This is a genomic window from Modicisalibacter coralii, assembly GCF_004117855.1.
Taxonomy (GTDB): Bacteria; Pseudomonadota; Gammaproteobacteria; order Pseudomonadales; family Halomonadaceae; genus Modicisalibacter; species Modicisalibacter coralii.
The window spans coordinates 1-81,751 of record NZ_QWBW01000022.1; the positions used below are offsets into that span (position 1 = coordinate 1).

An 81,751-nucleotide genomic window follows, 5' to 3' on the forward strand; every position below is an offset into this window, starting at 1 on the left:
TGGTCACCGCGGCCTCGACGAGCAGGTCCTTGACGTGGGCCGGGTCGGTCTGGCCGATGGGGTGGCCGGCGTCGATCTGGATCTCCAGGTGCAGGCCGTGATGGGCGAGCAGCACCGCCTCGGGGGCGGCGGCGTCGCCGCGGTAGCCGACCAGCTGGTCGGGGCGCGCCAGGCCGGTCTCGCGGCCGGTGCCGCGGCTGATGACCAGCTTGCCGTCGCGGATCGCGTAGCCGGTGGCCTCGCGATGGTAGCCCTCGGCGAGCGGGGCGGCCTCGTCGAGCACCTCGCGGGCGTAGGCGATGACCTTCTCGCCGCGCTTGGGGTTGTAGGCGGTGCCCTTCTCGGCGCCGTCGGTCTCGGGGATCACGTCGCTGCCGTAGAGGGCGTCGTAGAGGCTGCCCCAGCGGGCGTTGGCGGCGTTGAGCGCGTAGCGGGCGTTGTTGACCGGCACCACCAGCTGCGGACCGGCCTGCACGGCGATCTCGGCGTCGACGTCGGTGGTGGTGACGCGCACCTCGCCCGGGTCGGCGGCGAGATAACCCTGCTCGCGCAGGAACGCCTGGTAGGCGGCCGGGTCGCGCACCGCGCCGGGATGGGCCTTGTGCCAGGCGTCGAGTTCGCCCTGCAGGCGCTCGCGCTCGGCGAGCAGGTCGCGGTTGGTCGGCGCGAGGTCATGGACCAGGGCGTCGACGCCGGCCCAGAAGGCCTCGGGGTCGACGCCGGTGCCGGGCAGGGCCTCGTCGGTGATGAAGCGGTCGAGGTCGGCGGCCACCTTGAGGCGGTGGCGGGTGATGCGGTCGGTCATGATCGGTCTCCTCGTCGGAACGCGATGAGTGCCTTCACTATAGAGGGCTTGATGGGGGGGCTTGGGCTGGCGCTTGTCGTCAGCCGATGGCGCCGACACCGGCCTTGGCGACCTGTACGTCCTGGTCGGGCTTGACGCCGGAGACGCCGACGCTGGCGATCACCTGGCCGTCCTTGATGACCGGCACGCCGCCGGACAGCAGCGCCTGCATCGGCGCGGTAGTGAAGGCGATGCGGCCGTTGTTGATCATTTCCTCGAAGACCTGGGTCTCCTTGCGGCCGATGGCGGCGTTACGCGCCTTCTCGCTGGCTATGCCGGCGGAGAACGGCGGCGCGCCATCCAGGCGGCGCAGGCCCAGCAGATGACCGCCATCGTCGGCCACGGCGATGGTCACCGCCCACTGGTTGGCCTCGGCTTCCTGCTGGGCAGCGTCGAGGATGGTGTTGACGTCCTGGAGTTCGAGTACGGCTTTGCTCTGCATGGTGGTTCTCCTTTAGTTTTCACTTAACTGGCGTCCAAATGACTGACTACTTGAAGGAAAAGCGCTGTAAAGCGTCGCGCGCGAGATGCGGCGCGCAGCAGCTTTTCAGTGTTTTTCCAGGGCCTCGTCGACGATCTCGATCCAATGCCTCACCGGCGTCCTGCCGGCACCGCCAAGGTGCGTCTGGCAGCCGATGTTGGCGGTAACGATCAATTCCGGGTTGCCGGCTTCCAGGTTGTCGAGCTTGTTGTCGCGCAACTGGGTGGCGAGTTCCGGCTGGGTCACCGAGTAGGTGCCGGCGGAACCGCAGCACAGGTGCGCGTCCTGTACCGGGGTCAGCTCGAAGCCTAGGCGCGCGAGAACGCCCTCGACGCTACCCCCGAGCCGCTGAGCGTGCTGCAGGGTGCAGGGGCAGTGGAAGGCCAGGCGCCGGCTTTTGCTGACGTCGAGGGCGTCGAGGTCCTCGTCGCGCAGGATCTCGGACAGGTCCCTGGCCAGAGCGCTGACCCGTTCGGCCTTCTCGGCGTAGGCCGGATCGTCGGCGAGCATGTCGCGGTACTCCTTGACGAAGGCGCCGCAGCCGCTGGCGGTCTGGACGATCGCTTCGACGCCGTTCTCGATCGCCGGCCACCAGGCGTCGATGTTGGCGCGCATGCGTGCGCGACCGGCCTCCTGGGCGTTGAGATGATAGTCGATGGCGCCGCAGCAGCCGGCCTGGGGGGCCGGCGTCAGGCCGATGCCCAGGCGGTCGAGTACCCGCGCGGTGGCGGCGTTGGTGTTGGGCGACAGCCCCGGCTGCACGCAGCCCTCGAGGATCAGCATCTGCCGGGCGTGTTGCCGGCCGTCCGGGCGCGCGCCCGGATCGACCGGACGCGCCGGCAGCTTGTCGCGCAGGGTGCCGGGGACCAGCGGGCGGAAGGTCTGGCCCAGCGCCAGCAGGGCCTTGAAGCGACGCGGGTCGACCAGTGCCTTGCGCAGCCCCAGGTGGAGTACACGTTCCTTGGGCGTGCGCCCGACGCGGCGGTCGACCTCGGCACGGCCGATGTCGAGCAGCTTGTGGTACTCCACGCCGGAGGGGCAAGTGGTCTCGCAGTTGCGACAGGTCAGACAGCGATCCAGATGAAGCTGGGTCTCTCTGGTGACCTGATCGTCGTCGTCGCGGCTCTCCAGCAGCTCCTTCATCAGGTAGATGCGCCCCCGCGGCCCGTCCCGCTCGTCGCCGAGCAGTTGATAGGTGGGGCAGGTGGCGTTGCAGAAGCCGCAGTGCACGCAGTTGCGCAGGACACGGTCGGCCTCGCGGATGTGCGGCTTCTGGAGATCGGCGTCGGTGAACTGGGTCTGCATGTCAAAGGGCCTCGTAGAGCCGGCCGGGGTTGAAGATGCCGTTGGGATCCAGCTTGGCCTTGAGCTGACGGTGGTACTTGGCGAGTACCGGCGAGAGCGGTGTGAAGGGCGATTCGGCGCCCCCCTCGGCGTGCGGTGTGAAACAGGTGGCGTGCCCGCCGGCGCGGGCCGCCGCCTCGCGGATGGTCTCGGCGTCGGCATCGCTCTTCAGCCAGCGCTGGGCGCCGCCCCAGTCGTAGAGCACCTGGCCATCGAGGGCGAGCGCCGGCATGTCGTTGGGCAGCGAAAGTCGCCACAGCGGGCGAGCGTCATCGGTGAAGAACGCCAGGCGCTGCTCGCGCAGCGTGCGCCAGAAATCGGTATCCAGCGCGTCGCCACCGAGGCGTTCGGCGGTGGCGGCCACCGAGCTGTTGCCGCCTTCCAGACGCAGGAGCAGGGCGCCGTCGTACCAGGCGGCGGCGCTCAGCGGTAGCGGCTGGCGGCCCCACTCGGCGAGACGCTCGAGGGCGCTCTCCAGGTTCATCGTCAGGCGCAGGCTGCGCGTCGCCGCGGGCTTGGGCAGGACCTTGAACGAGATCTCGGTCAGCACGCCGAGGGTGCCCTGGGCGCCGGTCATCAGCCGCGACAGGTCGTAGCCGGCGACGTTCTTCATGACTTCGCCACCGAAGCGCAGTGGCTTGCCGTCATGGCTGATCACCCGCGCACCGAGCACGAAATCGCGTACCGCCCCGGCCCAGGGGCGACGCGGCCCGGAGAGGCCGCAGGCGACCGTGCCGCCGACGGTGGCACTCGCACCGAAGTGGGGCGGCTCGAAGGCCAGGCGCTGGTCCTCGGCGTCGAGGGCGGTCTCGAGCTCGGCGAGCGGTGTGCCGGCGCGTACCGTGACCACCAGCTCGACCGGGTCGTAGTGGGTGATGCCGCGGTGGTCGGCCAGCGACAGTGTCTCGCCCTCCACCGGACGGCCGTAGAAGGCCTTGGTGTCGCCGCCGACGATCTTCAGCGGCGTGCCCTCGGCGTCGGCGCGACGGACCCGATCGCACAACCGATCGGCGATGTCCTGGCCGCGCTCGCCATGAACGGGATGGGCGTCCTGTTCGTGATGTGGCTGGGTCATGATCGTTCCTCAGAAGCGCGGAAGGTCCGGGTGCGGCAGTTCGCCGTTGTGCACGTGCATGGCACCGAACTCGGCGCAGCGGGCCAGTGTGGGGATGTTCTTGCCGGGGTTGAGCAGGCGGCGGGCGTCGAAGGCCGACTTGACCGCGTGAAAGACGCTCAACTCGTCGGGCTGGAACTGGCTGCACATCTGGTTGATCTTCTCGCGACCCACGCCGTGCTCGCCGGTGATGCTGCCGCCGGCCGCGACGCACAGTTCGAGGATCCTGCCGCCGACGTCCTCGGCCAGTTCCAGCTCGCCGGGCTTGTTGGCATCGAACAGGATCAACGGGTGCATGTTGCCGTCGCCGGCGTGGAAGACGTTGGCCACCGCCAGGCCTGACTCCTCGGAGAGCCGGGCGATGCCCATCAGCACCCGGGGCAGCTCGCGGCGCGGGATGGTGCCGTCCATGCAGTAGTAGTCCGGTGACATGCGGCCCACCGCGGGGAAGGCATTCTTGCGCCCGGCCCAGAAGCGGGCGCGCTCGGCGTCGTCGCGGGCCTGTTCGATGGCGGTGGCGCCGGCGGCCTCGAGCACGTCGCGCACGGTGGCGCAGTCGTCGTCGACGTCGGCCTCGACGCCGTCGAGTTCGCAGAGCAGGATCGCCTCGGCCTCGGTGGGGTAGCCGGCCTTGACGAAGTCCTCGGCGGCGCGGATGGCGAGCTTGTCCATCATTTCCAGCCCGCCGGGCACGATGCCGGCGGCGATGATGTCGCCGACCGCCTTGCCGGCCTTCTCGACGTCGTCGAAGCTGGCCATCAGCACCTTGGCGCTTTCCGGCTTGGGCAGCAGCTTGACGGTGATCTCGGTGATCACGCCGAGCATGCCCTCGGAGCCGGTGAACAGCGCCAGCAGGTCGAAACCAGGGGCGTCGAAGGCCTCCGAGCCCAGTGTCATGCGCTCGCCCTCGATGGTGATCACCTCGACGCGCAGCACGTTGTGCACGGTCAGGCCGTACTTGAGGCAGTGCACGCCGCCGGCGTTCTCGGCGACGTTGCCGCCGATCGAGCAGGCGATCTGCGACGAGGGATCGGGGGCGTAGTAGAGCCCATGGGGGGCGGCCGCCTGGGAGATCGCCAGGTTGCGCACGCCGGGCTGGACGCGGGCGATACGGGCGTTGGGATCGACCTCGAGGATCCGCGCGAAGCGCGACATCACCAGCAGCACGCCCTGTTTCAGCGGCAGGGCGCCGCCCGACAGCCCGGTGCCGGCACCGCGGGTCACCACGGGCACGCCCAGTTCGAAGCAGCGTCGCATCAGGGTCTCGACCTGGGCCAGGGTGTGGGGCATGGCGACCAGCATGGGCAGCACGCGGTAGGCCGACAGCCCGTCGCATTCGAAGGGGCGCAGGTCCTCCTCGCGGTGCAGCAGGGTCATGTCGGGCAGCGCCTGCTGCAGGTCGTTCAGGACGGCGGTCTTGTCGACGCGTTCCAGGGCGCCGTCGAGCCGCTCGTCATAGAGAATGTTCATGGTCACTCTCCGCTCAGCGGGCCGGCGCAATGGTTGGCCGGCAGTCACGGGCCCACGCCGGGCCTCCCGACGTGAGTATGGCATTCAATCTGAGCGTTCTCGTTGCCCCTGTCCAGTTTTTGGTATGCTGGTCTGACCAGTAATTGGTCTAATTTATGGAAGTGGATTCCAGTATTTCAATGAGTGCTTTTGGGGCTTCTGGTGGCGGCAGTTAAGGGCATGACGGGGACGCTGGTATTCGGGGGAGTAAAGCGATGGTCGACTATTCCACACAGCCGGACAATCGGCGCATGGCGGACGTGGTCGCCGCCAGACTGGAGGAACTGATCCTCGACGGCGTGGTGCGTCCCGGTGAGCTGCTGCCTTCCGAGCGGCGGCTCTGCGACCGACTCGGCGTGTCGCGCGCCTCGCTGCGAGAGGGGCTGCGCGTGTTGCGCGGCAAGGGCATCATCGAGACCCGCCAGGGCCGGGGGTCGCGGGTGACGCAACTGCTGCCACGCCACGACGACAGCCCCCTGATGCACCTGTTTCGCGATCACCCGCGAACCCTCTACGACCTGCTCGAGGTGCGCACCCTGCTCGAGGGCGAGTCGGCCAGGCTCGCCGCCCTGCGCGGCACGCCGGCGGATCGGGTGATGATCACCCGGCACTTCGAGGCGATGGTCGACTACACGGCGAGCACGGCGGCGATCGATGCCGAGCGCCTGGCACGCTTCGATCACGCCTTCCATCGGGCAATCTGCGAGGCCTCGCACAACCCGGTGCTGGTCTACACCCTGCAGGGGCTCACCGACCTGCTGTTGAGTTCGGTGTTCGCCTCGGTCAAGAACCTCTATCACCGGCCGGGGCCGCGCGAGCAGATCAATCGCCAGCACGAGCGGCTGTTCCACGCCGTCATCGATCAAGACCCCGAGGCCGCTAGGCAGGCGGCCCTCGATCATCTGGCGAGCATCGGCGACAACCTGCGCGAGATCGAGGCCGAGGACGAACGGCTGGAGCGCTCGGCGATGCGTCTCGAGGCCTGGGAGTGAGTCGAGGCCGGCAGCGCCTCGGCTCCGGCCGACCAGCGCTCAGCCGACGGCCTGGCGCTCCTCCTCGACGAGGCCGGTCAGCGACTTGGCCTCCAGCTTGTGGCACAGGTGCTCGCGGAGGATCTGGCCCAGCCATTTGCCGTCACGCTTGATCAGCGCCTTGATCATCTCCTCGTGCTCGCTGACCGCCTGGCGCCAGTATTCGTCGCTCATCTCGGCGGTGTAGCGCACCCGCTTCACACGCTGACTGAGGTTGTTGTACATCTCGATCAGCACCTCGTTGCCGGAGGCTTCGAGGATGCGTTCGTGAATCTGCTGGTTGACCTTGAAGTAGTCCTGCAGCTCGTTGTTGCGGTAATGCTCGAGCATCCGGTCGTGGAGCCGGCGGACCGCTTCGACCTGGGCATCGCTGATGTTCTGGCAGGCCAGCTCGCCGGACAGCCCCTCGAGCGCCGCCATCACCCCGTAGGTGTCCTTGACCTTCTGCAGCGTCAGGCGGGTCACGCGTGCGCCGCGATTGGGCAGAATCTCGACCAGTCCCTCCGAGGTGAGCACCTTCAGTGCCTCGCGGAGCGGTGTCCGTGACACGCCGAACTTCTCGCAAAGCTGTTTTTCGGAGATCCGCTCACCGGGAGTCAGGGCGCCCTGTTCGATGAGTTCCCTGATGCGATCGGCGACTTCCCGATAGAGATTTCTGTGCTGGATCTTTTCCATGGGCGGCTCTCTCGTCGGCATTGCCGCCTGCGTGACGACTCGGATAACGGGGAAAGCGAGACGGTGGCCGTCATTGGCAGGAGGCGTTTCGCGTTGACAGTGTTCAAAAAGTATTATGAATTCAAAAAAAGGGCAAGCTATCCACTCATCGTCGCACATCAGGAGGAATCATGGCAGGCAAGGTGTATCGCACGCGGGTCGTCGTCACCCGCCAGCAGGCCCGGAACATGCTCGACGGCGCCTTCGCCGAGGCGCGGCGCCGCGAGATGGAACCGCTGACCGCGGTGGTGCTGGACGGCGGCGGCCACGTGATCGCCGCCGAGCGTGAGGATGGCTGCGCCCCGCTACGCTTCGACGTGGCCCGCGGCAAGGCCCATGCCGCGCTGGGCAACGGCGTGGCGAGCCGGGTGGTGGGCGAGCGCAACGTCGAACGTCCGGCCTTTCTGGCCGCCGTCGCGGCGGCGGCCGACGGGCGGTTCGTGCCCGTGGCCGGTGGGGTGTTGATCCTCGATGCCGACAGCGAGGTGATCGGTGCCGTGGGGGTCAGCGGAGCCTCCTCCGATGAGGACGAAAGCGCCGCCATGGCCGGCATTCGCCAGGCCGGCCTGACGCCGGGTATTGCGCCGGCCTGAGGGGGGGCGAGCCGGTCGTGGCCGGCTTGCTCTAGCGTGGTTTCTTCTCTGTCCTTGCCAGCCGGGCATCGCATGGTGCCGCACTTTGGTATGTTTCCAAGGTTTTGATTTTTAAGATTTAAAAATTCCACTTCGGGTTTCTTGCTGCGACCAAAGCATAATTTCTAATTTTGAATTATGTATCCATCTTTGATGAGTCTCGACGCCTTCCGCTTCGGGAGCACGCCAACCGGGAGCATCGACCGGTGTCCCGGCGCAACGACAACGCCAAACGACAATGAACGAATCCGGGTAGGCAGCCGGACCGCCACTGACTGATGCGATCGATTCGAAGGGCGGTTCTCCATGCCTATAAAAACAACGAAGCAGCGGAGTTCAATATGAAAGCCTTGAAAACAGCCTTGCTCGCCTCGGTGCTCGCCTTCGGAGTGCAGAACGCCCAGGCCGACGAGATCACCATCAAGTTCGGTCACGTCGGTGCGCCGGGGTCACTGTTCGAGAAGAGCGTCAACCGGTTCGCGGAAATCGCCAATGCCAAGCTCGAGGGCGAGGCACAAGTCGTCCCCTATGGCTCGAGCCAACTGGGCAACGACTCGCAATTGCTCAGGAAGCTCAAGCTGGGCACGGTCGATCTGGCCCTGCCATCGTCGATCATGAGCAGCGTTGCACCGGAATTCTCGCTGTTCGAAATGCCCTACCTGATCCAGGATCGCGAGCACATGAAGAAGGTGCGCGACGCGGTGGTGCGGCCCAAGCTCTACCCGGCGGCCGAGCGCAAGGGCTATCGAGTGATCGGCGTCTGGGAGAACGGCTTCCGCCAGATCACCAACAACGAGCGACCGATCGACACGCCCGAGGATCTCCAGGGCATCAAGCTGCGCACGCCAAACGGCGAATGGCGCGTGGCGATGTTCAAGAGTTACGGCGCCAATCCGGCGCCCATGCCGCTCTCCGAGGTGTTCGTCGCCCTGCAGACCGGTGCGATGGATGGCCAGGAAAACCCGCTGGTGCAGATCTATTCGCAACGCTTCCAGGAAGTGCAGAAGTACCTGTCGATCTCCAACCACGTCTATACGCCGGCCTATGTGCTGGCCGGGGCGAGCTGGAACCGCTTGCCCGAGCACGTTCGCGAGGTGCTCACGGCCTCGGCCGAGGAGGTCGAGGACTATGCGCTCGAGCAGGGCGCTCAACTGGACGATGAGCTGCTCGCCAAGATGAAAGAGGCGGGAATGCAGGTCAACGAGGTCGATACCCAGTCGTTCATCGACAATTCCGGCTACATCTACGAGAAGTTCGCCAACGAGGTGGATGGCGGACAGGAGATGCTCGATCGCGTCGAGCAGCTGCGTAGCGATGGCTGATCGGGGATGGATGGCCCCCGTGATCACGGTCGCGGGGGCCAATGATGCGATGCGACTGCCCGAACGCTTCTGGAGCCGGCAATGACTTCCCTATCCCGAATCAAGACGGTCTATTCCAAGTTTCTCGAACTGGTGGTGGTGATCAACGTGGTGGCACTGGCGCTGGTGGTCAGCGTCGGCTTTCTGTCCCGCGTGCTGGGCTCGCCGTTCAGCTGGTACGGCGAGGTGGCCTCGGTGGGATTGGCCTGGCTGACCTACTATGGCGCCGCGCTGGCCGCCGCCAAGGGCGCGCACATCGCCTGCCCCAGCGTCATCAACGCCTTCCCGCCGGCCGTTCGCCTGCCCATCGCGCTGGTCGCCGAGGTCTTCACGATCGGCTTCTTCGTGCTGCTGGGCTACACCGGCTATCAGGTGGTGTTGATTCTCGACGGCGAAAACCTCGTCAGCCTCCCTGACGTCTCGCTGCAGTTGACCCAGTCGGCGATTCCCATCGGGGCGGCGCTGTTCGTCGTCTCCGAACTGCTGCGCCTGCCCGAGGTGATCGCCAGTGCCCGGGGTGAAGGGTTCATCGATCACGAGCTGGAAGAAGCCGGCCTGGACGCCGATAACGCCCGCGAATCGGCCGATGCCGAAGCGGTGCCACCGGGCGACGAGCACGGCGATCGCCGAATGGCGCGCAACTAGGAGAACAACGATGACCATTCTGGCCATGTTTGCAGGCCTGATCCTGCTGATTCTGATCAACGTGCCGGTGGCGATCGCGCTGGGCATCATCGGCACCTTCGCCACGGTGATGAATTACGGCACCCTGGCGCTGCCCAACGTCGGGCTGGTGATGTTCGACGGGGCGACCAAGTTCCCGCTGATCGCGATTCCACTGTTCATCCTTGCCGGGGCGATCATGAACGCCTCGAGCATCTCGCGCCGCCTGATCGATCTCGCCTCGGCGATGGTCGGCTTCATCAAGGGTGGGCTGTCGATGGTCACCATCGGCGCCTCGATCTTCTTCGCCGAGATCTCCGGGTCGGCGGTGGCCGGCGTCTCGGCGATCGGCAGTCTGCTGATTCCGGCAATGAAGAAGAAGGGCTATACCAAGGAGTTCTCGGCGGCGATCTCCTCGTCCGCCGCCAGCCTGGCGATCATCCTGCCGCCGTCGATTCCGATGATCCTCTACGCGGTGATGTCCGGCGAGTCGGTGGTCAAGATGTTCGTCGCCGGCATCTTCCCGGGCCTGCTCGGCGCCCTGGGCCTGGCCGCGATGTGCTACTACCTGGCCAAGCGCAACAATTTTCCCTCGGAAGGTCGCTTCCAGGCCAAGCGGCTGTGGGAGGCGTTCAAGGGGGCCATCTGGGCGTTGCTGATCCCGGTGATCATCCTCGGCGGCATCTTCGGCGGTATCGTCACCGCCACCGAGGGCGCGGCGCTGGCGGTGATCGTGGCGATCTTCATCAGCTCGGTGGTGTATCGCGAGTTCAGCCTCAAGATCTTCTACAAGGCGTGCCTCGACGCCGGCGTGCAGACGGCGGTGGTGATGCTGCTGGTGGCGAGCTCCGCGGTGGTGGGGATGTTCCTGACCGAAAGCCAGATCCCGCAGCATCTCGCTCAGTCGATCAGTCAGCTCACCGACAACAAGTATCTGATCCTGGCGTTGCTCAACATCGTGCTGCTGATCATCGGCGTCTTCCTGCACTCCGCGGCGGCGATCATCCTGGTAGTGCCGATCGTGTTGCCGCTGGTCACCGCGGTGGGCATCGATCCGCTGCATTTCGGCTTGATCGTTACCCTCAATCTGGCGATCGGCCAGCAGACCCCGCCGGTGGCGAGCGTGCTGATCGCCTCATGCTCGATCGCCCGCTCGGACATCTGGGCGACCACCCGGACCAACCTGTGCTTCCTGGGCGTGCTGCTGGCGGTGCTGCTGATCAACACCTATATCCCGGCCTTTGCCCTGGCACTGGTGCATCTGATCTACGGCTGAATACCGTTGACCGACGAGACCGCGGGGGCATGGCGCCCGCGCATGACCGACAACCGAGAGGTAACCCCATGACGGACGACAAGCGCGGCCGGGTCGAGTACCAGGAGCGCGACGGCGTGGCCTGGGTGGGCTTCGACCGCCCGGCGAGCCGCAACGCCATGACCTGGGAAATGTACGACGCCCTGGCAGCGATCTGCGCCGAGGTCGATGTCGACGACACGGTGCATGCCGTGGTTTTCCACGGCTGTGGCGGCGAGGCCTTCGTCGCCGGTACCGACATCAAGCAGTTCGCCGATTTCGACGCCCCCGAGGACGGCGTGCAATACGAGCGGCGCATCGACGCCATCCTCGGCGCCCTGGAGGGAATCGCCAAGCCGACCATCGCACTGATCGAGGGCTTCTGCGTGGGTGGCGGGGCGGCCATCGCGCTGGCTTGCGATTTCCGCTATGCCACCCCCGATCTCAAGTTCGGCGTGCCGATCGCCCAAACCCTCGGCAACTGCCTGTCGGTGACTAACGTCTCGCGCTTCATGGACATCGTCGGCATCCCGCTGACCAAGGAGATCCTGATGACCGCCAGGCTGGTCGAGGCGCCGCAGGCCGAGGCGATCGGTCTGGTCAACGGCGTCTTCGAGGCCGAGGCCATCGAGGCCGAAGTGGCCGACAGGGCGGCGGCGTTCAGGCGCCGCGCGCCGCTCACCGTGCAGGCCGCCAAGCAGCTCATCAAGCGCGTTCAGGAACATCGACGGATGCCGGCGGATGCCGGCGACGACTGGGTGCGCACCTGCTACACCAGCCGGGACTTCAGGGCGGCGGTCGACAAGTTCGTCAACAAGACCCCGTTCGAGTGGACCGGTGAATGATTCCCCTGACGATTCGCGGAGGAGACGCCGCATGCTTCCCCTGGATGGACTGAAGATACTCGACATCTCGCAGATCATGGCCGGCCCCTACTGCACCATGGTACTGGGCGACATGGGTGCCGAGGTGATCAAGATCGAGAAGGCCAACGGCGGCGACGACAGTCGCCAGATGGGCCCCTACGTCAACGACGAGTCGACCTGCTTCTCGCAGATCAATCGCAACAAGCAGAGCATTTCCCTGAACCTCAAGGACGACCGCGCGCGGGAAATCTTCCATCGCCTGGCCCGGGAGGCCGACGTCATCGTCGAGAACTACCGCCCCGGGGTGACGAAATCCCTGGGCATCGACTACGACACTGTCAGCGTGATCAACCCCGGCATCATCTACTGCTCGATCTCCGGCTACGGCCAGAGCGGCCCCTACAGCCATCGCGGCGGTTTCGACCTGGTCGCCCAGGGCATGACCGGGCTGATGTCGATGACCGGCGAGAAGGGGCGACGGCCGCTGAAGACCGGCATCGCCGTCTACGACATCGGCGCCGGGATCACCGCCGTGTATTCGATCCTGGCAGCCTACGTGCACAAGATGAAGAGTGGCGAAGGACAGCACATCGACATCGCCATCACCGAATGCGGCCTGCCGTGGTTTACCTGGGAGGCGGCGGCCTATTTCGCCGAGGGGCGGGTACCCGAGCCCACCGGCTGGCGGCATCGCGTCTCGGCACCCTACCAGGCGGTCAAGACCCGTGACGGCTACATCATGCTGGGTTGCGCCAACCAGCGAACCTGGGAGCGCTTCTGCGAGAACGTGATCGAACGCCCCGCACTGATCGACGATACCCGCTTTCTCACCAACAGCGACCGGGGGGCCAACGTCGAGGAACTCGAGACGCTGCTCGAGGACATCCTCGCCGGCCACGACATGGCCCACTGGCTAGAACGCTGCGACAGCGCCGGGGTGCCGGCCGGGCCGATCAACGACTTCGCCCAGGCGATGCAGGACGAGCACTATCTGGCGCGGGGCATGGTCCAGGAGATGGAACACCCGGTGATCGGTCCCATGAAGACGATCGGCTTTCCCAGCAAGTTCTCGCGCACGCCATCGCAGATCCGCCGCCCGGCGCCGCTGTTCGCCCAGCATACCGATGAGATCCTCGCCGGGCTGGGCATGGGACGCGACGAGGTCGAGGCGCTGCGCCGCGAGGGCTGCATTCGCTGAGCCGGCGCCCGTGAGGTCAACGGGTGCCGATTATTGAATTCAAAATTCATTATCAAGAATCACAAGATCGCTGACGGAGATTTCCGATGCTCAATCTCGACTTCCATCCCTCCGGCCGTCACTTCCTGCAGATCCCCGGCCCGTCGCCGGTGCCGGATCGCATCCTGCGCGCCATGAGCCTGCCCACCATCGACCATCGCGGCCCGGAGTTCGGTGCCCTGGGCCTGGAATTGCTGGGCAAGGTCAAGCGGGTCTTCAAGACCGACAACCCGGTGGTGATCTATCCCGCCTCCGGCACGGGTGCCTGGGAGGCGGCGCTGGTCAACACCCTGTCGCCGGGCGACCGGGTGTTGATGTACGAGACCGGGCACTTCGCCACGCTATGGCAGAAGATGGCGCTCCGCCTGGGGTTGGAGCCCGAGTTCATCGGCCTGCCGGGCTACGAAGGCTGGCGGTGCGGCGTCCAGGCCGAGATGATCCAGGCGCGCCTCGCGGAGGATGGTGAGCACGCCATCAAGGCGGTCTGCGTAGTCCACAACGAGACCTCCACCGGGGTTACCAGCGACATCGCCGCGGTACGCCGGGCGATCGATGCCGCCGGGCACCCGGCGCTGCTGCTGGTCGATACCATCTCGGGGCTCGCCAGCGCCGACTATCGGCACGACGAGTGGGGCGTCGACGTGACCATCTCCGGGTCGCAGAAGGGGCTGATGCTGCCGCCCGGGATCAGCTTCAATGCCGTGTCCGACAAGGCGATCGCCGCCAGCCGCGAGGCACGCCTGCCCAAGAGCTTCTGGGCCTGGGACGAGGTCCTCGAGGCCAACACGACCGGCTACTGGCCCTATACCCCGAGCACCAATCTGCTCTACGGGCTCAACGAGGCGCTGGACATGCTGCTCGACGAGGGGCTCGACAATGTCTTCGCCCGGCACCGGCGCTGGGCCGCCGGGGTGCGTAGCGCGGTCGAGGCCTGGGGGCTGGAGGTGCAGTGCCGGGACCCGGCGGTGTATTCACCGGTGCTGACCGGGGTCGTGGTGCCCGAAGGCGTGGACGCCGACGCGGTGCGCCGCACGATCTACGAGCGCTTCGACCTGTCGCTGGGGACCGGCCTGGGCAAGGCCAAGGGGCGGATGTTCCGCATCGGCCACCTCGGCGACTGCAACGATCTGACGCTGATCGCCACCCTGGGCGGCTGCGAGGCCGGGCTCAAGCTGGCCGGCGTCGAGCTCTCGGGCAGCGGCGTCCAGGCGGCGCTCGAGTATTTCGCCGCCCATCCGCGCAACGCCGCGCAATGATCTCGGCCCGACGAACCGTCGAACCGTCGAACCGTCGAGAAGGAGGGGAAGCGATGACGTCGTTATCCAGCACCACCGTCCAGGCCCGGGGCTCGCGTGACGCCCGGATCAAGCCCGTTTCCGAGCTGGCCGAGCGCCTCGGGCGCGAGATCGCCGGCGACGTGCTCTTCGACGAGGCGTCGCGCGGGCGCTATTCGACCGATGCCTCGATCTATCAGATCACCCCGGTGGGCGTGGTCGTGCCGCGTCATCAGCAGGACCTGGCGACGGCGCTGGACATCGCCCGCGACGCCGGCGTGCCGATCCTGCCGCGTGGCGCCGGGACCAGTCAGTGTGGCCAGACGGTGGGCGAGGCGCTGGTGCTGGACACCAGCCGCTGGCTCAACGGCGTCGTCGAGTTCGACGAGGTGCGGCGCAGCGTGGTGGTCGAGCCGGGGATCGTCCTCGATCACCTCAATGCCTGGCTCAAGCCCTACGGCCTGTGGTTTCCGGTCGACGTCTCGACCAGCGCCCAGTGCACCCTCGGCGGCATGGCCGGCAACAACTCCTGCGGCTCGCGCTCGATCAAGTACGGCAACATGGTGCACAACGTGCTGGGCATCGACGCGCTGCTCGCCGACGGTACGGCGGCCTCGTTCGGCTATCTCGACGAACTTCCCGGCGGCGACCCGCTGCAATCCATCGCCCAGCGGGTATGGACGATCGCCGAGCGCGAGAAGGCCAATATTCGCGAACACTTCCCCAAGGTGCTGCGCCGGGTCGCGGGTTATAACCTGGATCTGTTCGACTGCCAGAACGAGCGGCCCTACGACCCGCGGGGTCGGGCCAACCTTGCTCATCTGCTGATCGGCTCGGAGGGCACGCTGGCACTGACGCGGCGGATCACGCTCAGGCTCGAGCCGCTGCCCGAGCACAAGGTGCTGGGCGTGGTCAATTTCCCGACCTTCTATCAGGCGATGGACCTGACCCAGCACATCGTCACGCTGGCGCCATCGGCGGTGGAGCTGGTCGATCGCACCATGATCGATTTGTCGCTGGAGAATCCGGCGTTCCGGCCGGTGATCGAGAAGGCGCTGATCGGCAAGCCGGAAGCGGTGCTGCTGGTCGAGTTCTCGGGGCAGGAGCGCGAGCCGCTGCTCGATGCCCTGCGTCGGCTCAACGAGTTGATGGCCGATCTGGGCCTGCCCGACTGCGTGGTCGACATGCCCGGGGCCGCCGAGCAGAAGGCGCTGTGGAACGTGCGCAAGGCGGGGCTCAACATCATGATGAGCATGAAGGGCGACGGCAAGCCGGTGTCGTTCATCGAGGATTGCGCGGTCCCGCTCGAGCATCTCGCCGAATACACCGACAAGCTGACCCAGGTGTTCCACAAGCACGGCACCGAGGGCACCTGGTACGCCCATGCCAGCGTCGGCACCTTGCACGTGCGGCCGATTCTCGACATGCGTCGCGACGGCGCCGGGAAGATGCGCGCCATCGCCGAGGAGGCCTCGGCCCTGGTACGCGAGTACAAGGGCGCCTACTCCGGCGAGCACGGCGACGGCATCTGCCGGGGCGAGTGGATCGCCTGGCAGTTCGGGTCCGCGCTCAATGCCGCCTTCAAGGAGGTCAAGCAGCTCTTCGATCCCGACAACCTGTTCAACCCCAACAAGATCGTCGATACCCCGCGGATGGACGACGATCGTCATTTCCGCTTTCCCCGGGACTACCGGACGATCCCGCTCACGCCGGTGCTCGACTGGTCGCCCTGGGACGTCGAGCGCGACCCGCTGAGTGGCGAGCAGAGCGCGCCCGGCAGCGGTGGCGACCCGACCGGCGGCCTCGCCAAGGCCGTGGAGATGTGCAACAACAACGGCCACTGCCGCAAGTTCGATGCCGGCACCATGTGTCCGAGCTATCGCATCACCCGTGACGAACAGCACCTTACCCGTGGCCGCGCCAATACCCTGCGTCTGACCCTCTCCGGTCAGCTCGGCGAGGCGGGGCTGGCCAGCGACGCCGTCAAGGAAGCGCTCGATCTGTGTGTGTCCTGCAAGGGCTGCAAGCGCGACTGCCCGACCGGGGTCGACATGGCCCGATTCAAGATCGAGGCGCGCGCCGCGCGCGCCGAGACCCACCCGCTGGCATGGCGGGAGCGGATAGTCGCCGAGATGCCGCGCTATGCCCCCTATGCCAGCCGACTGGCGCCGTTGCTCAATGGCGTCGAGCGTTTCACGCCGCTCTCCCGCTGGGTCAAGCGCTCGCTGGGGCTGGCCGAGGCACGCTCGTTACCGGCCTTCGGTGATGACTACCTGCGTCGTGCCCTGGCGGCGCCCGGCGCGTCGACGACGGTGGGCGAGGTCGTACTGTTCGTCGACACCTTCAACAATTATATGGAAGCGGCCAATGCCGCGGCGGCGCACCGCGTGCTCACCGCCGCCGGCTACCGCGTGCATCTCAACAACCCGCCCGGCCAGCGGCCGCTGTGCTGCGGTCGCACCTATCTGGCCGCCGGCCAGGTCGCCAAGGCCAAGGCCGAGGCGCGACGCACGCTCGATCATCTGATGCCCCACGTCGAACGCGGTGCCGCCATCGTCGGGCTCGAGCCGTCGTGCCTGCTCACCCTGCGCGATGAGTTCCTCGGCTACGGCTACGGGGAAGAGGCCAGGGCGCTCGCCGAAGCGGCGCTGCTGTTCGAGGAGTTTCTGGTTCGTGAGCACGACGCCGGTCGCCTGACGCTGGACCTCAAGCCACTCGGGACGCAACGCGCCTGGCTGCACGGCCATTGTCACCAGAAGGCCTTCGACGCGCTGCGCCCGGTGGAGACCGTGCTGGGCTGGATCCCCGACCTGGAGGTCACGACCATCGAGTCGTCGTGCTGTGGCATGGCCGGCAGCTTCGGCTACGAGCGCGAGCATTACGCGGCCTCGATGCAGATGGCCGAGCTGGCGTTGCTGCCGGCGATTCGCGACGCCGGGGAGGACGAGCTGGTGGTGGCCGACGGCACCAGTTGTCGCCACCAGATCCGGGATGGTGCGCAACGCGAGGCATTGCACGTTGCCCGGGTACTGGAGCAGGCGCTGGCCTGACGGGCCATCGCGTGACGATGGCAGGGAGGGGCAGGAGGAGGCTCGGTCCGCGCAGTGGCTCGACGGCGTGGCTCGGTCGGTCGTCACTTCCGTTTGCCTGCTATGGTTAAGGGCCTATCAATCGAGACGGAGTGACATCATGGACTATCGTCGCCTGGGAACGACCGGACTCAAGGTATCGCCGCTGTGCCTGGGCACCATGACCTACGGGACCCCGCAGTGGCGGGACTGGGTGCTCGACGACGCCCGGAGCCGGCCGTTCATCGAGCGGGCGCTGGAGGCGGGGATCAACTTCTTCGACACCGCCGACATGTACTCCGACGGCGAGTCGGAGCGGGTGGTGGGCCGCGCGCTGCGGGACTTCGCCCGGCGCGAGGCGGTCGTCGTCGCCACCAAGGTCTACAACCCCACCGGCGACAAGGGCCCCAACGAGCGCGGGCTGTCGAAGAAGCACATTCGCCACGCCATCGACGCCTCGCTCGAGCGGCTGGGCATGGATTACGTCGACCTCTACCAGACCCACCGCTGGGATTACGACACGCCGATCGAGGAGACCATGGAAGCGCTCCACGAGGTGGTGTGCTCCGGCAAGGCGCTCTACCTCGGGGCGTCGAGCATGCACGCCTGGCAGTTCGCCAAGGCGCAGCGCGTCGCCCGCGAGAACGGCTGGACGCCGTTCTCGACCATGCAGCCGATGGTCAACCTGATCTATCGCGAGGAGGAGCGGGAGATGATCCCGCAGTGCATCGACCAGGGCGTGGGCGTGATTCCCTGGAGTCCTCTGGCGCGCGGCATTCTCGCCGGCAGCAAGCCGGTCGGCGGCGAGGGCGAGACCACCCGGGCCAGGAGCGACGAGCAGATGCGCAACTGGAAGCTGGGGCTGGAGCGCGATCGGCCGGTGATCGAGGCGCTGCAGGCACTCGCGACGGAAAAGGGCGTCTCGCCGGCCCAGGTGGCGCTGGCCTGGCTGCTGCACAAGCCGGGAATCACGGCACCGATCGTCGGCGCCAGCAAGTCGCATCATCTCGATCAGGCGCTGGGCGCGCTCGACGTGTCTCTCGCGGCCGACGAGATCGAGCGGCTCGAGGCGCCCTATGTCCCGCACGAGGTCGTGGGCTTCGTGTGACGCCGGCTTGCGTTGAAGGGCCGACCCTTCGGGCTGTCGACAAGCTCGGGGGGCGGGCTTATGGTCGGATGTGTCTCCGTCACGCCCGGGTCTTCTCCCATGAGCGATTTCGCCGAGCGCTACGCGCGGCTGCACGCCGTGCAGGACGAGATGGCCGCCAGGCTGGCTCGGTTGCGCGATATCCGACCCTGCTTCATCGACTTGTCGCTTCGCGAGAATGCCGTCGGCGCCAGCCGCGGGCAGACCCTCGATGCCAAGTTGGCCACCCTGGCGCGGCTGCGCCAGTTCGGCTTCGACGACATCCTGCTGGGCACCCTGGACTATGCGATGCCCGACGAGCCGACGGTCGACGACGACTTCATGATCCACCTGCGCGACCAGGGGATCGATCGCCGTGGCTGCTTCGCCTTCACCCAGGTCGGCACGTTCGACGCGGCCGGTGTCTTCGTGCCGGACCATTCCCAGTGCAAGCTGCGTGACTATGCGGTCCCCAATACGCTGCACCAGCTCTCGCTGGGCTGGCGCGCTCGCCAGAGCGCGGACCAACTGGCGGCGCTCGAGGCCCGGCTGACGGCATCGATCGCCTGGTTGCAGGCCAACGTCGCCGGTGAGGCCGGCGCCGCGCCGCGTATCATCATCAACCTCATCGATGGTTGCGACGGTTTCGCCGTCGATCCCGAGGCGATGTGCCGGTTGTTCGCGCTGCTCGCCGAGCAGCCCATCGAGGGTGTCAGCTTCGAGGATTGTCGCGGCACCTACCTGCCGTTCCAGATCGCTGCCTTCGTGACCATGGCCCGGGCGTTCACGCCGCCGCCGCTCAAGCTGCTGGTGCACTTGCATGCCGGCGCCGGCGTGGAAAATGCCGCAGCCATCGAGGCCCTGCTCCACGGCGCCGACGGGGTGTGGGGCGCGTTGTCCAAGCAGGCCGCCGTCATCGGTCATGCCTCGTCCAGCGAGCTGATCGCCAATCTGGTGCGCCTGGGCAACCGCCACCTCGAGACGCGCTTCCGGCTCGAGCGCCTGCTGCCGCTCACCCGTTCGCTGCGCAAGGGGCTCGATGGCGACCCGCCGGTCGACTGGCCGATCATCGGTGACAATGCCTACCGACTGCCGCTGAGCGACTTCCGTCAACGCAGCGGGCGTTTCATGGACCTGCCGCCGGAACGGATCGGCGGGCGCTATCGTTACCGGCTCTGCCCGCTGGTCAGCGACAGCGGGGTGCTCGCCGGGCGTCTGGCCGAGGTCACCGGCTATCCGGCGGAGACCTTCCCGGCAGACGTTTTGTCGACCATGCGGCGTCTGATGCGTCGCGATCTGCGGCGGGGTCTGCGGATTCGCTACGACGAGCCGACGGCCCTGCTGACGCTGTATCGGCGGGCGCGTGGCGAGGTCGCGGCCAGCGCGCCGGTGTCCGGCGCAGCCGGGCCGTCCGAGCGGTCGGCCAGCGTCGATCCGCAAGCCCCTCTGCGCGGCGACACGGACATCTACCGGGCGCTGCTCGAGTCGACCCGGGCGATTCCCTGGCGCATTGACTGGGAAAGCCTGCGTTTCACCTATATCGGCCCCCAGATCGCCGAGTTGCTGGGCTGGCCCGTTGACAGCTGGGAAACCATCGAGGACTGGGCCGAGCGCATGCATCCCGAAGATCGCGACTGGGTGATCGACTACTGTGTGGCGCAATCGCGGGCCGGCAATGACCACGAAGCCGACTATCGAGCGTTGACCGCCGGCGGTGAGTATCGCTGGGTGCGCGACGTGGTGCACGTGGTACGGGATGCCCAGGGCGAGGTGGAGGCGCTGGTCGGTTTCATGTTCGACATCCACGAGCGCAAGCTCGGCGAGCAGGAACGGCTCGACCTGCAGCGTCGCCTGGAGACGCTCTCCTACCAGGATGGACTCACCGAGATCGCCAATCGGCGGATGTACGACAGCACCCTGGCGCGGGAGTGGGCGGTGGCGCGACGCAAGGCGCGCCCGCTGTCGCTGGTGCTCATGGATATCGATCATTTCAAGCAGTACAACGACCACTACGGCCACCTGGCCGGCGACGACTGTCTGCGTCGGGTCGCGACACTCTTGAGCGAGGCCTGTCCGGGGGAGTTGCTGGCGCGTTACGGCGGTGAGGAGTTCGTGCTGTTACTGCCGGATACCACAGTCGCGGCGGCACGGGTCATCGCCGAGCGCTGCCGACGCCGCGTGGCGGAGGCGGCGATGGTGCACGCCGGGTCACCGGTTTTCGGGCGCGTCACGATCAGTGTGGGCGTGGGGGAGGTGGTCCCGGATGGGGCGTCGGAGGTGGACGCCTTCGTCACCGGTGTCGACCGGGCCCTCTATCGGGCCAAGCGCGAAGGTCGCAATCGGGTGGAGGTCGTCCCGGCAGGCCGCGCCGAAAGCGGCGCGGCCTCGGGATGAGGGGGCGGGTCAGCCCCCCAGCAGGCCATCGGTGACGTGAAGCCCGTAGAAGGCGATCAGACCGATGATACCGGCGAACAGCACGTAGTAGAGGGTCGGCAGCAGGGTCTTGCGCAGGGTGACCCCCTCGCGGCCCAGCAGGCCCACCGTCGCGGAGGCCGCCACCACGTTGTGGATGGCGATCATGTTGCCGGCCGCGGCACCCACCGCCTGCAGGGCCACCATCATCGCCGTCGACAGCCCCAGTACCTCGGCGACGTTGAACTGGAAGTCCGAGAGCATCAGGTTGGAGACGGTGTTGGAGCCGGCGATGAACGCCCCGAGCGCACCCACGGTCGGCGCGAACAGCGGGTAGATGTCGCCTACGCTGTTGGCGACGAAGCGCGCCATGGCCACCGGCATCGACACCAGATCCGCGCCGTTGACGCCGGAGTTGATCAGGATGCGCACCATGGGAATGGTGAACAGCAGCACGAAGCCGGCGCCCAGCAGGGTGCGGGTCGACTCGTTGAAGGCGGCCTTGACCTCGCTGCCACGCATGCGATGCATGCCGATGGTCAGCAGTACCACGAACACCAGGATCCCGCCGGGCAGGTAGAGCGGTTGCACGCTGCCCGAGATGCCGGTTTCACCGAGGATGTCGCTCCAGCCGAGACTCAGCGAGGTCAGGGCGTCCTTGAGCGGCGCGATGGTCCGCGACAGCACCAGGAACACCGCCAGCAGCACATAGGGGACCCAGCCCATGAACACCGAGATCGGCGTGCGGCCGGCGACCTGGTCGGTCTTGATCTCGAGATTGCCGCGCCATTCGTCGGGCCACTGCTCGGCGTCGGGGAAGTCCCAGGTCTCGCGGGGCAGCAGAAAGCCCTTGCGCGCCGCCGGGACGACGATCGCCAGACCCACCATGGCGCCGATCATCGACGGGAATTCCGGCCCCAGCAGGACCCCGGCCAGCATGTAGGGCACCACGAAGCAGACCCCGGCGAAGAGCGCGAACGGGGCGATGGCCAGGCCTTCGCGCCAGGAGCGATTGGCGCCGAAGAAACGCACCATGATGGTTACCAGGATCAGCGGCATGAACAGGCCGATGATGCCGTGGGTGATGGCCACCTCGGAGGTGATCAGGCGGAAGTAGTGCTCCCAGCTGGAGCCGTCGGCGACCAGTTGCTCGGTGATGCCGGACTTGTGCAGGCCGCCGCTGACACCGACCACGATCGGCGTGCCCACCGCTCCGAACGACACCGGTGTGGACTGGATCATCATGCCCACCACCACGGCGCCGAGTGCCGGGAAGCCCAGGGCCACCATCAGCGGCGCGGCCACGGCGGCCGGGGTGCCGAAGCCGGAGGCCCCCTCGATGAAGCAGCCGAACAGCCAGGCGACGATGATCGCCTGGACTCGACGGTCCGGACTCAATCCCGAGAAGCCGTTGCGGATCGCGGCGATCCCCCCGGAATGCTTGAGCGTGTTGAGCAGCAGGATGGCACCGAAGATGATCCACAGGATCGCCACGGTGAGAATCAGCCCCTGGAAGGTCGAGGCCAGCACCCGGGAGAAGGACATGTCCCAGGCCAGCAGGGCGATCAGCGCGGTCACCACGAAGACGATCGGCATCGCGGTACGTGCGGCCATTCGAAAGCCGATCAGCAGGATTCCCGCCAGCAATAGCGGCAGGAAGGCCAGTAGGGCGAGAAGCGATTCACTCATGAGGCACTTTCCCTCTTGTTCTTGTCCAGCCTGGCGGCCGGGCGTGACAGGTCGTTTGCAGCGCATGTCGGCGCGAACACCGAAGCGGCTTGGCAGCCGAGTCGGAACGATAATCGGGAATCGGGACGTTGGCCATCCTTGGAAAATTGGTTTGACCAATGCTGCGCTGCGCTTAAATAGGCTGTTTTAATTTTTAAAAACAAAAAGTTGAGATGGTTTTTCCGGGGTTTTTGAAAGGCCCAAGTCTGAGAGATTGGTCAAATCATTAGACTAATAGATAATGGGGCGGGAGATCGATCGACGACGATGGCAGGGGCCCGGACATGATGATAGCGTTCCGGATACCCATTCATCGAGGATGCGAGGTGGCCATGACACGCCTGCTCTACGACCTGTGCGGCATCGACGAGGATCTGCGCTTTTCCCCCTATTGCTGGCGCGTCAAGTACGCTCTGGCCCACAAGGGGCTGGACTATCAGACTCAGCCCTGGCACTTCACCGACAAGGACGCCATTGCCTTCTCCGGCCAGGGCAAGGTGCCGGTGCTCGTCGATGGCGACGAGACCGTCACCGACAGTTACGAGATCTTTCGCTATCTGGATCGGGTCTATCCCGACAGACCCCTGCTGGGGGGCCAGCCGGCCGAAGCCCGGGCGCGTTTCTTCAAGTTCTACGCCGAGCGCAACCTGGCGCCGGCGGTCATCAAGACGGTCATGATGGATCTCTACAACGCCGTGGCGCCGCAGGATCGCGCGTATTTTCGCGAGACGCGCGAGAAGGCCTTCGGCCGCACGCTAGAGGAGGTCCATGCGCCGAGCCGGGGGTTGAGTCAGCTCGATCTGGCGCTGGAGCCGTTGCGAGCCCGCTTCGGCGAGGCCGACTTCGTCGACGGCGATGAACCCGCGGGGGCCGACTACCTGCTGTTCGGCACCTTCATGTGGGCGCGCTGCGTGTCGGCCGCGGACCTGGTCTCGAACGCCGACCCGGTCCATGGCTGGGTGGAACGCATGCTCGACCTCTACGACGGGCTGGGCCGCAAGGCGCAGCGCAGCATCGATAGCGTGGGTGCCGCTGAACCGGAAAGCCCGTGAGCCGGCCATGAAAAAGCCCCGCTCGAAATCGGGCGGGGCAAGGCAGCTATCGCGGTAAGGTCACGGGCGCCTCAGAACGTCAGCCCGAAATGCGTCTGTACGCTGGTATGCCAGTTGTCGTCCACCGGTGAACCGAAGTAGTTCAGGCCGTTCTTGTTGGTGACGATGTCGAACCAGGCATAGTAGGGGCCGGCCGTTACCTTCATCCCCAGGTCGTTGAGCATCGGGTCGTCCATGTCGCCGAAGCCACCGTTGATCGGCGAGTAGTCGTCGGCGGCATCCATCATGCTGAAGTCGTTGTAGAAGTAGAGGTTCTCCACGGGCCCCCAGTTGACGTCCATGCTGTAGGCCAGGCTTGCCGAATAGGTCTCGCCCTCGGCCGGAATCAGGTAGTTGAAACCGAAGGCACCGATCTGCAGGACGTTGTCGGAAATGCCCGAGGCCGATTCCGCCGGGTTCTCGGGATTGTATTCGTAGGTAGTGGCCTGCAACTGGGTCCGCCAGTTGCCGTAGCTGCCGTTCAGCCCGACCGCGGCCTGCCAGTTGTCGCCGCTGTCGCCGGTACGCGTGTTGTAGAGCTGACCCCCCTTGGCCGAGAGGTTGACCTCGGTGGTGTAGTCGCTGCCCTGGCCGAAGGTGTAGGCGATGCGGCCGGCGAGCTGGTTCTCCTCGCTGTTGCCCTGGGCGCTGTCGCCCACGGCATTGGCGCCGTAGTGCTCGTTGCCGTCGCCGAGCTGATCGCTCTTGAAGAAGGCCAGCGAGGTATCCCAGGCGCCGGCGCTGTGATCCCACTTGATACCGGCGTTCTGGTTGTCGTTGAAGCCTGCCAGATAGGGCAGGTTGCCGTACCAGCCGAGATACCCGTAATCCATGTTGCCGAACGGCGTCTGTACCAGGCCCAGCTTGACGCTGTCGTGACGGGTGACCTCGTAGCCCAGCCAGCCATGCTGCAGAAAACGATAGCCGTTGTAGAAGCGGTACTGCAGCGAGTAGTTGAACTGATCGTAGCCGCCGCTGATGCCGAGGTTGAACTTGCCGAAGTCGAGATCCCCGCCGGTATCCTTGTCGCGCTCGCTCCAGTCGTTGAAGGTCGAGCCGAACTCGAGCTGACCGTTGATCTCGGTGCGCTTCATGGCCTCGAGAATCTGGCTGTTCTCTTCGGCCAGTTGACGGGTCTGATCCGACTCGGTGGTGGCAGTCTGGCTCTTTTGTTCGTCGAGCTGGGTCTGGAGCTGCTGGATCCGGTTGCGTAGTTCCTGCAACTGGCGCTGGACGTCGGCGTCGCTGGTCTGTTGTGCCAGCGCCGGTGTCGCCAGCGTGAAGAGTGTTGTGGTCAGACCAATAGCCTTGAATGATCTCTGCTTCACGGTGTTCTCCTTGCGTGAATCAAGCGAAAACGGGCCATGTCGGCCCTGTGTGAATGCCGATTGTCGTTGTCTGGCGACAAAAGCCTACCAGATGTTTACAAGATTATGAATATTCTGCTACTTGTTTGTTTGGATATTATTAGTTAATTATCAAACTATGTGATGCCCGTGTCTCTTTCCGCCGTCTTCAAGAACCTCGTCGGCTGCGCGAGCGAACGATCAGCGGGGGCGTCTTGCCAGGCGGCGGTCTCATCGGCTCGGGGCGAGGCGCACGGCAGGCCGGGTACGCTTCCGGGGGCCGTGGTGGGGATCGAGAAAATGCATGCCGACGCGGCCCTCGTGGAGCTCCGGTGAGGGACGGGGGGCGATGCGGAGCCGTCAGGCCCAGCCGGGCTTGGCCTGAGAGGTCGAATTGATCGTTGGTGCCGGACGCCCCGCCAGGTGCAGGCTGACGTTTCACGCACGAAACCCAGCCACGAGACGGTGACGGCATGAAACGACCCAACATTCTGGTGCTGATGGCCGATCAGGTGAACGGCACCCTGTTCGAGGACGGTCCGGCGGACTTCCTGCACCTACCCCACTTGAAGAAACTGGCCGAGCGTGCCGCCCGGTTCAACCGGGCCTACACGCCGAGCTATCTCTGCGCGCCCGGCCGGGCGGCCTTCATGTCGGGACAGCTGCCCAGCCGCAACGGCGTCTACGACAACGCCGCGGAGTTTCGCTCGGCGATCCCCACCTGGGCCCATCATCTGCGTCGGGCCGGCTACGAGACCTGTCTGTCGGGCAAGATGCACTTCGTCGGTCCCGACCAGTTGCACGGCTTCGAGACGCGGCTGACCACCGACGTCTATCCGGCCGACTTCGGCTGGACGCCGGATTACCGCAAGCCGGGCGAGCGCATCGACTGGTGGTATCACAACCTGGGCTCGGTGACCGGCGCCGGGGTGGCCGAGATCTCCAACCAGATGGAGTACGACGACGAGGTCGCCTTCAACGCCGAGCAGAAGTTGTTCGATCTGTCGCGGGGGCACGACAAGCGGCCCTGGGCGTTGTGTGTGAGCTTCACGCACCCCCATGACCCCTACGTGGCGCGTCGCCGGTTCTGGGACCTGTACGCGGACTGCGAGCATCTCGAGCCACGGCAGGGCGCCATGGCGTTCGACGAGCTCGACCCCCACAGTCAGCGCCTCTTCGAGGCCAACGACTACACCCGCTTCGACATTCAGCCCGAGGACGTGCGCCGGGCGCGTCGCGGCTATTTCGCCAACCTCTCCTACATCGACGACAAGATCGGCTCGATCCTCGACGTGCTGGAACGCACGCGCATGCGCGACGACACGATCATCGTGTTGACCTCCGACCACGGCGACATGCTCGGCGAGAAGGGCCTGTGGTTCAAGATGAGCCCGTACGAAGGCTCGTCGCGGGTGCCGTTGATGATCGCGGGCCCGGGGATCGAACCCCGCTCGATCGACGAGCCGGTGTCCAATATCGATGTCAACGCCACCCTGGCCGACCTGGTGGGCATCGATCTGTCCGAGATCGCCCCCTGGACCGACGGCCAGTCGCTGCTGCCGCAGATGCGTGGCGAAAAGCGTGACGCGCCGGTCTACATGGAGTACGCGGCCGAGGGCTCCTACGCGCCCCTGGTGACCATCCGTGCCGGCAAGTGGAAGTTCAACCACTGCGAGATCGATCCGCCGCAGTTGTTCGATCTCGAGGCCGACCCCCAGGAGACGACCAACCTGGCCGCGGATCCGGCCCATGCGCGGGAACTGGCCGCCTTCCAGGCCAAGATGCGCGAACGCTGGGACATGGCGCGATTCGACGCCGAGATCCGCGAATCCCAGGCCCAGCGTCTGATCGTCTACGAAGCGCTGCGCAACGGCCATTACTACCCCTGGGACCACCAGCCGTTGAAAGTGGCCTCCGAGCGCTACATGCGCAATCACATGGATCTCAACGAGGTCGAGGAAGCCCAGCGGTTTCCGCGCGGCGAGTGATCGCCCGGGCAGGCCGGTCATGCGTCAGACGAGCCGGCTGGACGGCCCGTGCCGAGGCTGCGTGGGCCGTTGCTTTGCGTGAGCCGCGCGGTGTTGTCGCCGGCCTGGTGTCGCACCGCGATCCGGACTATGGCTGAATGGAGCGAAGGCCCGGTCGGTCAGGGCCTTGCCCGGCGACTGTCAGCGGCGGTAACAGGAGGTTCCATGATCGATCTGTACTACTGGACGACACCCAACGGCCACAAGATCACGCTGTTCCTCGAGGAGGCGGGGCTCGACTATCGGCTGCATCCCGTGAACATCGGCCGCGGCGAGCAGTTTGCCGCCGAATTCCTGGAGATCGCCCCCAACAACCGGATCCCGGCGATCGTCGATCGCAATCCCGCCGACGGCGGTCAGCCGCTGGCACTGTTCGAGTCGGGGGCAATCCTCGAATACCTGGCCGACAAGAGCGGCCAGTTCCTGCCGGCGAGCGGCCGCGAGCGCTACGTGGTGCTGCAGTGGCTCTACTGGCAGATGGGCGGCCTGGGGCCGATGGCCGGCCAGAACCATCATTTCCGCAACTATGCCCCGGCGCGTATCGACTATGCGATCGAGCGCTACGCCAAGGAGACCGCGCGGCTCTACGGCGTGCTCGACCGGCGTCTCGAGGATCACGAGTTCGTCGGCGGCGACGCCTACAGCATCGCCGACATGGCGATCTGGCCGTGGATCAAGCCGCACGCCAGGCAAGGGCAGGATCTCGAGGACTTCCCCCATGTCCAGCGCTGGTTCACGGCGATCGGCGAGCGTAACGGCGTCCGGCGCGCCTATGCCCGGGCCGAGACGGTCAATCCCCGCGATGGCGTGGAGATGGACGACGAGGCGCGCCGGCATCTGTTCGGCCGATGATCCGCTGCATGTGACGCGACGCCCGGCCAATGGCCGGGCGTCGCGTGTCGAGGCTCGCTAATCGTCGGCGATCAGCCGCTTGCCCAGCGTCACGAACTCGCCGGTGTCGTAGCCCAGCCCTCGGTAGTAGTCGACCAGTTGCGGGTGCTCGTGGCGTACCATCAGCATCAGCTTGGGGCAGCCGCGGGCGAGCAGGGCGTTCTCCACGGCGGCGAGCATCCGCCTGCCGAGCCCGCGCCCCTGGTGTTCGGGCGCCACCGCCAGGTAGTGCAACCAGCCGCGATGGCCATCGTAGCCGGCCATGGCGCTGGCCATTACCCGGCCCTCGATCTCGCCGACCAGGAACAGGCTGGGGTCCTCGGCCAGCTTGCGGGCGATATCGCGCTGAGGGTGGTTCCAGGGGCGGGTCAGCGCGCAGCGCTCCCAGAGCGCGACGACCGCGGCTTCATCCTCGTGGCGGAAAGGGCGGATCTGCATGATGTCCGGGGCTCCGGTGGTGGGTTCGAGCCCCTATCGTAACGAAGGAAACGCTGCATAAATGCCTGCGCGGACTCGGCGCCCCCAACGAATCGCTTCGTTGCGTGGTACTGGGGCGCCAGCCCGGTCGAAAACTCGCCTAACTTCATGTTATGTCTCGTTTTCTGTGTTCCATGCGCCTCGCGCTTCATCCCGCTCGTCGATTTATTCAGCATTTCCCGAATACGCCGGCCCCCGAAGAGGCCGACGGATCCGCGTCGCTGCGGGGGCGGGCTCAGAACCGATAGGAGAGGGTGCCCGTCACGCTGCGTTCGGCGCCGTAGTAGCAGCGACCCGCGTTGTTGCACTGGGCGATGTACGTCTCGTCGAACAGGTTCCTGACGTTGACCCGGGCGCTCCAGTCGTCGGTGAGGGCATACCCCAGGGCCGCGTCGACGAGGGTCTCGCCGCCGGTGTCGAGCGTGCCATAGTCCAGGGACTGCGGCGGGTAGGCGTAGGAGCTTCCCAGATAACGGACGCCCAGGCCGGTCTGCAGACCGCGCAGGGCACCCTGCGTGAAGGCGTAGTTGGCCCACAGCGAGGCCTGGTGCCGGGGAACGCCGGTAACCTGCCTGTCCTCGTAACGCGATCCGGCGTCGTCGGTGATCCGGGCGTCGGTATAGGTATAGGCCGCCGTCAGGTTGAGGTTGTCGGTGATGTCGCTCTTGAGCTCGACTTCCACGCCCTTCGAACGTGTCTCGCCCACTTGCCGGTAATCGCCCGCCAGGTTGTCGTAGGTCACGTCGTCTTCCTTGGTCAGGTCGAAGTAGGCGACGGTCAGCGAGGTGTTCGAGCCGGCGGGTTCGTACTTCACGCCCAGCTCGATCTGATCGCCGGTGATCGGCTCGAAGGTGTCACCGCCGTTGGTGGAGAACTGCTGGACGGGCACGAAGGTCGTGGCATAGCTGATATAGGGCGACAGACCGACATCGAACTGATACATCAGGCCCGTCTGCCAGGTGAGTTCGTTGTCCGTGCGCGTGCTGCCGTCGTTCCCGGGCGTACGGTCGTCGTACTCGCTCCTGGCCCAGTCGTAGCGCGTGCCGACCAGGGCGATCAGCCCTCCCGTCCTGGCTTGCCATTGCGTGTAGGCGCCCGCCAGTTCCTGGGTGATCTCGTCGTCCGAGGACAGGGTCGAGGTCCGCGGCTCGCCGGTGTACCGCGGGTCGAAGACATCGATCAACTGGAATTCGCCACCCGCGATGTTGCCGATGTACTGGACCTGATCGAACGAGGTCCTGTCGTAACTGGCGCCGAACAGCAGGGTATTGTCGAGCGCACCGGCCGTGAAATGGCCGACGAGCTGGTTGTCGATCGAATCGACCCGGGTGTCGTTGTCCCGGTCGCGACCATAGGCGCCCACGAAGGGCCCGTAGCCCCGGTCGACGAAGGACCACCAGGTTTCCCGGCGCTCGACCCGGGAGCGCACATGGCGGGCGTTCTGACGGAACGTCCAGGCGTCGTCGAACCGGTGCTCGTATTCGTAGCCCAGCGTCCAGAATTCGCGATCGAAGGTATCCCAGTCGGGATGCCCCAGGTTGGTGTCGGTATCCAGTCGGCCACCGGCACGTGACAGCAGGGTGCCGGCCGCCGGCAGCCCCAACTGGATCTCGGTGTCGTCCTTCTGATACTGGGCGAGCAGGGTCAGGGTGTCGCGGTCACTGAGGTCGATGGCCAGGGAGGGCGCAATGTAGAGACGATCGTCCGGCACGCTGTCGGTCTGGGTATCGGCGCGACGCCCCAGGAAGACCAGCCGACCTCGGACGCGGTCGTCCCCGGTCAAGGCCCCCGATACGTCGGCGGAGACCTGGCGGCGGTCGTGGGTGCCGTAGCTCAGGTTCACTTCGCCGCGCCGCGCCGCCGTGGGTCGCTTGCTGACCAGATTGACCAGGCCGCCGGGGACGTTCTCGCCATACAGCACCGATGTCGGGCCCTTGAACACTTCCACCCGCTCGAGCCCGTAGGGTTCCGCCGAGGTGGCATAGGCATTGGACTGCATGCGCAGGCCGTCCCGATAGGTGCCATAGCCGTAATCGCGCTGGTTCATGCCGCGGATGTAGAAGATGTCGCCGGCCAGCGCGTCGCCCGCCGGGTAGTTGGCCGCGGAAACGCCCGGTACGTATTCGAGGATATCGCCGAGCGTCTGAGCGCCCTGGTCCTCGATCTGCTGGCGGGTCACCACGGACACCGATCGCGGCGTCTCGGCCAGTGGCGTGTCCGTCTTGGTGGCCGTCAGGCTGCGTTCGGCCTTGTAGCCCTTGTCGGGGCCGCGTGGCTTCTGCTTGTCGGCGGTGACGGTGATGGCGTCCAGCGACATGGCCTCGCTGCTGTCCTGCGCGGCGACCGGAAAGGAGGCCATTGCCACCATCGTGGCCAGCAGGCTGGTGTGGAAAGGCGAAAGACGTCTGTGCGTTGGCTTCATGGCCGGCTTCCGTTGTTTTTCGTGGATCGGGCGTTCCCCGATGGCGGACATTATCGGAAGCCAATACTAATGTAAATAATAGTTATTATCAGTAATGGGCTGGGGCAGCGATTACCGCCGGGCCGCCCGGCGAGCGGCCCGGGCGCGCCTAGCGGGAAGGTGCCTTCGCCGAGCGCGCGGCGATGCGTTCGGCCTGTTCCCGCAGCGTCAGGCCCAGGCGCTCGAGCATGCCCTGCAGCAGTTCGATCCGGGCCTCGGGCAGCGCACGGTGTTCCCGGACCGTCTCGAGCAGGGTGTGGCCGGCGTCGTCCAGTGTCGGCGAGGTGCAACCATCGGCACAGCGTTGGTAGGCCGCGGCCAGGGCCTGCTGATAGTCGCGTCGGGCGCGGCGCACCGGCGCGGCGCGGGTGTCGTCGAGCCACTGGCGCAGGCGCAGGCTGCTGGCACCCAGGTCCAGCCCGGAGAGGCCCAGCGCGAACAGGTGGCGCTGGTCCTCGGGCAGCATGTCGTCGTGGCGGGCCAGGGCCAGCAGTCGGTCGGCGATATGCCCGCTGAAGCGCGTCTCGGCCTCGCCCAGCGAGCCCTGGTCGAGGCGCCGCAGATCCCGGGCGATGGCACCCACCAGCCGCCGTCGGCGCAGCGTGGCGCCGAGGCCGGGCAGCAGCCGGAAGCTCATCACCACGGCGCTCAGGCCGATGATCACCGCGATCGCGCGATTGGCGAAGCTGTCGAAGGAGAAGTCCATGCCGTTGCCGGGCATGGTCAGCAGGATGTTGAAGATGGTGAAGGCCAGGCAGTAGCCCATGGTCCGCGGGTTGCCGGCGCCCAGCAGGCCGAGGAACAGTGGCGTGCCGAAGAGCATGGCGAGCATCGGGTAGCCGTTGGCCTGCGACAGCAGCACATGGCCGAACAGGAAGGCGCTGGGGATCGCCGCCAGCATGCCCTTGTAGAACATCAGGGTGATCGCCACCGGGTTGTCGCGGCTGGCGAAGAACGCGGAGAACAGGGTGCCGAGCAACATCGCCACCTGGCCGTTCGACCAGTGGGTGAGAATCCAGAAGGTGGCCAGGCAGCCGAACACGATGCCGGCGCGCAGCGCGTTGACCCCGGCCGCGAGATGGTCGCGATGCCAGGAAAGCCGCCCGCCGCGCACATGCTTGCTGCCGGGGGTGACGATCGCCTCGCGGGCATCGAGCATGACGATGGCGTGACCGAGGATGTCGCGCAGCCCCAGCACGAGGCGCCGCTGCAGGGGCGCGCGGCGGGTCTCGTCGAGCTCCAGGGCGCGGTGGCGCAGTGCCTGCAGGCGGCGTCTCGCGGCCGGAACGCCTTCGACATCCTCGGCCTCGCGGAAACCCCGGGCGCACTCGCCGGCCAGTTCGCGGATGTCGGTGTCGAGCGTCTCGCGGGTGTCGCGCAGCAGGTGATGCATGGCGTGCAGGGTGGCGAAGAAGCGCAGCGTGCGCCGGGTCAGCACGTGAGTGGCGCGGACGCGGCCGTTGCCCTCCGGGCCCTCGTAGCGGGCTGCCTGGCTGTCGGTCTCGAGCTGGGTCAGCGGTGCCAGGCTGCCGGTCAGCGAGGCCTGCAGTTCGGCGTCGTCGCGACTCGCCTCGAGGCGCTGAGCGGCCTGCAGAAAGGCCTGGTTGATCACCGTGTTGGCCTGATCGGCCAGATGCTCGCGTACTCGGGTGGGCCACAGCAGCGAGCTGACCAGCGTCGCGCAGATCGCCCCCAGCCCCAGTTCCGAAAGACGCGCCACCGCCACGTCGAAGACGCTGGCCGGGTTGCTGCCGGCGATCACCACGATCAGCATCGCCGTCACCGCGGCCATGATGCAGCCGTAGGAGAAGTTGTTGCGCAGCAGCGAACTACCGTAGGTACACAGCATGATCCAGGCGGTGAGGGTGATCAGTGCCGGTACCCGTGCCTGGACGAACAGCGACATGATCACGGTCCCGGCCACGGCGCCGATGAAGGTGCCGCCGATCTGGCACAGCCCCTTCTCGATCACCATGCCGCTCATCGGTCGGATCTGCAGGAAGGCCGCCGAGATCAGCGCCCAGTAGGGGCGGTCGAGATCGAACCAGAGCGCCAGATAGAGCGCCAGGAACATCGCCAGGGTCGCCTTGATGGCGAACTTGACCGCGCTCGCCGACGGGGTGAGATAGGCCTCGAGAAGAGCGGGCATGGCCACGGCTCAGCGCTTGGCGTCGTCGAGGATGCGGACCGTGGCGGTCATCCCGGCGCTGAGCAGCGTCTCGTCGGGAATGGCGTCGAGCTCGATGCGTACCGGAATGCGCTGGGCCAGGCGCACCCAGTTGAAGGTCGGCTGGACCTGCGGCAGCAGTTCGCTGTTGGCCGTGGTGTTGGCGTTGGCGATGCCGCGGCCGATGCCGGCGACGTGGCCCTGCAACCGGGTGTCGCCGCTCATCAGGGTGATCTCCGCGGGGTCGCCGAGGTCGATGAAGGGCATCTTGGTCTCTTCGAAATAGCCGGTGACGTAGAAGGAGTGCGACTCGACCAGCGCCATCACCGGGTTGCCGGCGGTGACGTAGTTGCCGGCGTTGAGGTGCAGGTTGAGGATGTGGCCGTCGACCGGGGCGGTGACGGTGGTACGCTCGAGATCCAGTTCGGCGCTCGCCAGATCGGCCTTGGCCTGGTTCAGTTCGGCCTCGGCGACCCGCGTATTGATGCGCGCGATCTCCTGGTTCTCGTCGCTGATCGCCTGGTTGCTCAGGCGCTGGCGGCGCGTCTGCTCGTGGCGCTTGAGCTCCAGGGTCGCCTGGCGTTGGTCGACCACCGCCCGGGCCTTGTCGACGGCCGTCCGATAGCGGGCGTCGTTGATCGTGAACAGCGTCTCCCCCTTGCGCACCGCGGCGTTGTCCTGCACCGGCAGGCTGGCGACCCAGCCCGAGACATCGGGGGCGATGGTGATCACGTTGGCGCGAACCCGGCCGTCGCGGGTCCAGGGCGTGTACAGGTAGTAATACCACAGCCACAGGCCGGCGGCGATGGCGGCGGCGACGATCAGCAGGGTGATGAGAATGCGAAGCGACTTGCGCATCAGGCGGCCGTCCCGTTGGCGAAGGAGAACATGAAAGCGATGGCGGCGGTCAGGATGACGAACAGCGCGGCGTCGAACCAGGCCTCGTACCAGAGTACCTGCTGGCTCATGAAGCGATGCAGCAGGGTGCGCACGGCGACGGCGCAGAGAAAGCCCAGCAGGGCATAGAGCAGCAGCGGGCTCAGATAGATACCCCCCACGGCGATTTCACGAAGTCCCATGGTGTGTCCTCTCGTTTCCCTACGTGGCAGGGCTGCTCGCGCGAGGCGTCATGGTAGCAGGACGGCCGGCGCGACTCACCGTCCCGATGACACGGGCCGGGCCCGCTCGGGTATAGCGTTGACCAGTGGACCAACGGACGCTTTGTCTATCCCCGGTCGCCCGCTTATGCTGGATGTCAGGGCTGGTGTCACGAAGGGTCACGCCCGCCGATCGACGATCAACAATCAAGGTCAGCAATGGAGATCTCTGCAATGACCGTCAAGAAACCGCTAATCGGTGCCATTTCCGCCATCGCCTTGGCGACCAGCATGTCCGCCCTGGCGGCTCCGCTCAAGGTCGGGGTCCTGGTTCCGCTCACCGGCGACCTGCAAAGCTACGGCGAACCCGCGCTCAAGGCCACGCAACTGGCCGCCGAGGAGATCAACGCCGCCGGTGGCGTGATGGGCGAGGACGTCGAGATCGCCAGCGGCGATACCCAGACTTCGCCCCAGCCCGGCGTGGCCGCGGCGCAGAAGCTGGTCAACGTCGAGGGCGTCAGCGCGATCATGGGCGCGCTGTCCAGCGGCGTGACCATCCCGGTCGCCCAGAGCGTGGCCAAGCCGGGCAAGATTCCGCAGATCAGCAGTGCCTCGACCTCGCCGGTGGTCACCTCCCTCGACGACGACGACTTCCTGTTCCGCACCGTGCCGTCCGACGCCTTCCAGGGCGTGGCGCTGTCCCAGATCACCGCCGACAAGGGCTACGAGACGGTCAGCGTCATCTACATCAACAACGACTACGGCAAGGGCCTGGCCGATGCCTTCACCAAGGCCTTCGAGGGCCAGGGCGGCAAGGTGGCGGCGACCGTGGCCTACGAGCAGGGTCAGCCGGCCTATCGCGGTGAGCTGCAGCAGGCCGACAGCGGCGACCCCGAGGCGCTGGTGCTGATCGGTTATCCGGAAAACGGCCAGACCATTCTGCGTCAGGCGCTGGAAGGCGGCTACTTCCGCAACTTCGTCTTCACCGACGGCATGAAGGCGCCCGAACTGGTCGCCAACCTGGGGGCGGAATACCTCAACGGCTCGGTGGGTACCGTTCCTCAGGCCCGCGCCGACTCGCCGGGAGCCAAGCACTTCAGCAGCGCCTACGAAAAGACCTACGGCGCGGTACCGCCCAAGCCCTATCTGGACACCGCCTACGATGCCTTCTACCTGATCGCGCTGGCCGCCGAGGCCGCCGACTCCACCGACAGCGTGGCGATTCGCGACCACCTGCGCGACGTCGCCAACCCGCCGGGCGAGAAGGTCGGGCCGGGCGAGTTCGACAAGGCGGTCAAGCTCCTCGAGGCTGGCAAGGACATCGACTACGAGGGCGCCTCCGGTTCGGTGAACTTCGACGACAACGGCGACGTTCCCGGCACCTTCGGCGAGTGGACCTTCGAGGACGGCAAGATCGTCACCAAGCGGATCTTCGAGCCCAAGATGGACGAGAAGTGAGCAGCGCCGCGGGCCGAAGGCCCGCGGCAATCCCACCGCTTGCAACGCAAACGCCCCGGCCAGTTGGCCGGGGCGTTCGTCGTTGCGGGCAGGGGCTCAGCGCTTGCGCCGGCGGTCGGCGATCAGCCGCGGCGGCTTCTCGGGGAGGATGCCCTCCGGCCGGGTCACCAGGATGACCTGCAGCAGCACGCCGATCAGCAGCACGCGCAGCGCCGCGCCCTGGGTGGCGTGCTCGGCGGGCAGCAGGTCGGTGAGCAGCTCGGTCACCGACCACACGCCCCACACCACCACGGCGCCGAGGATCGCGCCGCGATTGTTGCCGCTGCCACCGGCGATCAGCATCACCCAGACGATGAAGGTGCCGTAGAGCGGCATGAACGCCTCGGGGCTGAGAAAGCCGAAGAAGTGCGCATAGAGTCCGCCGCCCAGGCCCATGATCGCCGAGCCGAGCACGAAGGCCTGCAGGCGGAAGTTGGCGATGTCCTTGCCGGCCGCCGCGGTGGCTGGCTCGTTCTCGCGGATCGCGCGCAGCACGCGCCCCCAGGGCGAGGCGTAGGCGCGCTCGACCAGGAAGTACACGGCCACCACGAAGACCGCCACCACCAGCAGATAGCCCAGCGGCGTGTCCAGCGGGGTCCCTTCCAGGGGCCGCGGGATGCCGGCGATGCCGCGCACGCCGTTGGACAGCCAGTCCTCGTTCTTGATGAACAGCCGGATCATCTCGGCGATGCCGATCGAGGCGATCGCCAGATAGTCGGTACGCAGCCGGGCGGTGATCAGGCCGATGATCACCCCGATGATCGTCGCGGCGATCACGGCACCGGCCAGCCCCACCAGGAAGGGCATGCCGAAGCCACCCAGGTAGGCGGGGCTCGAGGGCGTGGTGAGGATGGCGCTGGTGTAGGCGCCCACCGCGAAGAACCCGGCGATACCGATGTTGAACTGGCCCGTGAAGCCCCACTGCATGTTGAGGCCCAGGGCGAGCACGGCATAGACGCCGGCGAAGGTCAGAAACGAGACGAGATAGGACGCGATGCCGCTGAGTTCCATCACAGTGTCCCCTTGAAGATGCCCTGCGGGCGCAGGATGAGCATGCCGACCATGATCGCGAAGGCCACGGCGGGCTTGTAGGCGGCGGGGATCAGCAGCGTCGACATCTCCATCGACACGCCGATGATCATGCCGCCGGCGATCGCCCCGTAGGGCCGGCCGATGCCGCCGAGGATGGTGGCGGCGAACACCGGCAGCAGGGCGGTCCAGCCCATCACCGGGTGCAGGCGGGTGTCGATGCCCAGGAAGACGCCGGCCGCGGCGGCCAGCGCGCCGCCGATCACCCAGGTGACCATGATCACCCGCTCGGCGGGGATCCCCGAGACCAGCGCCAGATCCATGTTGTCGGACATCGCGCGCATCGCCTTGCCCAGCCGCGAGCGGGTCAGGAACAGGTGCACCGCGATCACCAGGCCCAGCGAGATCAGCATGATCCACAGGTGGTCGGGCTTGAGGCGAATGCCGCCCAGCCAGTCGAGCCGCCAGGGAAACTGGATACCGGTGGCGTAGGTCTGGTTGTCGGAGCCCCAGATCAGCTGCACCAGGCTGCGCAGGATCAGCGCCATGCCGAACGAGGCGATCAGCAGGATCACCGGCTGGGTGCGCCGCAACCGGCGGTAGAGCACCTGGTCGATGAAGACCGCGATCACCGCCATGCCGACCATAGCCGCCGGCAGCGCCCACCAGGCGCTGAGATGGAAGGCGGAGATGAAGGCCAGGCCGAGGTAGGCGCCGAGCGTCATGAAATCGCCGTGGGCGAAGTGGGCGAAACGCAGGATGCCGAAGATCATCGACACGCCGATCGCGCCCATGGTCAGCACGCTGCCCAGCACCAGGCCGTAGACGAGCAGTTGCAGGATATCGGTCATCTCAACCCCCCAGGAACATTTCGGCGACTTCCGGATCGGCCAGGAGGTTGGGACCGGTGTCTTCGTGACGGTTGCGGCCGGTGGCCAGTACGTAGCCGCGATCGGCGATCGCCAGTGCCTGCTTGGCGTTCTGCTCGACCATCAGCACGCCGATGCCCTGGGCGTTGATCTCCTTGATCCGCTCGAAGGTTTCGTCGATCAGCAGCGGCGAGAGCCCGGCGGTGGGTTCGTCGAGCATCAGCAGCTCGGGGTCGATCATCAGCGCGCGGCCCATGGCGACCATCTGCCGCTCGCCGCCGGACATCAGCCCGGCCTGCTGGCGGCGCCGCTCGGCGAGCTTGGGGAACAGGGTGTAGACCTTGTCGAGGCGCTTCGAGAGATCGCCCTTCATCAGGTAGGCGCCCATCTCGAGGTTCTCGCGCACGGTCAGTGAGGGAAAGACGTTCTTCTCCTGGGGCACGTAGGCGATGCCGCGCCGGACCATCTGTTCCGGCTTGGCGTTGGTGATCGCCTCGCCCTTGTAGCGCACCTCGCCGGCGCGGATGCGCAGCAGGCCGAACACCGCCTTCATGGCCGTGGACTTGCCGGCGCCGTTGGGGCCGATGATCACCACGATCTCGTCGGGGGCGACGCGCAGATTGGTGCCCTGGAGGATATCCACGCCGCCGTAGCCACCGTAGATCTCCCGGGCGTCGAGCAGGTTGGTCATGAGGCGTCCCCCTGGTTGGCCGAAGTGCCGCCGGGCGTGACGTTCTCGCCCATCCGGCCGCTCGCGCCACCGCCGAGGTAGGCCTCGCGGACCTGCTCGTTGCGGCGCAGGTCCTCCATGGCGCCGGAGGCGATCAACTCGCCGTTGGCCATCACGTGGACCGGGTCGCAGAGCGCCGAGATCAGATCCATGTCGTGCTCGATCACGCAGAAGGTGTAGCCGCGCTCGCGGTTCAGGCGCAGGATCGCCTCGCGGATCTTGCCCAGCAGGGTGCGGTTGACGCCGGCGCCGGGTTCGTCGAGCAGCACCATCTTGGCGTCGGTCATCATGGTGCGCCCCAGATCGAGCAGCTTCTTCTGGCCACCGGAAAGGTTGCCGGCCAGTTCGTCGGCGACGTGGGTGATCTCCAGGAAGTCGAGCACTTCGTCGACCCTGGCCAGCACCTCGCTGTCCTCGTCCTTGACCCGTCCCCAGCGCAGCCAGGCCTTGAACAGGTTCTCGCCGCTCTGCGACGGGGGCACGACCATCAGGTTCTCGCGCACGGTCATGCGCGAGAATTCGTGGGGGATCTGGAAGGTGCGCACCAGGCCGCGATGGAAGAGTTTGTGCGGCGGCAGGCCGGTGATGTCCTCGTCGTCGAGCAGTACGCGGCCGCTGGAGGGCGGGAAGAGTCCGGCGACCATGTTGAACAGTGTGCTCTTGCCGGCCCCGTTGGGGCCGATCAGCCCGGTGATGCTGCCCTGCGCGACGTCGAAGGAGACGCCTCGTACTGCCTGGAGGCCGCCGAACGTCTTGGAGACGTTGTCGATTCGAATCAAGGAGGAGCTCCTCGCAAGCGTCTTGTTGTTGGCGGGCTGGGCGCGTCAGGACGCAGGGGCATCCGCCGCGACAGCCACGGCCTGAGTCAGATTGTCGTTTGAAGGCAGGTTCGCGATGCCCGTGGCGCCAATGGCCGGGGCTGGCCGGGAAGCTACCGTTGAATGACCATACAGGGGCGTGGCGTTGCGCGACAAGCGCCGCCGACGATGAGATTTAAACGTTCGTCCGCTCGGCTCGTGGCGGTGCTCGGTCCATCGCTCGGGGCATGTGCCGCGGCCCGGCCCGCACCGTGTTCGCCGTGGGTGACACGGGAGGCGTGGCCGTCGATCGGTAATGTGCCCAGGGAAGAGGGAAGAGGGAAAATCGTGAATCTCATGTTGCGACGCAGCAATGGCTTTGCTATGTTGCAGTGCAACGAAGGCCGACATCCTTCGGGTCAGCAACCATTACGGAGGTGCAACCATGGCTACCAACACCAATACCGGCTTCGATCAGGCCACCAAGCAGTTCGAATCGCTGTTCTTCGGTCCGGCTCGCGCCTATGCGGCAATGAGCATCGACTACACCGAAAAGCTGCTGAGCACCCAGTTCGACTTCGCCAAGACCTACAGCGACGCTGCCCTGAGCCAGGCGCGTGCCCTGCTCGACGTGCGTGATGCGGAAGGCATGCGCACTTACGTCGAAGGCCAGCAGAAGGTCGTCAAGGACCTGAGCGAGCGCTTCAAGGACGACGCCGAGAAGGTCGTCTCCCTGAACCAGGACTTCGCCAAGCAGAGCCAGAAACTGGTCGAAGACAACGTCAAGACTGCCAGCAAGGCAACCAGCCAGGCCAAGTAAGCCTGACGGTTCCTGCAGTCTCCCGACAGCCGACGGCAAGCGCCGTCGGCTGTTTTCGTTCGTCCCCCGGGTGGCGCCGGGAGACGGGTCAGGCGCCCTCGTCGCGGGATGCGGGGGCGGGCGAGCCCCGGGGGCGACGCGCCGGCAGGCGCACGTTGATCACCGCCAGGCCGGCGACCACCAGCAGGCCGCCGACGAGCTTGTTGATGCCCAGCGGGTCATCGAGCAGCCACATTCCCAGCAGCACGGCGAAGACCGGCATCAGCAGCGAGAGCGGCACCACCCGGCTGACCGGATGTTTCTGCAGCAACCGATACCACACGCTGTAGGCGACGATCGACGACATCACCGCCGTATAGAAGACCGCACCCCAGCCCGTCCAGCCGGCGCGCCCCAGCGCCGCCCATTGGTCGCCCTCGAACAGCCAGCTGCCGAGGGCGACCTGGGGGATCGCGAGCAGGGCGATCCAGCCCGCCAGCGTCAGCGGCGGGATGCCCGGCGAGGCCTTGATGATCAGGTTGGAGACCGCCCAGAAGAAGGCGCTGGCCAACAGCAGCGCGGTGGGCAGCGGGGCGGGCAACGACGGCCCGCCGGCGAGCACCACCACGCCGGCGAAGGACATCGCCAGGCCCAGCCAGCGACGCAGGTCGAGCCGTTCCTTGAGAAAGACCGCCGCGAGCAGGGTGGCGAAGGGCGTGCCCATCTGCACCAGCAGCGCGCCGGTGCCGGCTTCCGCCTGGCCCAGTCCCAGGAACAGCAGCGGGAAATGCAGGCCGCCGAAGGTCACCGAGAGGACCAGCAGCCAGGGCAGCTGGCGGCGGGTGATCCGCGTGAAGGGCACCACCAGCACGGCGACCAGCATGAAGCGCAGGGTCATCAGCAGCAGCGGCGGCATGTCGGCCACGCCGACCTTGATGACGATGATGTTGAGCGCCCAGATGGCGATCACGGTCAAGCCGAGCAGAAGGTCGCGAAGCGGCACGAAGCATCCTCGATGAGCGGGCGAAGAACCTGACGAGAGGGCGATGAGCCAGTATAAAGAAGGCGGCACGGGGCCGCGAGGCGTGGCCGAGTCGACAGACGACGATCAGCGGAGGCGAACATGCGGCGCAACGCCCAGGCAAATCGATTGGCGCGGTGGCTCTGGGCGTCCGGTCTCGGGCTGAGCGCCTCGCTGCGGCGCAACGCCCAGGCAAATCGATTGGCGCGGTGGCTCTGGGCGTCCGGTCTCGGGCTGAGCGCCTCGCTGGCGGGGGTCGACGTCCGGGCCGAGTCGCTGCCGCTGACCCTCGAGGGTGACGCGCAGCGCACCGAGCTGAGCGTGGAGATCGCCGACGACCCCGCCGAGCGCAATCGCGGCCTGATGGCGCGCGACCACCTGGCGGCGGATGCCGGCATGCTGTTCGTCTACCCGCGCAGCCAGACGCCGCAGGGCGCCTTCTGGATGTATCGCACGCGGATTCCGCTGGACATCGCCTTTCTCGACGCGAGTGGCGTGATCCGTGCCATCCGCCACATGGTCCCCTGCCTCAGCGAGCGGTCCGCCGACTGTCCCTCCTATGCGGCCGGGGTCGCCTTCCGCGCCGCGCTGGAGGTCAACGCCGGTTTCTTCGCCGACCACGGCATCGATGTCGGCGACCGAATCGTCTCGCCGCCGTGGTGAGTGATCGGCGCTGTCACTGCAGGCGCTGGCGAATCTCGCGCCACAGGCCGGCATAGGCCCGCCCACCGGCGCTGGCGCGGGCGAAGTGTGACACCGGGGCGCGCTCCAGACCCATGCGCTCCACGGCGCTGGCGTTGGGGATCACCGTGGACAGACGGGTCGGCCAGCGCTCGCCGAGGGTATCCATGACCTGGCGGTGCAGGGTCTTGCGCCGATCGGCGAGGGTGAAGAAGGGCCACACCGGGCAGGCGTGATTCGTCTCGTCGAGGTGGCCGCGCAACTGCTCCAGGGTGCGCAGCGACAGGGTGGTGGGCACGATCGGCACGAGCAGGGCATCGACGCTGGAGAAGACCTGCTCGGCAAGCGTCGACAGACTCGGCGGGCAGTCGAGCAGTACCAGGTCATAGTCGTCGACGACCGGCCTGAGGAGCTTGCGCAGGCGGCTGAGCTTGCGGCCCTCGAGGAGCTGTTCCATGTCGCGCGAGCCGATCGCCGCCGGCAGCAGATCGAGGCCCTCGACGCCGGTGTCGCGGATCACCTTGTCGAGAGCCGCCTTGCCCTTGACCAGCTTGTCGACGCCGCCTCGGACCTTGGGTTTGGCACGCAGGTAGAAGGTGGTCGCCGCCTGGGGGTCGAGGTCCCAGAGCAGCACCCGGTGGCCATCGCGACACGCCTCGGCGGCGAGATTGACGGCGGAGGCGGTCTTGCCCACGCCGCCCTTGATGCTGTAGAGCGCCAGCATCTGCATGAGCGCCTCCCGGGCCGTTTCGGCGTTTGCTGGGGTTGTCTTGCGGGTGACACAGTGTAACAAGCGTGCGGCGCGGTTCCGTGACGATTCGATGACAGGCGGCGGGCGGCACGCCGAAAGGCGAGGCTTTCATTCATTCGCCGGCGCTTTACAATGGACACCGGATCGAACCCCGGCGCCCCTATCCTGCCCCGGGGCGCCTCGGCGACCGGCCACGAGCCGGACGTCGCGGGTCCTCACCCCCGGACCTGCATGCGCGACGAAGCCACCGGACTTCGCACAACCATAACGTAGCCAGCCCCGGCCCGCCGGCTGGCGCATGCAAGGACTCACGACATGTCGACACGCCGCTTCAACGGACTCGCCGCCGCCCTCGCGGGGGCCGCCCTGCTGTGCTCCGCGCTCACCGCGCAGGCCCGCGAATACTCCGTCTCCACCGTGCTCTCGAACGCCTTCCCCTGGGGCCAGGGCGCCGACAAGTGGGCCGAGCTGGTCAAGGAGCGCTCCGACGGGCGCATCACGCTGCGCGTCTATCCCAATTCACAACTGGTCAACGGCGACCAGACCCGCGAGTTCTCGGCGATGCGCCAGGGGCTGATCGACATGGCGGTGGGCTCGACCATCAACTGGTCGCCGCAGGTGCCCCAGCTCAATCTCTTCTCGCTGCCGTTCCTGATGCCCGACTACGACGCCGTCGATGCGGTCACCGGCGGCGAGGCCGGCGAGCAGGTCTTCGCGGCCATCGAGTCGCGTGGCGTGATCCCGCTGGCCTGGGGCGAGAACGGCTTCCGCGAGCTGTCCAACTCCAAGTTGCCGATCGATTCCCCCGAGGACCTCGAGGGCCTGAAGATCCGCGTGGTCGGTTCACCGCTGTTCCACGACACCTTCACCGCACTGGGCGCCAACCCCACCCAGATGAGCTGGGCCGACGCCAAGCCGGCGCTGACCACCGGCGCGGTGGACGGTCAGGAGAACCCGCTGTCGGTGTTCGACGTGGCGCGCATCGACCAGGTTGGGCAGAAGTATCTGACGCGGTGGCACTACATGAACGATCCGCTGATCTTCGCCGTCAACCGCAACGTCTGGCAGCAGTTCCCCGAAGCCGATCGCGAACTGCTGCGTCAGGCCGCCGTGGACGCCGGCGCCTGGGAGATCGAGAAGTCGCGTGGCGAGCGTGACGAGCGCCTGGCGGCGATCAAGGAGCGCGGGGTCGAGGTCATCGAGCTCGACGACGCCCAGCGTCAGGCCTTCGCCGATGCGACCCAGAGCGTCTACGACGAGTGGGCGCCGCAGATCGGCGAAGACCTGGTCGAGACCGCCCGCCAGGCCGTCGAGAACCGCTGAGCCTCCAGGTTCTCAAATCCGTAAGCCCGTTGGTCGGCCGGTGTGCCGACCGATGCATGACGAGGTCCACATGAAACCGCAACCGGATGCGCGACTCGAGCGCGTTCTGGCCACGCTCGCCCTGGTGGTGATCGCCCTGATCAGCTTCGCCAACGTGGTGGTGCGTTATGTCACCGATGCCTCCTTCGCCTTCACCGAGGAGATATCGGTCTTCCTGCTGGTGGTCGTGACCTTCGCCGGCGCGGCGGTGGCGCTGCGCCGCAACGGTCACATCCGTATCGGTCTGGTCGAGCGGGCCCTGCCGCCCGGCCCGCGGCGGGCGCTGATCGCGCTGCAGGGACTCGCCGGCCTGGTGGTGCTGGGGCTGATCACCGGTTACGGCGCGCAGATGGCCTGGCAGGAGTATCACTGGCAATCGCTGTCGCCGGGGCTCGGCGTGCCGCAATGGTGGTACCTGGTGTGGCTGCCGGTGTTGTCTCTGTTGATGCTCGTGCGGCTGGTTCAGCAGACCCTCGATCGCTTGCGCGGAGGGCTCGCCGATGAGTCCTGATCTGCTGATGATCGCCAGCTTCGGGCTGCTGTTGCTGGCCGGCGTACCGGTGGCCTTCTCGCTGGGCCTGGCCGGGGCGGTGGGGATCGTCACCGGACTCTCGCCGGAGATGCTGGCGACGCTGGGCACCAACACCTACAACAGCATCGCCAAGTACCCGCTGATCGCCATTCCGCTGTTCATCCTCACCGGCTTGATCTTCGAACGCGCCGGTGTCGCCGCGCGGCTGGTGCGCTTCGCCCAGGCGTTGATCGGCCCCCGTCACGGCGGGCTGGCGCTGGTCGCGGTACTGGTCTGTCTGATCATGGGCGGCATGAGCGGCTCGGGCCCGGCGGATGCCGCGGCGGTGGCGATGGTGATGCTGCCCAGCATGACCCGCGCCGGCTACCCCAAGCCGTTCTCGGCGACACTGATCGCCGCCTCGGCCTCCACGGCGATCCTGATTCCGCCGTCGGTGGCGCTGATCCTCTATTCGATCGTGGTGCCGGGCGTCGACCTGCGCGCGCTGTTCGCCGCGGGACTGTTTCCCGGCATTCTGGCCGGCGTGGCGCTGCTGCTGCCGGCGTTCTGGCTGTCGCGGCGTTACGGCTGGGAAGCCCCCGACGCCGTCGAGCGACCGGCGCTGGGGGCGAGCTTCCGTCAGGCGATTCCCGCACTGTTCGCCCCGGTATTGATCCTCGGCGGGTTGCGTAGCGGCCTGTTCACACCCACCGAGGCCGCCGTCGCGGCGGTGGCCTACGGCGTGGTGGTGGGGGTGTTCCTCACCCGTGAGCTCGACTGGCGCGAACTCTGGCGGTTGATCGGCGAGGCGGCGACGATCTCCGGGGTGGTGATGCTGATCATCGCCCTGGCGGGGATCTTCGCCTGGGCAGGCACCATGCTGGGGACGTTCCGTCATCTCGCCGAATGGCTGATCACCCTGTCCGACAACGGTGCGGTGCTGCTCGCCCTGATCATGATCGCGGTGCTGCTCGCCGGGATGCTGCTGGATGCCATCTCGATCTATCTGATCCTGATGCCGATCCTGATCCCGGTGATGCAGCATTTCGGCTGGAATCCGGTGTGGTTCGGCATCCTGCTGGCGATGAACATCGCCATCGGTCAGTACACGCCGCCGGTGGCGGTCAACCTGATGGTCACCACCGAGGTGGCGGGCATCCGCCTCGAGCAGACCCTGGGCTGGGCGCTGGTGTTCGTCGCCGCCATGGCGGTGGCGCTGCTGCTGGTGGCGCTGTTTCCGCCGATCGCCCTGTGGTTGCCGGGCGTGCTGGGCTACAACGTCTGAGAGGGTGTTTACAAATTAGGCGAGCGAAGGCAAGACAAGGCAAAATCGGCCGAAAAAGCGGAGTTTACACAGAGTAAATGAGCATTTTGAGGCCGATTTTAACGCCGTATTGTCGAGCGCAGGCATTTTGTAAACACCCTCTGAGAGCCTCTAGGTGGATAAACTCGCTAGGTATCCATGACCAACACCGGCTTGATCACCCGGCCGGCCTCGGCGTCCTCGGCCGCCGCCTCGATGGCCTCGAAGGGGTAGCGCGTGATCAGACGCTCGAGGGGAAAGTCGCCACGGCGATGTGCATCGAGCAGCCAGGGGATGAAGCGCTGCGGGTCGGCGTCGCCCTGGATCACCGAGTGGCCCTGCTGACCCGGCTCCAGGCCGCCGCCCGCGGCGCCGGTGAGCCAGGCCACGCGGCCATCGGCGGCCAGCCACCCGGGGATGGCGGCGAAGATGGCGGCATCCCCGGCCGTGTCGATCAGCGCCGGCGCGCCGGCGGGAAAGGCGTCACGCATCCCGCCCGCCAGTGCCGCCTCGGGCGCCAGGGTGCGGGTCGCGCCCAGTGAGGCGGCCAGCTCGCGGCGCTCGGCGAGCGGCTCGATCACCACGCGCGGCTCGGCGCCGACGATGTTCGCCGCCAGTAGTGCCCCCAGCCCCACCGCGCCGGCGCCGACGATCGCCAGCCCCTCGCCGGCGGCCAGCGCCAGGGAGTTGACCACCGTGCCGGCGCCGGTCTGCAGCCCGCAGCCCAGCGGGGCGACCAGCGCCAGGTCGAGTTCGCGATCGACGCGCACGGCATTGCGTCGCGCGGCCAGCGCATGGGTGGCGAACGCCGACTGGCCGAAGAAGTGCCCTCGCACGCCGTCGCTCAGGGCGTTGCTGCCATCCAGCCGGGTGCCGGCGAAATTGAGGGTCATGAAATGGGCGCAGTCGGCGGGATGCCCGGCGCGGCAGGCCGCGCACGCCCCGCAGGCGGCGAAGCTCAGCACCACGGCGTCGCCGGGGGCGAGATCGTCGACATCGCGCCCCACCACCTCGACGATACCCGCGCCCTCGTGCCCCAGCACGCTGGGCGTCGGGCAGCTCGCGGCCATGTCGAGGTCGGTATGGCAGATCCCGCAGGCATGAATCCTGACGAGGATTTCATCGTCGCGGGGCGCGTCGAGTTCGAGCGTTTCCAACCGCCAGCGCGCGCCTGAGCGACCGGCCACGGCCGCGCGGATTGTCTGTCGGTGCATGGGGATGTCCTTAGCCAGCTAGGATTTCGCCAATGCCTTCCTTATAGTCGTTGATTCTCACTTCGCAAAGGAGCCGTCGGCATGTCATCGACCGTCGATCAGCAGGCGCTGGAGCAGGCCTTTCTCTCGGCACGGACCCATCACGCCTTTCAGCCGCAGCGCCCGGTGGACGAAGCGACCCTGAGGCAGCTCTACGAGCTGCTCAAGTGGGCACCGACCTCGATGAACTCGCAGCCCGGGCGCTTCGTGTTCGTCACCAGCCCCGCGGCCAAGGCACGCTTGCTGCCGAGGGTCGCCGAGGGCAACCGGGCGCAGACCGAGCAGGCGCCGGTCACCGTGATCGTCGCCTACGACACACAGTTCTACGAGCACCTGCCCGAACAGTTTCCGGTCAAGGCCGATGCTCGCGAGATGTTCGCCGGTGCCCCGGCGAGCGCCGAGGAGAACGCCTTTCGCAACGGTTCGTTGCAGGGCGGTTACCTGATTCTGGCGGCGCGGCTGCTGGGACTGGATTGCGGACCGATGAGCGGTTTCGATCGCGCCGGCGTGGACGCCGAGTTCTTCCCGGAGGGTCGCTGGCGCAGCAACTTCCTGGTTAACCTGGGTTACGGCGACGCCGACGAGCTCTACCCGCGCGGGCCGCGCCTGGATTTCGAGACGGCGGCGCGCGTTCTCTGAGTCGGCCCGGCGGCGGGTGCGTTCGCCCCGGGGCATCGAGCACGGCCGGGGCAGGGGAGTGAGCGGCGGGGCCGTCTCTGGCGTGCGTCTCGGGGCGCCGACCACTCGTCGGGCCGATCGCCGACGAACCTGGCAATCAGGTAGCGGGAAGTTCTGTCAGGTGGCTTCAAGGCGGGAAAAAATATTGTATGATCACAACCGCTTAACTGACCCTTCCCGAAAAATCGGATCGGTTGAGGCAAACGCCCTGTAAACGCTGGGCTGAACTACGCTTGACGGAAGGCGACGCCATCGTATCGCAGCGGGCAGGCGGTGAGCATGGCGTCGTATCGGGGGCACACCGCCCGAGCGCTTTCCGAGCCCGTCTGGAAAGCCGGCACGCGCCTCGGGACGTGAACCCGTGACAACAAACTCAAGAAGAGGTGTCTTGCATGAAACGCCACTTGCTATCCGCACTGTTCTCCGGCGCCCTGCTGGGAGCCGCGACCCTGGGCGCCGCACCCGCCGCCCAGGCACAGCAGAACTTCATCACCATCGGTACCGGCGGCCAGACCGGCGTCTACTATGTGGTCGGTCAGTCGATCTGCCGCATGGTCAACCGGGTCGACGACGCCAACATCAAGTGTAACGCGCCGTCCACCGGCGGTTCGGTGGCCAACATCAACGGCATCATGTCCGGCGAACTGGACATGGGCGTCGCCCAGTCCGACGTCGCCTACCGTGCCTACAACGGCGAGGGCACCTTCGAGGAGCCGTTCAAGGAACTGCGTTCGGTGTTCTCGATGCATGGCGAGCCGCTGACCCTGCTGGCCCGCGCCGACTCGGGCATCGAGACACTCGATGATCTCAAGGGCAAGCGTGTCAACATCGGCAACCCGGGCTCCGGCCAGCGCGCCACCATGGAAGTGCTGATGGACGCCAAGGGCTGGGATACCGGCGTCTACTCGCTGGCCTCCGAGCTGACCGCCGCCGAGCAGGCCTCCGCGCTGGCGGACAACAACATCGACGCCATGGTCTATGTGGTCGGCCATCCCAACGGCTCGATCCAGGAAGCGACCACCACGGTCGATGCCAAGCTGATCCCGCTGACCGGCGACGCCGTCGATTCGCTGGTCGAGAAGTATCCCTACTACTCCAAGGTCACCATCCCCGGCGGTCTGTACAAGGGGAATCCTGACGACGTCGAGACCTTCGGCGTGAAGGCGACCGTGGTCACCGATGCCGACACCGATGCCGATACGGTCTACCAGACCGTCAAGGCGGTGTTCGAGAACTTCGACCGCTTCAAGAAGCTGCATCCGGCATTCGCCAACCTCGAGCCCGAACAGATGATCAGCGACGGTCTGACCGCACCGCTGCACGAAGGCGCGGCCCGCTACTACAAGGAGCGTGGCTGGATCGACTGAGCCCGGGAAGCATCCCGCCTTGCTCATGATGCGCGGCTGCCCTGGGGCAGTCGCGCATCTTTGGTTATCGGGCGTCGCCGCGACGCCTACACTTAGACGCAGTCGACACCCTTCCCCACGGCGGTGATCAGCGGCGGGGTGTTGGTCTCACAGGGCATTGTCATGGCTGAAAACAACACGTCGGCATCCGCCAGCTCCCAGGATCTGGAGGATCTGGTCGCTTCCAGCGATACCGGATCGCGCAAGCTGGGCGGTGCGCCACAGAAGATTCTCCTGGGTGGCGCGGCCGCCTGGTCGCTGTTCCAGTTGTGGATTGCCTCGCCGCTTCCCTTCATTCTGCGCTTCGGGGTCTTCAGTGCCACCGAGGCGCGCTCCATTCACCTGGCCTTCGCCATGTTCCTGGCCTATCTCGCCTATCCGGCGCTCAAGCGTTCGCCGCGCGACCGGGTTCCGGTGAGCGACTGGATCATGGCGATACTGGCGGCCGGGGCCGCCGCCTATCTCTATCTGTTCTACGATCAGCTCGCCCAGCGTCCCGGCAACCCCATCACTCAGGACGTGGTGGTCGCCGTGGTGGGCGTGCTGCTGCTGCTCGAGGCGACCCGCCGCGCGCTGGGCCCGCCGCTGATGATCGTGGCCATCGTGTTCCTCGTCTACTCGCTGGCCGGCCCCTACATGCCGGGCATGCTGGCGCACCGCGGGGTGAGCTTCGAGGGGCTGGCCAACCACCAGTGGCTGACCACCCAGGGGGTGTTCGGCATCGCGCTGGGCGTGTCGACCAGCTTCGTGTTCCTGTTCGTGCTGTTCGGCGCGCTGCTCGACAAGGCCGGTGCCGGCAACTACTTCATCAAGGTGGCCTTCTCGCTGCTCGGCCACTACAAGGGCGGTCCGGCCAAGGCGGCGGTGGTCGCCTCGGGCATGACCGGGCTGATCTCCGGCTCGTCGATCGCCAACGTGGTGACCACCGGCACCTTCACCATCCCGATGATGAAACGGGTGGGATTCTCCGCCGAGAAGGCCGGGGCGGTCGAGGTGGCCTCGTCGGTCAACGGCCAGATCATGCCGCCGGTGATGGGCGCTGCGGCCTTCCTGATGGTCGAATACGTGGGCATCTCCTACGTCGAGGTGATCAAGCACGCCTTTCTCCCGGCGTTGATCTCTTACATCGCCCTGGTCTACATCGTTCACCTCGAAGCCATGAAGGCGGGCATGAAGGGGCTCGAGAGCAGCAATCCGGTCAAGCCGCTGCTCAACAAGGTGATCGGTTTCCTGACCGGCCTGCTGGCGCTGATGGCGCTGTCGTTCGTCGTCTATTACGGGCTGGGCTGGCTCAAGCCGGTGCTCGGCGAGGCCACGCCCTGGGTGGTTTCCGTCGTCCTGGCGTTGGTCTACGTGGGGCTGCTCAAGGTCGGCTCGAACTATCCCGAACTCGAGGAGGACGATCCCAACGAGGAAGTGGTCAGGCTGCCCCGGACCCGCCCCACGGTGATGGTCGGCCTGCACTACATCCTGCCGGTGATCGTGCTGGTGTGGTGTCTGATGGTCGAACGCCTCTCGCCGGGCCTTTCGGCCTTCTGGGCCACGGTGTTCATGATCTTCATCATCGTCACCCAGCGGCCGATCATGGCGGTCTTCCGGGGGCACAGTGACATGGCCAGCGACATCCGTGCCGGCTTCGTCGACCTGTGGAGCGGCCTGGTCGACGGGGCGCGCAACATGATCGGCATCGGCATCGCCACGGCGACGGCGGGGATCATCGTCGGGGCGGTGGCGCAGACCGGCGTCGGCCTGGTGCTGGCCGATCTGGTCGAGACGCTGTCGATGGGCAATCTGATGCTGATGCTGCTGCTCACCGCGCTGCTCAGCCTGATCCTGGGCATGGGGCTGCCGACCACCGCCAACTACATCGTGGTCTCGGCGCTGCTGGCGCCGGTGATCGTCTCGCTGGGGCAGCAGAACGGCCTGCTGGTGCCGCTGATCGCCGTGCACCTGTTCGTGTTCTACTTCGGCATCATGGCCGATGTCACGCCGCCGGTGGGGCTGGCCTCGTTCGCCGCGGCGGCGGTCTCGGGGGGCGACCCGATCCGCACCGGCTTTCAGGCGTTCTACTACAGCCTGCGCACCGCGGCCTTGCCGTTTCTGTTCATCTTCAACACCGACCTGCTGCTGATCGACGTCGACCTCTGGCACGGGCTGCTGATCTTCGTCGTCGCCACGCTGGCGATGCTGATCTTCGCCGCGGCGACCCAGGGCTTCATGCTGGTCAAGAGTCGCTGGTACGAGAGCGTGCTGCTGCTGCTGGTGGCCTTCACGCTGTTCCGCCCCGGGTTCTGGATGGACATGATCCACGACCCGTATCGCGACGTGCCGCCGGCGCAGTTCGAACAAGCGCTCGGCAATCTGGGCAAGGGCGACAACCTGCGTGTCCAGGTCGACGGCGTGGATGCCTATGGCAACCCGACCAGCTTCTTCGTGCTGATCCCCGCGCCGGAGGGCGCCACCGGCACCGAGCGCATGGATAACCTGGGCCTGCAACTGATGCAGGAGGACGGCAAGACGCTGGTCGACATGACCACCTTCGGCAGCCAGGCGGAGGAACTGGGTTTCGAGTTCGACCAGCAGATCGTCTCGGTCAAGGCGCCGGTCGAGCGTTGGGCCAAGGAGTGGATGTGGATTCCGGGGCTGGCGGTATTCGTCCTGGTGGTGCTGTTGCAGCAGCGTCGTCGGCGGGGCTCGTCCACGCCGGCACCGGCCGTATAGGGGGATCGCATGTACCAGAAGATCGTCTTGCCCATCGACATGAACGAACCGGCCTCCTGGGAGCGGGCGTTGCCCACGGCGCTCGCCCTGTGCCGGACCTTCGGGGCCAGCCTGCACGTGGTCACCGTGCTGCCGGACTACCACATGCCGCTGGTGGGCAGTTTCTTCCCGAAAGACTTCAGCGAGAAGGCCCGTCGAGCGCTCTCCGAGGCGCAGCATCGCTTCGTCGCCGAGCACGTGCCCGAGGACGTCTCCACGCAGTGCATCGTCGCCGAGGGCTCGCCCTACGAGGGAATCGTCGAAAGCGCCCGCTCGATCGGTGCCGATCTGATCGTCATGGCGTCCCACAACAAGCGCAAGCTGGCCGATCTGCTGATCGGCCCCAATGCCGAGCATGTGGTGCATCACGCCGGCATCTCGGTGATGGTCGTGCGCTGAACGGGCCGGCGGGTGCGCCGTGATCGGCGGATCGAGATGACAACGCGTCGCCAGACGCTATGATGGGGCAGCGACGCTGCCCCATGCTTTTTTACCAGGAACGCTCATGAGCGATACCCAGACGCTAGCGCGTCTTTCCGAGATATACCGTTATCCCGTGAAATCCACCGCCGCCCGGTCGTTGACGCGAGCCCTGGTGAGCGAGGAGGGGCTCGATGGTGACCGCCGCTACATGCTGGCCCGGCCGGACGGTCGCTTCGTCACCGCGCGTACCCATCCGGCGTTGCAGCGTGTCATTGTCGAGCCGGTCAACGGCGGGCTGGACCTCCATCACCCCGAGGCCGGGTCGATCGAAGCCCGCGAGACCCGCTTCGCCCGGGAGTCGTTCACCACCGCGGTATGGGGCGATACGTTCGCCGCCGTGACGACCGAGTCGGCACTCGATGCCTGGTTCAGCGAGATCCTCGGCGAGCCGGTCAGGCTGTTGTGGCTGGGTGCGACGTCGCCGCGCTATCGCGAGTCGCTGCAGCGCCGGGTGAGTTTCGCCGACGGCTATCCGCTGATGCTGATCTCGCAGGCCTCGCTGGAGGCACTCAACGCGCGGATGGACGCGCCGCAGCGGATGATCCAGTTCCGACCCAACCTGGTGGTGGCGGGAACCGCCGCCCACGCCGAGGACGCCTGGGCGCGGATTCGCATCGGCGAGGTCGAGTTTCGCGTCGATACGCCCTGCGCGCGCTGCAAGATGATCACCGTCGACCCGACGACCGGGACCTTCCAGGCTCGGGGCGAACCGTTGCGCACCCTGGCCGGCTATCGGCGCGGGGCCGACGGCAAGGTCCTTTTCGGCCAGAATCTGATCGCGCTCAACACGGGGGAACTGATCGTCGGGGCGCCGGTCGAGGTGCTGGAGACCCGCGCGACCTCCATTTAGGCGCTGCCTGGCAGCCGCGAGACACGCGGTGTCATAGCGGACCGGCGGCCAGGCCGAGACGGCCCGACGGACGGAGCCGGGCTCCACAAGACTGCATAACGAGGCTCGCCATGCGCCATTTTCCGCGCTTGCTGTTGGCACTGCTGTTGCTCATGGGGATGGGGGCGCCGGCCTGGTCGGCGACGCCACTGCCGAAGCCCACGGGTCGGGTGATCCTGACCGTCTCGGGCAACATCACCCGGACCAATGTCGGCGACGAGGCTCGCTTCGATGCGGCGATGCTGAACGACCTGGGATTGCACACGGTCGCGACTCACACGCCCTGGACCGACGGCGTCTCGCACTTTGCCGGCCCGTTGGGCCGCGACCTGCTGGATCGGGTGGGCGCCAAGGGCAAGGTGCTGCGCGTCAAGGCGCTCAACGATTACGTCTCCGAACTGCCGGCCAGCGACTTCTACGACTACGACGTGCTGCTGGCCCTGGAGCGCGACGGCAAGCCGATGTCGGTGCGCAGTTTCGGGCCGCTCTTCGTGCTCTATCCGTTCGACGCCAAGCCCGAACTGCAGACCGAGAAGATCCGCTTTCGCAGCGTCTGGCAGGTCGTCAGCATCGAGGTGGAGTAGGCCCGCGGGCCTGATACCGGGAGATTAGCGTGCATTACCCCCTGCGACTCAAACTGGGCGCGGTCGCCGCGGTGTTCTGCTTCGTCACCGCGCTCGGCGTGGTCAGCCTGATCTTCTGGCGCCAGGGCAGCCTGGTGCCGATGATCGGCAGCGACGCCGGCTGGGTCGCCTACAAGCTCGACCGCGAGACCGTGGAACTCAGGAGCCAACTGTTGCGCAGCCGACCGGGCTCGACCGAGGATCTCGACGAGCTGCGCCTGAGCTTCGACCTGCTCTACAGTCGTACCCAGTTGCTGCGGGATGGACAGATCGGCGACCTGATTCACGCGATACCCACGGTCGACGGGCTGATCGCGCCGATTCTCGACCGGGTCGCGCGGCTCGACGACGACATCCGCTCCCTGGAGACCCTGACGCCGGCCGTCATCGATCGGCTGCAGGAACGCTTTCATGCGCTCGGCGGGGACACCCAGCGCCTGGTGATGGCGATCAACGAGCACTTCGCCCAGACCAAGACCACTGCCCGCGAGACGATGTTCAAGCTCTACACGCTGTTGCTGGCGCTGATCGTGCTGATGAGCCTGGCGACGCTGGTGGTGGTGCGCTTCCTGTTCCAGGAGGCGCGCGACAACGACGCCTCGCGACGTACCCTGGAAACGCTCAGTCGAGAACTCGAGGTCACCGCGCGGCGTGCCGAGTCGGCGAGCCGCGCCAAGTCGGACTTCCTGGCGATCGTCAGCCACGAGATCCGGACTCCCCTCAACGGGGTGATCGGCATGAGTGCACTGCTGCTGGATCGTCAGCGCGATCCGCGCTCGCGGCACTACGCGCGCACCATTCACGAAAGCGCCGAGATCCTGCTCAGTCTGATCAACGACATCCTCGACTTCTCCAAGATCGAGGCCGGCCGACTCGAGCTGGAGGTCGAGGCCTTCGATCTGACCCGCTGCATCGACAGCGTGATACAGCTCTTCACGCCGCGCCTGGAGGACTCGCCGGTCCGCCTCGAACGCGACATCGATCCCGCGCTGCCCCCGTGTCTCAGCGGCGATGCCGGGCGGCTGCGCCAGATCCTGCTCAACCTGCTCTCCAATGCGCTGAAGTTCACGGCCGTCGGCGAGGTGAGGCTCAGCGTCGGGGCTTGCGGGGAGGGCCGGGTGCGTTTTGAGGTCAGCGACACCGGTTGCGGCATTCCCGCCGAGCGTCGCGATGTGCTGTTCGAGCCGTTCCGTCAGGGGGACGCCTCGACGGCGCGCCGCTACGGTGGTTCGGGCCTGGGACTGGCGATCTGCAAGCGGCTGGTCACGGCGATGGGCGGCGACATCGGTTTCGAGAGTCGCGAGCACCAGGGCAGTCGCTTCTGGTTCGAACTACCGCTCGAAGCCGCCGACGCCTCGGCGGTGTCGGCGCCCGCGCCCGCGCTGTTTCCCGAACGCCACGAGGCGGGGCTGGCGGGGCGCCTGCTGGTCGCCGAGGACAACCCCGTCAACCGCCAGGTAGCGGTCGCCATGCTCGAGCGTTTCGGTCTCGAGGCCGAGGTGGCCGAGGATGGCCGGAGCGCGGTCGAGATGGCCGCCCGGGGCGGCTACGACCTGATCTTCATGGACATGCAGATGCCCGGCATGGACGGTATCGCCGCCACCCGGCGCATCCGGCAGCTCGCGGGGGCAGCGGGTCAGGTACCCATCGTCGCCATGACCGCCGGCGCGCTGGAGGGCGAGAAGTCGCGGGCCCTGGCGGCGGGCATGGACGGTTACCTGACCAAGCCGATCCTGCCCGACCAGCTCGAGCGTCTGTTGCGTCGCTATCTCGGCGACGCCGCCTCGGCGCCCACCGAGTCGGCGGGCGCCGAGGCGGCGAACGACGTGCTGGTCGATCGTCATCTGCTCGCCGAGTTCGAGCGCTCGCTGGGTCGCGAGGGGCTGGAGGAGTTGGTCCAGCTGTTTCGCGCTCAGGTGCCCGAACGCCTGGCACGCCTGGATGCGGCCCTGATGGCCGGCGACGATGACGCCCTGCGCCGCCAGGCGCATCTGCTCAAGGGGGAGTCGTCGGGGCTGGGGTTGCGGCGTGTGGCGGCACTCGCAGGCGCGCTGGAAAGGCAGGTGGCCCAACTGGGCGAGGCGGCGCGTCGACAGCGCATCGACACCCTGCGACGCACCCTCGACGAGACGCTCGGGACCCTGCGGCGGAGCGGCCCTGCCGGTGCCCGGCGCTGAGCGCCGCGGAATTCAGTGGAACCCGGTGTCGCGGCCGTCGCTGCCCAGTTGCACCACGTCGCGGGGGCGCCCGCGGTCGTCGAGGCGTACGTAGCCGATACCCGAGGCGTTCCACAACCGCTCGCCGGCCTTGGCGCGATCCGGGACCAGCGGGCGGACGTGCATCCGGCGACGCTTGGTGAAGAGGTTGAGCGGCGACCAGGGAGCGTACAGCCAGCGGTTGAGGCGATCGAACCAGTCGAGCAGGGTGTCGGGAAAGGTGTTCTTCAGCCCGCTGCTGGTGACCTGCCAGATGTGCGGACCATGCTCGCGCTGGCGCAGGCGCACCTCGTAGACGAAGGAGTAGTGCACGTCGCCGGAGAGGATCACGTAGTTGCCCGGCGTCCGGCGGTGGCGAAAGATGTTGAGCATCACGCTCGCCGCCCCGCGATGCGCCATCCAGTTCTCCGCGTCGACCAGCAGCGGCTTGCCGAACCAGGTGAAGACGCGCTGGATGCCCTCGATCAGCTTGACGCCGAAGATCGGCGCCGCCGAGACCACGATCACCGAGGCTTCGTCGAGCAGCTCCTGCTGGAATTCGCTGAGCGCTTCCCAGTCCATCAGCCCCGAGGGGCGGTGACGCGCGCGCTCGCTGCGCCAGCGCCGCGTGCGGGTGTCCAGCACCACCAGCCTGGGCGAGCTCGCCAGCGTGTAGCCCCAGCCCTCGAAACGCAGCAACTCGCCCGCCACGCGATCGTGCTCGGCCGCTGGCAGGCCGGCGTCGTCGACGTTGGCGAGCAGGGCCTCGAGCGCTGTCATGGGCCCGGCCAACTGCTCAGGCGCGTTGCCCCAGCCCTGGCAGAGCAGGTAGGCGAGCAGCGCATTGCCGATGATCCGCCGCGAGAAGGGATGGCCGTAGGCGGTTTCTTCCCAGGCCGCGGTCAGGTTCCAGTCGTCGGTGACGTCGTGATCGTCGAAGATCATCAGCGTCGGCAGTTGCGCGAGAAGGCGTGCGGTGGCGGGCAGGTCGGCGACGAACGCCTCGATCACCGCTTGTTCGTCGGCGTAGCGCGCCGCCTCGGTCGCGTCGAGGTGAGGCCGCTCAGGGGCGATCAGCCGCCAGGGCACCGGCGACCAGACCAGCAGGTACATGGCGAGGACTTCGGCGAAGGTGATCAGGTGATTGGAGGCGTTGGCGGTGGTGAAGATGGGCTTGTTGACGCCACCGAAGAAGCGCTCGCGCAACGCCTCGTTGGACTCGAACTCGGGCAGCAGGCGCTCGCGATGGTAGTAGGTGTCGGGGTGCGCGAAGAGGGCGTCGCTGTCGCCGACTACCGCGCCCTCGAGGGTTTCGCCGTAGAGGCCCAGGCGCCGGATCAGGGCGTGAATGGCGACCAGCATGGGGCCGGCGACGTCGTCGGCGTAGATCTGGTCGCCGGTGAGCATCAGCAGGGCCGGGCGCTCGTGCGGTTCGTCGCGATGCTCGGCGAACCAGCGGTCGGCACGCGCCATGCCATCGCCGGCGGGGTGGTGGGGGCGCCGGCAGGAGCCGTGCAGCAGCGCGTCGATACGCCCACGGATCACGAAGTCGGGGTGGGCCTGTCCGGGGTAGAGCAGGTGCGGCGCCCAGTCGGCGATACCCCGGCGGTTGCCGTCGGCGTCGACGATGTGCAGGTCGTAGCCGATGCGCTCGTCGCAGGGCAGGGGCGTGTCCGGCACGACGTGAATCAAATGGACCCAGGCCCGGGTGCCCAGGCGCAGGCGCCGACAGGCGGCCGCGTCGAGTGTGTGGCACTCGGCGGGGGCGTCGCCGGGATACAGCGTCAACGTGAGGTCGAGAGCCCGGCTGGCGACCAGCCAGAGCGTCACGCCGCCGGGCTCGGTGCGGCGCAACAACGGGCCGGCCAGTACGTCCGGCAATGAATCTGTCGTGGAATCCAAGGGTATGCGTCCCTGCGCGAGCCGGGCAGGCATTGTCTGAAAACTGCCTGCGCTCGGCCATACTGCGTTAAAAATCAGCTCAAAATGCTCATTTACACCCCATAAACTCCGCTTTTTCACTGATTTTTGCCTTGTCTGACCTTCGCTCGCCGACTTTTTCAGGCAATGCCTGAGGCACGAGAAAGGCCGCGGCGGGTCGTGGCCGAAAGCGTCCAGCTTAGCGCCCCGCCTGGCGCCTGGCCATCGTCGGGCCGTTCATGCCTGCGGCGGCTGAGTGTCCCCCTGCTCGCGCAGGCAGGCGCGCACCTCGTCGTCGCCGGTCTGATCGAAGTGCCGGTACCACTGACCCACCGCACTGAAGTCCGCCGGTGCGGCCAGGCATTCGACGCGATCGACCTCGGGACGCAACGCCTCGAGGCTGTCGGGCGCGGCCACCGGCACCGCCAGGATGCAGTACTCGGCGCCCAGCCGGCGTACGGCGCGAATCGCCGCGCGCATGGTCGCCCCGGTGGCGATGCCGTCGTCGACCAGGATCACTTGCCGGCCGGCCAGCGAGGGATAGGGCCGCTCGCCGCGAAATGCGCGCTCGCGTCGCTCGAGTTCCCGCTGCTCGCGGGCGACGACCGTTTGCAGGGCCCGATCGTCGAGCCCCAGCCGGTGGATCAACGGCTCGTCGAGGACCTGCACGCCGCCGCTGGCGATGGCGCCCATGGCGAACTCCTCGTGGCCCGGCACGCCCAGCTTGCGCACCACCATCACGTCGAGCGCGGCACCCAGGGCATGGGCGATCTCGGCGGCGACCGGCACGCCGCCGCGCGGCAGGCCGAGTACCAGGGCCGAGGCGTCGACGTTGCCCCGTAGCCGCTTGGCGAGACGTTCGCCGGCATCGCGGCGGTCCCGCAGTGGCAGGTCGTTCATGGCTGGCTCCTTCGCGGGTCGGAACACCTGAAGCAAGCGTGGTCACCGACTCGTGGCGGGGTCAATGTCGCCGGTCACGAAACCGTCGGGTGAGTCGCCTTCCTGGCCCGGCGGTCGTGGAGCGAGCGCTCGACCATGTCGACCCCGGGGTGGTAGTCGCCGCGTGCCGCCGCCAGGGCCCGAGCCAGGGTGAGTTCGGCGATGCGCGCATGGTCCTGGGGCAGGGCGTTGACCGGTTGCGGCAGGAAATCGAGCAATCGGGCGTCGCCGAAGGTCGCCAGGCGCAGGTCTTCCGGCAGGCCGCCACGATCGAGCAGTACGTCGAGGGCGCCGTCGAGCAGCGTGTAGGACGCGGTCACCAGGGCGTCCGGACGGCCCCGCTCGTCGAGCAGCCGGCGCATCAGGGCCGCGCCGTCGACCCGGTCGTAGCGTGCGGCGGTGTACACCCACGGTTCGCTGTCGTGGCCGACCAGGGCGCGCTGGAAACCGCGGCGGCGCTCCTGGGTCATCGACAGCTCGCCCACCGCATCGAACCAGGCGATGCGGCGGATCGAATCGTCGATCACCGAGCCGGTCAGGGCCTCGGCGGCGGCGACGTTGTTGCTGAGGATGCACACGAAGCGCGACGGGTCGAGGGCACGGTCCACCGCGATGATCGGCAGCCCGCCGGCCATCATTTCGACGTAGAAGGGATCGTCGGCGGCGAGACTGGTGGCGACGATCAGCGCCTGGCAGCGCTGGGCGCGCAGGGCCCGGGCCAGTTCGCGCTCGGTGTCGGGCTCGTCGTCGGAGCCGGCGATCAACAACTGGAAGCCCTGCTCGCGGGCGCCGCGCTCGAGACACTTGGCCAGCCGCGCGTAGCTGGCGTTCTCCAGGTCGGGGATGATCAGTCCCAGGGTGCGACTCTGGCCGCGGCGCAGCGCGGCGGCCTGGGCGTCGACGCGGTACTGGTGGCGGTCGACGATGTCCATCACCCGCTCGACTGTCTCGCGGCTGATGCGCCGCTCCTCGGCCTTGCCATTGATCACGTAGCTCGCGGTGGTGCGCGAGACGCCGGCGAGGCGGGCGATTTCGGCGAGAGTCATGGCCATGGTCTGCGTTCGGCTCCGTCGTTGGGGAGGCCGTGCACCTCCCGGGGGTGTCGGGGAACATTCTACGAGAGAGGCGCGGCCCCCGCCCCCTGCTAAGGTCGTAGGTCGAGCCGCTTGCCAAATCGAGTGGATCGTTTCAGCATGGCGCCATGAACAAGGTGACACGATTCAGCTTCGTTGCACAAGGCATCGCAACTAGACTCGAACAGTCACCCCCGATGTGCAGCGAGGAGACTTGAGATGCTGACGCTCCAACCCGATGACGTGCTGCTCGGCTGTCGGGCCGACGACTGGCGCGACGCCCTCGATCAGGCCGCCCAGTCGCTGGTCGACGCCGGTCGTGCGACCCCCGAGTACCGTAACGGCCTGCACGAGCGCGAGGCGCAGTCGTCGACCTACCTGGGCAATGCCATCGCCATTCCCCACGGCACGCCGGCCAGCCGCGAACAAGTGCTGGAGACCGGGGTGCGCGTGCTGCAGTTTCCCGCCGGGGTCGAGTGGCACGACGGCAACCGGGTCCACGTGCTGGTGACCATCGCCGCCCAGAGCGACGAGCATCTGGACATCCTGCGCGCGCTGACCCACGTGCTCGACCGCGAGGGCGTCGCCCAGCGCCTCGCCCGGGCCGACACGGCCGCCGAGGTGATCGCCCAGCTTTCCAAGGCGCCGGTGGTGGCGCGGGTCGACAATGACACCCTGTGTCTCAACGTGCCCGCCCGCGACCGCTTCGAGCTGGCCCTGGCTGGCGCCGCCAGGCTGCGTCAGGCGGGTTGCGTGGACGGCGAATACATCGCGGCGATCGTCGAGCAGGAGCCGGTCGCCCTCGGTCAGGGGCTGTGGCTGGCTAGCAGTAGCCGTGGCGTGCAGGTACCGGCACTGTCGCTGGCGACCCCCGAGCGCGCCTTCAGCGGCCCGCTGGGGCCGGTCAATGGCGTGTTCTGCCTGGCCGGGCAGGGCGACGCGCACCTGGGGCTGCTCGACCGCCTGGCCGGGCTGCTCGACAGCGGCGAGGGCGAATCGCTCGCCGATGCCGACGCCGCCACCGTGCTGGCGCGGCTTTCCGGTGAGTCCGCGGCGGCCGAGACGCGGCGGGCCCGGGTCCTCAATGCCCATGGCCTGCACGCCCGGCCGGCCAAGCAACTGGTGCAGGTCGCTCGCGAGCAGGGGCTGCCGGTCAAGGTGCGGCTGCTCGAGGGCAGCGCCGAGGCGGTCTCGGCGGCGAGCCTGACCAAGGTCATCGGCCTCGGCGCGCGGCGTGGCCAGACGCTGGTGTTCTCCGCCGAGGGCGAAGGCGCCGCGGCGGCCGTCCAGGCGCTGGCCGAGGCGGTTCGCGACGGGCTCGGCGAGAAGGTGGCGCCGTTCGAGGAGCGTCGCGACGTCGACGATATCCAGCAGCCCACCGCGGTGGTGGAGCCGCTGCCGGCGGATACCCCGCATCCGGCGGTGGCCGCCTCGCCGGGCATGGCCATCGCCCCGGCCTTCGTGATGCGCCTGCCGCGCTTCGAGTATCCCGAACGCGCCCGTGAGCTGACCGGCGAGCGCGCCGGCGATGCCGCGGCCCAGAAGGCCCGGCTGGAAGCGGCGCTGGCCGGGGCGGCCGATCAGCTCGGGGTACTGATCCGTCAGGCCAAGGGCGGCGAGGTCGCCGAGATCCTGTCGATGCACGAAGAGATGCTCGACGACCCCGAGCTTCACGAGGCCGCCTTCGAGGGGATCCGCGACGGGCTCTCCGCCGAGGCGGCCTGGTGGCAGGCGGTGGATACCGCGGCGCGGGCCCAGGAAGTCCTCGCCGACCGGTTGCTCGCCGAGCGTGCCGCCGACCTGCGCGACGTCGGCCGCCGCGTGCTGAGCCTGCTGTGCGGGGTGGAGATGCCGACCCCGCCGGAGACGCCCTACATCCTGGTGATGGAGGATGTCGGCCCCTCCGATGTCGCCCAGCTCGATACCAGCAAGGTGCGCGGCCTGCTCACCGCCCGTGGCGGGGCCACCTCGCACAGCGCGATCCTCGCCCGGGCACTGGGGATCGCCGCGGTGGTGGGCGCCGGCGAGCGGGTGATGACCCTCGACAACGGCACCGAACTGATCCTCGACGGTGAGCGCGGCCGGGTGATTCCGGCGCCCTCGCGGGAACGCCGCGACCGTGCCGAACTGCGCCTCAAGGAGCGCGAGGCCCGCGAACGCGACGCCTACGACCATCGCTTCGACACCGCCCACACCCAGGACGGTCACCGTGTCGAGGTGGCCGCCAACCTGGGCAATACCGCGCATGCCGGGGACGCCGTCGAGCACGGTGCCGAGGGCGTCGGCCTGCTGCGTACCGAGTTCGTGTTCATGGCGCATGCCGAGGAACCCGATCTGGACACCCAGATTGCCGAGTACCGTCAGGCGATCGAGGCCCTCGACGGCCGCCCGCTGGTCGCTCGCACCCTCGACGTGGGTGGCGACAAGCCGCTGCCCTACTGGCCGATCCCCCAGGAGGACAATCCCTTCCTCGGGCTGCGCGGCCTGCGCCTGGCGCTGACCCGGCCGACGGTACTCGAGACCCAGTTGCGGGCGCTGCTCACCGCCGCCGGCGACAAGCCGCTGCGGATCATGTTCCCGATGGTCAAGGACATCGCCGAGTTCCGTGCCGCCCGCGAGATCTTCGATCGCGTCCAGGCGGAGGTCGGCGCATCCGACGTGCAGCTCGGGGTGATGATCGAGATTCCCTCCTGCGCGCTGCTCGCGCCGAGTCTGGCCGAGGAGGTCGATTTCTTCTCCATCGGCACCAACGACCTGACCCAGTACACCCTGGCCATCGATCGCGGCCACACCGAGCTTTCCGCGCAGTCCGACGGCCTGCATCCCGGCGTGCTGCGGCTGATCCAGATGACCGTCGACGCGGCCCACGCCAAGGGCAAGTGGGTCGGCGTGTGCGGCGAGCTGGGCAGCGACGCCCAGGCGGTGCCGGTGCTGGTGGGGCTGGGCGTCGACGAGCTGTCGGTGTCGATCCGCCAGGTGCCGATGGTCAAGGCGCGGCTGCGCGAGCTGACCCTCGACCAGGCGCGCCGGCATGCCGAGACCGCGCTTGCCCAGCCCACCGCCGAGGCGGTGCGCGAAGCGCTGGAGGCGCTGTAATGGCGCGCGTTCTCACCGTCAGTCTCAATCCGGCGCTGGATCTGTCGGTCCGCCTGCCGCAGTTGACGCTGGGCGAGGTCAACCGCACCGAGTCGACCCGGCTGGAAGCCGCCGGCAAGGGCGTCAACGTGGCGCGGGTGCTGGTGGCGCTGGGCCACGAGGTCGCGGTCTCCGGATTTCTGGGCGCGGCCAACGACGGCGCCTTCGTGCGTGCCTTCGCCGATATCGGCGTGGAGGACGCCTTCCATCGCGTGCCCGGCGAGACGCGCATCAACGCCAAGGTCGCCGAGCACGATGGGCGGGTCACCGATATCAACGGCCCGGGGCTGATGATCGCTCCCGAGGATCTGGCGCAGCTCGGCGAGGCCCTGGCGCTGCGTCTCGACGACGCCCGGCGGCGTCCCGATGCGGTGCTGATCGGTGGCAGCCTGCCCCCGGGCGTGGCTCCGGCCGATCTCGCCGCGCTGGTGCGCCGCCTCGGCGAGAGCGGCGTTCCGGTGTGGGTCGATACCAGCGGCGCGGCGCTCGAGGCGGCGATCGACGCCGCACCGACGGCGGTCAAGCCCAACGAGCACGAGCTCGCCGCCTGGGCGGGCGAAGCGCTGGAGGACATCGCCGCTCGCCGTCGCGCGGCGCAGCGACTGCATGCCGCGGGTATCGACGAGGCGGTGATCTCGGCCGGTGACGCCGGGGTGCTGTGGGTCAGCCGGCGCGGTGTCTGGCAGGCCACACCGCCGCGTGTCGGTGTCGTGAGTACCGTGGGCGCCGGCGACACCCTGGTCGCCGGGCTGCTGCACGGCGTCCTCGGCGACCTGCCGGCCGACGAGGCGCTACGCCTGGCCACCGCGCTGTCCGCGGAATCGGTGCGTCACGTCGGGGTGGGCGACCCGCAGGCCACCGATTTCGCCGATCTCCAACAACAGACTCGCGTGCAGCGCCTCGACGGCGACGACCACGCAGGGGGAGCCTTCGCATGAACGTGATCCTGATAACCGCCTGCCCCAGCGGCATGGCTACCACCTTCCTCGCCGCGCGCCGCCTCGAGCAGGCGGCCGGGCGGCTCGACTGGCGATTCTCGCTGGAGATGCACGGCGAGCTGGAGCCGGTGACGCCGGTCGATCCGGCCGACATCGACGCCGCCGACCTGATCGTCGTCGCCGCCGAGCACGTGCCCGACCCGCAGCGTTTCGCCGGCAAGCGGCTGTTCCGGGCGCCGATCAATCAGGCGCTGCCCGATCCGGTCGGTTTCCTGGAGCGCGCCGAGCGCGAGGCCGAGGTCTTCGAACCCGGCAACGAATCGGGCGCCGCGACCGCTCCTCTAGCCACGGCCGGCGAGGGCGGCCGCCGCATCGTCGCCGTCACCGCCTGTCCGACCGGGGTGGCGCACACCTTCATGGCCGCCGAATCGCTGGCCGAGGCGGGGCGTGCCATGGGGCATGCGATCCGCGTCGAGACCCAGGGCTCGGTGGGCGCCCAGGATGCCCTGACCGACGACGAGATCCGCGACGCCGATGTGGTGATCCTGGCCTGCGACATCGAGGTCGACCCGACCCGCTTCGCCGGCAAGCGCATCTGGCGCACCTCCACCGGCAACGCGCTGAAGAAGCCCAAGCAGACCATCGACGAGGCCCTGACGGGCGCCGAGGTGGAAAGTGCCGGCGGTGGTGCCGCGGGCGGCGAGCGCAAGAAGAGCGTCAAGGAGAAGGGCGTCTACAAGCACCTGCTCACCGGGGTGTCGTTCATGTTGCCGATGGTGGTCGCCGGTGGTCTGTGCATCGCGCTGTCGTTCGTCTTCGGCATCAAGGCCTACGAGAACGAAGGGTCGCTGGCCGCCGCGCTGATGCAGATCGGCGGCGGCAGCGCCTTCAAGCTGATGATTCCGGTGCTGGCCGGTTACATCGCCTATTCGATCGCCGACCGGCCGGGCATCGCCCCGGGGATGATCGGCGGCTGGCTGGCCGCGGACATCGGCTCGGGCTTCATCGGCGGCATCCTCGCCGGCTTCCTGGCCGGGTATACCGCCAAGCTGGTGACCCAGAAACTCAAGCTGCCGGCGAGCGTCGAGTCGCTCAAGCCGATCCTGATCATACCGCTGATCGCCAGCCTGGTGACCGGTCTGGTGATGATCTACATCGTCGGCCAGCCGGTGGCGGGCATCCTCGCCGGGTTGACCCACTTCCTCGAGACCATGGGCTCCACCAACGCCGTGCTGCTGGGTATCCTGCTCGGCGCGATGATGTGCTTCGACATGGGCGGGCCGGTCAACAAGGCCGCCTACACCTTCGGCGTGGGCCTGTTGGCCTCCGAGACCTATGCGCCGATGGCGGCGATCATGGCCGCTGGCATGGTCCCCGCGCTGGGCATGGGGATCGCCAGCTTCATCGCGAAGAGCAAGTTCTCCGAGCCGGAGCGCGAGGCGGGCAAGGCGTCGTTCGTGCTGGGGCTGTGCTTCATCACCGAGGGGGCGATCCCCTTCGCCGCCAAGGACCCGCTGCGGGTGATTCCTGCCTGTATGGTCGGCGGCGCGGTAACCGGGGCGCTGTCGATGTTCTTCGGCGCCAAGCTGATGGCGCCCCACGGCGGGATCTTCGTGCTGCTGATCCCCAATGCCATCACCCCGGTGCTGCCGTATCTGCTGGCGATCGTCGCGGGGGCGCTGGTCACCGGCCTGGGCTATGCGGCCATCAAGCGACACGGCGAAGAGGTCGCGGTGGGAGCCGCCTCACAGGCCTGACGGCCCGCGCTGCTTCACCGGCAACGCCTCGGGCGGTCTCCGCCTCCGCAACGCCACCGGGTTCCCGGTGGCGTTTTTGTGTATTGCGATGCATGGCGAACAAAAAATTACGCGGTTCCATAACATGGGTTGCCTGCGCAAGACTCGCGACCTAACTATATTTCGAAGGGATCAGGGCTTCAGGGATGAGGCGCCAACCGGTGGGAGGGTCGCGGTGCGATCGAGCAGGAAGGGCTCCCGCCGCCTGATCCGCTTCGTGATTCGGGTAGCAAGACGTCATTAATCGGGACGGGCGTCCAGGCAATGGACGGCCGCGCTCAGGGAGACAGGGCGATGACAGCAATGACAAGAGCCGATGACGCAACTCGCAACGATCTTCTCTCGCTGGACGACGTACTCGCTGCGGCGATGACGCATGAGCACCTGGCCATCAACCGCTACCGGTGGGTATCACTGCGATTTCTGCCGTTCAGTGTTGCCTTGAGCCGGCTGTTCGAAGCGCTCGCCGGCGAGGCGGAACTGCGTCTGCAGAACCTGACGGAAACGGCCGAGCGGCTGGGGAAACTCGAGCAACTGCCCGCCGCGGCGCCGCCGATCAACGACGGCGAGCGACGCCATTTCTTCGTCACCGATGAGGAAGCCGCCGCCGAGATCATGGCCTGCATGCTCGCCGAGGAGCACGCCACGCAACGGTTCTACAGCGAGTTGCGTATCCTCTGCGCGCTTCCGACACTCGACGGTGTGCTGGGCGAGGCCATCGAACAGACGCGGTTGCAGGCACGGCTGCTCGAGGAGAGCGGTACGCAGTTGCTGCAAGGAAGGCACGCAGGGCACACAGAGCCGCTCAGGTGTGCAGCCCCAGGGTATCGATAGCCACCACCGTCGGCGCCCCTGCTGCCTCGGTCGCGGGCCAGGAAAAGTCGTCCAGTGGGCAACGGCAGTAGCCGGATCGACATCGATGGTGTAGTTTTTGCATCCTTTGAAGCGGCGGGCCGTTACCCCGGCCCCCGTCTGAACGGCACCCTACCCGGGACGCCGGATGAACGAGGAGATACACGATGTCGACTTCACCCGTCACGCTGATGGTGGCGCGCCGCGTGGCTCGCGGGCGTTACCGCGATTTCAACGTCTGGCTCAACGAGGGCCGCGACCTGGCCGCCGACTTTCCCGGCTACCTGGGCTCCGGCGTGCTTGCGCCGCCGCCCGGCGACAACGAATACCAGATCGTCTTCCGCTTTGCCGACGAGGCCACGTTGACCGCCTGGGAACATTCCGCCTCGCGGCGCGCCTGGCTGGTGCGGGGACGTGACCTGTTCGAGGCCCCGCAGGAGCATCGCGCCACCGGGCTCGACAGCTGGTTCCGCCATGGCCAGGGACACACGCCACCGCGCTGGAAGCAGGCCGTGGCGATCTGGCTGGCGTTCTTCCCGGTCTCGCTGACCTTTCAATGGCTATTCGGCGATGCGCTCGCCGACCTGCCGCTGGTGCCGCGCGTGCTCGCCAGTACTCTGATGCTCACGCCGGTGATGGTGTTCGTGTTCATTCCGCTCTCCACGCGGTTGCTGGCGCCGTGGCTCAATGCCGCGGCTGGTTCCCGGCGCGCTGTCGCGTGGCGCCGCACCCGCCGCAGCGCCTGACCACCGGCAAGGCCGCCGCCATCGGCAAACCGAGAGTGGCGAGTCCGATCCCCGACCCGTCGACGGTCACCGAGATGGCCATCGACGGGTTGGGCTTCAAGCTGCTGGGGCGTGGATCATGGCGGCTTCGGCGGCGCGCTCTGGTTCCGTGACTCCACCTTTCATCCCGACGGGCAGCTACCCGGCTGCGCCCGCTGCCATGCGAGTGTACTCAAGGGCCTCTTCTGGCGTCTTTCCGGTCATCCCGTCCTGACTCGACCTGTAGGCTCATGGAACCTCGTAACGGCGCGTGGTCACAGCGTTGAACGGCCGGACGGCATGTCGCTTGCCTGATGCTGGGTTTCAACGTTACCTGGACGTTATTGGCCATGGCTTTTTTGACGATGGAACGCCGGGGCTTAGAGCGCTTTTACACAACCGCTAGACGACGTGGGCTTATCCGGCGGCAGGGCCCGAGGCGTCGGACCGTTGCGAGGGCGCTGTGAACCCCTCCCTGGGCGCTACCTTTGCCATCCATGGCAAAGGACCCTCGCTTCGCCTTGCCCCCGACGCCCATCGTCAGAGGGTTTGGTAATGGGCTCTTGAAGACGTGGATATCTCCGGTGGTCCTGCTCTGATAATATTGGTTGTTTCTGCATGTTCTTTGATGATTGATGCGATTTATATCAAGGGGCGCGTTTGCGCGACGTAAAAGCACGTGACAAAATACTGTTGTAGGGCGGTTTTTCATCGCGTCGCGGCTCCCGGGTCGCCGTAAAGGCCCGCTTTATGGCCTTCAGGTGAACCATGAACATTAACTTGCTCGTCTTGCGCTGCAGAGAATTGGAAGCGAGTAAGCAGTTTTATGAACTGCTCGGATTTTGTTTTGTCAAGGAAAGGCACGGCGACGGGCCGCTGCACTATTCATCACAAGATGCCGGCTTCGTGTTTGAGCTTTATCCATTGAAAGAGAATGAGGAACCGGGCAATTCAAGGATAGGTTTCTCCGTAAAAGACATGCGGCAAGTTCTCTCGAAAATGGTAGTTGCGAGTCAATATGAACTCAATGGTAGCCAGGTTTACGTCGTGCGAGATCCTGATGGAAGAAAGGTCGAACTCAAGGAGCAATGACCCGCGTTATACGGATGCCCTTGTCTCCGCTTAGCTACGTCAAGGCCACCGGGGCGCTTCGCGTCAAGATTCTCGAGGTTATCCGATGAAATGGATTAAAAAAATATTTGGAAGAAAAAGTGAGATCGACGTGGAAGGAGTTGATGAGCGGGTAGATTCGTCTTCTGAAATCGATCCTGAGATGCAGGAGATGTTGGAAAAGGGGGTCGAGGCAAGAGAGTTGGTTTTAGCGTCCCTGGGTGACCTCGATTCGGATGTCATAGCACCATTCGTGAATCCTGCGTTCATGGGAGGCCCTGCTTGGCCATCACTGAGACAATCATGGAGAGTCATAAGGAAGCCTGGTTCTACTATTGTTGTCAGTGACGGACTTTCTGATCCGTTCGAGGACGAAAAGGTTCCGCTGGGTTATAGGGTCGAGGTCTGTGCCGAGGCTCCAGAAACCTATCCAGACATTCGGAGTAGTTGGCTTTTTGGTATCGTCTACCAAGTCAGTCAGCTGGTTGCACACCATGGCAACGTACATGAGATGTTGGAGAACAAATACAATACGCTGTCTACGGTGGTTTCGGTGGATGGTTTGCCAGAGGAATGGAAAAACGAAGATGGCAAGGTTGGTGTTTTGCTTGGCTTCCCTAATAAAAATTTTCCTTCCCATATTCAACTGCCTGAGGGCTCGGTTCGTATTCTTGTCATCAAGCTGCTTCATCCTCGAGAGCTTCGTTTTATCGAGGCCGACGAAGATATGGAAAAGCAAAGAAATATATTGGTAGCTGCTTTTAAAGGCAATCATCTATCAGAAGTTGATCGAGAGCCAGTCGTTTAAAAAGCTTACCAGGCACTGTTGGCGGAAAAGTTTGCAAAGCGCGGCCTCAGGCGAGAGGAAAACCTATGGAAGATATCATCGGATACACTGTAGCGGGCCTGCTTGTCCTGTCAGCGGCTCTGCTCGGGACCTTGATCCCGGGCGGACCCATTGAGAACAGGAATTTCTCGCATATACCTCCCGTGAAGCTGGCAATGTTCAACGTGTTTCTGACGGTTCTGGGTATTGGCAGCTTTGCACTGGTCTATTTTGCCATTATTGGGGCCGGGCCGGCATTCGTCGTGGCCGCGCTCTTTGGGTTGGCGTACTTTTTCGTGTATGCCCTGGACTTGGGCAAGATATTTCCAGTCTCTCCAGACGGTATGCCGCGGGCGTTGTTCTGGATCGAGGTCGTCGGGCTCATCCTGTCGATACCGCTGATGGTTCTATCGCTCGCCTCCATTTTCATGGCAAACGGTGGTGTCCATGCGCCTGCCGCCATGTCGAGTTCCCTGGTCATTCTGATCGCTTTAACGATTGTGCTGGGCATTGGGATCGTCATATTCGCGACACGGGCGGCAATGAGAAAATCACCCGGCAAGGCGGACTCGGCTGCCGAACAAAAGCGGCAAGGCTGACGGCTCGGGCCATCAATAATGGAGCCCGTGGTGGGTAACCAGTAGGAGGTAAAATGCTTGCAACGGCAACGCTTTTCCTGGCGATGATGGTCCCGTTGGTATGGAGTCCCGGGCCGAACAACGTGATGTGTGCGACCGTCGGCGCAAAGCAGGGGGTCAAGGAGTCGGTGCCTTTTATCCTGGGCTTGAATGTGCCGATCTTCGTTTATGCCCTCTTGACGGGGTTCGGGTTGGCGGCGCTGTTGAACAGCATCCCTCGTCTTGCCCCCGTCTTGACGCTGCTTGGCGCTCTTTATGTCGTGTTCCTGGGCGTAAAGCTGCTAAGGGCGTCTTCAGGGGGCAATGCCGACGATGTTCAGTATGGATTCAGGTCGGGGCTTGTCATCAGCTCCCTCAATGTCAAGGTGGTCGCCGTTCTGGTTGCCATGTATTCGCAATTCGCCAACGATGACAGGTATTTTTCATTCGTCCTGGCGGTATCCTTCGTTCTCGTGTGCGTGGTTGGGCACTTGCTATGGAATGCCATCGGCCGAGTATCGAGTCAGGTCATCAAGAATGAAAAATTCCTGAGAATCCAGAATCGGTTCTATGGCGCCTTGCTGGCGGGCGTTGGCATCTGGATGTTCTTGTCGGCCTGGAATACGTCAGTGGCTGAACCGTAAATCGTTGGCGAGCATGCACCATGAATCGAGGGGACATTAAACCCCGTTGATGGCGGGCATCGACGGCAGCGGTCGTTAGCCAGTGCTGGGCTTAGAACGCCTTTCACAACCGGTAGACGAAGTGAGCTTCTCCGGCGGCAGGACGTCGCGAGGGCGCTGTGAACCCCTCCCTGGGCGCTACCTTTGCCATCCATGGCAAAGGACCCTCGCTTTGCTCTGCCACCGGCACCCATCATCAGAGGGTTTGGAAATGCATTCTTATTGCTTGTCAGGAGCTAACCGCCATCCAGCAAAAAGCCGAGGCGTTTCAGCCTCGGCCCAAGGAAGCAAGGGCCCGTGGAATCCAGTGGGCCGCTCGCTGTCGGTGGAACGGATCATTCATCGTCGGCGATGACGACGTTCGTCTCACCGGCAAGGACTTCGTCCCAGGCCTGGTCGAGCGTGTAACCCTGACACGCATCGATGGTGTCGAGTACCTCGACGGCATGCTGCAGGGAGTGGCCGTTGGCTTTCAGCGCGACCACGACCTTGGCAAGGTCCTGCTTGCTGAAGGTGCTGGCGATAAGGTCGGCTTGCTCGGTCAACTGGATGCAGTTCATTGTTCCATCCTCATGCAAGGTCATCATTACCCGGGGGAGGATCCCGTCACGGGTTGCCATCTGCGATGGCGTTCTGGTGCCTTGGCTACGCATGCCGGGCCGGATAAGCGCCCACGGCTGCACTGCGTCAGGGTCATAAGTTTTCCAAGACCTCCGCTTCCGGCGCCTGGATCAAAGTAGGCATGGCGCTCGGGTGGTAGCCGGGCGTCGGGTCAGTGAGTCGCGGTGGCGAATTCCTGTCCGACGCCGTGAGTTCACTATGGGCCAGGGCGGTGCATCTCACAAAGCGCCATTAGCCGCACGATGCGTTGTAGTTCAACTACATGGCGTGTGTTCGGTGTTGGAACGGGTAGCGGGACTACGGCAGTGACTGTCGGAGTGCTCTTCGAATCGGTGACCTCATTGCTACGCTGGGTGGGGTCGATGCCTTCAGGGAGGTCTTCCATGCAGAATCTGTTTACCGATGTTCCCGAGCGCCTGGACGAGGAGTGCTTCGAGGCGATCCTGGAAAACAGCGCCGTGACGGTGGAGCGAATCGTCTCGAAGGGACATCGCTCGCCGGCGTCCGGCTGGTACGATCAGGATCGCGACGAGTGGGTCGTGGTGCTCCAGGGGCGTGCCGTTCTGGCGTTCGAGCAGGGTGCGGACATGACGCTGGCACCCGGCGATCACGTCGTCATTCCGGCGCACAGGCGCCATCGTGTCGCCTGGACCGATCCCGATGTCACGACCATCTGGCTGGCGGTACATTATTGAGGCGCGCATGGTGCCGGCCCGGTGTTTGGCGCGAAGTAAATGCTGCGTTGCACCAGGGCGGGGCGAAAGAGGCATCCAAGGCCCCAAATGAGAGCGCCCAGCCCCTGGTTACAAGGGCTGGGCGATATGTGTTTTTTGTCTTGAGTCTTGTTTTTGTTGGACTTTAACAGGGGCTGGCGTAGTTGTTGCTATTGTTAGGGTAGTTAGCGCCACGTTAACGTGGTGCCCGAACCGTCGCATCGCGAGTCGTTCGACTGGCGGCGACGCAAGAGTGAGCTGGCGTGCTCCACCTAGTCCCCTTCGGGGGACTTTTTTTCGTTCTGTGGTATGGCTGGCTTGTTCGTGCTGACGCGAGTTGTCGTTGTTGCGTCTTGTTCTTGCCTGTCGGTGGCCTTCCGCTTGTTGGTCTTGTTCACCGCGGCCATCGATTCGCCTTGTATTTCTTGCCGACGCCGTGCGTCGTTGCGATGGGCACATGATCCATTGTGCTTTCTTTTCAAACAACTCCACTTTGGTGGCATAGCCCTTCGTCGACCTTGCGATACTGGCAGGTGACGGCGTTGTGATGGCCCGGTGCGGCGACATACACTGCCGAGATACCCCTTGCCAGGAGTGCCGCCATGCTCGATGCCTCGACGACACCGCCATGGCTCGAACCAGTGGCCGAGTCGGTTGGCGTGCCGTCTCCGCACGCCGGGTTGCACACCGCCTGCAGTCACGATCCCGACCCGCTTCGGGCGGCGACGGATCTGGCCGAAGCGCTGGGTGAGGCGTCACTGGGCGCGGTGCTGTTCTTCTGCAGTGCCGAGTACCCGCTGGCGGCCCTCGGCGAGGCGCTGACCGCCGCCTTCGAGGGCGTGCCGGTCAGCGGCTGCACCACCGCCGGGGAGATCACGCCGAACGGCTACGGCCGCGGGGGCATCGTGGCGATCGGCTTCGAACGGGTGCATTTTGCCGTGTCGACGGCGCTGATCGACGATCTGGCGCACTTCGATCTGATCCGCGCCCAGCGCCTCACCGATACCTTGCTCAACGAGTGCCGCCATCAGGCGGTGGCGCCGATCGCCGGGCACAGCTTCGCGCTGACCCTGCTCGATGGCTTGTCGAGCAGTGAAGAGCAGGTGCTGGCCACGCTGGATGCGGCGCTGGGCAGCATCCCCAGCTTCGGCGGCTCGGCCGGCGACGACAACCGCCTGGCGCACACCCATGTCTTTCATCAGGGGCGCTTTCACGATCAGGCGGCGGTGGTGGTGATGGTCAATACGTCGCTGCCGTTCGAGGTGTTCAGCACCCACCATCTGCGGCCCCGGCGCGAGAAGCTGGTGGTCACCGCCGCCGACCGCCAGCGGCGCACCGTGTTAGAACTCAACGCCGCGCCCGCCGCCGAGGAGTACGCGCGGCTGGTGGGGCGCCCGGTCGACGCCCTCGACGAGACCGATTTCGCCCGTCATCCGCTGGCGGTACGCATCGGCGAGGCGCACTACGTGCGCTCGATCCAGCGCGTCAATCCCGATGGCAGCCTGACCTTCTACTGCGCGGTGGAGAACGGCATCGTGCTCACCGCGATGACCCCGGCGCCGATTCTCGACGACCTCGAGACAGTGTTCGCCGGGCTGGAAACGCGCTTGGGGCCGCCGGCGCTGGTGATCGGCTGCGACTGCTTCCTGCGCCGTCTGGAGATCGAGGCGCTGGAGAGGGTCGCGGCGGCGGAAGACGTGTTGCGGCGCCATCGCACGGTCGGCTTCAACACCTATGGAGAGCAGCACCATGGGATGCACATCAACCAGACCTTCACCGGGGTGGCTATTGGACGCCCCGAGTGCCGAGACGGCGGAACCGGCGAGCGAGCGTGAGCGCGCGCTCGCCGAGGAGAACGCCCGCCTGCGGCGGACCTGTGCGGCGCTGATCGAGCGCGTGGAGTCGAGCGGGGTCGCCGGTGGCGCGCCCTATGCCGCCTTCGAGCACGCCGTGCTGCTGGCCGAGCAGGTGCGCGAGCGTACCGAGGCGCTGCACCGCACCCTCGACGAGCTGGGCCAGGTCAACGATCAGCTGCGCGACGAGATCGCCACCCGTAGGGCCGCCGAAGCACGCCTGCGCGAAGCCAAGCGCGAGGCCGAGGCGGCCAATCTGTCGAAGACCCGCTTCCTGGCCGCGGTCAGCCACGATCTGTTGCAGCCGCTGAACGCCGCGCGGCTGTTCACCAGTGCGCTCGACGAGCACGAGGTGCCGGCGGCGTCCAAGCCGCTGGTCGGTCAGATCGGTCGCTCGCTCAAGGATGTCGAGGCGCTGCTGGGCACGCTGGTGGATATCTCGCGGCTCGATGCCGGCGTACTCAAGCCGGATATCGCCGCCTTCGGCGCCGACGAGCTGCTCGATACCCTGGCCGAGGAGTACCGCCAGGTGGCGCAATCCCAGGGGCTGACCCTGCACTACGTGCGCAGCACCGCGGTGGTCGACTCCGACCTGCAGCTGCTGGCGCGGGTGGTGCGCAACTTTCTCACCAACGCCATCCGCTACACCGCCACCGGGCACGTGCTGCTGGGCTGCCGGCGGCGCCACGACGGGCTGGAGATCGTGGTCGGCGACACCGGGCCGGGGATCGCCGACGATCAGCGCGAGGCGATCTTCCTCGAATTCCGGCGCGCCGCGGCGGGGCTCGACCGCGAGCAGCGCGGCCTGGGGCTGGGGCTGGCGATCGTCGACCGTATCGCCACGATGCTGGGTCACCCGATCACCCTGCGCTCGCGACCGGGGCAGGGCTCGGCCTTCTCGGTGCGCGTGCCCTACGCCTGTCGCGCGCCGCGGCCCGCGCCTCCGGCGGAGGTGATGCCGGGCAACGACCAGCTCGCGGGGACCAACGTGTGGGTCCTCGATGACGATCCGGCGGTACTCGACGGCATGCGCGCGCTGCTCGCTGGCTGGGGCTGTCGGGTGACGGGCGGACTGTCGCTGGCGACCCTGCGCGAGGCGGCGGGCGAGGCGTCCGGTGCCGACGTGCTGGTGATCGATTACCACCTCGACGAGCGGGACGACGACGGCCTGGCGGTGGCCGAACAGCTCCAGCGCGAGCAGCCCGGCTTGCCGGTGCTGATGGTCACCGCCAATCACGACGCGGCGCTCAAGGCGCGGATTCGCGAGCGCGGCTATGCCTGCCTGTTGAAGCCGGTCAAGCCGCTGCGCTTGAAGATGTTGCTGGTGTCGCTGCTTAGCGCGGCGGATGCCGAGGGTCGTCGAGATCCAGCGTCTGGGCGGTGAGAATCGCCTGTACCCGGCTGTTCACCCCGAGCTTGCGCAGAATCGCCGAGACATGCGTCTTGACCGTGGTCTCGGCGATCGCCAGGTCGCGGGCGATCGCCTTGTTGGACTCGCCGCGGCTCAGGCAGGCCAGCACCTGCAACTGCTTGGCGGTGAGCTGGGACACGGCGGTCTCCAGGGCATCGTCGGCCGTGGGAGACGGGGCATGGCGGGTGGCGCCGGGGCGGCGCAGGATGTCCGCCGGCAGATAGATCTGGCCGTCGAGGATCTGGCGCAGCGCCGCCAGCAGGTCGTCGCGCGGGGTCGACTTGGGCAGATAGCCCACCGCGCCCAGCCCCAGGGCCTCGAGCACGGTGTCGCGACCCTGCTCGGCGGAGAGAATCGCCACCGGCAGCCAGGGCAACGTCTCGCGCAGCCGACGCAGGCCGGCCAGACCCTCGCTGTCGGGCAGCGCCAGGTCGAGCAGCAGCAGATCGAGTTCCTCGTGCGCCTCGGCCAGGGTGCTCGCCTGGGCCAGACTCGCGGCTTCCAGCACGCGGCTGTCGGGGAGGGCGGCGGCGATCGCACCGACCATGGCCTCACGGAACATCGGGTGGTCGTCGGCGACCAGCAGGGTGTACATGGGTGTCGACTCCGTGGTGATGCCTCCTCCCAAGGGATGAGACGATTTCCTGCTTGGGGAGTATGTCGCAGCCTGGCGTCGTGACCAAGACTCGATCTGTGTCACGCATAACGATAACGTCAGGAGCACAGCCATGATCTACGCCAATCCCGGAAGCGACGGCTCCGTCGTCAGCTTCGACAAGCGTTACGGCAACTATATCGGCGGCGAGTTCGTCGCGCCGGTGAAGGGGCAATACTTCGACAATGTCAGCCCCGTCAACGGTGAGGTGTTCTGCGAGATCCCGCGCTCCACCGCGGAAGACCTCGAGAAGGCACTGGATGCCGCCCACGCGGCCGCCCCGACCTGGGGCAAGACCTCGGCCACCGAGCGCAGCAATATCCTGCTCAAGATCGCCGATCGCATCGAACAGAATCTGGAAATGCTCGCCGTCGCCGAGACCTGGGACAACGGCAAGGCGGTGCGCGAGACGCTCAACGCCGATCTGCCGCTGGCGGTGGATCACTTCCGCTACTTCGCCGGCTGCATCCGCGCCCAGGAGGGCACCGCCGCCGATATCGACGCCAACACCGTGGCCTATCACTTCCACGAGCCGCTGGGCGTGGTGGGGCAGATCATCCCCTGGAACTTCCCCATCCTGATGGCCACCTGGAAGCTCGCCCCGGCACTGGCGGCGGGCAACTGCGTGGTACTCAAGCCCGCCGAGCAGACGCCGGCGTCGATCCTCAAGGTGATGGAACTGATCGGCGATCTGCTGCCGCCCGGGGTGGTCAACATCGTCAACGGCTACGGCGAGGAGGTCGGTCAGGCGCTGGCGACCAGCAAGCGCATCGCCAAGATTGCCTTCACCGGCTCGACCCCGGTCGGCTCGCACATCCTCAAGTGCGCCGCCGAGAACATCATCCCCTCCACCGTCGAGCTCGGCGGCAAGTCGCCCAACGTCTACTTCGCCGACATCATGAACGCCGAGCCGGAGTTCATCGACAAGGCGGTCGAAGGGCTGGTGCTGGCGTTCCTCAACCAGGGCGAGGTCTGTACCTGCCCGTCACGGGCACTGATTCAGGAGTCGATGTACGACGCCTTCATGGCCAAGGTGATCGAGCGCACCCAGGCGATCAAGCGCGGCAATCCGCTGGACACCGACGTCCAGGTGGGGGCCCAGGCCAGCCAGGAGCAGTACGACAAGATCCTGTCGTACATGGACGTGGCCCGCGAGGAGGGTGCCGAGTTCCTCACCGGCGGCGGTAAGGAGAGCTTCGACCCGGCCTACGACAAGGGCTACTACATCCAGCCGACCCTGCTCAAGGGCAACAACCAGATGCGCGTCTTCCAGGAGGAGATCTTCGGCCCGGTGGTCGGCGTCACCACCTTCAAGGACGAGGCCGAGGCACTGGCGATCGCCAACGACACCGAGTTCGGTCTCGGTGCCGGGGTGTGGACCCGCGACATGAACGTGGCCTTCCGCATGGGCCGCGGTATCCAGGCCGGACGTGTGTGGACCAACTGCTACCACCAGTATCCGGCACATGCCGCCTTCGGTGGCTACAAGAAGTCCGGCGTGGGTCGCGAGACTCACAAGATGGCGCTGGAGCACTACCAGCAGACCAAGAACCTGCTGGTCAGCTACGACACCAATCCGCTGGGCTTCTTCTGAGCCCGCTGCCGCGGGCCTCGCGCCCGCGGCGTTCCGCGGCCCCGGCCGTCGGGCCGGCGCCGCCCTTCAACAAGAAAACCCAAGGAGCGTGCCATGGATTCCACCATGCAAGCCGCAGTGGTTCGTGCGTTCGGCGAACCCCTGGTCATCGAGGAAGCGCCGGTACCCCGCCCGGGCCCAGGTGAACTGCTGGTCAAGATCGCCGCCTCCGGCGTCTGTCACACCGATCTGCATGCCGCCCACGGCGATTGGCCGGTGAAGCCCGAGCCGCCGTTCATTCCCGGTCACGAGGGCGTCGGCCACGTGGTGGCGGTGGGCGACGGCGTCAAGCACGTCAAGGAAGGCGACCGGGTCGGCATCCCCTGGCTCTATTCCGCCTGCGGCCACTGCGAGCATTGCCTGGGTGGCTGGGAGACGCTGTGCGAGTCCCAGCAGAATACCGGCTACTCGGTCAATGGCGGCTTCGCCGGCTACACGCTGGCCCAGGCCGACTACGTCGGCCGCATTCCCGATAACGTCGATTTCCTGGAAATCGCCCCGGTGCTGTGCGCCGGCGTGACGGTCTACAAGGGCCTGAAGATGACCGACACCCGCCCGGGGCAGTGGGTGGCGATCTCCGGCATCGGTGGCCTCGGCCACATGGCGGTGCAGTACGCCAAGGCGATGGGCCTCAACGTGGCGGCGGTGGACATCGACGACAGCAAGCTGGCCCTGGCCGAGCGGCTCGGCGCCACGGTCACCGTCAACGCCAAGCAGCACGACCCCGCCGCCTATCTCAAGCAGGCGATCGGCGGCGCCCATGGCGCGCTGGTCACCGCGGTCTCGCCCAAGGCCTTCGAGCAGGCGCTGGGCATGGTCCGCCGGGGTGGCACGGTGGCGCTCAACGGCCTGCCGCCGGGAGACTTCCCGCTGTCGATCTTCGACATGGTGCTCAACGGCACCACGGTGCGTGGTTCGATCGTCGGCACCCGTCTCGACCTGCAGGAGGCGCTGGACTTCGCCGGCGAGGGCAAGGTGAAGGCCACGGTACATGCCGACAAGCTGGAAAACATCAATGCCGTCTTCGACCGCATGATCGCCGGTCAGATAGAGGGGCGGGTCGTGCTCGACATGGCGGGGTGACGATAGATACCGTCTCTCTCCCTGGGGCGTGCCAAGGCACGCCTCTTTTTTTGCCGGGGGCGCGGGTCGTCGCCACTTGCTCGTCGACCTGGCGGTTCGGACCCGAGGCGGTCGTGCGTGCTCAGACCAGGTGGTCGAGGATCGTCTCGAGGCTCAGCCCGAAGGAGCCGGGCGGATGCACCCTGGCGATCTCCAGCGGATCGCCGCGTCGAGCGCTCTCGGCCAGATCCACCACCCGTTCGGGAATCGTCGCCTGATGCTCGTCGAGCGCGACCAGCACACGCGGGTGCAGGCGGTGGTCGGGGTCCACGGAGAGCACGGTGCCGATCATGCCGTTGCTCAATTCGACGATGGAGCCGGGGGGATAGATGCCGATGCACTCGATGAAGCGGATCACCAGCGCCTCGTCGTAATGCTTGCCGCGCATCTGGTAGAGAATGCGCAGTGCTTCGGAGGGCGGCCTGGCCTTGCTGTAGATGCGGTCGCTGGTGATGGCGTCGTAGGTGTCGACGATGGCGATGATCTTGGCCGTCAGGCCGATCTCCTCGCCGGGGATACCGTAGGGATAGCCACTGCCGTCGAGGCGTTCGTGGTGGTCGCGAGTGGCCTGCTTGACGACCAGGGGCAGGGCCTGATCCTCGGCGATCATGTGATAGCCCGCCAGGGCGTGGGTGCGGATATGGGCGAATTCCGCGGCGGTCAGCTTGCCGGGCTTGTCGAGGATTCGCTGATCGAGCTTCATCTTGCCCACGTCGTGGAGCATGCCGGCCAGGCCGAGTTCCTCTATCCGCGCCCGGTCGTAACCCAGGTGACGCGCGAAGATCATCGCCATCACCCCCACGTTGAGGCAGTGTTCGGCGGTGTACTCGTTCTCGTGCTTGATCCGCGTCAGCCAGTTCAGGGCACTGGGGTTGGAGAGGATCGACGCGGCGAAACGGCTCACGGTGTGCTTGACCTGCGGCACGTTGCGATGCCAGTTCTGCTCGTCGTGCATCATGCGATGAAACATCTCGCGCGCCTCGTCGAAGGCCGGCGAGACCTGCTTGAGTTCCTCCTCGGCGAGGCTCCGGATGCGATGGGTACGATAGACCCGGTAGCCCGTGTCGTTGGCCGACTCGGCGGGTCGTGGCGGGCGCGGGGCGCGCAGGGCCTCGAGGCTCGTCAGCAGGTCGGGGTGCGAGCGGTCCGGGTCGACGTACACCGTGCGGCACAGGCGCTTGAGGGTGGCGATGTCATCGGCGTTGTCGAGCCGCAGGCCCTCGATCAGAAACGGCGTCTCCAGCCAGGGACGGTCGAGATCGACGACGTACATGCCCGCGCTGAGCCGGTCCACGGGAAGGGCCACCAGATGCTCGACGGAGCGCTCCGGCACCTTGGGCTCCTGCATCGTCGTCTCCTCAATGCGTTCCATGTTGTTCCTTGTCACGGGCGTCAGTTAGCACCCCGTTCATCTTATCGGCCTGTTCTTTCGAGAGTTGAGCATGCGCCGATGATCGTGTCCTTACGATCAATCGCCAGCGAGTAACGCTGCGTAAACGCTCGAAATGGCCGTGACTTGGCGCGAAGATCGCGGCATGAATCGCCCCTGCCGATGGTGGTCAGGACGTGGCGTCTCGTGGACAATGAGCTGCAACCGGAGTGATGAGTCACTGACACGGGCGTGGCGATACCGTTGACGCTCGACCCCGGCGCCATGGCCGAGGCTGGCGCATACTCCGAAGTGCGTTGCGTCCCGCGAGTCGGGACGTCTGTCGGCAACAATAACCTCAAGGGACACGTCGATGGCCACCCCTGCCCCCGATTCGTGCTGGCGTACCGCTGTCTGCCAGGGTCTTGCTCGTAGCGCTCCCCGTCGGCCCGCCGCGCCGAACTGTCTCGCCATGCTCGGGTTGTGCCTGCTCACGATGTTCTGCGTCGTGGCCACCGCCCAGGCCGCACCCAATCCGCGTTATGCGTCGATCGTCGTCGACGTCGAGAGCGGCGACATCCTCAGCGCCGCCAATGCCGATGCCGCGCGTTATCCGGCCTCGCTGACCAAGATGATGACCCTCTACCTGCTGTTCGAAGCCCTCGATGAAGGCCGGTTGTCGCTCGACGACGAACTTCCGGTGTCGGCGCACGCCGCCGCCCAGCCGCCCTCCAAGCTGTGGGTCCGCAAGGGGGGCAGCATCCCGGTGGAGGACGCCATTCTGGCGATGATCGTGCGCTCCGCCAACGACGTGGCGGTGGTCGTGGGTGAGGCCCTGGGTGGCAGCGAGCCGGCCTTCGCCCATCAGATGACCGCCAAGGCCCGCGAACTGGGAATGGCGGACACCACCTTCCGCAATGCCTCGGGGCTGCCCGACGCCGGGCAGATGACCACGGCGCGTGACATCGCCCGCCTGTCGGTCCATCTGATGCAGGACTTTCCACAGTACTACGGCTACTTCGCGCGGACGCAGTTCGTCTACAAGGGCAAGACGATCCCGGGCCACAACAATCTGCTCGACAGCTATCCGGGAACGGATGGCCTCAAGACCGGTTACATCGATGATTCGGGCTTCAATGTCGCGACCTCGGCGGTCCACGACGGCCGGCGCCTGGTCTCGGTGGTGATGGGCGGCTTCACCGCCCGGTCCCGGGACAGCCACATGGCGTCGTTGCTGGATCGCGGTTTCGTGCGCGCCTCGCTGCTCGATCGCGGCGACTGGATCGCCAAGGCCGACCTCTTCGAGGGTCGGGGGGCGGCTGCCGCCAGGGCCTCGGCGAGTCCCACCAAGGCGGTGGGAACCTCGCTGGCGGTGGCCCAGGGTGCGACGCCGGTCGAGGCGTCGGTTCGCGACGGTGCGCGGCAGGCGTCAGCCCCGGTCGACGACCCGATTCGCCGCCTGATCGCCCAGGGCGACGCCGCCGTATCGCCGGCAGTGGCCCAGGGCTGGGCGGTGCAGGTCGGTGCCTTCAGCAACCGCAACAGCGCGCGTCTGCGTGCCAGCCAGGCGGCCGACTACCTCGCTTCCGATCTGGGACAGGCGACAATCTCGGTGACCGAGGCCCAGGGCGAGCAGGCGGTGTACCGCGCCCGCGTCGTCGACCTTCAGGAGGATCAGGCGCGCCACTCCTGCCGGCAACTGGCCACTCAGGGCATGGAGTGCGTGGTGGTGGCCGGCGTCGACCCCTGAAACGCGCTTTCCCGGCGAACGACACCCAGCCCCCGTTCGGTGACGAACGGGGGCTTTGTCTTGCGGGGTGCCGGCCGGG

General features: G+C 66.6%; 68 protein-coding genes. 42 read left to right on the forward strand and 26 right to left on the reverse strand.

Annotated elements, in window-relative coordinates:
* The 5 genes from D0901_RS12965 to glcD form a co-directional block, all read right to left on the reverse strand.
* On the reverse strand, positions 1-805 hold an 805-nt coding region (locus D0901_RS12965; RefSeq protein ID WP_482194152.1), incomplete at its 3' end, for an aldolase/citrate lyase/malate synthase family protein.
* A gap of 79 nt (positions 806-884) precedes the next feature.
* Complete coding sequence (locus D0901_RS12970; protein WP_129140727.1) at positions 885-1,286, reverse strand: heme-binding protein; 402 nt, start codon at positions 1,284-1,286, stop codon at positions 885-887.
* A gap of 105 nt (positions 1,287-1,391) precedes the next feature.
* Positions 1,392-2,630: a glycolate oxidase subunit GlcF gene (gene glcF / locus D0901_RS12975; RefSeq protein WP_129140728.1), complete on the reverse strand. Its 1,239-nt coding sequence runs from the start codon at positions 2,628-2,630 to the stop codon at positions 1,392-1,394.
* A 1-nt stretch (position 2,631) separates the two neighbouring features.
* Positions 2,632-3,744, reverse strand: coding sequence for a glycolate oxidase subunit GlcE (glcE, locus tag D0901_RS12980; RefSeq protein ID WP_129140729.1), 1,113 nt, complete (start codon positions 3,742-3,744; stop codon positions 2,632-2,634).
* A 9-nt stretch (positions 3,745-3,753) separates the two neighbouring features.
* Entirely contained in the window at positions 3,754-5,253 is a 1,500-nt protein-coding gene (glcD, locus tag D0901_RS12985; protein ID WP_129140730.1) for a glycolate oxidase subunit GlcD, read from the reverse strand.
* Positions 5,254-5,507: 254 nt separating this feature from the next.
* Here glcD and glcC point away from each other — a divergent pair, with 254 nt between their 5' ends.
* Positions 5,508-6,284, forward strand: coding sequence for a transcriptional regulator GlcC (glcC, locus tag D0901_RS12990; RefSeq protein ID WP_129140731.1), 777 nt, complete (start codon positions 5,508-5,510; stop codon positions 6,282-6,284).
* 39 nt (positions 6,285-6,323) lie between these two features.
* Here glcC and D0901_RS12995 read toward each other — a convergent pair whose 3' ends face one another.
* A complete protein-coding gene (locus D0901_RS12995; RefSeq protein ID WP_129140732.1) occupies positions 6,324-6,998 on the reverse strand; it encodes a GntR family transcriptional regulator in 675 nt (224 codons plus the stop codon).
* Positions 6,999-7,168: 170 nt separating this feature from the next.
* Here D0901_RS12995 and D0901_RS13000 point away from each other — a divergent pair, with 170 nt between their 5' ends.
* The 10 genes from D0901_RS13000 to D0901_RS21120 all read left to right on the forward strand — a co-directional run bounded on the left by D0901_RS13000 (position 7,169) and on the right by D0901_RS21120 (position 20,952).
* Positions 7,169-7,630 carry a GlcG/HbpS family heme-binding protein gene (locus tag D0901_RS13000; protein ID WP_129140733.1) on the forward strand — a complete coding sequence of 154 codons (462 nt, stop codon included), beginning with the start codon at positions 7,169-7,171 and terminating at the stop codon, positions 7,628-7,630.
* A gap of 380 nt (positions 7,631-8,010) precedes the next feature.
* A complete protein-coding gene (locus tag D0901_RS13005; protein ID WP_129140734.1) occupies positions 8,011-8,991 on the forward strand; it encodes a TRAP transporter substrate-binding protein in 981 nt (326 codons plus the stop codon).
* A gap of 81 nt (positions 8,992-9,072) precedes the next feature.
* Positions 9,073-9,675: a TRAP transporter small permease gene (locus D0901_RS13010; protein WP_129140735.1), complete on the forward strand. Its 603-nt coding sequence runs from the start codon at positions 9,073-9,075 to the stop codon at positions 9,673-9,675.
* 10 nt (positions 9,676-9,685) lie between these two features.
* Positions 9,686-10,969, forward strand: a complete 1,284-nt coding sequence (locus tag D0901_RS13015) for a TRAP transporter large permease (RefSeq protein ID WP_203234868.1) — start codon at positions 9,686-9,688, stop codon at positions 10,967-10,969.
* Between the two features lie 68 nt (positions 10,970-11,037).
* Positions 11,038-11,832 (forward strand): enoyl-CoA hydratase, encoded by a 795-nt coding sequence (locus tag D0901_RS13020; RefSeq protein ID WP_129140736.1) that lies wholly within the window; start codon positions 11,038-11,040, stop codon positions 11,830-11,832.
* A gap of 31 nt (positions 11,833-11,863) precedes the next feature.
* Complete coding sequence (locus tag D0901_RS13025) at positions 11,864-13,051, forward strand: CaiB/BaiF CoA transferase family protein (protein WP_129140737.1); 1,188 nt, start codon at positions 11,864-11,866, stop codon at positions 13,049-13,051.
* An 86-nt stretch (positions 13,052-13,137) separates the two neighbouring features.
* Positions 13,138-14,346, forward strand: coding sequence for a pyridoxal-phosphate-dependent aminotransferase family protein (locus D0901_RS13030; RefSeq protein WP_129140738.1), 1,209 nt, complete (start codon positions 13,138-13,140; stop codon positions 14,344-14,346).
* A gap of 53 nt (positions 14,347-14,399) precedes the next feature.
* Entirely contained in the window at positions 14,400-17,414 is a 3,015-nt protein-coding gene (locus D0901_RS13035; protein WP_129140739.1) for an FAD-binding and (Fe-S)-binding domain-containing protein, read from the forward strand.
* Between the two features lie 139 nt (positions 17,415-17,553).
* A complete protein-coding gene (locus tag D0901_RS13040) occupies positions 17,554-18,540 on the forward strand; it encodes an aldo/keto reductase (RefSeq protein ID WP_129140740.1) in 987 nt (328 codons plus the stop codon).
* 99 nt (positions 18,541-18,639) lie between these two features.
* Entirely contained in the window at positions 18,640-20,952 is a 2,313-nt protein-coding gene (locus D0901_RS21120) for a diguanylate cyclase (RefSeq protein ID WP_203234869.1), read from the forward strand.
* A gap of 9 nt (positions 20,953-20,961) precedes the next feature.
* Here D0901_RS21120 and D0901_RS13050 read toward each other — a convergent pair whose 3' ends face one another.
* Positions 20,962-22,659: an L-lactate permease gene (locus D0901_RS13050; RefSeq protein ID WP_129140741.1), complete on the reverse strand. Its 1,698-nt coding sequence runs from the start codon at positions 22,657-22,659 to the stop codon at positions 20,962-20,964.
* Between the two features lie 371 nt (positions 22,660-23,030).
* Between D0901_RS13050 and D0901_RS13055 the strand changes: the two genes are divergently transcribed.
* A complete protein-coding gene (locus tag D0901_RS13055) occupies positions 23,031-23,750 on the forward strand; it encodes a glutathione S-transferase N-terminal domain-containing protein (protein WP_129140789.1) in 720 nt (239 codons plus the stop codon).
* A gap of 71 nt (positions 23,751-23,821) precedes the next feature.
* On the opposite strand, the gene D0901_RS13060 is transcribed toward D0901_RS13055, so the two are convergent.
* Entirely contained in the window at positions 23,822-25,117 is a 1,296-nt protein-coding gene (locus tag D0901_RS13060; protein ID WP_129140742.1) for a hypothetical protein, read from the reverse strand.
* A 491-nt stretch (positions 25,118-25,608) separates the two neighbouring features.
* Between D0901_RS13060 and betC the strand changes: the two genes are divergently transcribed.
* Entirely contained in the window at positions 25,609-27,123 is a 1,515-nt protein-coding gene (betC, locus tag D0901_RS13065; RefSeq protein ID WP_129140743.1) for a choline-sulfatase, read from the forward strand.
* A 204-nt stretch (positions 27,124-27,327) separates the two neighbouring features.
* Positions 27,328-28,014, forward strand: coding sequence for a glutathione binding-like protein (locus D0901_RS13070; RefSeq protein ID WP_129140744.1), 687 nt, complete (start codon positions 27,328-27,330; stop codon positions 28,012-28,014).
* A 57-nt stretch (positions 28,015-28,071) separates the two neighbouring features.
* Here D0901_RS13070 and D0901_RS13075 read toward each other — a convergent pair whose 3' ends face one another.
* The 5 genes from D0901_RS13075 to D0901_RS13100 form a co-directional block, all read right to left on the reverse strand.
* Positions 28,072-28,491 carry a GNAT family acetyltransferase gene (locus D0901_RS13075; RefSeq protein ID WP_129140745.1) on the reverse strand — a complete coding sequence of 140 codons (420 nt, stop codon included), beginning with the start codon at positions 28,489-28,491 and terminating at the stop codon, positions 28,072-28,074.
* 274 nt (positions 28,492-28,765) lie between these two features.
* Positions 28,766-30,952, reverse strand: coding sequence for a TonB-dependent siderophore receptor (locus D0901_RS13085; protein ID WP_129140747.1), 2,187 nt, complete (start codon positions 30,950-30,952; stop codon positions 28,766-28,768).
* A gap of 148 nt (positions 30,953-31,100) precedes the next feature.
* Positions 31,101-33,140, reverse strand: a complete 2,040-nt coding sequence (locus D0901_RS13090) for an FUSC family protein (protein ID WP_129140748.1) — start codon at positions 33,138-33,140, stop codon at positions 31,101-31,103.
* Between the two features lie 9 nt (positions 33,141-33,149).
* Positions 33,150-34,016 (reverse strand): efflux RND transporter periplasmic adaptor subunit, encoded by an 867-nt coding sequence (locus tag D0901_RS13095; RefSeq protein ID WP_129140749.1) that lies wholly within the window; start codon positions 34,014-34,016, stop codon positions 33,150-33,152.
* Complete coding sequence (locus D0901_RS13100) at positions 34,016-34,237, reverse strand: DUF1656 domain-containing protein (RefSeq protein ID WP_129140750.1); 222 nt, start codon at positions 34,235-34,237, stop codon at positions 34,016-34,018. Before D0901_RS13100 ends, D0901_RS13095 begins: the two co-directional genes overlap by 1 nt.
* A gap of 252 nt (positions 34,238-34,489) precedes the next feature.
* Between D0901_RS13100 and D0901_RS13105 the strand changes: the two genes are divergently transcribed.
* On the forward strand, positions 34,490-35,713 hold the full coding sequence (locus D0901_RS13105) for an ABC transporter substrate-binding protein (protein WP_129140751.1): 1,224 nt from the start codon (positions 34,490-34,492) through the stop codon (positions 35,711-35,713).
* A 96-nt stretch (positions 35,714-35,809) separates the two neighbouring features.
* On the opposite strand, the gene D0901_RS13110 is transcribed toward D0901_RS13105, so the two are convergent.
* The 4 genes from D0901_RS13110 to D0901_RS13125 are packed head-to-tail and all read right to left on the reverse strand — an operon-like array spanning position 35,810 to position 39,159.
* Positions 35,810-36,763 carry a branched-chain amino acid ABC transporter permease gene (locus tag D0901_RS13110; RefSeq protein ID WP_203234870.1) on the reverse strand — a complete coding sequence of 318 codons (954 nt, stop codon included), beginning with the start codon at positions 36,761-36,763 and terminating at the stop codon, positions 35,810-35,812.
* Positions 36,763-37,632 (reverse strand): branched-chain amino acid ABC transporter permease, encoded by an 870-nt coding sequence (locus D0901_RS13115; protein ID WP_129140752.1) that lies wholly within the window; start codon positions 37,630-37,632, stop codon positions 36,763-36,765. Before D0901_RS13115 ends, D0901_RS13110 begins: the two co-directional genes overlap by 1 nt.
* Before the next feature lies 1 nt (position 37,633).
* Positions 37,634-38,341 carry an ABC transporter ATP-binding protein gene (locus D0901_RS13120; RefSeq protein WP_129140753.1) on the reverse strand — a complete coding sequence of 236 codons (708 nt, stop codon included), beginning with the start codon at positions 38,339-38,341 and terminating at the stop codon, positions 37,634-37,636.
* A complete protein-coding gene (locus D0901_RS13125) occupies positions 38,338-39,159 on the reverse strand; it encodes an ABC transporter ATP-binding protein (protein WP_129140754.1) in 822 nt (273 codons plus the stop codon). Before D0901_RS13125 ends, D0901_RS13120 begins: the two co-directional genes overlap by 4 nt.
* A gap of 463 nt (positions 39,160-39,622) precedes the next feature.
* Here D0901_RS13125 and D0901_RS13130 point away from each other — a divergent pair, with 463 nt between their 5' ends.
* Positions 39,623-39,997: a phasin family protein gene (locus D0901_RS13130; RefSeq protein ID WP_129140755.1), complete on the forward strand. Its 375-nt coding sequence runs from the start codon at positions 39,623-39,625 to the stop codon at positions 39,995-39,997.
* Positions 39,998-40,085: 88 nt separating this feature from the next.
* Here the strand turns inward: D0901_RS13130 and D0901_RS13135 are convergent, their stop codons facing one another.
* Positions 40,086-40,979, reverse strand: a complete 894-nt coding sequence (locus D0901_RS13135) for a DMT family transporter (RefSeq protein WP_129140756.1) — start codon at positions 40,977-40,979, stop codon at positions 40,086-40,088.
* Between the two features lie 120 nt (positions 40,980-41,099).
* On the opposite strand from D0901_RS13135, the gene D0901_RS13140 reads away from it, so the two are divergent.
* Complete coding sequence (locus D0901_RS13140) at positions 41,100-41,660, forward strand: DUF192 domain-containing protein (RefSeq protein WP_129140757.1); 561 nt, start codon at positions 41,100-41,102, stop codon at positions 41,658-41,660.
* 13 nt (positions 41,661-41,673) lie between these two features.
* Here D0901_RS13140 and D0901_RS13145 read toward each other — a convergent pair whose 3' ends face one another.
* Complete coding sequence (locus D0901_RS13145; protein ID WP_129140758.1) at positions 41,674-42,408, reverse strand: ParA family protein; 735 nt, start codon at positions 42,406-42,408, stop codon at positions 41,674-41,676.
* Positions 42,409-42,744: 336 nt separating this feature from the next.
* Here D0901_RS13145 and D0901_RS13150 point away from each other — a divergent pair, with 336 nt between their 5' ends.
* From D0901_RS13150 to D0901_RS13160, 3 genes are all read left to right on the forward strand, one after another.
* Complete coding sequence (locus D0901_RS13150) at positions 42,745-43,752, forward strand: DctP family TRAP transporter solute-binding subunit (protein ID WP_129140759.1); 1,008 nt, start codon at positions 42,745-42,747, stop codon at positions 43,750-43,752.
* Between the two features lie 70 nt (positions 43,753-43,822).
* A complete protein-coding gene (locus D0901_RS13155) occupies positions 43,823-44,302 on the forward strand; it encodes a TRAP transporter small permease (protein ID WP_129140760.1) in 480 nt (159 codons plus the stop codon).
* Positions 44,292-45,587 carry a TRAP transporter large permease gene (locus D0901_RS13160; RefSeq protein ID WP_129140761.1) on the forward strand — a complete coding sequence of 432 codons (1,296 nt, stop codon included), beginning with the start codon at positions 44,292-44,294 and terminating at the stop codon, positions 45,585-45,587. Before D0901_RS13155 ends, D0901_RS13160 begins: the two co-directional genes overlap by 11 nt.
* 167 nt (positions 45,588-45,754) lie before the next feature.
* Here the strand turns inward: D0901_RS13160 and D0901_RS13165 are convergent, their stop codons facing one another.
* A complete protein-coding gene (locus D0901_RS13165) occupies positions 45,755-46,819 on the reverse strand; it encodes an alcohol dehydrogenase catalytic domain-containing protein (RefSeq protein ID WP_129140762.1) in 1,065 nt (354 codons plus the stop codon).
* Between the two features lie 81 nt (positions 46,820-46,900).
* On the opposite strand from D0901_RS13165, the gene D0901_RS13170 reads away from it, so the two are divergent.
* The 7 genes from D0901_RS13170 to D0901_RS13200 all read left to right on the forward strand — a co-directional run bounded on the left by D0901_RS13170 (position 46,901) and on the right by D0901_RS13200 (position 55,874).
* On the forward strand, positions 46,901-47,497 hold the full coding sequence (locus D0901_RS13170) for a malonic semialdehyde reductase (protein WP_129140763.1): 597 nt from the start codon (positions 46,901-46,903) through the stop codon (positions 47,495-47,497).
* A 431-nt stretch (positions 47,498-47,928) separates the two neighbouring features.
* Positions 47,929-48,903 carry a TAXI family TRAP transporter solute-binding subunit gene (locus tag D0901_RS13175; RefSeq protein WP_129140764.1) on the forward strand — a complete coding sequence of 325 codons (975 nt, stop codon included), beginning with the start codon at positions 47,929-47,931 and terminating at the stop codon, positions 48,901-48,903.
* Between the two features lie 162 nt (positions 48,904-49,065).
* Positions 49,066-51,663, forward strand: a complete 2,598-nt coding sequence (locus D0901_RS13180) for a TRAP transporter permease (RefSeq protein ID WP_129140765.1) — start codon at positions 49,066-49,068, stop codon at positions 51,661-51,663.
* Between the two features lie 9 nt (positions 51,664-51,672).
* Positions 51,673-52,101, forward strand: a complete 429-nt coding sequence (locus D0901_RS13185; protein WP_129140766.1) for a universal stress protein — start codon at positions 51,673-51,675, stop codon at positions 52,099-52,101.
* Between the two features lie 106 nt (positions 52,102-52,207).
* Positions 52,208-53,035, forward strand: coding sequence for an MOSC domain-containing protein (locus D0901_RS13190; RefSeq protein ID WP_129140767.1), 828 nt, complete (start codon positions 52,208-52,210; stop codon positions 53,033-53,035).
* A gap of 110 nt (positions 53,036-53,145) precedes the next feature.
* A complete protein-coding gene (locus D0901_RS13195) occupies positions 53,146-53,658 on the forward strand; it encodes a putative pterin-binding protein (RefSeq protein ID WP_129140768.1) in 513 nt (170 codons plus the stop codon).
* A gap of 29 nt (positions 53,659-53,687) precedes the next feature.
* Complete coding sequence (locus D0901_RS13200; protein ID WP_233440427.1) at positions 53,688-55,874, forward strand: ATP-binding protein; 2,187 nt, start codon at positions 53,688-53,690, stop codon at positions 55,872-55,874.
* Positions 55,875-55,886: 12 nt separating this feature from the next.
* Here the strand turns inward: D0901_RS13200 and D0901_RS13205 are convergent, their stop codons facing one another.
* The 3 genes from D0901_RS13205 to cra all read right to left on the reverse strand — a co-directional run bounded on the left by D0901_RS13205 (position 55,887) and on the right by cra (position 59,797).
* Positions 55,887-57,794, reverse strand: coding sequence for a metallophosphoesterase family protein (locus D0901_RS13205; protein WP_233440428.1), 1,908 nt, complete (start codon positions 57,792-57,794; stop codon positions 55,887-55,889).
* A 255-nt stretch (positions 57,795-58,049) separates the two neighbouring features.
* Entirely contained in the window at positions 58,050-58,712 is a 663-nt protein-coding gene (locus tag D0901_RS13210; RefSeq protein ID WP_129140770.1) for a phosphoribosyltransferase, read from the reverse strand.
* A 74-nt stretch (positions 58,713-58,786) separates the two neighbouring features.
* The gene (cra, locus tag D0901_RS13215; RefSeq protein WP_129140792.1) at positions 58,787-59,797 is read right to left on the reverse strand and encodes a catabolite repressor/activator; all 1,011 of its coding nucleotides are present in this window, start codon (positions 59,795-59,797) and stop codon (positions 58,787-58,789) included.
* 246 nt (positions 59,798-60,043) lie between these two features.
* Between cra and ptsP the strand changes: the two genes are divergently transcribed.
* The 9 genes from ptsP to D0901_RS13260 all read left to right on the forward strand — a co-directional run bounded on the left by ptsP (position 60,044) and on the right by D0901_RS13260 (position 70,506).
* Positions 60,044-62,920 carry a phosphoenolpyruvate--protein phosphotransferase gene (gene ptsP, locus D0901_RS13220; protein ID WP_129140771.1) on the forward strand — a complete coding sequence of 959 codons (2,877 nt, stop codon included), beginning with the start codon at positions 60,044-60,046 and terminating at the stop codon, positions 62,918-62,920.
* Positions 62,920-63,897: a 1-phosphofructokinase gene (gene pfkB / locus D0901_RS13225; protein WP_129140772.1), complete on the forward strand. Its 978-nt coding sequence runs from the start codon at positions 62,920-62,922 to the stop codon at positions 63,895-63,897. The genes ptsP and pfkB overlap by 1 nt, the downstream gene beginning before the upstream one ends.
* Positions 63,894-65,654, forward strand: coding sequence for a PTS fructose-like transporter subunit IIB (locus D0901_RS13230; protein ID WP_129140773.1), 1,761 nt, complete (start codon positions 63,894-63,896; stop codon positions 65,652-65,654). The genes pfkB and D0901_RS13230 overlap by 4 nt, the downstream gene beginning before the upstream one ends.
* Positions 65,655-65,987: 333 nt before the next feature.
* Positions 65,988-66,527 (forward strand): hypothetical protein, encoded by a 540-nt coding sequence (locus D0901_RS13235; protein ID WP_162500874.1) that lies wholly within the window; start codon positions 65,988-65,990, stop codon positions 66,525-66,527.
* Between the two features lie 185 nt (positions 66,528-66,712).
* Complete coding sequence (locus tag D0901_RS13240; protein WP_203234872.1) at positions 66,713-67,291, forward strand: antibiotic biosynthesis monooxygenase; 579 nt, start codon at positions 66,713-66,715, stop codon at positions 67,289-67,291.
* Positions 67,292-68,077: 786 nt separating this feature from the next.
* Entirely contained in the window at positions 68,078-68,401 is a 324-nt protein-coding gene (locus D0901_RS13245) for a VOC family protein (RefSeq protein ID WP_129140775.1), read from the forward strand.
* 85 nt (positions 68,402-68,486) lie between these two features.
* Positions 68,487-69,227 (forward strand): hypothetical protein, encoded by a 741-nt coding sequence (locus D0901_RS13250; RefSeq protein ID WP_129140776.1) that lies wholly within the window; start codon positions 68,487-68,489, stop codon positions 69,225-69,227.
* 65 nt (positions 69,228-69,292) lie between these two features.
* The gene (locus D0901_RS13255) at positions 69,293-69,844 is read left to right on the forward strand and encodes a DUF8051 family protein (RefSeq protein WP_129140777.1); all 552 of its coding nucleotides are present in this window, start codon (positions 69,293-69,295) and stop codon (positions 69,842-69,844) included.
* 53 nt (positions 69,845-69,897) lie between these two features.
* Positions 69,898-70,506, forward strand: a complete 609-nt coding sequence (locus D0901_RS13260; RefSeq protein ID WP_129140778.1) for a LysE family translocator — start codon at positions 69,898-69,900, stop codon at positions 70,504-70,506.
* Between the two features lie 374 nt (positions 70,507-70,880).
* Here D0901_RS13260 and D0901_RS13265 read toward each other — a convergent pair whose 3' ends face one another.
* Complete coding sequence (locus tag D0901_RS13265) at positions 70,881-71,105, reverse strand: hypothetical protein (protein ID WP_129140779.1); 225 nt, start codon at positions 71,103-71,105, stop codon at positions 70,881-70,883.
* A gap of 444 nt (positions 71,106-71,549) precedes the next feature.
* On the opposite strand from D0901_RS13265, the gene D0901_RS13270 reads away from it, so the two are divergent.
* The 3 genes from D0901_RS13270 (at position 71,550) to D0901_RS13280 (ending at position 75,116) form a co-directional block, all read left to right on the forward strand.
* Positions 71,550-71,861, forward strand: coding sequence for a cupin domain-containing protein (locus tag D0901_RS13270; protein WP_129140780.1), 312 nt, complete (start codon positions 71,550-71,552; stop codon positions 71,859-71,861).
* A 620-nt stretch (positions 71,862-72,481) separates the two neighbouring features.
* Positions 72,482-73,714, forward strand: coding sequence for a nitric oxide-sensing protein NosP (gene nosP / locus D0901_RS13275; protein WP_129140781.1), 1,233 nt, complete (start codon positions 72,482-72,484; stop codon positions 73,712-73,714).
* Positions 73,629-75,116: an ATP-binding response regulator gene (locus D0901_RS13280; RefSeq protein ID WP_129140782.1), complete on the forward strand. Its 1,488-nt coding sequence runs from the start codon at positions 73,629-73,631 to the stop codon at positions 75,114-75,116. Before nosP ends, D0901_RS13280 begins: the two co-directional genes overlap by 86 nt.
* Here D0901_RS13280 and D0901_RS13285 read toward each other — a convergent pair.
* Positions 75,067-75,738, reverse strand: a complete 672-nt coding sequence (locus D0901_RS13285) for a response regulator (protein WP_129140783.1) — start codon at positions 75,736-75,738, stop codon at positions 75,067-75,069. The genes D0901_RS13280 and D0901_RS13285 overlap by 50 nt on opposite strands.
* Before the next feature lie 133 nt (positions 75,739-75,871).
* Between D0901_RS13285 and exaC the strand changes: the two genes are divergently transcribed.
* Together exaC and adhP are read left to right on the forward strand one after the other, a co-directional pair.
* On the forward strand, positions 75,872-77,392 hold the full coding sequence (exaC, locus tag D0901_RS13290; protein ID WP_129140784.1) for an acetaldehyde dehydrogenase ExaC: 1,521 nt from the start codon (positions 75,872-75,874) through the stop codon (positions 77,390-77,392).
* 93 nt (positions 77,393-77,485) lie between these two features.
* Positions 77,486-78,514, forward strand: a complete 1,029-nt coding sequence (gene adhP / locus D0901_RS13295; RefSeq protein ID WP_129140785.1) for an alcohol dehydrogenase AdhP — start codon at positions 77,486-77,488, stop codon at positions 78,512-78,514.
* A gap of 121 nt (positions 78,515-78,635) precedes the next feature.
* Here adhP and D0901_RS13300 read toward each other — a convergent pair whose 3' ends face one another.
* Positions 78,636-79,925, reverse strand: a complete 1,290-nt coding sequence (locus D0901_RS13300) for a cyclic di-GMP phosphodiesterase (RefSeq protein ID WP_129140786.1) — start codon at positions 79,923-79,925, stop codon at positions 78,636-78,638.
* Positions 79,926-80,394: 469 nt separating this feature from the next.
* Here D0901_RS13300 and D0901_RS13305 point away from each other — a divergent pair, with 469 nt between their 5' ends.
* Positions 80,395-81,672, forward strand: a complete 1,278-nt coding sequence (locus D0901_RS13305; protein ID WP_129140787.1) for a D-alanyl-D-alanine carboxypeptidase — start codon at positions 80,395-80,397, stop codon at positions 81,670-81,672.
* Positions 81,673-81,751 lie beyond the last annotated feature (79 nt).

Coding starts and splice junctions, on each gene's coding strand:
- D0901_RS13140 (WP_129140757.1), top strand. CDS start 41,100: ATGCGGCGCAACGCCCAGGCAAATCGATTGGCGCGGTGGCTCTGGGCG.
- D0901_RS13180 (WP_129140765.1), top strand. CDS start 49,066: ATGGCTGAAAACAACACGTCGGCATCCGCCAGCTCCCAGGATCTGGAG.
- D0901_RS13130 (WP_129140755.1), top strand. CDS start 39,623: ATGGCTACCAACACCAATACCGGCTTCGATCAGGCCACCAAGCAGTTC.
- D0901_RS13035 (WP_129140739.1), top strand. CDS start 14,400: ATGACGTCGTTATCCAGCACCACCGTCCAGGCCCGGGGCTCGCGTGAC.
- D0901_RS13015 (WP_203234868.1), top strand. CDS start 9,686: ATGACCATTCTGGCCATGTTTGCAGGCCTGATCCTGCTGATTCTGATC.
- glcF (WP_129140728.1), bottom strand. CDS start 2,630: ATGCAGACCCAGTTCACCGACGCCGATCTCCAGAAGCCGCACATCCGC.
- D0901_RS13085 (WP_129140747.1), bottom strand. CDS start 30,952: ATGAAGCCAACGCACAGACGTCTTTCGCCTTTCCACACCAGCCTGCTG.
- D0901_RS13255 (WP_129140777.1), top strand. CDS start 69,293: ATGGAAGATATCATCGGATACACTGTAGCGGGCCTGCTTGTCCTGTCA.
- D0901_RS13075 (WP_129140745.1), bottom strand. CDS start 28,491: ATGCAGATCCGCCCTTTCCGCCACGAGGATGAAGCCGCGGTCGTCGCG.
- D0901_RS13210 (WP_129140770.1), bottom strand. CDS start 58,712: ATGAACGACCTGCCACTGCGGGACCGCCGCGATGCCGGCGAACGTCTC.
- D0901_RS12970 (WP_129140727.1), bottom strand. CDS start 1,286: ATGCAGAGCAAAGCCGTACTCGAACTCCAGGACGTCAACACCATCCTC.
- D0901_RS13160 (WP_129140761.1), top strand. CDS start 44,292: ATGAGTCCTGATCTGCTGATGATCGCCAGCTTCGGGCTGCTGTTGCTG.
- D0901_RS21120 (WP_203234869.1), top strand. CDS start 18,640: ATGAGCGATTTCGCCGAGCGCTACGCGCGGCTGCACGCCGTGCAGGAC.
- D0901_RS13235 (WP_162500874.1), top strand. CDS start 65,988: ATGACAGCAATGACAAGAGCCGATGACGCAACTCGCAACGATCTTCTC.
- D0901_RS13305 (WP_129140787.1), top strand. CDS start 80,395: ATGCTCGGGTTGTGCCTGCTCACGATGTTCTGCGTCGTGGCCACCGCC.
- D0901_RS13010 (WP_129140735.1), top strand. CDS start 9,073: ATGACTTCCCTATCCCGAATCAAGACGGTCTATTCCAAGTTTCTCGAA.
- D0901_RS13120 (WP_129140753.1), bottom strand. CDS start 38,341: ATGACCAACCTGCTCGACGCCCGGGAGATCTACGGTGGCTACGGCGGC.
- D0901_RS13050 (WP_129140741.1), bottom strand. CDS start 22,659: ATGAGTGAATCGCTTCTCGCCCTACTGGCCTTCCTGCCGCTATTGCTG.
- D0901_RS13195 (WP_129140768.1), top strand. CDS start 53,146: ATGCGCCATTTTCCGCGCTTGCTGTTGGCACTGCTGTTGCTCATGGGG.
- D0901_RS13155 (WP_129140760.1), top strand. CDS start 43,823: ATGAAACCGCAACCGGATGCGCGACTCGAGCGCGTTCTGGCCACGCTC.
- D0901_RS13025 (WP_129140737.1), top strand. CDS start 11,864: ATGCTTCCCCTGGATGGACTGAAGATACTCGACATCTCGCAGATCATG.
- ptsP (WP_129140771.1), top strand. CDS start 60,044: ATGCTGACGCTCCAACCCGATGACGTGCTGCTCGGCTGTCGGGCCGAC.
- D0901_RS13230 (WP_129140773.1), top strand. CDS start 63,894: ATGAACGTGATCCTGATAACCGCCTGCCCCAGCGGCATGGCTACCACC.
- D0901_RS13100 (WP_129140750.1), bottom strand. CDS start 34,237: ATGGGACTTCGTGAAATCGCCGTGGGGGGTATCTATCTGAGCCCGCTG.
- D0901_RS13030 (WP_129140738.1), top strand. CDS start 13,138: ATGCTCAATCTCGACTTCCATCCCTCCGGCCGTCACTTCCTGCAGATC.
- D0901_RS13040 (WP_129140740.1), top strand. CDS start 17,554: ATGGACTATCGTCGCCTGGGAACGACCGGACTCAAGGTATCGCCGCTG.
- D0901_RS13280 (WP_129140782.1), top strand. CDS start 73,629: ATGGGATGCACATCAACCAGACCTTCACCGGGGTGGCTATTGGACGCC.
- nosP (WP_129140781.1), top strand. CDS start 72,482: ATGCTCGATGCCTCGACGACACCGCCATGGCTCGAACCAGTGGCCGAG.
- D0901_RS13260 (WP_129140778.1), top strand. CDS start 69,898: ATGCTTGCAACGGCAACGCTTTTCCTGGCGATGATGGTCCCGTTGGTA.
- glcC (WP_129140731.1), top strand. CDS start 5,508: ATGGTCGACTATTCCACACAGCCGGACAATCGGCGCATGGCGGACGTG.
- D0901_RS13300 (WP_129140786.1), bottom strand. CDS start 79,925: ATGGAACGCATTGAGGAGACGACGATGCAGGAGCCCAAGGTGCCGGAG.
- D0901_RS13285 (WP_129140783.1), bottom strand. CDS start 75,738: ATGTACACCCTGCTGGTCGCCGACGACCACCCGATGTTCCGTGAGGCC.
- D0901_RS13240 (WP_203234872.1), top strand. CDS start 66,713: ATGTCGACTTCACCCGTCACGCTGATGGTGGCGCGCCGCGTGGCTCGC.
- adhP (WP_129140785.1), top strand. CDS start 77,486: ATGGATTCCACCATGCAAGCCGCAGTGGTTCGTGCGTTCGGCGAACCC.
- D0901_RS13245 (WP_129140775.1), top strand. CDS start 68,078: ATGAACATTAACTTGCTCGTCTTGCGCTGCAGAGAATTGGAAGCGAGT.
- glcE (WP_129140729.1), bottom strand. CDS start 3,744: ATGACCCAGCCACATCACGAACAGGACGCCCATCCCGTTCATGGCGAG.
- D0901_RS13150 (WP_129140759.1), top strand. CDS start 42,745: ATGTCGACACGCCGCTTCAACGGACTCGCCGCCGCCCTCGCGGGGGCC.
- cra (WP_129140792.1), bottom strand. CDS start 59,797: ATGACTCTCGCCGAAATCGCCCGCCTCGCCGGCGTCTCGCGCACCACC.
- D0901_RS13115 (WP_129140752.1), bottom strand. CDS start 37,632: ATGACCGATATCCTGCAACTGCTCGTCTACGGCCTGGTGCTGGGCAGC.
- D0901_RS13090 (WP_129140748.1), bottom strand. CDS start 33,140: ATGCCCGCTCTTCTCGAGGCCTATCTCACCCCGTCGGCGAGCGCGGTC.
- D0901_RS12995 (WP_129140732.1), bottom strand. CDS start 6,998: ATGGAAAAGATCCAGCACAGAAATCTCTATCGGGAAGTCGCCGATCGC.
- D0901_RS13165 (WP_129140762.1), bottom strand. CDS start 46,819: ATGCACCGACAGACAATCCGCGCGGCCGTGGCCGGTCGCTCAGGCGCG.
- D0901_RS13005 (WP_129140734.1), top strand. CDS start 8,011: ATGAAAGCCTTGAAAACAGCCTTGCTCGCCTCGGTGCTCGCCTTCGGA.
- D0901_RS13185 (WP_129140766.1), top strand. CDS start 51,673: ATGTACCAGAAGATCGTCTTGCCCATCGACATGAACGAACCGGCCTCC.
- D0901_RS13055 (WP_129140789.1), top strand. CDS start 23,031: ATGACACGCCTGCTCTACGACCTGTGCGGCATCGACGAGGATCTGCGC.
- D0901_RS13270 (WP_129140780.1), top strand. CDS start 71,550: ATGCAGAATCTGTTTACCGATGTTCCCGAGCGCCTGGACGAGGAGTGC.
- pfkB (WP_129140772.1), top strand. CDS start 62,920: ATGGCGCGCGTTCTCACCGTCAGTCTCAATCCGGCGCTGGATCTGTCG.
- D0901_RS13265 (WP_129140779.1), bottom strand. CDS start 71,105: ATGAACTGCATCCAGTTGACCGAGCAAGCCGACCTTATCGCCAGCACC.
- exaC (WP_129140784.1), top strand. CDS start 75,872: ATGATCTACGCCAATCCCGGAAGCGACGGCTCCGTCGTCAGCTTCGAC.
- D0901_RS13105 (WP_129140751.1), top strand. CDS start 34,490: ATGACCGTCAAGAAACCGCTAATCGGTGCCATTTCCGCCATCGCCTTG.
- D0901_RS13145 (WP_129140758.1), bottom strand. CDS start 42,408: ATGCAGATGCTGGCGCTCTACAGCATCAAGGGCGGCGTGGGCAAGACC.
- D0901_RS13070 (WP_129140744.1), top strand. CDS start 27,328: ATGATCGATCTGTACTACTGGACGACACCCAACGGCCACAAGATCACG.
- betC (WP_129140743.1), top strand. CDS start 25,609: ATGAAACGACCCAACATTCTGGTGCTGATGGCCGATCAGGTGAACGGC.
- D0901_RS13095 (WP_129140749.1), bottom strand. CDS start 34,016: ATGCGCAAGTCGCTTCGCATTCTCATCACCCTGCTGATCGTCGCCGCC.
- D0901_RS13000 (WP_129140733.1), top strand. CDS start 7,169: ATGGCAGGCAAGGTGTATCGCACGCGGGTCGTCGTCACCCGCCAGCAG.
- D0901_RS13175 (WP_129140764.1), top strand. CDS start 47,929: ATGAAACGCCACTTGCTATCCGCACTGTTCTCCGGCGCCCTGCTGGGA.
- D0901_RS13110 (WP_203234870.1), bottom strand. CDS start 36,763: ATGGAACTCAGCGGCATCGCGTCCTATCTCGTCTCGTTTCTGACCTTC.
- glcD (WP_129140730.1), bottom strand. CDS start 5,253: ATGAACATTCTCTATGACGAGCGGCTCGACGGCGCCCTGGAACGCGTC.
- D0901_RS13170 (WP_129140763.1), top strand. CDS start 46,901: ATGTCATCGACCGTCGATCAGCAGGCGCTGGAGCAGGCCTTTCTCTCG.
- D0901_RS13190 (WP_129140767.1), top strand. CDS start 52,208: ATGAGCGATACCCAGACGCTAGCGCGTCTTTCCGAGATATACCGTTAT.
- D0901_RS13020 (WP_129140736.1), top strand. CDS start 11,038: ATGACGGACGACAAGCGCGGCCGGGTCGAGTACCAGGAGCGCGACGGC.
- D0901_RS13250 (WP_129140776.1), top strand. CDS start 68,487: ATGAAATGGATTAAAAAAATATTTGGAAGAAAAAGTGAGATCGACGTG.